This is a genomic window from Sulfitobacter pacificus (genome assembly GCF_030159975.1).
Taxonomy (GTDB): domain Bacteria; phylum Pseudomonadota; class Alphaproteobacteria; order Rhodobacterales; family Rhodobacteraceae; genus Sulfitobacter; species Sulfitobacter pacificus.
This window is the reverse complement of the sequence record NZ_BSNL01000001.1, coordinates 568,180-680,851: the sequence shown is the minus strand read 5'-3', so window position 1 is coordinate 680,851 and position 112,672 is coordinate 568,180. Positions and strand designations below refer to the sequence as shown.

Annotated in this window: 116 protein-coding genes and 1 tRNA gene (2 of these 117 running past the window's edge); 49 read left to right on the top strand and 68 right to left on the bottom strand. The window is 57.6% G+C overall.

The window, feature by feature from the left end; all coding sequences use genetic code 11:
• Together QQL78_RS03425 and QQL78_RS03420 are read right to left on the bottom strand one after the other, a co-directional pair.
• Window positions 1-401, bottom strand: partial view of an EcsC family protein gene (locus tag QQL78_RS03425; RefSeq protein ID WP_284370593.1) — the 5' portion only. It extends 367 nt beyond the left edge of the window; the window shows 401 of its 768 coding nt (coding positions 1-401); it begins with the start codon at window positions 399-401; its stop codon lies beyond the left edge, outside the window.
• A gap of 46 nt (window positions 402-447) precedes the next feature.
• Window positions 448-936, bottom strand: a complete 489-nt coding sequence (locus tag QQL78_RS03420; RefSeq protein WP_284370590.1) for a GNAT family N-acetyltransferase — start codon at window positions 934-936, stop codon at window positions 448-450.
• 82 nt (window positions 937-1,018) lie between these two features.
• Between QQL78_RS03420 and QQL78_RS03415 the strand changes: the two genes are divergently transcribed.
• On the top strand, window positions 1,019-1,624 hold the full coding sequence (locus QQL78_RS03415) for a flavin reductase family protein (protein WP_284370588.1): 606 nt from the start codon (window positions 1,019-1,021) through the stop codon (window positions 1,622-1,624).
• A gap of 51 nt (window positions 1,625-1,675) precedes the next feature.
• Here QQL78_RS03415 and QQL78_RS03410 read toward each other — a convergent pair whose 3' ends face one another.
• Window positions 1,676-3,343 carry a SulP family inorganic anion transporter gene (locus QQL78_RS03410; RefSeq protein ID WP_284370586.1) on the bottom strand — a complete coding sequence of 556 codons (1,668 nt, stop codon included), beginning with the start codon at window positions 3,341-3,343 and terminating at the stop codon, window positions 1,676-1,678.
• Window positions 3,344-3,562: 219 nt separating this feature from the next.
• Here QQL78_RS03410 and QQL78_RS03405 point away from each other — a divergent pair, with 219 nt between their 5' ends.
• From QQL78_RS03405 to QQL78_RS03395, 3 genes are read left to right on the top strand one after another with little or no spacing between them, the layout of a single operon-like run.
• A complete protein-coding gene (locus QQL78_RS03405) occupies window positions 3,563-4,435 on the top strand; it encodes an S-methyl-5'-thioadenosine phosphorylase (protein WP_284370584.1) in 873 nt (290 codons plus the stop codon).
• A gap of 59 nt (window positions 4,436-4,494) precedes the next feature.
• Window positions 4,495-5,124: a LysE family translocator gene (locus QQL78_RS03400; protein ID WP_284370582.1), complete on the top strand. Its 630-nt coding sequence runs from the start codon at window positions 4,495-4,497 to the stop codon at window positions 5,122-5,124.
• Window positions 5,121-5,651 carry an adenine phosphoribosyltransferase gene (locus tag QQL78_RS03395; protein WP_284370580.1) on the top strand — a complete coding sequence of 177 codons (531 nt, stop codon included), beginning with the start codon at window positions 5,121-5,123 and terminating at the stop codon, window positions 5,649-5,651. The genes QQL78_RS03400 and QQL78_RS03395 overlap by 4 nt, the downstream gene beginning before the upstream one ends.
• Here QQL78_RS03395 and QQL78_RS03390 read toward each other — a convergent pair.
• From QQL78_RS03390 to coxB, 11 genes are all read right to left on the bottom strand, one after another.
• Window positions 5,648-7,063: an FAD-binding oxidoreductase gene (locus QQL78_RS03390; protein WP_284370578.1), complete on the bottom strand. Its 1,416-nt coding sequence runs from the start codon at window positions 7,061-7,063 to the stop codon at window positions 5,648-5,650. The two genes, QQL78_RS03395 and QQL78_RS03390, sit on opposite strands and share 4 nt — an antisense overlap.
• A 68-nt stretch (window positions 7,064-7,131) precedes the next feature.
• The gene (locus tag QQL78_RS03385; protein ID WP_284370576.1) at window positions 7,132-7,950 is read right to left on the bottom strand and encodes an MBL fold metallo-hydrolase; all 819 of its coding nucleotides are present in this window, start codon (window positions 7,948-7,950) and stop codon (window positions 7,132-7,134) included.
• 155 nt (window positions 7,951-8,105) lie between these two features.
• Complete coding sequence (locus QQL78_RS03380; RefSeq protein ID WP_284370574.1) at window positions 8,106-8,690, bottom strand: GNAT family N-acetyltransferase; 585 nt, start codon at window positions 8,688-8,690, stop codon at window positions 8,106-8,108.
• Window positions 8,690-9,952, bottom strand: coding sequence for a M16 family metallopeptidase (locus QQL78_RS03375; protein WP_284370572.1), 1,263 nt, complete (start codon window positions 9,950-9,952; stop codon window positions 8,690-8,692). The genes QQL78_RS03380 and QQL78_RS03375 overlap by 1 nt, the downstream gene beginning before the upstream one ends.
• Entirely contained in the window at window positions 9,949-11,337 is a 1,389-nt protein-coding gene (gene thrC, locus QQL78_RS03370) for a threonine synthase (protein WP_284370570.1), read from the bottom strand. Before thrC ends, QQL78_RS03375 begins: the two co-directional genes overlap by 4 nt.
• A 5-nt stretch (window positions 11,338-11,342) precedes the next feature.
• Window positions 11,343-12,020, bottom strand: coding sequence for an SURF1 family protein (locus QQL78_RS03365; RefSeq protein ID WP_284370568.1), 678 nt, complete (start codon window positions 12,018-12,020; stop codon window positions 11,343-11,345).
• 97 nt (window positions 12,021-12,117) lie between these two features.
• Window positions 12,118-12,927, bottom strand: a complete 810-nt coding sequence (locus QQL78_RS03360; RefSeq protein WP_284370565.1) for a cytochrome c oxidase subunit 3 — start codon at window positions 12,925-12,927, stop codon at window positions 12,118-12,120.
• A gap of 35 nt (window positions 12,928-12,962) precedes the next feature.
• Window positions 12,963-13,538 carry a cytochrome c oxidase assembly protein gene (locus tag QQL78_RS03355; protein ID WP_284370563.1) on the bottom strand — a complete coding sequence of 192 codons (576 nt, stop codon included), beginning with the start codon at window positions 13,536-13,538 and terminating at the stop codon, window positions 12,963-12,965.
• Window positions 13,538-13,729, bottom strand: a complete 192-nt coding sequence (locus tag QQL78_RS03350) for a cytochrome C oxidase assembly protein (protein WP_284370561.1) — start codon at window positions 13,727-13,729, stop codon at window positions 13,538-13,540. Before QQL78_RS03350 ends, QQL78_RS03355 begins: the two co-directional genes overlap by 1 nt.
• Window positions 13,729-14,664, bottom strand: coding sequence for a heme o synthase (gene cyoE / locus QQL78_RS03345; protein WP_284370559.1), 936 nt, complete (start codon window positions 14,662-14,664; stop codon window positions 13,729-13,731). Before cyoE ends, QQL78_RS03350 begins: the two co-directional genes overlap by 1 nt.
• 141 nt (window positions 14,665-14,805) lie before the next feature.
• A complete protein-coding gene (gene coxB / locus QQL78_RS03340; protein ID WP_284370558.1) occupies window positions 14,806-15,729 on the bottom strand; it encodes a cytochrome c oxidase subunit II in 924 nt (307 codons plus the stop codon).
• A 179-nt stretch (window positions 15,730-15,908) separates the two neighbouring features.
• Between coxB and tldD the strand changes: the two genes are divergently transcribed.
• The 6 genes from tldD (at window position 15,909) to QQL78_RS03310 (ending at window position 23,630) form a co-directional block, all read left to right on the top strand.
• Window positions 15,909-17,330 carry a metalloprotease TldD gene (tldD, locus tag QQL78_RS03335; protein WP_284370556.1) on the top strand — a complete coding sequence of 474 codons (1,422 nt, stop codon included), beginning with the start codon at window positions 15,909-15,911 and terminating at the stop codon, window positions 17,328-17,330.
• Between the two features lie 112 nt (window positions 17,331-17,442).
• Window positions 17,443-18,582 carry a DNA-processing protein DprA gene (dprA, locus tag QQL78_RS03330; RefSeq protein WP_284370554.1) on the top strand — a complete coding sequence of 380 codons (1,140 nt, stop codon included), beginning with the start codon at window positions 17,443-17,445 and terminating at the stop codon, window positions 18,580-18,582.
• 190 nt (window positions 18,583-18,772) lie between these two features.
• Complete coding sequence (topA, locus tag QQL78_RS03325; RefSeq protein ID WP_284370551.1) at window positions 18,773-21,439, top strand: type I DNA topoisomerase; 2,667 nt, start codon at window positions 18,773-18,775, stop codon at window positions 21,437-21,439.
• A 179-nt stretch (window positions 21,440-21,618) separates the two neighbouring features.
• A complete protein-coding gene (locus QQL78_RS03320; protein WP_284370549.1) occupies window positions 21,619-22,200 on the top strand; it encodes a L,D-transpeptidase in 582 nt (193 codons plus the stop codon).
• Window positions 22,201-22,299: 99 nt separating this feature from the next.
• Window positions 22,300-23,004, top strand: coding sequence for a CoA transferase subunit A (locus QQL78_RS03315; RefSeq protein WP_284370547.1), 705 nt, complete (start codon window positions 22,300-22,302; stop codon window positions 23,002-23,004).
• Window positions 23,005-23,006: 2 nt separating this feature from the next.
• Window positions 23,007-23,630, top strand: a complete 624-nt coding sequence (locus QQL78_RS03310) for a 3-oxoacid CoA-transferase subunit B (protein ID WP_284370545.1) — start codon at window positions 23,007-23,009, stop codon at window positions 23,628-23,630.
• Between the two features lie 90 nt (window positions 23,631-23,720).
• Here QQL78_RS03310 and QQL78_RS03305 read toward each other — a convergent pair whose 3' ends face one another.
• Window positions 23,721-24,533, bottom strand: coding sequence for a lytic transglycosylase domain-containing protein (locus QQL78_RS03305; protein WP_284370543.1), 813 nt, complete (start codon window positions 24,531-24,533; stop codon window positions 23,721-23,723).
• A 370-nt stretch (window positions 24,534-24,903) separates the two neighbouring features.
• Between QQL78_RS03305 and QQL78_RS03300 the strand changes: the two genes are divergently transcribed.
• The 16 genes from QQL78_RS03300 (at window position 24,904) to QQL78_RS03225 (ending at window position 40,835) form a co-directional block, all read left to right on the top strand.
• Window positions 24,904-25,092, top strand: coding sequence for a hypothetical protein (locus QQL78_RS03300; protein ID WP_284370541.1), 189 nt, complete (start codon window positions 24,904-24,906; stop codon window positions 25,090-25,092).
• Window positions 25,093-25,201: 109 nt separating this feature from the next.
• Window positions 25,202-25,390: a Flp family type IVb pilin gene (locus QQL78_RS03295; RefSeq protein ID WP_284370539.1), complete on the top strand. Its 189-nt coding sequence runs from the start codon at window positions 25,202-25,204 to the stop codon at window positions 25,388-25,390.
• A 203-nt stretch (window positions 25,391-25,593) separates the two neighbouring features.
• Window positions 25,594-26,448 carry a Flp pilus assembly protein CpaB gene (gene cpaB / locus QQL78_RS03290; protein ID WP_284370537.1) on the top strand — a complete coding sequence of 285 codons (855 nt, stop codon included), beginning with the start codon at window positions 25,594-25,596 and terminating at the stop codon, window positions 26,446-26,448.
• A gap of 206 nt (window positions 26,449-26,654) precedes the next feature.
• On the top strand, window positions 26,655-28,091 hold the full coding sequence (locus tag QQL78_RS03285; RefSeq protein ID WP_284370535.1) for a type II and III secretion system protein family protein: 1,437 nt from the start codon (window positions 26,655-26,657) through the stop codon (window positions 28,089-28,091).
• Window positions 28,078-28,767, top strand: coding sequence for an OmpA family protein (locus QQL78_RS03280; RefSeq protein WP_284370533.1), 690 nt, complete (start codon window positions 28,078-28,080; stop codon window positions 28,765-28,767). The genes QQL78_RS03285 and QQL78_RS03280 overlap by 14 nt, the downstream gene beginning before the upstream one ends.
• Before the next feature lie 273 nt (window positions 28,768-29,040).
• A complete protein-coding gene (locus QQL78_RS03275; RefSeq protein WP_284370532.1) occupies window positions 29,041-30,282 on the top strand; it encodes a CpaE/TadZ family protein in 1,242 nt (413 codons plus the stop codon).
• A 20-nt stretch (window positions 30,283-30,302) separates the two neighbouring features.
• A complete protein-coding gene (locus QQL78_RS03270; RefSeq protein ID WP_284370528.1) occupies window positions 30,303-31,736 on the top strand; it encodes a TadA family conjugal transfer-associated ATPase in 1,434 nt (477 codons plus the stop codon).
• A 39-nt stretch (window positions 31,737-31,775) separates the two neighbouring features.
• Window positions 31,776-32,738 (top strand): type II secretion system F family protein, encoded by a 963-nt coding sequence (locus tag QQL78_RS03265; protein ID WP_284370526.1) that lies wholly within the window; start codon window positions 31,776-31,778, stop codon window positions 32,736-32,738.
• 18 nt (window positions 32,739-32,756) lie between these two features.
• On the top strand, window positions 32,757-33,740 hold the full coding sequence (locus tag QQL78_RS03260; protein ID WP_284370524.1) for a type II secretion system F family protein: 984 nt from the start codon (window positions 32,757-32,759) through the stop codon (window positions 33,738-33,740).
• Between the two features lie 59 nt (window positions 33,741-33,799).
• On the top strand, window positions 33,800-34,318 hold the full coding sequence (locus tag QQL78_RS03255; RefSeq protein WP_284370522.1) for a tetratricopeptide repeat protein: 519 nt from the start codon (window positions 33,800-33,802) through the stop codon (window positions 34,316-34,318).
• 49 nt (window positions 34,319-34,367) lie between these two features.
• Window positions 34,368-35,219: a tetratricopeptide repeat protein gene (locus QQL78_RS03250; RefSeq protein ID WP_284370520.1), complete on the top strand. Its 852-nt coding sequence runs from the start codon at window positions 34,368-34,370 to the stop codon at window positions 35,217-35,219.
• A 4-nt stretch (window positions 35,220-35,223) separates the two neighbouring features.
• Window positions 35,224-35,718: a prepilin peptidase gene (locus QQL78_RS03245; RefSeq protein WP_284375426.1), complete on the top strand. Its 495-nt coding sequence runs from the start codon at window positions 35,224-35,226 to the stop codon at window positions 35,716-35,718.
• A 107-nt stretch (window positions 35,719-35,825) separates the two neighbouring features.
• Window positions 35,826-37,133 carry a DUF8689 domain-containing protein gene (locus QQL78_RS03240; protein WP_284370518.1) on the top strand — a complete coding sequence of 436 codons (1,308 nt, stop codon included), beginning with the start codon at window positions 35,826-35,828 and terminating at the stop codon, window positions 37,131-37,133.
• 118 nt (window positions 37,134-37,251) lie between these two features.
• Window positions 37,252-39,705, top strand: a complete 2,454-nt coding sequence (locus QQL78_RS03235) for a ligase-associated DNA damage response DEXH box helicase (RefSeq protein WP_284370516.1) — start codon at window positions 37,252-37,254, stop codon at window positions 39,703-39,705.
• Between the two features lie 42 nt (window positions 39,706-39,747).
• Window positions 39,748-40,419: a ligase-associated DNA damage response endonuclease PdeM gene (pdeM, locus tag QQL78_RS03230; protein WP_284370514.1), complete on the top strand. Its 672-nt coding sequence runs from the start codon at window positions 39,748-39,750 to the stop codon at window positions 40,417-40,419.
• Window positions 40,416-40,835, top strand: coding sequence for a PaaI family thioesterase (locus QQL78_RS03225; protein ID WP_284370512.1), 420 nt, complete (start codon window positions 40,416-40,418; stop codon window positions 40,833-40,835). The genes pdeM and QQL78_RS03225 overlap by 4 nt, the downstream gene beginning before the upstream one ends.
• A 19-nt stretch (window positions 40,836-40,854) precedes the next feature.
• On the opposite strand, the gene QQL78_RS03220 is transcribed toward QQL78_RS03225, so the two are convergent.
• Window positions 40,855-41,610, bottom strand: coding sequence for a LytTR family DNA-binding domain-containing protein (locus tag QQL78_RS03220; RefSeq protein WP_284370510.1), 756 nt, complete (start codon window positions 41,608-41,610; stop codon window positions 40,855-40,857).
• A 94-nt stretch (window positions 41,611-41,704) separates the two neighbouring features.
• Here QQL78_RS03220 and QQL78_RS03215 point away from each other — a divergent pair, with 94 nt between their 5' ends.
• A complete protein-coding gene (locus tag QQL78_RS03215; RefSeq protein WP_284370508.1) occupies window positions 41,705-42,103 on the top strand; it encodes a DUF2306 domain-containing protein in 399 nt (132 codons plus the stop codon).
• On the opposite strand, the gene folD is transcribed toward QQL78_RS03215, so the two are convergent.
• From folD to ruvC, 16 genes are all read right to left on the bottom strand, one after another.
• Window positions 42,092-42,994 (bottom strand): bifunctional methylenetetrahydrofolate dehydrogenase/methenyltetrahydrofolate cyclohydrolase FolD, encoded by a 903-nt coding sequence (gene folD, locus QQL78_RS03210; protein WP_284370506.1) that lies wholly within the window; start codon window positions 42,992-42,994, stop codon window positions 42,092-42,094. The genes QQL78_RS03215 and folD overlap by 12 nt on opposite strands.
• A gap of 83 nt (window positions 42,995-43,077) precedes the next feature.
• Window positions 43,078-44,754, bottom strand: a complete 1,677-nt coding sequence (locus QQL78_RS03205; RefSeq protein ID WP_284370504.1) for a formate--tetrahydrofolate ligase — start codon at window positions 44,752-44,754, stop codon at window positions 43,078-43,080.
• A 145-nt stretch (window positions 44,755-44,899) separates the two neighbouring features.
• Entirely contained in the window at window positions 44,900-45,481 is a 582-nt protein-coding gene (locus tag QQL78_RS03200; RefSeq protein ID WP_284370502.1) for an MOSC domain-containing protein, read from the bottom strand.
• 110 nt (window positions 45,482-45,591) lie between these two features.
• Window positions 45,592-47,514 carry an ATP-dependent zinc metalloprotease FtsH gene (gene ftsH, locus QQL78_RS03195; RefSeq protein ID WP_284370500.1) on the bottom strand — a complete coding sequence of 641 codons (1,923 nt, stop codon included), beginning with the start codon at window positions 47,512-47,514 and terminating at the stop codon, window positions 45,592-45,594.
• A 102-nt stretch (window positions 47,515-47,616) separates the two neighbouring features.
• Window positions 47,617-48,873 (bottom strand): tRNA lysidine(34) synthetase TilS, encoded by a 1,257-nt coding sequence (gene tilS / locus QQL78_RS03190; protein ID WP_284370498.1) that lies wholly within the window; start codon window positions 48,871-48,873, stop codon window positions 47,617-47,619.
• A gap of 3 nt (window positions 48,874-48,876) precedes the next feature.
• Complete coding sequence (gene ybgF / locus QQL78_RS03185) at window positions 48,877-49,704, bottom strand: tol-pal system protein YbgF (protein WP_284370496.1); 828 nt, start codon at window positions 49,702-49,704, stop codon at window positions 48,877-48,879.
• A gap of 42 nt (window positions 49,705-49,746) precedes the next feature.
• Window positions 49,747-50,271 (bottom strand): peptidoglycan-associated lipoprotein Pal, encoded by a 525-nt coding sequence (pal, locus tag QQL78_RS03180; protein WP_284370494.1) that lies wholly within the window; start codon window positions 50,269-50,271, stop codon window positions 49,747-49,749.
• Between the two features lie 80 nt (window positions 50,272-50,351).
• Window positions 50,352-51,689, bottom strand: a complete 1,338-nt coding sequence (gene tolB / locus QQL78_RS03175; protein ID WP_284370492.1) for a Tol-Pal system beta propeller repeat protein TolB — start codon at window positions 51,687-51,689, stop codon at window positions 50,352-50,354.
• 137 nt (window positions 51,690-51,826) lie between these two features.
• Window positions 51,827-52,936: an energy transducer TonB gene (locus QQL78_RS03170; protein WP_284370490.1), complete on the bottom strand. Its 1,110-nt coding sequence runs from the start codon at window positions 52,934-52,936 to the stop codon at window positions 51,827-51,829.
• Window positions 52,937-52,939: 3 nt separating this feature from the next.
• Window positions 52,940-53,419 carry a protein TolR gene (gene tolR, locus QQL78_RS03165; protein ID WP_284370488.1) on the bottom strand — a complete coding sequence of 160 codons (480 nt, stop codon included), beginning with the start codon at window positions 53,417-53,419 and terminating at the stop codon, window positions 52,940-52,942.
• Between the two features lie 116 nt (window positions 53,420-53,535).
• Window positions 53,536-54,231 carry a protein TolQ gene (gene tolQ, locus QQL78_RS03160; RefSeq protein WP_284370485.1) on the bottom strand — a complete coding sequence of 232 codons (696 nt, stop codon included), beginning with the start codon at window positions 54,229-54,231 and terminating at the stop codon, window positions 53,536-53,538.
• A gap of 114 nt (window positions 54,232-54,345) precedes the next feature.
• Window positions 54,346-54,744 carry a YbgC/FadM family acyl-CoA thioesterase gene (locus QQL78_RS03155; RefSeq protein ID WP_284370483.1) on the bottom strand — a complete coding sequence of 133 codons (399 nt, stop codon included), beginning with the start codon at window positions 54,742-54,744 and terminating at the stop codon, window positions 54,346-54,348.
• Window positions 54,741-55,376, bottom strand: a complete 636-nt coding sequence (locus QQL78_RS03150; protein ID WP_284375424.1) for a hypothetical protein — start codon at window positions 55,374-55,376, stop codon at window positions 54,741-54,743. The genes QQL78_RS03155 and QQL78_RS03150 overlap by 4 nt, the downstream gene beginning before the upstream one ends.
• 33 nt (window positions 55,377-55,409) lie before the next feature.
• Window positions 55,410-56,429 (bottom strand): Holliday junction branch migration DNA helicase RuvB, encoded by a 1,020-nt coding sequence (gene ruvB / locus QQL78_RS03145; protein ID WP_284370480.1) that lies wholly within the window; start codon window positions 56,427-56,429, stop codon window positions 55,410-55,412.
• A 48-nt stretch (window positions 56,430-56,477) separates the two neighbouring features.
• Window positions 56,478-57,140, bottom strand: a complete 663-nt coding sequence (gene ruvA, locus QQL78_RS03140) for a Holliday junction branch migration protein RuvA (protein WP_284370479.1) — start codon at window positions 57,138-57,140, stop codon at window positions 56,478-56,480.
• Entirely contained in the window at window positions 57,137-57,646 is a 510-nt protein-coding gene (gene ruvC, locus QQL78_RS03135) for a crossover junction endodeoxyribonuclease RuvC (protein WP_284370476.1), read from the bottom strand. Before ruvC ends, ruvA begins: the two co-directional genes overlap by 4 nt.
• A gap of 332 nt (window positions 57,647-57,978) precedes the next feature.
• Here ruvC and QQL78_RS03130 point away from each other — a divergent pair, with 332 nt between their 5' ends.
• Complete coding sequence (locus QQL78_RS03130) at window positions 57,979-58,188, top strand: DUF1127 domain-containing protein (protein WP_284370474.1); 210 nt, start codon at window positions 57,979-57,981, stop codon at window positions 58,186-58,188.
• 224 nt (window positions 58,189-58,412) lie between these two features.
• Here QQL78_RS03130 and QQL78_RS03125 read toward each other — a convergent pair whose 3' ends face one another.
• From QQL78_RS03125 to QQL78_RS03105, 5 genes are all read right to left on the bottom strand, one after another.
• Window positions 58,413-58,700 carry a hypothetical protein gene (locus tag QQL78_RS03125; protein ID WP_284370472.1) on the bottom strand — a complete coding sequence of 96 codons (288 nt, stop codon included), beginning with the start codon at window positions 58,698-58,700 and terminating at the stop codon, window positions 58,413-58,415.
• A gap of 179 nt (window positions 58,701-58,879) precedes the next feature.
• Entirely contained in the window at window positions 58,880-59,752 is an 873-nt protein-coding gene (locus QQL78_RS03120) for a 50S ribosomal protein L11 methyltransferase (RefSeq protein WP_284370470.1), read from the bottom strand.
• Entirely contained in the window at window positions 59,752-61,188 is a 1,437-nt protein-coding gene (locus tag QQL78_RS03115; protein ID WP_284370468.1) for an MATE family efflux transporter, read from the bottom strand. The genes QQL78_RS03120 and QQL78_RS03115 overlap by 1 nt, the downstream gene beginning before the upstream one ends.
• Entirely contained in the window at window positions 61,145-62,377 is a 1,233-nt protein-coding gene (locus QQL78_RS03110; RefSeq protein WP_284370466.1) for an MFS transporter, read from the bottom strand. Before QQL78_RS03110 ends, QQL78_RS03115 begins: the two co-directional genes overlap by 44 nt.
• Window positions 62,378-62,592: 215 nt before the next feature.
• Window positions 62,593-64,788, bottom strand: coding sequence for a primosomal protein N' (locus QQL78_RS03105; RefSeq protein ID WP_284370464.1), 2,196 nt, complete (start codon window positions 64,786-64,788; stop codon window positions 62,593-62,595).
• A gap of 94 nt (window positions 64,789-64,882) precedes the next feature.
• Between QQL78_RS03105 and fsa the strand changes: the two genes are divergently transcribed.
• From fsa to QQL78_RS03090, 3 genes are all read left to right on the top strand, one after another.
• Window positions 64,883-65,536 (top strand): fructose-6-phosphate aldolase, encoded by a 654-nt coding sequence (gene fsa, locus QQL78_RS03100; RefSeq protein WP_284370462.1) that lies wholly within the window; start codon window positions 64,883-64,885, stop codon window positions 65,534-65,536.
• A gap of 168 nt (window positions 65,537-65,704) precedes the next feature.
• Window positions 65,705-66,412, top strand: a complete 708-nt coding sequence (locus tag QQL78_RS03095; RefSeq protein ID WP_284370459.1) for a DUF484 family protein — start codon at window positions 65,705-65,707, stop codon at window positions 66,410-66,412.
• A gap of 23 nt (window positions 66,413-66,435) precedes the next feature.
• On the top strand, window positions 66,436-67,359 hold the full coding sequence (locus QQL78_RS03090) for a tyrosine recombinase XerC (protein ID WP_284375422.1): 924 nt from the start codon (window positions 66,436-66,438) through the stop codon (window positions 67,357-67,359).
• A gap of 55 nt (window positions 67,360-67,414) precedes the next feature.
• Here the strand turns inward: QQL78_RS03090 and meaB are convergent, their stop codons facing one another.
• A complete protein-coding gene (gene meaB / locus QQL78_RS03085) occupies window positions 67,415-68,386 on the bottom strand; it encodes a methylmalonyl Co-A mutase-associated GTPase MeaB (protein WP_284370457.1) in 972 nt (323 codons plus the stop codon).
• Window positions 68,387-68,468: 82 nt separating this feature from the next.
• On the opposite strand from meaB, the gene hrpB reads away from it, so the two are divergent.
• A complete protein-coding gene (gene hrpB, locus QQL78_RS03080) occupies window positions 68,469-70,883 on the top strand; it encodes an ATP-dependent helicase HrpB (protein ID WP_284370455.1) in 2,415 nt (804 codons plus the stop codon).
• Here hrpB and QQL78_RS03075 read toward each other — a convergent pair.
• The 5 genes from QQL78_RS03075 to QQL78_RS03055 all read right to left on the bottom strand — a co-directional run bounded on the left by QQL78_RS03075 (window position 70,880) and on the right by QQL78_RS03055 (window position 75,336).
• Window positions 70,880-71,380, bottom strand: coding sequence for a hypothetical protein (locus QQL78_RS03075; protein WP_284370453.1), 501 nt, complete (start codon window positions 71,378-71,380; stop codon window positions 70,880-70,882). The two genes, hrpB and QQL78_RS03075, sit on opposite strands and share 4 nt — an antisense overlap.
• Window positions 71,377-72,966 carry a hypothetical protein gene (locus tag QQL78_RS03070; protein WP_386258950.1) on the bottom strand — a complete coding sequence of 530 codons (1,590 nt, stop codon included), beginning with the start codon at window positions 72,964-72,966 and terminating at the stop codon, window positions 71,377-71,379. The genes QQL78_RS03075 and QQL78_RS03070 overlap by 4 nt, the downstream gene beginning before the upstream one ends.
• Window positions 72,967-73,016: 50 nt before the next feature.
• Complete coding sequence (locus QQL78_RS03065) at window positions 73,017-73,997, bottom strand: membrane dipeptidase (RefSeq protein ID WP_284370451.1); 981 nt, start codon at window positions 73,995-73,997, stop codon at window positions 73,017-73,019.
• Between the two features lie 83 nt (window positions 73,998-74,080).
• Entirely contained in the window at window positions 74,081-74,770 is a 690-nt protein-coding gene (locus tag QQL78_RS03060) for an anti-sigma factor (protein WP_284370449.1), read from the bottom strand.
• Window positions 74,767-75,336 (bottom strand): sigma-70 family RNA polymerase sigma factor, encoded by a 570-nt coding sequence (locus tag QQL78_RS03055; protein ID WP_284370447.1) that lies wholly within the window; start codon window positions 75,334-75,336, stop codon window positions 74,767-74,769. The genes QQL78_RS03060 and QQL78_RS03055 overlap by 4 nt, the downstream gene beginning before the upstream one ends.
• Window positions 75,337-75,440: 104 nt before the next feature.
• Between QQL78_RS03055 and QQL78_RS03050 the strand changes: the two genes are divergently transcribed.
• The 8 genes from QQL78_RS03050 to QQL78_RS03015 all read left to right on the top strand — a co-directional run bounded on the left by QQL78_RS03050 (window position 75,441) and on the right by QQL78_RS03015 (window position 82,392).
• Window positions 75,441-76,052: a 2-hydroxychromene-2-carboxylate isomerase gene (locus QQL78_RS03050; RefSeq protein WP_284370445.1), complete on the top strand. Its 612-nt coding sequence runs from the start codon at window positions 75,441-75,443 to the stop codon at window positions 76,050-76,052.
• A gap of 107 nt (window positions 76,053-76,159) precedes the next feature.
• Window positions 76,160-77,362, top strand: a complete 1,203-nt coding sequence (locus tag QQL78_RS03045; protein ID WP_284370443.1) for an NAD(P)/FAD-dependent oxidoreductase — start codon at window positions 76,160-76,162, stop codon at window positions 77,360-77,362.
• 24 nt (window positions 77,363-77,386) lie between these two features.
• A complete protein-coding gene (locus tag QQL78_RS03040) occupies window positions 77,387-78,229 on the top strand; it encodes an NAD-dependent epimerase/dehydratase family protein (protein ID WP_284370441.1) in 843 nt (280 codons plus the stop codon).
• 286 nt (window positions 78,230-78,515) lie between these two features.
• A complete protein-coding gene (locus QQL78_RS03035; protein WP_284370439.1) occupies window positions 78,516-79,094 on the top strand; it encodes a deaminase in 579 nt (192 codons plus the stop codon).
• A complete protein-coding gene (locus QQL78_RS03030; RefSeq protein WP_284370437.1) occupies window positions 79,091-79,528 on the top strand; it encodes a hypothetical protein in 438 nt (145 codons plus the stop codon). The genes QQL78_RS03035 and QQL78_RS03030 overlap by 4 nt, the downstream gene beginning before the upstream one ends.
• A 204-nt stretch (window positions 79,529-79,732) precedes the next feature.
• Entirely contained in the window at window positions 79,733-80,752 is a 1,020-nt protein-coding gene (locus tag QQL78_RS03025; protein WP_284370434.1) for an ABC transporter substrate-binding protein, read from the top strand.
• Window positions 80,753-80,822: 70 nt separating this feature from the next.
• Window positions 80,823-81,590: an ABC transporter ATP-binding protein gene (locus QQL78_RS03020; protein WP_284370432.1), complete on the top strand. Its 768-nt coding sequence runs from the start codon at window positions 80,823-80,825 to the stop codon at window positions 81,588-81,590.
• Window positions 81,583-82,392: an ABC transporter permease gene (locus tag QQL78_RS03015; protein ID WP_284370430.1), complete on the top strand. Its 810-nt coding sequence runs from the start codon at window positions 81,583-81,585 to the stop codon at window positions 82,390-82,392. Before QQL78_RS03020 ends, QQL78_RS03015 begins: the two co-directional genes overlap by 8 nt.
• Before the next feature lie 6 nt (window positions 82,393-82,398).
• Here QQL78_RS03015 and QQL78_RS03010 read toward each other — a convergent pair whose 3' ends face one another.
• The 15 genes from QQL78_RS03010 to QQL78_RS02940 form a co-directional block, all read right to left on the bottom strand.
• Window positions 82,399-83,148, bottom strand: a complete 750-nt coding sequence (locus QQL78_RS03010) for a tyrosine-protein phosphatase (RefSeq protein WP_284370428.1) — start codon at window positions 83,146-83,148, stop codon at window positions 82,399-82,401.
• A complete protein-coding gene (locus QQL78_RS03005; protein ID WP_284370426.1) occupies window positions 83,145-83,951 on the bottom strand; it encodes a metallophosphoesterase family protein in 807 nt (268 codons plus the stop codon). The genes QQL78_RS03010 and QQL78_RS03005 overlap by 4 nt, the downstream gene beginning before the upstream one ends.
• Window positions 83,948-84,721 carry an ATP-binding cassette domain-containing protein gene (locus QQL78_RS03000; protein ID WP_284370424.1) on the bottom strand — a complete coding sequence of 258 codons (774 nt, stop codon included), beginning with the start codon at window positions 84,719-84,721 and terminating at the stop codon, window positions 83,948-83,950. Before QQL78_RS03000 ends, QQL78_RS03005 begins: the two co-directional genes overlap by 4 nt.
• The gene (locus QQL78_RS02995) at window positions 84,718-85,680 is read right to left on the bottom strand and encodes an ABC transporter ATP-binding protein (RefSeq protein ID WP_284370422.1); all 963 of its coding nucleotides are present in this window, start codon (window positions 85,678-85,680) and stop codon (window positions 84,718-84,720) included. Before QQL78_RS02995 ends, QQL78_RS03000 begins: the two co-directional genes overlap by 4 nt.
• Window position 85,681: 1 nt before the next feature.
• Complete coding sequence (locus QQL78_RS02990; protein WP_284370420.1) at window positions 85,682-86,500, bottom strand: ABC transporter permease; 819 nt, start codon at window positions 86,498-86,500, stop codon at window positions 85,682-85,684.
• On the bottom strand, window positions 86,497-87,441 hold the full coding sequence (locus tag QQL78_RS02985) for an ABC transporter permease (RefSeq protein WP_284370418.1): 945 nt from the start codon (window positions 87,439-87,441) through the stop codon (window positions 86,497-86,499). The genes QQL78_RS02990 and QQL78_RS02985 overlap by 4 nt, the downstream gene beginning before the upstream one ends.
• A 52-nt stretch (window positions 87,442-87,493) precedes the next feature.
• The gene (locus QQL78_RS02980; protein WP_284370416.1) at window positions 87,494-88,978 is read right to left on the bottom strand and encodes an ABC transporter substrate-binding protein; all 1,485 of its coding nucleotides are present in this window, start codon (window positions 88,976-88,978) and stop codon (window positions 87,494-87,496) included.
• A 177-nt stretch (window positions 88,979-89,155) separates the two neighbouring features.
• Complete coding sequence (locus tag QQL78_RS02975) at window positions 89,156-90,178, bottom strand: SMP-30/gluconolactonase/LRE family protein (protein ID WP_284370414.1); 1,023 nt, start codon at window positions 90,176-90,178, stop codon at window positions 89,156-89,158.
• A 3-nt stretch (window positions 90,179-90,181) separates the two neighbouring features.
• A complete protein-coding gene (locus tag QQL78_RS02970; protein ID WP_284370412.1) occupies window positions 90,182-90,931 on the bottom strand; it encodes a glutathione S-transferase family protein in 750 nt (249 codons plus the stop codon).
• Window positions 90,931-91,863, bottom strand: coding sequence for a 3,5-dioxohexanoate:acetyl-CoA acetone transferase (gene kce, locus QQL78_RS02965; protein WP_284370410.1), 933 nt, complete (start codon window positions 91,861-91,863; stop codon window positions 90,931-90,933). Before kce ends, QQL78_RS02970 begins: the two co-directional genes overlap by 1 nt.
• 9 nt (window positions 91,864-91,872) lie before the next feature.
• The gene (locus QQL78_RS02960) at window positions 91,873-92,655 is read right to left on the bottom strand and encodes a cyclase family protein (RefSeq protein WP_284370408.1); all 783 of its coding nucleotides are present in this window, start codon (window positions 92,653-92,655) and stop codon (window positions 91,873-91,875) included.
• On the bottom strand, window positions 92,655-93,959 hold the full coding sequence (locus tag QQL78_RS02955; protein ID WP_284370406.1) for a TRAP transporter large permease: 1,305 nt from the start codon (window positions 93,957-93,959) through the stop codon (window positions 92,655-92,657). The genes QQL78_RS02960 and QQL78_RS02955 overlap by 1 nt, the downstream gene beginning before the upstream one ends.
• Complete coding sequence (locus QQL78_RS02950) at window positions 93,946-94,509, bottom strand: TRAP transporter small permease subunit (protein ID WP_284370403.1); 564 nt, start codon at window positions 94,507-94,509, stop codon at window positions 93,946-93,948. The genes QQL78_RS02955 and QQL78_RS02950 overlap by 14 nt, the downstream gene beginning before the upstream one ends.
• A gap of 9 nt (window positions 94,510-94,518) precedes the next feature.
• Window positions 94,519-95,583 (bottom strand): C4-dicarboxylate TRAP transporter substrate-binding protein, encoded by a 1,065-nt coding sequence (locus QQL78_RS02945; RefSeq protein WP_284370401.1) that lies wholly within the window; start codon window positions 95,581-95,583, stop codon window positions 94,519-94,521.
• Window positions 95,584-95,636: 53 nt separating this feature from the next.
• Window positions 95,637-96,215, bottom strand: coding sequence for a TetR/AcrR family transcriptional regulator (locus QQL78_RS02940; RefSeq protein ID WP_284370399.1), 579 nt, complete (start codon window positions 96,213-96,215; stop codon window positions 95,637-95,639).
• Between the two features lie 250 nt (window positions 96,216-96,465).
• Here QQL78_RS02940 and QQL78_RS02935 point away from each other — a divergent pair.
• The 3 genes from QQL78_RS02935 (at window position 96,466) to QQL78_RS02925 (ending at window position 98,515) form a co-directional block, all read left to right on the top strand.
• Window positions 96,466-96,555 (top strand) — tRNA-Ser (locus QQL78_RS02935).
• 200 nt (window positions 96,556-96,755) lie between these two features.
• Complete coding sequence (locus tag QQL78_RS02930; RefSeq protein WP_284370397.1) at window positions 96,756-97,586, top strand: hypothetical protein; 831 nt, start codon at window positions 96,756-96,758, stop codon at window positions 97,584-97,586.
• Window positions 97,583-98,515: a hypothetical protein gene (locus QQL78_RS02925; protein WP_284370395.1), complete on the top strand. Its 933-nt coding sequence runs from the start codon at window positions 97,583-97,585 to the stop codon at window positions 98,513-98,515. The genes QQL78_RS02930 and QQL78_RS02925 overlap by 4 nt, the downstream gene beginning before the upstream one ends.
• A gap of 668 nt (window positions 98,516-99,183) precedes the next feature.
• On the opposite strand, the gene QQL78_RS02920 is transcribed toward QQL78_RS02925, so the two are convergent.
• From QQL78_RS02920 to QQL78_RS02890, 7 genes are all read right to left on the bottom strand, one after another.
• A complete protein-coding gene (locus QQL78_RS02920; RefSeq protein ID WP_284370393.1) occupies window positions 99,184-99,828 on the bottom strand; it encodes a hypothetical protein in 645 nt (214 codons plus the stop codon).
• 289 nt (window positions 99,829-100,117) lie between these two features.
• On the bottom strand, window positions 100,118-100,648 hold the full coding sequence (locus QQL78_RS02915) for a helix-turn-helix domain-containing protein (protein WP_284370391.1): 531 nt from the start codon (window positions 100,646-100,648) through the stop codon (window positions 100,118-100,120).
• Window positions 100,641-100,769, bottom strand: coding sequence for a hypothetical protein (locus QQL78_RS02910; protein WP_284370389.1), 129 nt, complete (start codon window positions 100,767-100,769; stop codon window positions 100,641-100,643). Before QQL78_RS02910 ends, QQL78_RS02915 begins: the two co-directional genes overlap by 8 nt.
• Window positions 100,766-101,053 carry a winged helix domain-containing protein gene (locus tag QQL78_RS02905; RefSeq protein ID WP_284370387.1) on the bottom strand — a complete coding sequence of 96 codons (288 nt, stop codon included), beginning with the start codon at window positions 101,051-101,053 and terminating at the stop codon, window positions 100,766-100,768. The genes QQL78_RS02910 and QQL78_RS02905 overlap by 4 nt, the downstream gene beginning before the upstream one ends.
• Window positions 101,054-101,150: 97 nt before the next feature.
• The gene (locus tag QQL78_RS02900) at window positions 101,151-101,342 is read right to left on the bottom strand and encodes a helix-turn-helix transcriptional regulator (RefSeq protein WP_284370385.1); all 192 of its coding nucleotides are present in this window, start codon (window positions 101,340-101,342) and stop codon (window positions 101,151-101,153) included.
• Between the two features lie 216 nt (window positions 101,343-101,558).
• Window positions 101,559-102,428 (bottom strand): hypothetical protein, encoded by an 870-nt coding sequence (locus QQL78_RS02895; protein WP_284370383.1) that lies wholly within the window; start codon window positions 102,426-102,428, stop codon window positions 101,559-101,561.
• Between the two features lies 1 nt (window position 102,429).
• Entirely contained in the window at window positions 102,430-103,653 is a 1,224-nt protein-coding gene (locus tag QQL78_RS02890) for a tyrosine-type recombinase/integrase (RefSeq protein ID WP_284370381.1), read from the bottom strand.
• A gap of 916 nt (window positions 103,654-104,569) precedes the next feature.
• Between QQL78_RS02890 and QQL78_RS02885 the strand changes: the two genes are divergently transcribed.
• From QQL78_RS02885 to QQL78_RS02875, 3 genes are all read left to right on the top strand, one after another.
• Complete coding sequence (locus QQL78_RS02885; RefSeq protein WP_284370379.1) at window positions 104,570-105,427, top strand: winged helix-turn-helix domain-containing protein; 858 nt, start codon at window positions 104,570-104,572, stop codon at window positions 105,425-105,427.
• Window positions 105,428-105,518: 91 nt separating this feature from the next.
• Window positions 105,519-106,058 carry a tetratricopeptide repeat protein gene (locus QQL78_RS02880; protein ID WP_284370377.1) on the top strand — a complete coding sequence of 180 codons (540 nt, stop codon included), beginning with the start codon at window positions 105,519-105,521 and terminating at the stop codon, window positions 106,056-106,058.
• A gap of 416 nt (window positions 106,059-106,474) precedes the next feature.
• Window positions 106,475-106,771, top strand: a complete 297-nt coding sequence (locus tag QQL78_RS02875; RefSeq protein WP_284370375.1) for a hypothetical protein — start codon at window positions 106,475-106,477, stop codon at window positions 106,769-106,771.
• Window positions 106,772-106,907: 136 nt separating this feature from the next.
• Here QQL78_RS02875 and ychF read toward each other — a convergent pair whose 3' ends face one another.
• Window positions 106,908-108,005, bottom strand: a complete 1,098-nt coding sequence (gene ychF / locus QQL78_RS02870) for a redox-regulated ATPase YchF (RefSeq protein ID WP_284370373.1) — start codon at window positions 108,003-108,005, stop codon at window positions 106,908-106,910.
• Between the two features lie 217 nt (window positions 108,006-108,222).
• On the opposite strand from ychF, the gene trpA reads away from it, so the two are divergent.
• The 3 genes from trpA (at window position 108,223) to QQL78_RS02855 (ending at window position 110,898) form a co-directional block, all read left to right on the top strand.
• The gene (gene trpA, locus QQL78_RS02865; protein ID WP_284370371.1) at window positions 108,223-109,014 is read left to right on the top strand and encodes a tryptophan synthase subunit alpha; all 792 of its coding nucleotides are present in this window, start codon (window positions 108,223-108,225) and stop codon (window positions 109,012-109,014) included.
• Window positions 109,015-109,087: 73 nt separating this feature from the next.
• A complete protein-coding gene (locus QQL78_RS02860) occupies window positions 109,088-110,257 on the top strand; it encodes an alpha-hydroxy acid oxidase (RefSeq protein WP_284370369.1) in 1,170 nt (389 codons plus the stop codon).
• A gap of 20 nt (window positions 110,258-110,277) precedes the next feature.
• Window positions 110,278-110,898, top strand: coding sequence for a hypothetical protein (locus tag QQL78_RS02855; protein ID WP_284370367.1), 621 nt, complete (start codon window positions 110,278-110,280; stop codon window positions 110,896-110,898).
• A 126-nt stretch (window positions 110,899-111,024) separates the two neighbouring features.
• Here the strand turns inward: QQL78_RS02855 and QQL78_RS02850 are convergent, their stop codons facing one another.
• Both QQL78_RS02850 and QQL78_RS02845 read right to left on the bottom strand, forming a co-directional pair.
• On the bottom strand, window positions 111,025-112,092 hold the full coding sequence (locus QQL78_RS02850) for a Hint domain-containing protein (protein ID WP_284370365.1): 1,068 nt from the start codon (window positions 112,090-112,092) through the stop codon (window positions 111,025-111,027).
• 273 nt (window positions 112,093-112,365) lie between these two features.
• On the bottom strand, window positions 112,366-112,672 hold the final stretch of the coding sequence (locus tag QQL78_RS02845) for an MFS transporter (RefSeq protein WP_284370363.1). It continues 839 nt past the right edge of the window; only the last 307 of its 1,146 coding nucleotides appear in the window; its start codon lies off the right edge, out of view — the gene reads right to left on this strand; the stop codon is at window positions 112,366-112,368.

Below are 112,672 nucleotides of genomic sequence, written 5' to 3'. Positions count from 1 at the left end.
GCTTCGGGATCAAAACCATGTTCAACCGCAACCCCCTGGATCACCCGCAACAGCAGGGTTGTGGTAACCGGCAATTCCGCCAATGCAGTTGGCAAGCCGCCTGCCCCGCCTGCGGCCCCCATCGCCGTTGACACCGCCTGATTCAGCCAACTGGCTTGATCGGGCACGACCGACCGGCTGGAATGCGCCGCTTTCATTGCCTGATTTAGCGCTCCGACTGTGGCGTTTTCCAGATTGCGCCGGATTCCCTCGGGCAAGCGCTCGATCAGATTGTCCGCAGAGCCGCCAATCAGGTTTAACACATTGATCCCCAAACCACCTGCGGCCTTATACCGGCGGGCCAGCTTGTCGATCTCAACTTCAACATCTACCGGCGTGGGCAAACTGGATTCTATCTGCATGGAAACTCCCCTTTGGTGGTCAATGTGGGGGGGCGACGGCAGAATTTCAATCCAGCCAGCGCCGGACCTTGCCGGCAACACCTTCCCAAGCACCCGGTGCAATCGCCCGCCCCAACACCCGCGCAGGGTTGGTGGGAGGGGGCATCTCGATATCTTTCAACAACTCGAACCCGAAACGCCCGTAATAGGGCGCATCGCCTACCAGCATCACCCGGTCCCAACCCAGAGGGGCGGCGTGACGCAGGCTTTCTTCGATCAATGCGCGGCCCAGCCCTTCGCCCTGCCGCGTCGGGTGCACCGCCACTGGGCCCAGCAACAATGCCTCCACCGCGCCGATACGTACCGGCCAATAGCGGATGGCGCCGCCCAGAATGCCACCCGCATCGCGAGCCACATGGCTTAACCCCGAAACCGCCGGAATACCGTCGCGCAAACGATAGGACGACAGGGCCTCGCGGCCCGGTGCAAAACAGGTGTCATAAAGCGCCTCGACCTCCCAATAATCTTGCGGTGTTTCCGGGGTTAGCTGGTACAAGTTGCGTCGCTCTTTTGAATTGCAGTGGCGTCCGCCCTAGCATGGGGGTAGCCATAGGCGCAAACCACCAAAAGGAATTCTGATGTTCTATAAGCCAAGTGAGGGCCATGGCCTGCCCCATAACCCATTCAATGCCCTTGTGACACCGCGCCCTATCGGCTGGATTTCAACCCGTGACAAGGATGGCAATGACAATCTTGCGCCCTATTCCTTTTTCAATGCCGTGGCGTATGTGCCACCGCAGGTCATGTTTGCCTCAACCGGCGTCAAGGACGATGTGGAGGGCACCAAGGATTCGGTTGCCAATATCCGCGAGACTGGCGTCTTTTGTGCGAATATTGTCGAATATGCCGCGCGGGATGCGATGAACCACTCTTCTGCCACTCTGCCCCATGGCAGCGATGAGTTTGACCATGCCGGTGTTGAAAAGCTGGAGTGTGATACGATCAATTGCGCCCGCGTCGGTGGTACACCGGCAGCGCTGGAATGCCGGATGACACAGATTGTCCAGATTGAGGGCGCAGCGAACTATGTCGTCTTTGGCGAGGTCATCGGCGTGCATATGCGCGATGATTGCATGGTAGACGGCCGCTTTGACGTGACCCGCTTTGCACCGCTGTCACGCCTTGGCTATCGCGACTATTCCGTGGTGCGCGAGGTCTTCGAGATTATCCGGCCTGACGATTGAGTGCGACAGGACGCTTTGCCCTATACCGGAGCAAAGCGTCCGGTGCCGTGATCAATGCCCGCCCAGCACCCCTGTACGCACGGAATAGTCCACCGCCAGTTCGTAATCAGGGTCATCATCACTATCGACCATCAGGTGGCCCGCCTTGTTCAGCAAACGGTGACAATCGCGGCTGAGGTGACGCAGCATGACGTGTTTGCCGGTATTTTCGTATTTCAACGCAATCGCCTCAATCGCCTGCAAGGCGGATTGATCCACCACGCGGCTGTCAGCGAAATCGATGATCACCTTTTCAGGATCATCTGCCACGGTGAATAATTCGGAAAACCCGTCAGAAGAGCCAAAGAACAGCGGCCCGTGGATTTCATAGACCTTTGCGCCTTTTTCGGTTTTCGACTCGCGGGTGGTGGCATGAATGCGGCGCGCGTTGTTCCACGCATAGGCCAGCGCGGAAACGATGACGCCAACAACAACTGCCACGGCAAGGTCTTTGTAGACCGTCACAACGGTTACCAGCAGAATCACAAACGCGTCGGTCAGCGGGACCTTGCGCAGGATCGTCAGCGAGTTCCACGCGAAGGTGCCGATCACCACCATGAACATCACCCCGACCAAGGCGGCCAGCGGGATCTGTTCAATCAGCGACGATCCGACAAGGATAAACAACAACAAGAACACAGCCGCCGCGATGCCCGCAACCCGTGTACGCCCCCCGGATTTCACGTTGATCATCGACTGACCGATCATCGCACAACCGCCCATACCGGCAAAGAAACCGGTCACGGTATTGGCAACACCCTGCGCCACACATTCCTGGGAGGCACCGCCCCTGGTGTTGGTCATATCCCCCACGAGGTTCAGCGTCAGCAGCGATTCAATCAGCCCGATCGCAGCCAGGATCACCGCATAAGGCAGAATGATATAAAGGGTTTCCAAGTTGAACGGCGCAAGCGGTGTGCCATAAAGCCCAAGACCCTCGCCAAAGGGGATATGTGGCATCGGCAGACCGCCCTCGATAGAAGCCAGATCGCCGACCCGAGGCACATCCATGCCAGTAAAAATCACCACAGCCGCAACAATACCAATGCCGGCAAGTGGGGCCGGGATCAGTTTGGTGATCCGCGGCATGACCCAGATGATCGCCATCGTTGCCGCTACCAGTGCCAGCATCAGATAAAGCGGTTGACCGGACAGCCACTCACCACCGCCCATGCCGTGACCTGTATCCACCATGGTGCCGGGCACTTTGAACTGGCCCATCTGCGCAAGGAAAATCACAATCGCCAGCCCGTTCACAAAGCCCAGCATCACCGGATGCGGCACCAGCCGGATAAACTTGCCCCATTGCATGACACCCGCAAAGATCTGCAAGAGCCCCATCAAGATCACCGTGGCGAACAGGTATTCAACACCGTGCTGCGCGACCAAAGCCACCATCACAACCGCCAAGGCCCCCGTTGCACCGGAAATCATACCGGGTCGCCCGCCGATCAGCGCAGTAATCAACCCGACCAGAAATGCCGCGTACAAGCCGACCAGCGGATGCACCCCGGCAACAAAGGCGAAAGCCACCGCTTCGGGCACCAGAGCCAGAGCAACGGTCAGCCCCGACAGAAGTTCAATGCGCAAGCGGCCTGCGGAAAAGCCATCTTCGGGCATCCAGCGCAGATCTGTCACCTCAAGGTTTTTGGTAAAGGCATGAAACGTGGAACGCACCATCGGGCTTCCTTTTATGGATCTTGTGGGAAATAAGCCGCGAGGCCGGTTTTGCCGCTCGCTATACCAGAATGCATAGGATTCCAATACCATTGCCGCAATCCCCGCCAGCTGTGAAATTCAAACCACCGTGTGCTGATGAAAGAGGGGTTGAAATCGCCGCCCTGCTCTGACTTGCTGGAAGCAAAGATGCCCCCGTCGGGCATGAAGTTGGGGATCAGAATGACACAGACAAAAATCGCAGTGATTGGTGGCTCTGGCCTCTATGAAATCGACGGGCTTACCGGGGCCGAATGGGTGACCGTGGAAACCCCATGGGGCGCACCATCTGATGCCATCCTGACCGGGACACTGGACGGGGTCGATATGGCATTCCTGCCACGGCACGGGCGCGGCCATGTGCACAGTCCCAGCACTGTACCCTACCGCGCGAATATTGACGCGCTGAAACGTCTGGGTTGTACTGATGTGATCAGTGTTTCTGCCTGTGGATCGTTTCGTGAAGCAATGGCACCGGGTGATTTTGTTATTGTAGATCAGTTTATTGACCGCACCTTCGCCCGTGAGAAATCATTCTTCGGCACTGGCTGTGTGGCCCATGTTAGCGTCGCCCACCCAACCTGTCCGCGCCTTGGTGATGCCTGTGAAACGGCAGCGAAGGATGCCGGGATCGCGGTGCATAAAGGCGGCACCTATCTGGCGATGGAGGGACCGCAGTTCTCTACGCTTGCAGAAAGCAAAATGTACCGCGAAAGCTGGGGGGCGGATGTGATTGGCATGACCAATATGCCAGAGGCGAAACTCGCCCGCGAGGCAGAGCTTTGTTATGCCTCTGTGGCGATGATCACCGATTATGACAGCTGGCATCCCGATCATGGCGAGGTGGATGTGACCGCGATCATCGCCACCCTAATGGGCAACGCTGACAAGGGCCGAAATCTTGTCGCCCGATTGCCTGCGCTGCTTGGGGCGGACCGTGCGCCCTGCCCGCATGGTTGTGACCGCGCGCTTGAATTTGCGATTCTCACGCAGCCCGATGCCCGCGATCCGGCGCTCATGGCGAAACTTGACGCCGTTGCAGGCAGAATGCTCTGACCACTTGTATTTCGAAGGCCTTGCTGTCTTTCGTTGTGCCGTAACCTCAGGAGTTCCCGATGCCTTTTGACCTTTGGCTGACATTCGTCGCCGCCTCTATCGCGCTGTTGCTGATCCCCGGTCCCACCGTCTTGCTGGTACTCAGCTACGCGCTCAGCAAGGGACGCTCCGTTGCGGTGGCCTCGGCTGCTGGTGTGGCCTTGGGCGATCTGGTCGCCATGAGCGCTTCACTTGCCGGGCTGGGTGCCTTGGTGCTGACCTCTGCGACGCTGTTCACCGCACTGAAATGGGCCGGTGCTGTCTATCTGGTCTGGCTGGGGATCAAACTGCTGCGCTCTGCCCCATCAGGCGGGATGTCCCTGCCGCAAAGTGCTGACATCACAGGAAAACAGGTCTTTGGCCACGCCGCTGCCGTCACTGCGTTGAATCCGAAATCGATCGCGTTTTTTATCGCCTTTGTGCCACAGTTCCTGACGCCCGACGCACCGCTGTTGCCGCAGTTCATCATTCTGATTGCCACCTTCGTCAGCCTTGCCGCGCTGAACGCATTGGCCTATGCGCTGCTCGCGGATCGTTTGCGCCGCATCATCGACCGCCCATCGGTCATCACATGGATCACCCGCGCGGGCGGCGCGGCGCTGATCACCATGGGCATCCTGACCGCCACCCTTCGCCGGAGCACAACATGAAAAAGATCGAAGATTACATCCGCACCATCGTTGATTTCCCCCATGAAGGGATCATGTTTCGCGATGTGACCACGCTGTTTGCTGATCCGCGCGGGTTTCGCATGGCGATTGACCTGATGCTGCACCCCTATGCAGGTATCGAAATCGACAAGGTTGTCGGGCTTGAGGCGCGCGGGTTTATCCTGGGTGGGGCGATTGCGCATCAGCTGTCAGTCGGGTTTGTGCCGATCCGCAAAAAGGGCAAACTGCCCGGCGCGGTGATTTCCGAAAGCTATACGTTGGAATATGGCGAGGCGATTGTGGAAATTCACGATGACGCCATTCAAGAGGGCGAAAAGATCCTGGTGGTTGATGACCTTTTGGCCACCGGCGGCACGGCAGAGGCCGGGATCAAACTGGTCGAACGTCTGGGCGGCAAGATCGTCTCGACCTCCTTTATTATTGACCTGCCAGAGCTGGGCGGGCGCAAAAAGCTGGAGGCGATGGGTAAGGAAGTCAACGTTCTATGCGCATTCGACGGCCTTTAGACGTTAACCACCGCGCCGGGGTTCATGATGCCATTGGGGTCCAGCGCGGATTTGATTGCCCGCATTGCCGATAGTTTTGCAGGATCGCCATAGTGTTCAAGGTCGGCGCGTTTCATCCGCCCGACGCCATGTTCCGCACTGAAAGAGCCGCCCATTTCCTGCACTAGATCATGCACAGCGGCCTGAATCTCGGCTTTCTGATGGTCGTGATCGGCGCGGTTTTTTCCTTTAAGCGGGAAAACATTGTAATGCAGATTGCCGTCCCCCACATGGCCGAAACAATTGATGCGGAACTCTCCGATACGGGCCAGAATCTCACCACCTTTGGCGATAAAATCGGGGATGGCACTCAGCGGGACAGAGATATCATGACTTGAAATGGACCCGATTTGGCGGTTCCCCTCTGGGATCATTTCACGGACGTTCCAGAAATCCGTTGCCTGTGCCGCGTTCTGTGCAATCAACCCGTCAGTCACCAATCCCGCCTCATGGGCCGCCGCAAATAACGTCTCCAAGGCTTCAGAGGGGTCCAATTCCCCGCTCAGGCCGACATCAATCAAAACAGACCACTCAGGCGGCTCCGCAAAAGGTTGGCGCACGTCAGGCAGGGTTTGCGAAAGGAAATCCATTCCCTGCCGGTGGATCAGCTCGAACGCGCTGATCATTTCACCCAGCTGCGCCTTGGCCAAAGACAGAAGTTCAAGGGCGGCGCGCGGGCTGTTCACCACCAACAGGGCCGTGCCGGTGCGGGCCGGTTTGGGGAACAGCTTCAGCGCCGCCGCTGTAATGACACCCAAAGTCCCTTCGGCCCCGATCAGCAGATGGCGCAGATCATACCCTGTGTTGTTCTTGCGCAGCCGCGTCAGCCCGTTCCAGATTTGCCCATCCGGCAGAACCGCCTCAAGCCCCAGACACAGATCTCGGCTGTTGCCATAGCGCAAAACACCGGTGCCGCCTGCATTTGTCGACAGGTTGCCACCGATTCGTGCAGAGCCTTCCGCAGCCAGCGACAGCGGGAATAGCCGGTCCACCGCGTCCGCCGCCGCCTGAACGTCGGCCAGAATAACCCCGGCTTCAACCACCAGAACATTCTCGTCGGGATAAACATCGCGCAGCTTGTTCATCCGCTCAAGCGACAGGATCAGCGGTACGGGGCCATCCGGAGCCACCTGCCCGCCAACCAGCCCGGTCCCCCCGCCGTAGGGAACAACGCCCACCCGCGCATCATTGGCATGGCGGATCAGCGTCGATACCTCCTCTGTCGTGCGTGGCAAGGCAAGCAATGCCGGCTGTCCTACATAAACTCCACGCGGTTCTTCCAGATAGCGCGCATCAGCATCGCGAAGAACATCGTCAGGCAAGTCAGCGGAAAGGCGGGCGCGAAAGGCGGCATCAGCAGGATTTAACATCATGGCCCTTTGATCCTACCTGATCCCGAAAGATGCAAGTGCTTAGCAACTGTATTTTAGGCAGCCTGATCCTAGCGGGCGACATTAATATATTCGGGCCGCAATACCATGATTGTCGGATGGCTCGGCAGATTGTGCAGCGATACAGTTAGGGAGGGTCCGCCAACCTCTACTATGGAAAAATCACTTTGCATGCCGGTCAGAAACCCATCCAGTGCGAAACCGGAAAACCAGTGCATCGGAATAACAATGGATGATTTCAAACGTTTCAGCACCGTGATCATTGTCGGCTGATCCAGCGTAAAGCCACCGTCGACCGGGGCCATCACCACATCAAGCCGCCCCAGCGCTGCATATTGAGCCGCATCAGGCGCGTGGTGCAAATGGCCCAGATGACCGATACAAAGCCCCGCCATTTCAAAAACAAAAATCGAATTCCCTTCCACCTCAACGCCGGAGAATTGCGACCGGATATCCGTAGACACATTGCGCACCAGCACCTCACCCAGATCAAGGTGATAATCGATGCCTTTGCCAAACGCCCCCCAACCGGGCAGCACGTGAGGAATGGCCGGATCAGGAAAGGCCGTCCAATGGGTATCATGGGCGTGGTTCATCGTCACTACATCAGGGATGAACGGCAGGGTCCCGGTGAAGCCGGTAAAGTCGGTCACCATGTTCAATCCACCATGGCTGCGGATCAGGAAAGAGGCGTGGTCTATGTAATGCAGATGTACGTTCTCCACGGCCACTTCAGGTAGGCTGGCCGGGGTCACATATTCCACCCCTTGCGTGTCATGGGCCAGCGCAACGCAATGACTTGGGGTGCGTTCCTGCGCCTGCACCACGGCAGGCAGCGCCATCAGCAAGATCAAGAAGAAACGGATCATCACAGTCACCTCCTGCAAAAGAAGGTAGCACAGGATTGGTGCAAGTCACTGAAAGAAGATTTCGATGGCCTTAGCCGCTCGGTCAAAAGATGCAGGTTTCACCCTGTTGTTGCGAGAGCAAAGGAACTCCCCAGACCCCCCCCCGGCATGGCGGATCAGCCCACGTCGGTTTTGCCCCGTCGGTCACTGCGCAGTGCCGCATAGAGCACATGGGTCCGCCAGCGCCCGTCGATCTGCAAATAGCTTTGCGCGACACCTTCGTATTTGAAACCGGTCTTTTCCAACAATCCGCGCGAGGCGGCATTTTCGGGCAAACAGGCGGCCTCGATCCGGCTGAGGTCCATCCGGTTAAACGCCTGATGCACCACCGCATGTATCGCCTCGCGCATATAGCCTTGCCGCGCAAAGGGGGCACCGGTCCAATAGCCAAGTGCGCCGGATTGCGCAGGCCCGCGCCGGATATTGTCCAGCGTGATGGCCCCCAGAAGCGCATCATCCTTGCGCCGCACCAGAAACAGCGGCAAGGCTGTGCCGCTGCTGACAGAACGCTGCGCCCAATAGACCCGATTGGTAAAGGCCTTGCGCGACAGGTGATCCTCTGCCCAAACCGGTTCCCATTTGGTCAGAAAATCGCGGCTATGGGCGCGCAGGGCAGTCCAGCCGCGAAAATCGGAATGGACCGGCGGACGCAGGGTCAGCCGTTCGGTTTCGATCCTGATTTTGCGTTTGAGCAACAACATCAGGCAGCGCGGCGTTCCTGCAAGGTGCCCAGTCCTGGTGCTTTTTCCACCGGACCATAAAGCGCAAGCGCCGCGGGAGCATCCGCCGCCATGCGTTGCGCCAAATCACGTACATCACCAGTGGTGACCGCATCAATCTTTTCAATGGTTTCCTTCAGCGAAGGCACACGGTCCCAGATCTGGATCAGACGCGCCAATCGCTCGGCACGGTTTGACGGGCTTTCCAACCCCATCAACAGCCCGGCTTTCATCTGCGCCCGTGCCCGTGCCACTTCCGCAGGGGACATATCAGAGGCGGCGCGTTTCATTTCATCAATGGTGATACCAGCAAGTTCCGGCAATTGTTCCGCAGAGGTGCCCGCGTAGATCGTCATCATCCCTGTGTCAGCATGTGCGCCCGCCTGAGCAAAGATCGTATAGCACAGGCCGCGGTTCTCGCGGATTTCCTGAAACAGCCGCGAGGACATGCCGCCGCCAAGGGCAGAAGCGTAAATCTGCGCCACATAGATATCATCCGCACGATACCCCGGTGATTCAAAGCCAAGCGCGAAATGGGCCTGTTCCAACTGTTTATTCTGGCGCACCTCGCCGCCTTTGAAAGAGGCTGTATCCATTTGGAACAGGGGTTTGGCGGGCATGTCGCCAAACAATTTCTCGGCCAGTTGCACGATTTCATCGTGATCCACCGCGCCTGCTGCAGAAAGGATCATCTGTTCAGGACCATAATGATCCTTGATGAAACCTTGCAGATCCGTGCGGCTGAAATTCGATACCCGTTCAGAAGGCCCAAGGATGGTGCGCCCGAGCGCCTGCCCCGGATAGGCCTGTTCCTGCAACCAGTCAAAGATCACATCATCAGGCGTATCCAGCGCCTGACCGATCTCTTGGAGGATCACGCCGCGCTCCACCTCGATCTCATTTGGGTCCAGCACCGGATTGCGCAGGATATCGGCAATCACATCCAACCCCAGCGCCACATCGTTTTCCAGCACCCGCACATAATAGGCGGTCACCTCACGGCTGGTATAGGCATTGATATAGCCGCCCACATCTTCAATCGCTTCGGCGATTTGCAGTGAGGTGCGTTTGGCTGTGCCCTTGAACGCCATATGTTCAAGGAAATGTGCAATGCCGTTTTGTTGCGGTGTTTCGTGGCGCCCGCCTGCGGCGACCCATACCCCGATGGAAGCAGAGGCAAGCCCCGGCATATGTTCGGTGACAATGCGAAAGCCGTTTGAGAGGCGGTGTTCGTTCAGGCTCATAGGCCAAGCGCCCCTTTGATATGTGTTTTCAATGCGTCAAGGTCGTTGGCCACGCGGGTCACGCGCTCTTCACGGTCAAACAGGTCGGCCATCCGTGGCGGCAAGGGCGGGCGGATGCCGCTGGCTGCCTCAACCGCATCAGGGAATTTGGCAGGATGGGCCGTGGCAAGGGTGATCATCGGAGTCGCCTCTTCGCGTTTCTCTTGCGCCACTTTCACCCCAACCGCAGAATGCGGGCACAAGAGTTCACCAGAGGTTTTCAACGCCTGGGCAATGGTCGCGTTGGTTTCCTCTTCTGTCGCGCGGCCAGAGCTATAGATATCCTGCAACACCTGCATGGCCCCCTGACTGATGTCGAAACCACCCTGTCCCAATTCGTCCATCAACTGCGCAACCGCATTGCCATCCCGCCCGTAGGCGTCAAACAACGCCCGTTCAAAATTGGAGCTGACCTGAATATCCATCGACGGGCTGATCGAGGGTTCGACCATGCCCTTGTGATAGCCCTGCCCTTTCAGGCATCGATCAAGGATGTCGTTCTGATTGGTGGCAACCACCAGATCCTTGATCGGCAGCCCCATGCGTTTGGCGATATAGCCCGCGAAGATATCACCGAAATTACCAGTTGGTACGGTAAAGCTGATCTCGCGCTCTGGCGCACCAAGGGAAACAGCAGAAGAGAAATAATAGACAACCTGCGCCAGAACCCGGCCCCAGTTGATCGAATTCACCCCAGCGAGTTTCACAGTGTCGCGGAATTCAAAATCGTTGAACATATCCTTCAGACGCGCCTGACAGTCGTCAAAATCACCATCAATGGCAAGGGCATGCACGTTTGATTCGGCGGGGGTGGTCATTTGACGCCGCTGCACATCGCTGACCCGGCCATGCGGGTAGAGGATAAAGACATCTACGTTATCCAGCCCGCGAAACGCCTCGATCGCGGCGGAGCCGGTGTCGCCAGAAGTGGCCCCGACAATCGTCACACGGGCATCTTTGCGCCCCAGCGCTTTCTGAAACATCTGGCCAATCAGCTGCATGGCGAAATCTTTGAAGGCCAAAGTCGGGCCGTGAAACAGCTCCAGCAGGAAATGGTTTGGGGCAAGTTGCACCAACGGCGCGCGGGCAGCATGACCAAAACCACCATAGGCATTGGCGATCAATTCGCGAAACTCTTCATCCGTAAACGTATCGCCAATGAAAGGGCGCATGACGGAAAAGGCGGTTTCTTCATAAGACTGCCCCGCCATGGCGGCGATCTGCGCGGGGGTAAGCGTCGGGATTTCTTCGGGCACGTAGAGCCCCCCGTCGCGGGCAAGGCCCGTCAACATAGTGTCTTCGAAACTCAGTGCGGGGGCTTTGCCACGGGTGGAGATATAGCGCATTGGGATCAGCTTTCGGATGAGATGGCGCGGCGGGGGCGCAGGAAAAGAAGGGACATGGCCAGCCAGATGGCGGCCAGCGAAAACCACGTGATTGCATATTGCAAATGGTCATTGGGGATGCGGCTGGTGTCGACGGGCAATGGGGTGACGGAAGGGTCGTCTTGCTCCAAGCTGCGGGCGACAATCAGGAGAGGCTCTGTACCAAGTGCCTGTGCCATTGCCGGCACGTCACGGGCAAACCAGATGTTGTTTTTGGTATCAACCTCAGGGGTGAACCCGTCAGTTTCGCGGGGCCATTGAAGGTTGCCGATCACGCGCGCCTCTCCCTCGGGGCGCGCGACATCGGGGCTGTCAACCGCAACAAACCCGCGGTCGACCAACACCCGCCGCCCGTCTGTGTCAAACGCGGTGATCAACCGATACCCCGCCCCCTGCGTTTTTTGCGACACGAGGACGCGCAGGGTATCACCCGAAAAATGTCCAGTGGCTGCGACAGGCAGGTATGCGTCACCTTCGGGGTTTGGTGTCGCGGGCAGATCAACGGGGGCCGCATGTATGCGGGCATCGATGTCAGATATGACACCCTGTTTCCATGCCAGACGCTGCACCTGCCAAAGCCCCAAGGCACAAAGAATGGCAACACCCCCAAGGCCGACAATGATAAGAAACAAGGCGCGGTTCATAGACACTCATGCATACGAAAAAGCACGCGAAGCGGTTGCTACGCGTGCTTGGGTTCTCAAGGATCAGGGGTGCAGATGCAACCCCGTTTTGCCGCGCCTAGGCCGGGACACCCCAGATGTAGACGGCAAAGAACAGGAACAGCCACACCACATCCACAAAGTGCCAGTACCATGCAGCGGCCTCAAAACCGACGTGCTGCTCTGGGGTAAAATCGCCGCGCATGGCACGGATCAGACAGACCGCCAGAAAGATCGTACCGATCAGAACATGCAGACCGTGGAAACCTGTGGCCATGAAGAAGGCAGAGAAGAATGCGTCGCCACCAAAGGTCCAGTCATGGTGCAACAGCAATTCACGGTACTCATAAGCTTGCAGGATGGTAAAGAACACGCCCAGCACAATGGAAATGGCCAGACCGCTGATCAGATCCTTACGGTTGTTTTCGTGAACCAAAGCGTGGTGCGCCCAGGTTACGGCACAGCCGGACAGCAGCAGAACCAATGTGTTGATCAGCGGCAGGTGGAATGCGTTTACCGCGTCGAAGACCGGTGGCACATATTCGGATCCGACATATTCGTTCATCGGATAGATGGCCTGTTTGAAGAAGGTCCAGAACCACGCCACAAAGAACATGACTTCGGACATGATGAACAGGACAAACCCGTAACGCAGGCCGATGCGCACCACTGGCGTGTGATCGCCCACATGGCTTTCGGCAACCATTTCGCGCCACCAGCCGAACATGACGTAAAGCGTTGCGACGAAACCACCCAGGAACAGGAAGGGGGTTACATCGTGCATCCACAGGACCGCCCCGAAGAGCATGACAAAACCGGCCACTGCGCCCAACAGGGGCCATGTGGAAGGCGCGAGGATGTGATAGTCGTGGTTCTTAGCATGGGCCATGGCGGGCGGTCCTTCTTTGGTCAAAGCCGGTTGGCTTAATTCAGTTCTGTTTGGCTGTCTGCATCTAGGGCTGCATAGCCTTCGGGCAGATCAATTTCGTAGAATGTATAGGAAAGCGTGATGGTGTGTACATACTTGCCGTCATTATCCTGAACGATTTCGGGATCGACGAAAAAGCTGACCGGCATTTGCACCCGTTCACCGGGGGCCAGCACCTGTTCGGTAAAGCAGAAACAGTCGATTTTATCGAAAAAGGCACCGGCGGCGTAGGGTGTTACGTTATAGCTGGCCTGCCCCGCGATGGGGCGATTGGACGGGTTGTAGGCCTCGTAGAAGGCCAGACCGACCTCGCCAATGCGCAGTTCCATCTCGCGCTGGACCGGTTTGAACTCCCACCCCATATTGTCGTTCAACGTGCCGTCGAACCGCACTTTGATGGTTTGATCCAGAATGTCGTCAGAGGCGACCTCGACCTGTCCGGGCACACCGCCAAAGCCGGTGACGCGGCAGAACCAGTCGTAAAAGGGAACTGAGGCCCAAGCCATCGCGCCCATGAAAACAACCACTGATACGGTTTGTACAACTGTTTTAGCTGGGCCGGACATTGCCATCAGTTGCCCTCCTGAGGTGCGGTGCCACTGGCGGCACCAACGGTACCGGGTGCCGTGGCAAAATCAATCTGGGTGATCTTCACAAAGGTCAGTACCATGACAAGAACCACAAATGCGCCCAGCATCAGGCCAACACCGACGTTGCGGGTTTTACGACGGCCGTGCAGATCATGTTCAACACGCAAAGCCATTACCAACCTCCCAATCCGTAGGGGCGCAGGGTCGCTTCGATCAGGATCGCACCGAAGTGCAGGAAGAGATAGAACAGCGACAAGCGGAAGAATTTACGCTCAACCGCATAATTGTCTTCTTCGGCCATGACCTCATCCCGCTTCCAGATGCGGTAGGCCCCGATCAGGAACAGGACATTCAGCACGATCGCAAAGCTGAGGTAGATATAGCCGCCAATTGCGGTGAACCCCGTGCCAATCGCAAGAATCGCCAACAGCACCGTGTAGCCAAGGATATGACGCCGGGTCGCCGGGCGGCCATGGGTGACGGTCAGCATCGGCACATTTGCATCGTCATAGTCAGAGCGCATGAACAGCGCCAACGCCCAGAAATGCGGCGGTGTCCACATGAAGATCAGGGCGAACATCAACCATGCCTCGACAGAGAAACTGCCGGTGGCAATTATCCAGCCGATGACAGGGGGAAACGCCCCCGCAGCACCGCCGATAACGATGTTCTGCGGTGTCACCCGTTTGAGCCACATGGTGTAGAAAACCGCATAATAAAGGATCGTGAACAGCAACATGCCCGCGGCCAACAGATTGGCGCTGAGGGCCAGCATCATCACAGCCATCCCCGAAAGCGCCACGCCTAGTGCCAGTGCCTCACCGGGCTGAACCTTGCCAGCGGGAATCGGACGATTGACGGTGCGTTTCATCACCGCATCGATATCCGCGTCCCACCACATGTTCAGCGCGCCGGATGCCCCTGCCCCGATGGCAACAAACAGGATGGAGGCAAATCCGATGACAGGATGTACAGAAACCGGTGCAGCCAGCATGCCAACAACAGCGGTGAAAACCACAAGCTGCATCACACGTGGCTTGAGCAGGGCAAAATAATCGCCCAATTGCGCCTCGTGCTCATTGGCAGCTGTGTTGGAGATATCGGTCATCCGGCACCTTTTAGGCAGATGGGTGGGCAAAATGCCTACCTTTCGTTTCAGTCGTCTGCTCGGTTGTTGGGCTTGGGTTGGGAGGGGCAAGCCCTGCTACCCCGTCGGCCGATAAGGTGGGCAAATTGCCCACCTCAGCCGTTAGTTAGAGGCAACCTGAACCGTTGGTGCGATACCAGCGTATTCTTCCTTGGCCTTGCTGATCCAGTCGGCATAGGCCTCTTCAGACACCACTTTGACGGTGATCGGCATATAGGCGTGCGCCTGACCGCAAAGTTCTGAACACTGGCCAAAATAGACACCTTCTTTATCGGCGTTGAACCACAGTTCAGCCAGACGGCCCGGTACCGCGTCCTGTTTCACGCCGAAGGCTGGAATCGTCCAAGCGTGGATCACATCAGACCCTGTAACCTGCATCACGATTGTCTTGCCCACGGGCACAACAACCGCTGTATCAGTCGCCAGCAGCCATTCGTTGCGCGAATACCCGGCTTTTTCCAGCTTGGCGATCATCGCATCGTTCAAAAGGTTTGCAACGGCACCGGCCGCTTCTTCTTCGGATGTCAGGGTCGCAGGCGCACCAATCATGTAGCTGTCAAAGCCGAAACCGTCATCGACATATTCATATGACCAATACCACTGGTTGCCGATGGCCTTGATCGTGATGTCGGCCTGCGGAATTTCCTGCTGCCGGAACAGAATCGGCAGGGAAAACGCGCCAATCAGCACCAGAATCAGAATCGGGCCCACAGTCCATGCGATTTCGACAGGGGTGTGGTGGGTAAAGGACGCAGGTGTCGGATTCCGTTTCGCGTTAAACCGGATAATCACCCATGCCATCAGACCCGTCACAAACAAGGTGATGACCGTGATGATAACGAGAATCAGATAATCCAGATCGTGAATGTCCTGAGCAAGGCGCGTAACGGCAGGCTGAAAGCCCGTCAAACCGTCCTCCGGCGCGCCGATCACCTCAAGCCCGTCGATCCGCAATGCGTCCTGCGCCATTGCTGGTAGGGCCGAAAAGCCGGCCATGAGCGCACTCAAAGAAAAAAGATGTTTCATGTGTCGTCCTGATCTTGTGACCAAAATTGGCTACGGTTTCACGCGAGAGCGCTTGGTCCGCACCCCTGCCGTTGTCTTCCTGATGCTTACAATCATATTCTATCCTCAAGATAAAGTCTTTCGATTGCGTCAAACGGACGCGAAGTCGGAAAAACGTGTTTCAAAAACAGGATAGCCTGATGCCCCATACGCCCTTTTCGCCGTTTGAAAATGATCTGGACCGCGATACCGCCCTATCCGTGCTGCGTGACGCCACCCGTGGCGCAGATGACGGCGAGTTGTTTTTCGAACGCCGCCGTTCCGAAGCACTGATGTTTGATGACGGGCGGCTCAAGACCGCCAGCTATGATGCCTCTGAGGGGTTTGGCCTGCGGGCGGTGCGCGGCGAGGTGGCAGGATATGCCCATTCGACGGAGATTTCGGAACAGGCCCTGCGCCGCGCGGCACAGACGGCGCGGCTGGCTGTGGGGGATGGCGGCGGGACCTGGGCGGATGCGCCAGAGGGCACCAATAAAAAGCTATATACAGATGCAGACCCGATTGAAGGCGCGGCATTCCCTGTAAAAGTAGAAACCCTGCGCGAGATTGACGATTTTGCCCGCAGCCTTGACCCGAGGGTGGTGCAGGTCAGCGCCAGCATCGCCGCGAGCCTGCAGGAAGTGGAGATTCTGCGCCCTGAAGGTACATCGGTGCGCGACATCCGACCAATGACACGGGTGAACGTGTCGATCATTGTCGAACAGGACGGGCGGCGCGAAAGCGGCTCCGCCGGGGGCGGTGGGCGGATCGGGTTGGACGGCCTGCTGACACCGGCAGACTGGCAGGCCAAAACCCGCGAGGCGCTGCGGGTTGCGGTGGTCAACCTGGATGCGGTACCCGCCCCAGCAGGCGTGATGGACGTTGTACTTGGCCCCGGCTGGCCCGGTATTTTGCTGCACGAGGCGATCGGCCACGGGCTGGAAGGGGATTTCAACCGCAAGGGCAGTTCCGCCTTTGCCGGGCTGATGGGACAACAGATCGCGGCCAAAGGGGTGACCGTGCTGGATGACGGGACGATTCCCGACCGGCGCGGATCTATCTCTGTGGATGACGAGGGCACGCCCAGCGCCAAGAATGTATTGATTGAGGACGGCAAGCTGGTCGGTTACATGCAGGACCGCCAGAATGCGCGGCTGATGGGGGTCGCCAGCACCGGCAACGGGCGGCGGCAATCCTATGCGCATATTCCGATGCCGCGGATGACCAACACCTATATGTTGGGCGGTGATACCGCGCCCGGTGACATTGTGGCGGACCTTAAGGACGGGATTTACGCCGTCGGGTTCGGCGGCGGTCAGGTGGATATTACCAACGGTAAGTTCGTTTTCTCCTGCACTGAAGCCTATCGGGTAGAAAACGGCATTGTCGGCGCGCCTGTCAAAGGTGCGACCCTGATTGGTGATGGTGCAACCGCGCTGAAACATATCCGCGCCATCGGCAATGACGCCTCTCTTGATCCGGGCATGGGCAACTGCGGTAAACAGGGTCAATGGGTACCGGTGGGTGTCGGCCAGCCAACGCTGATGATTGGCGGATTGACAGTCGGTGGATCAGCGGCCTGAGCGTCGTGGCGAACCAAACCGCTCCAAGCTAAGGGAGATTGGGCCTATTTTGTTCACCCCCTGTTAACCAGCGCGATCTATACCTGATTCTAGCAACAGACGGAGCAACGGGATGACTGACAAGGAGCACTTTCCTTCTTCCACTCACCCCCCACTCCCACCCACCCCGGAAGACGAACAGTTTGCCCGTCTCCGTCTGTTGCGCTCGCGCCGGGTCGGCATAGCGACGTATAAACGACTGCTGATTGAACACGGCACTGCGCAAAACGCGCTGGCCGCGCTGCCAGAGGTGGCGCGCGCCGCGGGCGTTTCGGATTATAAAATATGTCCAGAGGGTGTGGTGCAGGCCGAACTGCGCAATGGTCGCGCCGCCGGCGCGCGGTTGATCTGTTTCGGGGATCAACATTACCCCCGAACACTGGCGGAGATTGACGATGCCCCGCCGTTTCTTTGGGCCATTGGTGACACAAACCTGCTGGCCCGCCCTATGATATCCCTTGTCGGGGCGCGCAATGCCTCCTCGCTGGGAACGCGGATGGCCAAATCACTGGCCCGCGATCTGGGGGCTGCGGGATATGTTGTGGTATCCGGTCTGGCGCGGGGCATTGACGCGGCGGCGCACCATGCCGCCCTCCCCACCGGCACGGTTGCAGTTCAGGCTGGCGGCGTCGATGTCATTTATCCTGTTGAAAACACCGAACTGGCTTTTGCAATCGCAAAAGCAGGCCTGCGCCTGTCCGAACACCCGATAGGGATGCGGCCGATGGCACGGCATTTCCCCAGCCGAAACAGGATCATCTCTGGTCTGTCACGTGCCACCATCGTGGTAGAGGCGGCAGCAAAATCCGGCAGCCTGATCACCGCACGCGATGCGCTGGATCAGGGACGTGATGTGCTGGCCGTGCCCGGCCATCCCTTCGACGCGCGGGCCGCTGGCTGCAACATGTTGCTGCGCGACGGGGCGACACTGATCCGTTCTGCTGCTGATGTGCTTGAAATTCTGGGCGCAGCCACTGCACCGGAATTGCCGCTGGCGCCGCCTGCACCGGCCCCTAGGAAACGCAGCCTGCGAGAAAGCGCAGCGTTGCATGCACAAATTCTGGCCCGCCTTGGCCCCTCGCCGGTCGCAGAGGATCAACTGATCCGTGATCTGCGCGCTCCCGCCGCAGAGGTCGCACCGGTTTTGGTGGATCTTGAACTTGACGGGCAGATCTCTCGCCAGGCCGGTGGCCTCCTCAGCAAGGTCAGTTAAGCGGCAGCAACAGTTGCAAATGCCCGTTTGCCAAACTCGATTTCCACCCCTCAAAAAACACCGTTCAACCTGACCAATCCGGGTCGCAATGGGAAAGACTGCGCAGCTGCCGCATTGACAATACCCCCCGCCATCCCACATGTGACAGCGCAAAGACCGCCACAAATTTTCACGTAAGGTGCTTAAATCTATGCCCGTAGTTGTTGTCGAATCCCCGGCCAAGGCCAAAACGATCAACAAATATCTAGGCGATAATTATACTGTCCTTGCCTCTTACGGGCATGTGCGCGACCTGCCTCCGAAAGACGGATCCGTCGATACCGACAACGAATTCGACATGAAATGGGAAGTCGCCAGCACAAGCAAAAAACATGTCAAAGCCATCGCCGACGCGCTGGCCGGTGACAATGAATTGATTCTCGCAACCGACCCCGACCGTGAGGGCGAGGCGATCAGCTGGCATTTGCAAGAGGCGCTGACCAAACGCAAATCCATCAAGAAAGACACGCCGGTCAGCCGCGTGGTGTTCAACCAGATCACCAAAAAGGCCGTAACCGAGGCGATGGAAAATCCACGTCAGGTCGATATGCCGCTGGTCGAGGCCTACCTCGCACGCCGTGCGCTGGACTATCTGGTAGGGTTCAACCTCTCGCCGGTGTTGTGGCGCAAGCTGCCCGGTGCAAAATCCGCAGGGCGCGTGCAATCAGTGACCCTGCGCATCATTGTTGAGCGTGAAATGGAGATCGAGGTTTTCCGCGCCCGCGAATATTGGACGGTCAAGGCGATCCTCTCGACCCCACGCGGTCAGGAGTTCGAAGCACGACTGACCACGTTGGCCGGCAAAAAGCTGGATAAATTTGATCTGTCCGACAGCACACAGGCCGAAATGGCGGTGCAGGCGATCAGCAGCCGCGATCTGAGCGTCACAAGCGTTGAGGCCAAACCAACCACGCGCAACCCCTCTGCCCCGTTCATGACCTCGACCCTGCAACAGGAAGCCAGCCGCAAATTCGGCATGGGAGCCAAGGCCACAATGTCGACCGCGCAACGGCTGTATGAAGCCGGGCACATTACCTATATGCGAACCGACGGCATCGACATGGCACCGGAAGCGGTCGAAATGGCGCGTGATGCAATCAAGGACCGCTATGGCGCGGATTACGTGCCAAGCAGCCCGCGTATCTATAAGAACAAAGCCAAGAACGCACAGGAAGCCCACGAATGTGTGCGCCCGACCGACATGGCCAAGGATGCCGCCTCGCTGAACCTCGAAACAGATCAGGCGAAACTTTACGATCTGATCTGGAAACGCACGCTTGCCTGTCAGATGGAATCTGCGCGGATGGAGCGGACAACTGTTGAGATCGGCAGCAAGGATGAACAGGTTGGCCTGCGCGCCACCGGTCAGGTTGTCCTGTTTGACGGTTTCCTGCGGGTATATGAAGAAGGTCGCGATGATGTGGTTGTGGATGATGACGACAAACGTCTGCCGCAAATCTCCGAAGGGGATAAGACCGCAAAGAGCAGCATCACACCGGAACAGCATTTCACCCAGCCACCGCCACGCTATACCGAGGCAACGCTGGTGAAACGCATGGAAGAGCTGGGCATTGGCCGCCCCTCGACCTATGCCAGCATTGTTACAACCATTCAGGACCGCGGCTATGTACGCCGCGAGGGGCAGCGGCTGATCCCTGAGGATAAGGGGCGGCTGGTGACGGCCTTCCTTGAGAATTATTTCCGCAAATACATTGGCTATGATTTCACCGCCGACCTTGAGGACCAGCTGGATAAAGTATCGGCCAACGACGCCAACTATAAGGACGTGCTGACCCGGTTCTGGCGCGATTTTTCTGCGGCAATTGCGGAAACCGCTGATCTGCGGATCACCGAAGTGCTTGAGAAGATTAACGAGGTGTTGGAACCGCATCTGTTCCCGCCACTGGAAGACGGCGGCGATCCGCGGCTGTGCCCGAATTGCGGCAATGGTCGCTTGTCCATGCGCACGGCGCGGTCCGGCGGGGCTTTTATCGGCTGCTCTGCCTATCCTGAATGTCGCTATACCCGCCCCTTCGGCCCGCCAAACCCCGAGGCCGAAGCTTCTGCCATCCCACCCGAGGGTAAATTGCTGGGCACCGACGCGGGCGACGAAATCCGCGTATTCAAGGGGCGTTTTGGTCCCTATGTCCAACGCGGCGAAGTGACCGAAGAAAACAAGAAGCCCCCGCGCCAGTCGGTGCCAAAAGAATGGCCGCCCGAAGAGCTGGAGCTGGAGCGGGCGCTGATGCTTTTGTCCCTGCCCCGTGAAATCGGACCACACCCTGAAGACGGGATCATGGTCTGGTCCAATATCGGGCGCTATGGTCCCTACCTCAAACACGCGCCCAGCACCTCGGACCGCGGAGGCACCAATGCCAACCTCGGCGATCTTGACGAGGTGTTTACCGTTGGCATGAACCGCGCCGTGCAATTGCTGGCCGAAAAGGTTGCCAGCCGGGGCGGTCGCGGTGCCGCTGCGAAACCGCTGCGCGAACTGGGGGAACATCCGGCAGCAGGGGGGGCGGTCAATGTGATGAAGGGCAAATACGGACCCTATGTGAAATGGGAGAAGATCAACGCCACGATTCCCGACACCATTGATCCTGAGGAGCTGACCATGGATCAGGCGGTGCATCTGATTGATGAACGCGCCGAGAAGGCGGGTAAAAAGAAACCCGCAGCAAAAAAGAAGGCCGCCCCGAAAAAGAAAGCGGCCCCCAAGAAGGCAGCCGCAAAGAAAACCACCGCGAAAAAGCCAGCGGCAAAGAAACCCGCAGCGAAGAAAAAGGCACCCGCCTCAAAAGAGGGTGAGACATAGCTTCTGTCTGAATAGGTCCGGTCGCCATGGCAGACCGGACCGTTCCTGCAAGTGACAGCCAACGGGCAACTGGCCGGCGTGGATTCGCCCAAAAGGCTCAGGCGACACAGTTCATGACTTTGTGATTTGATCCTTCCCGATGGCCCTGCCAATAGGTCCAAAAGACGAAAGGCAGAGCAATGACAAAACCAACCCTCACAAGACGCGGATTGATTGCCAGTGGGACAGCGGCCCTTTTCGCCCCCTCGGTTCTGCGGGCCGAAGCCAACCCCCAGGAAGAAGCCAGCGCTCAAGAAGGGGTGCGCCGCAACGCCACCAGCTTCGTGTCGCAAGACTGGCGTGACCACTTCGACACTCTGGGCAAAGCGGCGATCGTTGCGGATACCAGTTCGCGCGCCCTGCATTACTGGAACAGCGACGCCAGCGACTACCGGGTTTACCCCACATCAGTGCCGGCGACTGAAGAGCTGACCAAACGTGGTTACACCAAAATAACCCGCAAGAAGGTCGGACCGGACTGGACCCCGACCGCATCGATGATGGAGCGGTTTCCTCACTACAAATACATGCCACCCGGCCCTGACAACCCGCTTGGCACCCATGCGATGTATCTGGGCTGGCCTGCCTACATTATCCACGGCACACAGGACACGCGCAAGATCGGTCGGCGGTCGTCAGATGGCTGTATCGGGCTGTACAACAACCAGATTGAAGAGCTTTTTGCGATTTGTCCCATCGGAACGCAGGTCCGCATCATCTAATCTTCCCGGCCCTCTTTGCCCATGTGAAACATTTGACTCTGCCGCGCCGCAGCGTCACAAAAGGCGTGATTAACACTGACCTGCAAAGAGGGAACACCGATGAAGAAAGTCTATGGCTCGGCTGCCGAAGCGCTGGATGGCGTCCTTGCGGACGGGATGCTGATTGCATCGGGGGGATTTGGTCTTTGTGGCATCCCCGAGTTGTTGTTGCAGGCCATCAAGGAAAACGGGGCCAAGAACCTGACGTTTGCTTCGAACAATGCGGGCGTCGATGATTTTGGCATCGGGATTTTGCTGCACACCAAGCAGGTCAAAAAGATGATCAGCTCTTATGTAGGTGAAAACGCGGAGTTCATGCGCCAGTATCTCTCCGGCGAGCTGGAGCTTGAGTTTAACCCGCAGGGCACATTGGCCGAACGCATGCGCGCCGGTGGCTGTGGCATTCCGGGGTTCTACACCAAGACCGGTGTGGGCACGGTGATTGCCGAGGGCAAAGAGGTCAAAAGCTTCAATGGCGAGGATTATATCCTTGAAGAGGGGATCGTCGCGGACCTGTCCATCGTCAAAGCCTGGAAGGCGGATGAGACCGGCAATCTGATATTCCGCAAGACCGCCCGCAACTTCAACCCACCGGCTGCCATGTGCGGCAAGGTCTGCGTGGCCGAGGTCGAAGAGATCGTTCCCAAAGGCTCCCTTGATCCTGATATGATCCACCTGCCCGGCATCTATGTACACCGGATCATTCAGGGTGATCACGAAAAACGCATTGAACAACGTACAACCCGCAAGCGCGAGGAGGCTTAATCATGGCTTGGGACAGAAACCAGATGGCTGCGCGCGCGGCACAGGAACTTGAAGACGGCATGTATGTGAACCTTGGCATCGGTATTCCGACGCTGGTGGCGAACTATGTCGGCGACAAGGACATCACCTTGCAATCGGAAAACGGCATGTTGGGCATGGGCCCCTTCCCGTTTGAAGGCGAAGAAGACGCCGATCTGATCAACGCGGGCAAGCAGACGATCACCGAATTGAACCGCACGGCCTATTTCGATTCTGCCACCTCTTTCGGGATGATCCGCGGCGGCAAGATTGCAGCGGCGATTCTGGGGGCGATGGAAGTGGCCGAAAACGGCGATCTGGCAAACTGGATGATTCCGGGCAAGCTGGTCAAAGGGATGGGCGGTGCCATGGACCTGGTCGCCGGTGTTGGCCGTGTGATTGTTGTGATGGACCACGCCAATAAGCACGGTGAAAGCAAGGTTCTGAAAGAATGCACCCTGCCACTGACCGGCAAAGGTGTTGTTGACCGGATCATCACCGACCTTGGTGTGCTGGACGTGGTTGAAGGTGGCTTGCGTATCGTGGAATGCGCCGAGGGTGTCACCGAAGACGAATTGCGCGCCGCCACACAGGCCACAATCGTTTAAGAAACCATGGCGGGCAGATTGCCCGCCTTACACGGTCCTATCTATTTGTAACGGCACGCGGGGCAAAAGCCTGATTGCCACTACCGCATGTCAGTTCAAAGCCGCAAAGACACAGCCATCGGTAATCAGCTCCGGTGGCGTCTGGCACAACCCCTTCGCCACCTGAAACGCCGCCAGTACCTTGGGCACGTAATCCCGTGTCTCGGCAAAAGGCGGCACGCCCTGGTGTTTGCGCACCGATCCCTCACCCGCGTTATACCCCGCCAGTACCAGAATGGGGTCGTGGTCAAATTCTTCCATCAGCCAGTTCAGATATTTCACCCCGCCGCTGATGTTCTGCGTTGGTTTCAGACTGTCCTCTACCCCGAAACGTTCGGCGGTGGCTGGCATCAGCTGCATCAGCCCCTGTGCCCCCGCTTTGCTCTCGGCATCCGGTTTGCCTGCGGATTCAATCGTTATCACCGCCAGCACCAAAGCGGGCGACACCTGTGTGCCAACGGTCGAGCGCAGGATATCAATGCCGTTGTTGCGCGCGATATCCTGCATCTGTTGCAGGCGGGGTGCGGGTACTTTGCTGGTTGCACCGGCCAGAACACTGATGGCGGTTTGTAGACGTCCCGGTCCGGCGCTGGCGGCCTCGGGTGAAATCTTGTCCCAGAACCAGCCATATTGCCCCGGCGTGTCGCGGTTGACCGTGCCAGAGGGATCCAATGCAACCTCTGCTGTGGATGGCGGTGCCTGTGTGGCGGGGTCGATCTGGATTGTAATCCGCTTGCCGCCGCCCGATTTGGGCGGCTTCACCCGTTTGGCACTGAAGTCCGCAAAGGGTTTGGGGCCATCAGCCTGGGCCATCGCCACAGAAAGAAACCCCGCCAGAAGCGATGAAGTGAGAATTCGAAGCATGCCTGCCTGCTTTTATTACGCTTATCTGCTCGATTTTTCGGAAATATCCCACAAATCGGCCTCTCAAACCAGCCAAACGTGGCACAGAACATGGCGATTTCGCCTTATTTGAGCGTTTTCGTGGGGAAAATCAACTAAATCAGCACGGTAAATAGAATATTAATACTGCAATTACAGCACCTTATCAGATATTACTGTGATTTTCAGTCTGTAAACGAAAAAGTCACATTTCATGCCAAATTGGTGCCCCATTCGAGGGGCTATATAGCGTCATACCAAGTCGGACAGGCAGCCAACTGAGAGAAACGGTTGCCACAACGGACGGCGGGGTTGGAACTTAAAACTTACATGATCCTTGGAGGGACATACCATGATGAACTTTATCAAAAACTTCCGTGCAGACGAAGACGGCGCCGTAACAGTAGACTGGGTTGTTCTGACAGCCGCCGTTGTTGGCCTGGCCGTTGCAGCTTACTCTTCCATTCAGACCGGCGCTGCTGACCTGACATCCGACACCGGTACATTCCTTGAGAACCGTCAGCCTGGCGTAATCGACTAAACCCAGGTCTGAGCTTCTTTTAGAGCTCTTGGGGGGCCGCGTTCTTATTCTCAGAGCGCGGCCCCTTTTGCCTAGGCGATGTTCAAATCAAGAACTTGAAAGGCCCAACATGCTAAATAAATTTTGTACCTTTATCAGGTCCGAAGATGGCGCGGTCACGGTAGACTGGGTTGTCTTGACAGCCGCAGTTGTCGGGCTGGCGATCATCGCGATCCTCGCGATTTCAGGACCAACCGGCAGTGTCGGCACGACCGTTGGCAGCTGGCTATCAGACTATCTTCCAGGCACCTCCAATTAATAACAGACAACCGAAAGCCGACCCGCAAGGTCGGCTTTCGGTTTTCAGGAGGTGCAAAATGCCGTGTTCAGAACGCTGTGTGCAGAATGCCACAGCCGTTCCGCAGAGCGGGCAAATTTAAGCCACATTCAACTGGCACAGTCAAAATAAGCAATCAGGCGCCGGGCCAAACCCGGCAAGAACAGTAACAAGAGGTAAGAGACATGCGCATGGTATTTGGATTGGTTCTTTTGGTGGGCATCGCGCTTGCCGGTGGGGCCGTATACCTGGCCAAGGATCGGATCGCGCAATATCAACACGCGAACGCTCAGGCTCAGGCAGCATTGGCAAAGATTGTGCCGACACAGACCGTTTATGTGGCAACCGGCGCGCTTAAATATGGACAGCGACTGACCCGCGAGGATGTCCGGGCCGTCAACTGGCCCGAGAATGCGATCCCCGAAGGGACATTTGTCGACATGGCCACACTCTTTCCTGAGAATACCGATGAACTGCGCGTGGTTTTGCGGGAGATGGAAAAAGACGAGGCCATCATGGCCCTCAAGGTGACGGAACCCGGCGAAGATACCGGCCTGACCTCACGTCTTTCGCGTGGCCAGCGTGCCTTTGCCATCAAGGTTGATGTTTCAAGCGGCGTTTCCGGCTTCCTGCGTCCCGGTGACAAGGTTGATGTCTATTGGACTGGCCGCACAAGCGGCAGCAGCAGTGGCTCTCGTGAAGTCACCAAATTGATCGAGGCCGCGGTCAAGTTGATCGCCATTGACCAAAGTGCCGGTGGTACACGTGACGAGGCAACTATCGCCCGCACTGTGACCGTATCTGTCAGCCCGCAGCAAGTTGCGGCACTGGCGCAGGCCCAGTCGACCGGCTCCCTGTCCCTGTCTCTGGTCGGCGCCGAAGATGACACCATCGCTTCCGCTATTGAGGTGGACCAGCGCGCCTTGCTGGGTATCGAAGCGGAAACAGTGAAAGTAGAAGCTGAGGCGGAAAAGGTCTGTACCATCCGCACAAGGCGCGGTGCCGAGGTTGTCGAAATCCCGATCCCCTGCACCAACTAAGCCGGAAACCCCGGTAAAACCAATTGCTTGAATCAGCGTCGCACCCCTGCGGCGCTGATTGCGTTTGAGGCTTTGTTGCCATTAATCCACATAAACAGTTCCTGCGAACACCTTGATTCTTGCAATAAAAATGAAACTGACGCAGAGTGCCCCAAACGACGGGCGAAAAGACCCTACTTTGAGGCGTGATCAAAAAGGCAGGTCACATGAAAATTGATAGATTTCTGAAAGCGGCCCTTGTCGGGCTGTCCCTTAGTGTCATTCCAATGGCAATTACCGCTCCGGCTCCGGCCTTTGCGGATACTTTGCGTGTTGTGAAGAAGGGCACAAACGCCACGCTTGACGTCCCGATGAACCGGGCGGTTGTGGTGGAAAGCGACATTCCATTTGCAGAGCTTAGCATCGCAAACCCCGGCATCGCGGACATCTCGTCCCTGTCGGATCGAACAATTTATGTTCTGGGGAAATCACCTGGCCTAACCACCCTGACCCTGCTGGACGCCAGCGGGCAGTTGATCACCAACGTCAATGTACGTGTCGCAGCGGATGTTTCCGAATTCAAGGAACGGCTGCGTCAGATTCTGCCGGGTGAAAAGATCGAAGTCCGCACCGCCAATGATGGTATCGTGTTGTCAGGTGTGGTGTCATCGACCCAACGGTTGCAGCGCGCACTTGATCTGGCCGAGCGTTATGCCCCCGAACGTGTATCCAACCTGATGAGCGTCGGTGGCGTTCAACAGGTGATGATGAAGGTTCGCTTTGCAGAAATGCAGCGCAACGTGTCCAAATCCCTCAGTTCCTCCCTATCCCTGAACGGGGCAATTGGTGGCACAGGTATCAACGGCGGGTCTGGAACAACGAACCAGTCCGGCGGCGTTGCGACCTCGCTTGGTGGTAATATCCCGGCTTCAAACCAGAACGCCGGCGCAATGCTGTTCGGGTTTAACGCGGGCTCGACCCAAGTGGGTATCCTGTTGGAGGCATTGGAACAAAAAGGCGTTGTACGCTTTCTGGCCGAGCCGAATCTGACAGCCCTGTCCGGTCAAGAAGCGAAGTTTCTGGCCGGTGGTGAATACCCTGTTCCTGTGGCGCAGCTGAACGGTCGGATCTCGGTGAAATTCAAACCCTACGGTGTTGAGCTGGCCTTTATCCCGCGTGTTGTGGACAAGGATGTGATCAACCTTGAAATGCGCGCTGCGGTATCGGCGATTGACCCGACCAACAGTATTGCATTGGGCAACGGCATTGAAATTTCCGCCTTTACCCGGCGCGAAACCTCTTCAACTGTTGAGCTGCGCGATGGCGAGAGCTTTGCCATTGCCGGGCTGCTGACCGATGATTTCGTTGATAACTCAAGCCAGCTGCCGTGGATTGGCGATGTTCCCATTCTGGGCGCGCTGTTCCGTTCCGCGGATTATCAGCGCAGCCAAACAGAACTGGTGATCATCGTGACCGCACATCTGGTGACGCCGACCCGTGGCGAGGCGCTGGCGCTTCCCACCGACCGGATCAAACCGCCCACTGAAAAAGACCTGTTCCTTCACGGTCGCGTTTCCGAAGATACGCGGACACCAACGAAAGGCGCCGCCGGAGAGGTTGCCAAACAGGACTTTGGCGGGTCATATGGCTATGTACTGGATTAAGCCAATGAAAACCCTCATGCGCAAAAATATCAAAATTGCAGGGATCACAGCCCTCCTCGCGACAGTCCTAGGCTGCACGACAAGCTCTGATCCGGTTTACACGCAGTTTTACCGCGAAGCAGGCGCGTTGACGGATACCGGTAACTTCGGCAATGCGACGCTGAACAACCGTTTGGTTATGACCGGCGAACGCCAGTATACCTTTGATCTGGCAAATAGATTTGCCTCTGAAGTGAACTCGACGGTGACTTTTGAGTTCAATTCTGCCCGTCTGGACGGCACCGCGCAGGCGATTTTGCGTCAGCAGGCCCATTGGATCAGACAATTCCCGGAAATCCGTTTCCGCGTTTACGGCCATACTGATGCTGTTGGATCGAACCAGTTTAACAAGGCTTTGGGCAAACGTCGTGCGGATGCGGTTGTGCATTATCTCAGCACCCTGGGCGTCAGCCGCAGCCGTCTGGAGGCGGTGGTTTCCTTTGGTGAAACCCAGCCGCTGATCGTCAGCCAGGGCCGCGAGCGCCGCAACCGGCGTACCGTGACCGAAGTGAGCGGTTTTGTCGGGCGTCACCCCACTGTGCTGGACGGTAAATATGCGCAGATTATCTATCGGGACTATATTGCAAGTGCGGTACCACCTACCTTGCTGACCGAAGGTGCTTTGGGCGAAGAGTAACCTCGCCCAGAGATACGGCCCCGCCCCTTTTGGGGGCCGGGCCCCTCAGACCCCGCCGCACCAATCAAAGGCAGCTGGCAGGATCGTTTCAAGATACCCAACAATCGAAACTTTTTGGCCCCAATCCTGCCCCAGTTGCCTGCGATATCTCGCCCCATAGGACAAATGTGTCTGCGCAAAATGCCAGACATGGGCGACCGCAAGGGGTGAATATCTGCACATCAGATGCAGCGTACATCTTTGCCAAGCCCTTGCGAGCAAAGGATGTAAGCCATGAGCAGTGTTATGCCCCAACCCCAGACAGCGCCCATTGTGGCCTGTACGGTCAGTCGCGATGTGCAAAACTTTGATCTGTTGATCGAAGATATGGAAGACGCGTTGGGTGAAAGCTGGGGTGATCTGGGCTTTGCCGAGGCGCTTGCATTTTTCGGACAGCCCGAAGCCGAGCAGATGGAATTCATCGCACTGGCGATGGATGAGACCGACGAAGATAATCTTGTGCTGATGAGTGAAATCATCACACAGGCCAAGGCCCGCGATATCAAGGTGATCCTGATTGCCGAAGACGTGACCCCTGCCGCCCTGCATTCCCTGCTGCGTAAAGGCGCGGATGAATTTGTGCCCTACCCTCTGCCCGAAGGCGAATTGGCGCAGGCCATCGAACGCGTCAGCAAGAAAGAGGAAGAAGCGCCCGCCGCAGAGCCGGTTAATGCGCCAACCCTCAAGGCTGGTGCACGCAAGGACGGCGCGATGATTGTGGTGCATGGTCTTGCAGGCGGCACCGGTGCCACCACCACGGCAGTGAACCTTGCTTGGGAACTGGCCAATGTCGAAAAGAAAAACCCGCCTTCGGTCTGCCTGTTGGATCTGGATCTGCAATTTGGCTCAGTGGCGACCTTCCTGGATCTGCCACGGCGCGAAGTTGTCTATGAGATGTTGTCGGAAACCGAGAACATGGATGAAGAGATTTTTGGCCAGTCGCTGCTGACCTATGAAGACCGTTTGCAGGTGCTGACCGCCCCTACCGACATGTTGCCGCTTGATCTGATCACCGCAGAAGATGTGACGCGCGTGCTTGAGATGGCGCGCAATCAGTTTGACTATGTCATTGTCGATATGCCCTCGACCCTTGTTCAGTGGTCAGAGACCGTTTTGAGCATGTCGCATATCTATTTTGCGATGATCGAACTCGACATGCGCTGCGCGCAAAACACGCTGCGCTTCAAACGTGCGTTGCAATCCGAAGAGCTGCCGGTTGAGAAACTGCGTTACGTGCTGAACCGCGCCCCCAAATTCACCGATCTGAATGCCAAGGGCCGCGTCAAGCGCATGGCGGAATCACTGTCGATCTCGATTGATGTGCAGCTGCCCGATGGTGGCAAGCCAATCACGCAGGCCAATGACCATGGCATGCCCTTGGCTGCGTCTGCCCCCAAAAGCCCGTTGCGCAAAGAGCTGATGAAGCTGGCCGCGTCGATCCATGACCTCAAAAACGATCAGGCCGAAGCCGCTTAACCCTGACGGAAAGAACAAATATGTTTTCCAAATACAAAAAGCCGAGTGCAAAACCAGCCGCAAAGCAGCCGGTAGAGGTTATTGACAACGTCACATCTATCGAAGCCCCCAAGGCGACACCATCAATGCGCAAGGCGCTGGCCCCTGCTGCGGCTGCACCTATTGATAAAGAGGTCAAACGCAAGCAGCGGATGTCCGAGATCAAGCTGGAACTGCACCGTGCGCTTCTGGACAACCTGAACCTGTCGGCCCTTGAACATGCAAGCGAGGCGGATCTGCGTCAGGAGATCAACGAAATCGCGGTCGAAATTCTGGCCGAGAAAAGCATCGTATTGAACCGCGAAGACCGCATGACGCTCAATTCAGAGCTTTATGACGAGGTCACCGGCCTTGGTCCGCTTGAAACATTGCTGAAAGACGAAACCGTCAACGATATTCTGGTCAACGGTCCGCAACAGATTTTTGTGGAACGTGACGGTAAGCTGGAGCTGACAGAGATCACGTTCAAAGACGAACGCCACCTGCTGCGCATCATCGACAAAATCGTATCGGCCGTGGGTCGGCGTGTGGACGAAAGCAACCCCTATGTGGATGCCCGTTTGCAGGATGGTTCGCGCTTCAACGCAATGGTGCCCCCAGTGGCCGTGGACGGCTCACTGGTTTCCATTCGTAAGTTCAAAAAGGACAAGCTGGGGATCGACGATCTGGTGAACTTTGGTGCTTTCACCGAAGAAATGGCCGCCTATTTGCAGGCCGCGGTTGCCACACGTCTGAATGTCATCGTGTCCGGTGGTACGGGTTCTGGTAAAACGACTACGCTCAACGCGCTGTCCTCTTTCATCGACAACGCCGAACGCATCCTGACAATTGAGGATACGGCGGAACTACAACTGCAACAGACCCATGTGGGCCGGATGGAAAGCCGCCCACCCAACGTGGAGGGCAAAGGCGAGGTGTCGCCGCGCGATTGTTTGAAAAACGCCCTGCGTATGCGTCCCGACCGGATCATCGTGGGTGAAACACGTGGCGAGGAAGTTATCGATATGTTGCAGGCCATGAACACTGGCCACGATGGGTCGATGACCACGATCCACGCCAACTCTGCCCGGGATGGTGTGTCACGTCTGGAAAACATGATTGCGATGGCGGGGATCGAAATGCCGCTGAAGGCGGTACGCTCGCAGATTTCATCTGCTGTGAATCTGATTGTTCAGGCCTCGCGCCTTCAGGACGGCTCCCGCCGCATGACCTCGATCACCGAAATCACCGGCATGGAAGGTGACGTGATCTCGATGCAGGAAATCTTTCGCTACCAGCGCGTTGGCCTGACACCGGATAACAAGATCATCGGCCATTTCACTGCCACCGGCGTGCGCAGCCACTATGCGGAACGGTTCCGCATGTGGGGCTATGACCTGCCGTCCTCGATCTACGAACCCGTCGCAGCACAGTGACCAAATTGATGCGCAACCGGCGCAATAAGGAATAAAGTAATGAGTGCAGAACCTATCATTTACGTCCTGATCTTTGTCGGCGTTCTGGTGCTGGTCGAAGGCCTGTATCTTGTGGCCTTCGGCAAATCCATCAGCCTGAACAGCCGGGTCAACCGCCGGTTGGAGATGCTGGAAAAAGGCACGCGCCGCGAAGAAGTGTTGGAAAAACTCCGCAAGGAGATGGAACAGCACATGAATTCAAAGTCGATCCCGCTGTATTCCTTGCTGTCGGAAAAGGCACAGCGGGCGGCAATCGCCTTTAGCCCGCAACAGCTGGTGATGTTGATGGGGGCGCTGGCTGTGATCGCCTTTCTGGGATTGACCATCGGCACGGAAACCGAAGCGCCTGTGCGCGCCCTGCTGGCAGTCGGGATCGGGGTTGGTGCGGTATATTTCTGGGTTTCGTCCAAGGCGAACAAACGCATGGGCATGATCGAAGAGCAGCTGCCCGATGCAGTTGAACTGATGGTGCGCTCGCTGCGTGTGGGCCACCCGTTTACCAGTGCGATTTCCATTGTGGCCAAAGAAGTGCAAGACCCGCTTGCCTCTGAGTTTGGCGTCATCGCGGATGAAGCGGCTTATGGCCGTGACGTAGGCGAGGCGCTTAAGGATATGGCAGAACGGCTCGACATGCAGGATCTGCGCTTTCTGGCGGTCGCCGTGACCATTCAGCAGCAATCCGGTGGTAACCTGGCCGAGATCCTTGCGGGTCTGGCCAAGGTGATCCGCGCCCGCTTCCGTCTGTTCCGCCGGGTCAAGGCGATCACCGCAGAGGCGAAATGGTCCGGCAAGTTTCTGTCTGCCTTTCCCATCGTGGCCCTGATCGTGATCAATGTTTCAGACCCACATTATTACGACGAAGTTAAGGATCACGCGATGTTCATTCCCGCCTGTTTCCTCGTGGGTATCTTCCTGAGCCTCAACCTGTTCGTGATGCGCATCTTGACCGACATCAAAGTTTAATCGGGGGGTATTTTCAAAATGCTTACAGCCTTTAACGACCAAATCACCGCCCTGTTGGGACCTATGGGTCTGATCATCATTGTTGGCGCATTGGGGTTGATCCTTGTTGCCCTGACCGTTGTGATGATGGTGAAACAGCCCGAAGACCCATTGGACAAACTGAAACGCGCCTCCAATCGCGGGATGCAGGCCGGCAATGGCAAAGCCCAGTTGCGTCAGGCCGACGGCAACCAGCAACTGCAAAAATTTGCGAAGTTTCTGGAACCCGAAGACGTCGCTGAACTTTCTGCCCGGCAGCTTCAGCTGCGTCAGGCCGGATATCAGGGCCGTGACGCGGTGCGCATGTTCTATTTTGCTCAGATGGCCATCGCTCTGGCCGGACTGGTCGCCGGGATCGTCTACATCAACTTCATGGGTGGCGGTGATGGCATGAGTACCCAGAAAACCATCATCTATACCCTTGTTCCAGGTGCCGTTGGGTATTACCTGCCGAAATACTGGGTGACCCGCCGCGTCGAGGCCCGCAAGGAAGAAATCACCCGTGGTTTCCCTGACTCCCTTGATATGATGCTGGTCTGCGTCGAGGCCGGTCAGTCGCTCGACCAATGTATCGTGCGTGTGGCGAAAGAGCTGAAAGCTTCTTACCCCGCCCTTTCGGAAGAGTTCGAAGTGGTCGCCTATGAGATGAAGGCCGGTAAGGACAAGGTCACCGTGCTGAACGATATGGGCGAGCGTTGCGGTGTGCAGGACGTGTCATCCTTTGTTACCGTGCTGGTGCAATCCGCGGCCTTTGGTACATCCATTTCGGATGCCTTGCGGGTCTACGCCGCAGAAATGCGCGACAAACGTGTGATGCGCGCCGAAGAGGCCGCAAACAAGTTGCCAACCAAGATGACACTTGCCACTATGATGCTAACCGTTCCACCGTTGCTGATCATTCTGGTTGGCCCTTCGGTGCATGGCATCACGCAAATGGGCAACATGGCAGGACCAGGACAATAAGACACCTATCGTTCGGACGCCCGGTTTCGGGCGTCCTGGCCACTCTTATCATTCTCGGATTGGCCGCCTGTTCTCCGGGCGGCTTTTCTGCTGCGGGTGAACAGGTCTATGCGCCCGGCGTCAATCAACGTGCCACTGCACAGGATGGCGTTGAAGTGGGGCACCGCCTGATGGCCGCTGGGCAGTATGAGCTGGCAATCAAATCCTTTAACCGTGCGGCACTTGTACATGGGCTGGACGTTGAGATCCTGTCGGGGCTGGGCAGTGCCAACCTTGGTCTTGGGCGTTTGGGACAGGCCGAAAGCCTGCTGCGCTCTGCCGTGAAAAAGGACGCAACCCAGCCTGAAGTCTGGAACAATCTGGGTGTTGTCCTAATGGAACGCGGCAAAACCCGCGAGGCCGAGCAGATCTTGCGGCGCGCCTATGCCATGGACAATGGCGAAAGTGACGCAATCCGTGACAATTTGCGCTTAGCACTCGCAAAATCTGAAAATCCTGATAGTTTGGGTATTGACGACGATAATTATAAATTGGTGCGAAGAGGCTCAGGCGACTACCTGATCAGTTCGACACTATAGTGGTCGTGGCCCCGTGGGCCTTAGGCAGAGCAGTAAAAAGGACGCTAAAATGCGCCACCCTATTCTATTGGCCCTCTGCGTCGCAGGGGTTACCGCAGTTGCAGGCTGTGGTCAAAAAGACGCAAATGCCACCGTAGAACGTGCGTTTCAGGACGTTGACGCGCTTGATGGCAATGACATCTCTGATGTGATGCTGACTGTGGCGGACCCCAACGAGGCGATCACCTATTTCCAGCGCGCCACCGCAACCGACCCGGATCGTATTGACCACCAACGTGGTCTGGCCGCATCCCTGATACGTGCCAAGCGCAACACCGAAGGTGCCGCTGCCTGGCAGAAAGTCACCAAGATGCCAGAGGCCAATGCAGATGACAGCGTAGAGCTGGCAGATGCCCTGATCCGTTCCGGCGACTGGGCCAATGCAGAACGTGTGCTGGACGGCGTGCCCCCGACCCATGAGACTTTCAAGCGCTATCGCCTAGAAGCAATTGTAGCGGACAGCAACAAGGAATGGAAAAAGGCGGACAGCTTCTATCAGACTGCAGTGGGGCTGACGACAACCCCCGGTTCGGTGATGAACAACTGGGGCTATTCCAAACTGACACGCGGCGACTACCCTGCAGCGGAACGCCTGTTCTCCGATGCAATCCGACAGGATGGCGATTTGTTTACCGCCAAGAACAACCTCGTTTTGGCACGCGCGGCACAGCGTGACTATACGCTGCCAGTCATCCCGATGGACCAATCAGAACGGGCGCAATTGTTGCACACAATGGCACTGTCTGCCGTGAAACAGGGGGATGTCGAAACCGGCAAAGGCCTGCTGCGCGAGGCCATCGATACCCATCCGCAACATTTCGAAGCGGCTGTGCGCTCTCTGCGCGCGCTTGAGAACGGTTAAGATGATGGCGATCGAGGCCACAGATGCGATGTGGTTTTTGCCTTTTGTTCTGCCGATCTGCCTTTATGTGGCCTTTACTGATATGGCGCAGATGAAGATCACCAATCAGGCAGTGATTGCGCTCACGCTGGTTTTTGTTGTCATCGGTTTCTTTCTGATGCCCTTCACCGACTATCTGTGGCGTCTTGCGGCGCTGGTCATTGTGCTGGTGGTTGGCATCATTCTGAATGCCGCCGGTGCCTTGGGTGCCGGCGACGCGAAATTCGCTGCGGCGGCTGCACCCTTTATCGCCCTTGGTGATCTGCGCCTGCTGATGGCGCTGTTTGCCGCCACGCTTTTAGCGGCGGCTGCTGTGCATCGGGGGGCGAAATTCACCCCACTGCGCCAACTTGCCCCCCATTGGATCAGCTGGGAACGCGGCAGGAAGTTTCCCATGGGCCTCGCCCTTGGGCCTGCCCTGGCCATCTATCTTATTCTTGGAGCGCTCTATGGCAGTTGACCGCCCCCACCCTAAAAAAGTCGCAAATTCAAGCTATGCCGCTGTAAACGCCATCTTCAGCCCTTTTGCCCCATATCTCGCGCAGACCTGATCATCGGAGCCGTACCATGAACATGCAACCCAACACCGTCATGGCCCCCCCCCCACCCAAACGGCTGGAGGAAATGAAGCTTCCCCTTGTGATGATGCGCGATATCATCCTCAAAACGATCTTTCGCAAAAACGTCGAAATGGTCAGCGAACTGGCCGCTGCCGTCTGCCTGCCGGTCCCGGTGACGCAGGAACTGGTCGATATGGCCCGCACCCAGCGCCTGCTAGAGGCAACAGGCACGCTGAACGCTAACAACCGCAATGAAATGGGTTATCAGCTTACCGATGCTGGTAAAGCGCGGGCGCTGGATGCGCTGGCCCAGTCGGAGTATTTTGGCCCGATGCCCGTGCCGCTGGATGTCTATGCCGAACAGGTCAAACGCCAGTCGGTGCGCAATATCCAAGTGACCCGTGACCAGCTGACCGGCGCGATGGGCCATCTGGTTTTGCCCGACAGCCTGCTGGACCATCTGGGCCCCGCTGTTTCCGCCGGACGTTCCATTCTGATGTACGGCCCGCCGGGCAACGGCAAATCCTCGATCTCCAACGGCATTCGTGACGCTTTGGGAGATAAGATCTATGTCCCCTTCGCCATCGAATACGCCTCTCAAGTCATCACGGTCTATGACCCGATTGTGCATACCAAGGCTGCAGAGAACGTCGAAGACCCCAATGCCCTGCGCCGGGTGACCCGTTTTGACACACGCTATGTCTGCTGTGAACGCCCCACGGTGATCACCGGCGGTGAATTGACCACCGACATGCTGGATCTGGTCTATAATCCAACGGCCAAAACCTATCAGGCGCCGTTGCAGCTGAAATCCACTGGCGGCATCTTTATTGTCGATGACCTTGGCCGTCAGAAAGAACCACCACAAAGCATCGTCAACCGCTGGATCGTCCCCTTGGAAGAAGCCAAGGATATCCTTGCTCTGCAATCGGGCGAGAAATTCGAGGTGCCTTTTGATACGCTGGTGATCTTCTCGACCAACTTCCACCCGAACGAGATTTTTGACCAAGCTGCCCTGCGCCGGATCTTCTTTAAAATCAAAATCGACGGCCCAAATCAGGAAAACTTCCTGAAAATTTTTGCCATGGTCGCCCGCAAACGCGGCATGCCGCTGGACGAGGCCACCTTGGTCCATCTGCTCAAGGTCAAATACCCGACCATCGACAACATCTATGCCAATTATCAGCCGATTTTCCTGATCGACCAGATGATCGCAATCTGCGAATTCGAAGGTATCCCCTATCAGATGTCCCCCGATCTGATCGACCGCGCATGGGCCAATATGTTTGTGAAAGACGAACATATCGTCAAATAACGCGGCTGCGATGGCCCCCGTCGCTGCAACCGGCCTTCATCTTGCCCATAACCTCCGGGGGAGTCAGCTTTGCTGACGGGGGCTGGCCCCCAAGCCGCACCATGCTATCTAATGATCCATGGCCGTGCTTCCCCCAACCTTCCAAAACTGGTTTGCCACCAAAGGCTGGACCATCCACCCCCATCAGCAGGACATGCTGGCGCGGGCAGATGCCCCTGCACTGTTGCTGATCGCCCCCACGGGGGGTGGCAAAACGCTGTCCGGTTTCCTGCCGACGCTGATTGATCTGGCGGATGGCAACCATCAGGGCATGCACACCCTTTACATTTCCCCGCTCAAGGCGCTGGCGGCGGATATCAAACGCAACCTGACCACACCGGTTGCCGAAATGGGTCTGCCGATCACCATTGACGAACGCACCGGCGACACACCGCAATCGCGGCGCAAACGCCAACGCGCCGACCCGCCGAATATCTTTCTGACCACCCCGGAAAGCCTTGCCCTGCTGACCAGCTATGAGGATGCGGCCCGCATGTTCAAAGGTCTGAAACGGGTGGTGATCGACGAGATCCACGCGCTGGCTGAAAGCAAACGGGGGGACCAGATGATGCTGGCGCTGGCGCGGCTGCAAACCCTCTGCCCCGACCTCAAACGTGTCGGGCTTTCGGCCACCGTGGAAGACCCCGCCGCCATTGCCCATCTGATGGCCCGCCACCCTGATCCCTGCGAGATCCTGCTGGCCGATCCCGGGCCTGCACCTGACATACAGATGCTGCGCACTGAGGAATCCCCGCCTTGGGCCGGTGCCGGGGCTGCCTATGCCATACCGGCCGTGCTGGAACAGATCAAACAACACGCAACCACCTTGATCTTTCACAACACCCGCGCGCAGGCCGAAATTTTCTTTCATAACCTCTGGCTCGCCAATGAGGAAAGCCTGCCCATCGGCATCCACCATGGCTCGCTCGACCGCGCGCAGCGCAGCCGCGTAGAGGCGGCGATGGTGCGCGGCGATCTGCGGGCTATTGTCTGCACCGGCAGCCTAGATCTGGGTATCGACTGGGGCGACGTTGACCTTGTGATCCAGATTGGTGCCCCCAAGAACGTCAAACGTCTGGTGCAGCGCATCGGCCGGGCCAACCACCGCTATAACGCGCCCTCCAAAGCGTTGCTCGTGCCGGCCAACCGGTTTGAAGTGGTCGAATGTGTCGCGGCATTGGAGGCGGTCCTGGCCGGTGAGCTTGACGGTGATCCGCGCGGTGCCGGCCCACGGGACGTGCTGTGCCAGCACATCCTGATCGCCGCGTGCGCTGGCCCATTTGATGCCGACGCGCTTTATGCCGAATTCACAACTGCCGGGGCCTATAGCGACCTCAGCCGCGCTGATTTTAATGCCTGCCTGGAGTTCTGCGCAACGGGGGGCTACGCACTGCGGGCCTATGACCGTTGGCAACGTTTGCTGCAACTGCCCGATGGCCGTTGGCAGCTGCGCGACCCGCGCGCCGCACGCAACATCCGCATGAACATCGGCACCATTCAGGACACGGATACGCTGAAGGTCCGCATGCGCCGCAATCGCGGTGGCAAGCCCCTGGGCGAGATTGAGGAAGGCTTCGCCGCCACCCTGACCAAGGGCGATACCTTTCTGATCGGCGGACAGATCGTCAAATATGAAGGCCTGCGCGAATTGACTGTCGAGGTCAGCCGCGATGCCGCCAAAAAGCCCAAGATCGCCACTTTTGCCGGTACGAAATTTGCCACCTCGACCCAGCTGTCGGCCCGCGTGCAACAGATGTTCACGCGGGAAAGCTGGCCCGATCTGCCCGCCCATACCGCCGACTGGCTGCGCCTGCAACGCGCGGTCAGCCAGCTGCCACAACCGGGTCGTTTACTGGTCGAAAGCTTCCCGCATGATGGGCGTGAACAGACGGTGATATATGGGTTTGCCGGGCGCAACGGCATGCAAACACTTGGCCTTTTGCTGACCAAACGGATGGAGGCACTGGGCCTGTCGCCGCTTGGTTTTGTCGCCACGGATTATGCCACCCTGATCTGGGGGCTGGAGGCGGTTGAAGATCCGGCACCGCTATTTGATCCCGACGCCTTGCATGACGGGCTGGACATATGGCTGGCGGGAAACGCGGTGATGAAACGCACCTTCCGCGCCTCTGCGACCATTGCAGGGTTGATCGAACGCAACAGCACCCAGGCGCGCAAATCCGGGCGGCAGGCGACCTTTTCCAGTGATATCCTCTATGACACATTGCAGAAATACGACCCTGATCATCTGATGCTACAAATCACCCGCGAAGAGGCGCTGCGCGGTTTGGTCGACTTTGGCCGGATTGAAGAGATGCTGCGCCGGGTGGACGGGCGCATCGACCATCGCCGCCTGTCCCGCGTTACCCCACTGGCCGCCCCGCTGTTTCTGGAAATGGGCCGCGTGCCGGTGAAAGGGGCCGCTGAAGAGCGTCTCTTGGCGGATGAGGCCGCACGGCTGATGCAGACCTCCGGCTTGGCACAGATCACCCCTGCCCGCTCGGATGTGCCACGCTGGCGCGGGCCACGATAACCGCCTCTTGCCAAGGCGGCAAAATTCAAACATGAACAAAGGATGAACGCACATGACTTTACCCTCGCAGGTGCACAGCTCAAGGCGCTGAACACAGGCGCACTATGGTGGCCTGACGCTGAGTTGCTCTGTATCAGCGACCTGCATCTGGGCAAATCGGAACGTATCGCGCGGCGTGGCGGTACAACCCTGCCCCCTTACGAAACCCGCGACACGCTGACCCGTCTGGCGGCGGATCTGGCGCTGACCCATGCGCGCAGTGTGATCTGTCTGGGCGACAGCTTTGATGATCCCGGTGCCGCCCTTGCCCTACCCGAGGAAGAAAAGCTTTGGATCGCACGTCTGCAAGCGGGCCGCCGCTGGGTCTGGATCGAGGGCAACCATGATCCCGGCCCGGTTGATCTGGGCGGCAGCCATCTGGCCGAACTGCCCCTTGCCCCGCTGACCTTCCGCCACATCGCCGAAGCCGGGGCCAGCGGGGAGGTCTCCGGGCACTATCACCCCAAGGCCAGCATCGCCTTGGGCGGACGCACGGTCACACGGCCTGCTTTTATCTATGACAGTGACCGGCTGATCCTGCCGGCCTATGGCACCTATACCGGTGGTCTGAACACCCGTGACGACGCCTTTCGCCCCCTGATGCGCCCTGAAGCCTGTGCCGTGCTGACAGGTAAAACCGCCATCGCCATCCCAATGCCAAGGACCGCCCAATGACCCCTGATGCCCGTGCCCGCCTTCACAACAGCTTTGCCGCGCAAACCATGATGCAGACCCTAGGGGCCGAACTGACCGAGGTTAAAGAGGGGCTGATCCGCATCGCCGCCCCGATTTTGCCCGGCAGCCGACAGCAACAGGGGTTTGGCCATGCCGGGCTGACCTTTTCCATTGGTGATTCCGCCGCCGGCTTTGCGGCGCTGACACTCTTGCCGCTGGATCAGGAGGTGGTCACCGCCGAAATCAAGATCAACCTCTTGGCCCCTGCGCGTGGTGATCGGTTGATTGCCACCGGACGGGTGGTGAAACCCGGCAGGCGGCTTTCTGTTGTCACCAGCGAAGTCCACGCAGAGGCAGAGGGCAAGTTGACCCTGATCGCGATTTTGCAAGGAACAATGGTACCTGTCCCGGCTTAATGGGCGGTCGGGCGAGAGTTTAGAACAGCCCTGCCTCTTGCGCAGCACCACGGTTACCGCGGCTGACCGGCACCTCTGCCCCGTCTGACAGGATTAGCAGGTCGCGCCCCTTTTCCCGCCGGTGTGCCGTGACCGCCTCCAGTGCCACCCAGTGCGAGCGATGTACCTGTAGGCCAGCGGTTTCGCCAAGCTCTTGCACCGCATCGCTCAGGCGCATCAGGATCAGCGCCGCGCCGCGATCCGTCACCACCTTAAGATAGTGATCCTGCGCTTCAATCCGCACAAGCGGGCCACGTTCCGCCAAAGGCAGGCGGCGCAGAAATAGGGTTTGTGGGTCCAGTTCCCTGCCGGGGTCTTTTGTCGTTTCGCGCCCGGCGTGGTCAAACAGCATAAAGATGCCATGCACAACGACGACCACCGCCCCGACATACCCCAAAATTTGGCCAAGCTGTGCCACATTCTGCCAGCCTTCAAACACCAGAGCATTCAGCCCCCAGATCAGCAAGCTAAGCAGCACAGCAAACAGCACCCAGAGAAACAGGCGCTGTGACGCCGATGTTGTTTTCTTTCTGCTCAGGGCTGTGCTGGCACCTACAGAGGCACCTACCACAATCGCCCAATAGGTAAATCGCGCGGCAGGGCCTAAGGCCGCAAGCGTCCCGAAAGGGCCTGCGATGACACAGATCAACGTGGCCATCCCCCAGATCGCCAGTGGGATCATCAGCCCCCGCTTTTCACGAAGCGCCAGTTGCACGACACCTATCCGCTTGCCCATTCACGCAGTTCCCTTGCCGCTCACGTAACTTGGATAGCGGTGTAACACCTTGATCTGCAATGCCCAAGCTACAGCATCTACAGGAGCTTTGCCCGTGACCCTTACCCCGCTTTTCAACGCCACACCGGTGATCCAGATCCACACAGCGCTGGCGGTCTTTGCCGTGGCGCTGACCATCGCCATCTTCACGATCCGGCGCGGAAGCCCTGCGCATCGCATTCTGGGCTGGATCTGGGTTTTGAGCATGGCGGGTGTTGCGCTGAGCAGTTTCTGGATATCCGACATCCGCCTGATCGGCCCGTTCAGTCCGATACATCTGTTGTCGGTTTTTGTTCTGGTGCAGCTCATTAGCGCCGTGCGCGCGGCCCGCAGCGGGCAGGTGCAACGCCATCGCCAAACCATGCGCGGTCTGGTGTTTGGTGCCTTGATCGGGGCCGGGGCATTTACGTTTCTCCCCGGCCGCGTGATGTATCAGATATTCCTAGGCGGTTAGGCCTTCGGGCTCTGCCAGACCGTTTGCGCGGCAACAGGCCGTGACCGTATTGGCCAGAAGACAGGCGATGGTCATCGGACCAACACCACCGGGCACCGGCGTGATCGCACCGGCGCGTTCGGCGCAGCTTTCGAAATGCACATCGCCCACCAGTTTGGTTTTGCCCTCACCCTTTTCAGGCGCGTCCAGCCGGTTGATGCCCACGTCAATGACGGTCGCGCCTTCCTTGATCCAGTCGCCGGGCACCATTTCAGGACGGCCCACCGCAGCAACAACGATATCGGCACGGCGCACCACATCGGCCAGATCCTTGGTACGGCTATGTGCAATCGTCACGGTCGCGCTGTCGTTCAACAGCAGTTGCGCCATCGGTTTGCCCACGATGTTAGAGCGGCCAATCACCACCGCATTCATGCCAGAGATGGACCCGTGGTGATCGCGCAGCATCATCAGACAGCCCAGCGGTGTGCAAGGCACCATGGATTTTTGCCCCGTGCCCAACAGACCGACGTTAGAGATATGAAAGCCGTCCACATCCTTGGCCGGCGAGATTGAATTGATAATCAGATCTTCGTTCAGATGTTTGGGCAAAGGCAGCTGCACCAGAATACCGTGGATTTCGGGATCATTGTTCAGCTGTTCGACAACAGCCAGCAGGTCCGCCTCTGAGGTATCCGCATCCAGCTTGTGTTCGACCGACTTCATCCCGACTTCGACGGTCATCTTACCCTTGGAGCGCACATAGACCTGCGAAGCAGGGTCTTCACCAACCAGCACCACTGCAAGGCCCGGTGTGATACCGTGATCATTTTTCAGACGGGCCACATGTTCACCAACCTGGCTGCGCACACGGGCGGCAAACTCTTTGCCGTCGATAGTCTTTGCTGTCATTTTTCTTCCCTTATCAATGCGCAAGGCGGGGAGAACCCCGCCCTACATCCGTTCCCTAGGGTGGGATTAATCCCGCCGCTCCGTTAGAACAAGCCTTCAACCTCGCCCGCGTCATTCAACCCGATGCTTTCGGCAGATGGTACACGGGGCAGGCCCGGCATGGTCATGATCTCACCGCAGATGGCGACAACAAAACCGGCACCAGCAGACAGGCGCACTTCACGCACCGGAATGTCAAAACCTGTAGGCGCACCGCGCTCGTTGGGATCCGTGGTAAAGCTGTATTGCGTTTTCGCCATACAGACCGGCAGATTACCATATCCCTGATCTTCCCATTCTTTCAGCTGGTTCAGGATCTTCTGATCCATCTGTGCACTGTCCGCACGGTAAATCTTGGTCGCAATGGTGTTGATCTTATCCGCCAGTGACATGTCATCAGGATAGATCGGAGCAAAGTTGCTCTCGTTCTTCTCGATGGTTTCGACCACCTTGGTAGCAAGATCGGCAGAGCCTTCCGAGCCCAACTCCCAGTGACGTGACAGAACTGCCTCGGCACCCTGAGTGGCCACGTAGTCCTTCACCGCCTGTACTTCGGCATCAGTATCGGTGACAAAATGGTTGATCGCGACGACAACAGGTACGCCGAAGGACTTCATGTTCTCGATGTGACGGCCAAGGTTGGCACAGCCGCTGTTCACGGCCTCTACATTTTCGCCGCCCAGATCGGCCTTGGCAACGCCGCCATTCATCTTCATCGCGCGCACCGTGGCCACAACCACAACCGCAGAAGGCGCAAGCCCCGCTTTGCGACATTTGATGTTCAGGAACTTTTCCGCGCCCAGATCAGCACCAAAGCCCGCTTCGGTGACAACATAATCCGCCAGTTTCAGCGCCGTTGTTGTTGCAATGACAGAGTTACAGCCATGGGCGATATTGGCGAAGGGGCCGCCATGTACAAAGGCCGGGTTGTTTTCCAGTGTCTGTACGATGTTGGGCTGCATTGCGTCTTTCAACAGCACTGTCATCGCACCATGCGCCTTGATGTCCCTTGCAAAGACCGGTGTTTTGTCGCGGCGATAGGCGACGATCATCGCGCCAAGGCGTTCCTGCAAGTCAGCAAGGTCTTTCGCCAGACATAGGATCGCCATCACTTCGGAGGCCACGGTGATGTCAAAGCCTGCTTCGCGCGGGAAGCCGTTGGCCACACCGCCCAGCGACGCAGTGATCTGGCGCAGGGCACGGTCGTTCATGTCAACCACACGACGCCAGACAACGCGGCGGGTGTCGATCTCAAGGGCATTGCCCCAATAGATGTGGTTGTCGATCATCGCGGACAGCAGGGAATGCGCCGAGGTGATCGCGTGGAAGTCGCCGGTGAAATGCAGGTTCATTTCTTCCATCGGCACGATCTGCGCATAGCCACCACCGGCGGCCCCGCCCTTCATGCCGAAGTTTGGCCCAAGCGATGCTTCGCGGATACAGACGGCGGCCTTCTTGCCGATGCGGTTCAACCCGTCACCCAAGCCAACGGTCGTGGTTGTTTTACCTTCGCCCGCAGGGGTCGGGTTGATCGCGGTGACAAGGATCAGCTTGCCATTCTCATTGCCTTGTACGGAGTTGATAAACGACTGGCTGACCTTCGCCTTGTCGTGGCCGTAGGGCAGCAGGTCGTCGCTGCTGATGCCCAGCTTTGCGCCAATCTCTTGGATCGGGCGTTTGCTCGCCTCGCGTGCGATCTGGATGTCGGTTTTGTAAGCCATCTGAGAATCCCCTCCTGCCCTAAGGCGTTGTTCTTTTGCCTGTCATACAGCGCTGCCCCCCTGAAGTGAGGTCGCATTTCCGACATTTCCATCACCCGACGCGTCAGAGTGCCGCAGAAGCGTTTCGTTTCGGAAACCGCTTCCCCTAGATGTGCTTCCAGGCGCGTTGCCCTGGGATGTGCAGCCGCAGAGTGTCGCCAACCCTCAGCAGCCCCTCGCGCTCCACCCAACCACAGACCCCGCGTCGGTTTTTGGCCGCAGCTTTGAACCCCTTACCATGCCCCGGTGTTTCCTTCTCAATTTCGCGGGCAGGAAAGTTGCAGGGACCGTTCTGCATATCCACAACAATCGTGGCACCATTGGTGGCCTGAAGCCGTGAATTGGGCGGGACGTGGGTAAAGTCGTCAATCCCTTCCACAACGATCGACGCGCCCAGCAATACCGGGTCCAGCGTTTCAACCCCGATTACCGCTGCAATCGCGGCAAGTTCTTCTGCCGAGACAATGGAGAACTGCCGCACATTGCGGATTTCTGTCCCCTCTGGATGTTGGGATTTGACCCGTACACAGGACAGGCGCGTCAGACCGGCGTGATAGGCTCCCTCAAAACCGGCATAGCTGGCAAAGGCTTCCTTAATCGCTTCTGATCTGATGTTGGGGCGGTCCTGCGGGACCTTGCCCATCCAGACAATTTTGGCGTGATGATCGGTAGGGACCAGTTCGGGCATCGGGTATCTCCTTTGGCTGGGGCCAACATGATCAGAGCGCGCACAAAAGAAAAGGCCCTGCGGGTGCAGGGCCTTATGATTTTTTGTGACCGTTTGACCACTGATCGCGATCAGGTAGAGGGTTCCGGCTCAAGTCCGCCATCAGCGGGCGGGGTCTTTTTGGCCTTGCCCTTTGCCTTGGGGATCGCTGTCAGGCTTGGCGTGTCACCCTTGTCACCATCATCGTCATCATTTTCGGCAACCGGCGGCAGCCCGTCCATGACGCGCTGGATTTCGCCCCCCGTCAGTGTCTCATACTCCAACAGACCCTGCGCCAGACGCTCGAACTTCTCTTCGTTTTCCTTGATCAGCTTGGCCGCCCATTCATAGCCATCCTGAATGAACTTCTGCACTTCTTTCTCCACCAGCTCTTTGGTGCTGGCCGAGACAGAAAAACCACCGGTGCTGCCCTGATAACCTTGGGCCGCTTCGGAATAGTCGATGTTGCCGACCTTGTCGGACATGCCCCATTGCAGCACCATGGCGCGCGCCAGTGCCGAGGCTTGCTGGATATCGCCCGCCGGACCGTTGGACACAGCGTCTTCGCCGTATTTATGGATTTCCGCCGCCTTGCCCGCCATGGTCATGGCCAGCCGCTGGTGGCATTCGTCCTTGAACATGTTCAGACGGTCCATTTCAGGCAGACTCATCACCATGCCCAACGCGCCACCGCGCGGGATGATCGTGGCCTTATAGACCGGATCACATTTCGGCAGCAGCATCCCGATCAGGGCGTGCCCCGCCTCGTGATAGGCGGTCATTTCCTTTTGTGCGGCGGTCATCACCATAGAGCGGCGTTCAGCCCCCATCATGATCTTGTCCTTGGCGGATTCAAAATCAATCATCGTGACAAAGCGACGGCCCAGACGGGCGGCACCAAGCGCGGCCTCGTTCACAAGGTTCGCCAGATCGGCACCGGAGAAACCCGGCGTACCACGAGCAATGATGCGCAGATCAACATCGGGACCAAGCGGCGTTTTGCGGGCGTGCACGCCAAGAATTTTCTCGCGGCCTTTGATGTCAGGGTTGCCAACGGTGACCTGGCGGTCAAAACGACCGGGCCGCAACAGCGCCGGGTCCAGCACGTCCTTACGGTTGGTGGCTGCGATGATGATCACACCTTCGTTCGCCTCAAAACCGTCCATCTCGACCAGCAGCTGGTTTAGCGTCTGTTCGCGCTCGTCATTGCCGCCGCCATATCCGGCACCACGCGAACGACCCACGGCGTCGATTTCGTCGATGAACACAATACAGGGGGCGTTCTTCTTGGCCTGTTCGAACATGTCGCGCACACGGGAGGCACCGACACCGACAAACATTTCAACAAAATCAGAACCCGAAATGGTGAAGAATGGCACACCCGCCTCCCCCGCGATGGCGCGAGCCAACAGGGTTTTACCCGTGCCGGGAGGGCCCTCAAGCAGCGCACCCTTGGGGATCTTCCCGCCAAGACGGCTGAATTTTTGCGGGTTGCGCAGGAATTCGACGATTTCTTCAAGCTCTTCCTTTGCTTCATCAATCCCGGCGACATCATCAAAGGTCACGCGCCCATGTTTCTCGGTCAGCATCTTGGCCTTGGATTTGCCAAAGCCCATGGCCCCACCTTTGCCGCCGCCCTGCATCCGGTTCATAAAGAAAATCCAGACCCCGATCAGCAGAACAATCGGCAAAAGCGACATCAGAAACGTCTGAAAGCCCGACTGCTGCTGCGGACGCGCCTGAACCGGGACGTTGTTTTCGATCAACAGCGTGGTCACTTCTGCATCGGCAGGTTTGATCACCACATAGTCGGATCCATCGGTCTTGCGAAAGCGCACTTGCTCTCCGTCCAGCGTCGCGTTGCGGATTTCACCGCCCTCTACCGCGCTGACAAATTCGGAATAGCTGACTTCATTGCTTTGCAGATTGCCATTCGACCCGCTGAAAAGATTGAACAGCGCCAAGACGAGCAGCATCAACACCACCCAAAACGCAAGATTGCGAACATTTCCCAAGGGAATTCTCCTAAATGCTTTTGGCCCGCATCATGTTGCGGGCCGTTTGGCGCACATGCTGTGCGCTGCTTGCCCTATAAGATAGACTGGATACAGTCAGGTTCAATGCGATAATAGCGTTGCGAAAAAGGTATCTGGCTCTTCATGCAGTTTCGCTTGCCAATTTTGTGCAAATCCGGCCAGTGGTGCCGCAACCAGACGATCCCCCTGCCACACGCCCGGCGTCGATTTCAAAACCACGTGAGGACGTCCTGAAGCGCGCCAGCCCGCGCATTGTTCAAGCCCCTCAAGCCCAAGCGCACGGATGCGCAGATCGCTCGCTTCGGGTAGTGCCTCATCATTGCTCAACTGCCAGCGGCCGTCCCATAGCTCGTTAATGGCGACCTCGGTATCACGTACAGCATTATATTCCCGAAACACCCAGATCCGCGTTGCGATACGCCTGATGTGGCAGCCGTTCAGCGTGGTCGCCTGCCCTTTGGAAAGCGCGGTCATCACATTGGAAAGCGCCGCCCGGCGGGGCGCATAATATCCGCGACTGACCCAGTTGATCGCACGGATCAACAGCCGCCTCTGCACCTCATCTGGTTCCAGATTAAAGCCGGACTCCTCAATCAATACCGCCCCAGCGTCCAGGGAAACAAACTGCTTGGATACCAGAAAACTATGCCAATCCAGCGCCTTACGCGCCGCCGTCATGTTTGCAGCAACTTCGCCCAACGCATCAGCATCAATGCCCAATGGTGCCAAAAGCTCCAGCGCGTTTCGGGCCTTGATCCGGTCATATTGGGCATCATCATTACTGGGATCATCAATCCAGCCAATGCCACGGCCACTCAAATAACTGCGCAGCACTTTGCGGCGGGCTTGCAGCAGCGGGCGGACCCATGTGACCCCTTCGCGCAGCGAGCGCCGGCTGATCGCCGACAAGCCGTCCACCCCCGAACGGCGGGCCAGCCGCATCAATACTGTCTCGGCCTGATCATCCGCAGTATGGCCGGTGGCGATGGTATCAATTCCATAGCCCTGCGCCCAGAGGGCCATCTTGTGATACCGCGCATGTCGCGCCACACCCTGCAGGTTGCCTTCGCCGCGCCAGCCATTCCAGACAAGGGTGTCATGTGGCACGTCAATCTCCGCACAGACCCGTGCGACATGTCTTGCCTCTGCGGCTGATTCCGCGCGCAGGCGGTGATCCACAGTGACAGCATGCAGTCGGATTTGCCGCATTGTGCAAAATTCATGCAATAGATGCAGCAGCGCCATTGAATCACTGCCGCCCGATACCGCAACGCCCATCGCCTTTGGGGGATGCGGCAGAAACGCCTCTGCCAGACAAAGGGGCAGTGTTTCGGGCATGGCTTATCCGCAGCCGATGTTCGTGCGCTGATCCTGAGCTTTTGCAACAGCAGCGCTGTCGGGGAATCTGATCGCCACCTCCCCCAAAGTGACACAGGCCTCCTGAGTTTGTCCCAATGCACCCAGGGTACGGCCCAGTTCAAACAGGGCCTGTGGTGCCATCGGTCCTTGCGGATCCGAGCTGAAGCTCGCCAGATAGGATCGCGCCGCTTCGCGGGTATCCCCCAGCTTGTCCAATGCATCGCCCCGGCGCAAATCGGCCTCGGCGGCTAGCGGACCACCCGGATAGGTCTGATTGAAGGTCTCAAAGAAGTCTGCGGCGGCGCGAAAGTCACCGGATGCGAGCGCCTCCTGCGCCCGCTTGAAGTCCGCCTCTTCCCCAACTGCCAAAGAGGCAGATTGGGTTGGCGTGGAAGGTGCGGTCAAAGGCGCGGCGGTGGCGGTTTGCCCCTCACCACCAAGGGTCGTGGTCTGCCCAAGCGCGGAAATATCGCCGCCTTCAAGCTCAACCAAGCGGAACTCCAGATCCCCGATGCGCGCGGTCCCATCCGCAACGATCCGGTTGATCCGGTTTTCCAGCTCTTCGGTCTTGGCGGTCAGCCGTTGCAGTTCGCTTTCCATGGTGCCGACACGTTCCAGCACGGAGTTGCCAGCCGTATTCACCCCGCCGCTGCCGGAGGTCGACAGTTCGCGGCGCAGCTTTTGAACCTCGGTATAGAGGATCGTCAGCTCCTGACGGACATCCGCCAGGGTCTGATCATCCTGCGCCGCAAGCATCACCGGGGAAAACATCATCCCCAGAACCAGCGTCGCCGTAAAATGCAGTTTCATCGCTTGATCATCCTTCGATTGATCTCCCTCACCGTGATCGGTTTAGCTGCTCAGCCCGCCGGCAAGCACCGTCACCGCACGGCGGTTCTTCGCATAACATGCTTCATTCGAGCAGATTTCAATCGGGCGTTCCTTGCCATAGCTGACAACCCGCAACCGCGAGGATGGCACCCCCTTGGACAGCAGGTATTCCTGTGCAGCATTGGCGCGGCGTGCCCCCAGCGCAAGGTTATATTCCCGCGTGCCCTGTTCGTCGGCATGTCCTTCGATCACGGCCTGATAGTCGCTGTTGGTCAGCAACCAATTGGCCTGACCGTCCAGTGTCGCCCGACCCGTGGCGGTCAAAGAGGACTGGTCAATCTCGAACAACACACGGTCGCCAACAGATTGCTGGAAGAATGCGGTGGAGGTTGGGTCATTTGCACTGCCCGGAATGATGCCGCCGTTTGCACCGGCACCAACAGTTGCCCCACCCCCGGCACCATCTGCGCCAAAACGGTCGGGGTTGGTGCAGGCACCGACGGCAAGGGCTGCGATCAGCAGGCCGCTGGTCAGAAGTTTTTTCATGGTATCTCTGCCTCGTATTTTATGAATTTTGCGTAGCATATTTTCAACGATGAGGGAATTCCCTCGTTCTGCGGACCGATCTATTTCTGCAAGGGCGACCATGAAGGGTCCGACCCGCCAGAGGGTGTGCTGACAGGGCGCAGGTTGCGACCCGAAATATCAACGGAATAGAGCGTAGATGACCCGCCTGCCCCCTGGGTTTCGCGGGAGAACATGATCACGCGGCCATTGGGTGCCCATGTTGGACCCTCATCCAGAAACGATGCCGTCAACAGCCGTTCCTGCGAGCCATCAAGCCGCATCACACCAATGTGGAAACGCCCTTTGTTCTGTTTGGTAAAGGCCACCAGATCACCACGCGGTGACCAGACCGGCGTGCCATAACGCCCTTCTCCAAAGGAGATACGCTGTGCCTCGCCCCCTGTTGCGGGCATCACATAGAGTTGTTGGCTGCCAGAGCGGTCACTTTCAAACACGATCCGGCTGCCGTCTGGCGAATAGCTGGGCGCGGTTTCGATTGCAGGTGTATTGGTCAGGCGCTGGGACTGGCCAGAGGCGATATCCATTGTATAAATGTCAGTATTTCCACCCTGCGTCAGGGAATAGACCACTGTCTGTCCAGAGGGTGAGAACCGGGGCGCAAAGCTCATCGTGCCATCGGCACTTTCCAGAACCCGGCGCGACACCGATCCGATGTCCAACACATAGATACGCGGAAATCCGCTTTCGTAGCTGGTGTAAAGCACCCGATCACCGGAAGGCGAGAAGCGCGGAGCCAGAACAATCGAGCCAGAATCGGTCAGATACTGCACATTGGCCCCGTCATAATCCATGATCGCCAACCGCTTCTTGCGGTCATCCTTAGGGCCGGTTTCCGAGACATAGACAACCCGGCTGTCGAAATACGGGCCATCGCCGGTGATCCGCGCATAGACGGCATCCGACACTTTATGCGCCATCCGCCGCCAGCCATCGACAGTGCCGGAAAACTGCAAACCACTGCCCAGTTCCGCGCCGGAGAACACATCGTAAAGGCGGAATTTCACGTTCAGCGTATTGCCCTGCACATTCACCGCACCAGTGACCAGCGCCTGCGCATTGATCGCTTTCCAATCGGCAAATTTCACCGAGGCGTTAAAATCGCTGATGGTAGAGATATAGGCAGATGCCGGGATCTCGCGAAACAACCCCGTGCCGGTCAGATCCGCAGCAACAACGCGCGCCAGGTCGGCTGCCATCTGCCCGGCCTCCGCGCTTTCCGCTTGAAAGGCAGGTACGGCAACCGGCAGCGGTTCGATAATGGCTTCGTCAATGATGATGCGCAGGGGTTCTTGCGCCTGTACAGGTGGCGAAAACACTGTGACCCCTGCAAGGGTCACGCCCAATGCTGCCGAAATGCTCAAAAACAAGTGCTTCATTGGATGTGCATCCTTTCTGGAATGGTTCTGGCCTTTGGCAAACAACCTGCCACAACTGTGTCGGTTCCCGAAGCGGGCGCAAAGGGGAAAACTTTGCACTTTGGCCCCTGCGGCTACGGAGAGGTACTGTCGCATGATCAAAATCCCATCTTGCTGGGGTCAAAGGTCATTTCGATGTTTTGCCATTGGCTGAATTTATCCGCCGGGAGGTCATAGCCCCGTGATCCACAAAGGATAATCGCGCGCCGCGCGCTGTCATAAACCCGCCGCGCAGAGCTGTCCGAACCGCCGGAGGCGCTGATCATGCGAATGCTGTCGTTCACCGGTGTGGCGTCGCGGTTCATTTTTACCCCGATGATCACAATCGTGCCCAGGGCTTCGGTGGAGAGCGATCCGATGTTCCAGCATTTGGCGATCTGTGCACGCAGGGCATCCTTTTCGCCCGCAGACAGGGGCGGCCCGCTGGGTGCTGCCACAGCTTCCTGCGCGGCTGCCAAAGCGGCCAGCACATCGTCGTTGTTCACGGACCCGCTGTCCGCAGGCGGTGTTTCCGGCGCGGGTCTGGGTGTTTCTACCGCAGGTGCTTCTGCCACCTGACGCGCTGGCGCTGCGGGGCGTCGCCCCGGTGGCCGGTTGGAGGATGCTGGCGCATTGGTGGCTTCGGTCACGATCTCGGCCACGGCTTCTTCCGGTGCCGTTGCTTCCTGAGCTTCCTGTTCAGGCGCTTCCCCGGCCGCATCCGGTGCCACGGCTTCGCGGGTCTCTGGGTCGGGTTGTGCCTCCGGTTCGGGCTGTGCCACGGGTTCCGGTGCCACACGCTCCACCGGGCGTGGTGCCGCTTCAGGCGCGGTTTCGGGAGTCAACACGGCGATATCCCCGACAGGCTCTGTCAAATCCTGCGGCGTTTCTTCTACCGGCGTTTCCGGCGGCAGTTCGACAACTTCCGGCGGCGTATCATCGGGAGGCGTATCAACCTGCACCGGGGCGGGTTGTTCAATTGCCGCATCCGGCGCACTACTGACGTCGGGCGCATCGGTGCTGGTGTCCGGCGCGGCAGGTTGTGCCACTTCCGTTGTTGATTGCGGCGCTTGCTGCGCAGCAATCATTGCATCAAAATCAGCACCGGAAATTACGGAAACTTCGGTCATCTCGAAAGGCTCGGGCTTGTCCGCAAACAGCCCGCCCAAAAGCAACCAGGCAATCAACCCCAGATGCCCCGCCCCCGAAATATATTGACCGGTATGCACGGATCAATTCCCCGACGGATCGCTGCCGTCCAGCGCCGGTCCGCCGATATCAGTCACCAGACCGATGTTGGAAAAGCCGCCCGCATTCAACGCGCCCATCACTTCCATCACCGCCGCATAGGGCACCGCCCCATCAGCCCGCAAAAACACCCGGTCGCTTGCCCGTTCTGCCGCAATGCCACGCAGCCGGGTGATCAACTGGCCACGTTCCACAGATGTGGTCTGGATCTGTATGTCACCCTCTGCCGTTACCGTAACGGTCAGCGGCTCTTCCTGCTCTGTTGGCAAGGCACCCGCCGCCGATTTCGGCAACTCCACCGGCACGCCCACAGTGAGCAAGGGGGCGGCAACCATGAAAATGATCAGCAGCACCAACATCACATCCACAAAGGGTGTCACGTTGATTTCGGCCATCGGCTGCGCACGGCCCCTGCGCCGCCCGCGCCCGCCGCCGCCCTGTTTTTTGATCGTTCCAGCGCCCATCTAGATTGTGTTCCGCTTCATAAGAAATTCTTTGACCACATCATGCCCCGAGGCAGCGCTCTGCTTGCAAGCGCGTTTGGGGCCGGTTGTGGCCTCTGTATTGCGGGACACAGTCATCAGGAGTCCAACTGGCGGCTGAGAATGGTGGCAAACTCATCGGCAAAAGCTTCGTGATTGCCGATGATCCGCTCACTGTCCGCGTTCAGCTTGTTGTAGAAAATTACCGCCGGGATCGCTGCCAGCAGACCCAAGCCTGTTGCAAGCAGCGCCTCGGCGATGCCGGGGGCCACAATCGCGAGGTTGGTGTTCTGTTGCTCTGCAATCTCGATAAAGGCGTTCATGATACCGATCACGGTCCCGAACAAACCGATAAAGGGTGCCGACGACCCGACAGTCGCCAAGACCGTCAGGCCCTTTTGCAACCGGTCCGCTTCTTTGGCAATTGCCACATCCATGCTGCGGTCAATCCGTGCAGTGGCACCGGGGATCAACCCGCCATCCTCGCGATGCGAACGACGCCATTCCGTCATCCCCGCAGCAAATACCTTTTCCGAAGCCCCATCAGGGTCCGGCCCGATCTGTTCGTAAAGCCCGTCAAGCGGCTCGCCCGACCAGAACGCATGATCGAAGGCCTCATTGCCCGAACGCGCCTTACGGTACTGGATGGTTTTCTGAATGATGATTGACCAGGACCAAAAGGACGCGAGGATCAACATGACCATCACAAGTTTAACCGTAAAGGTCGCCCGCGCGAACAACCCCCACATGGAGAAATCAATCTCCTGCGCCAATGCCAGCGTCTCTGCTTCCATGATACCTGCTCTTCTTATACACCGCTTGCGCAGCTACTGCCTCAAGGCCCCATTTTCGAGGCTCATTTGTGCAGAAACTAACGAAGTACAAGAGCGAAAGCCAGAAGAATGGCTTTATTCCGCTGGTGGCGGCAATACTGAGCGGAGTTTTGCTGGCAATCGGGTGGGTTTTCCCGCTGTGGTCATGCAAACGGCGGTCACTTTGGCGCGAAAAATGACCTCTTCACCGCGCAGCACGTCCTGATCAAACATCCAGCGCACCGCGCCTTTGGCATGATGTGTCGTGCGCACTTCCAGACGGTCCCCGAACCGCGCCGATCCAAGGTAATCCGCTTCGACCCGCGTGATGACAAAAACAATGTCTTCCTCGCGCATGGCCCGCTGATCAACGCCCAGCTGCTCAACAATGTCAGAGCGGGCGCGTTCAATATACTTCAGATAATTGGCGTAATAGACGATACCGGCCATATCGGTATCCTCATAGAAAATTCGGACCGGAAAGGAATGGCTCATTGGGGCCGCTCCATTGAGGCCTGCACCCTTGCCGACAATCGCAAGGCATGGCTGGCGTCCTGCGCCACCACCGGCAACACCGGATCATATGCAGCGCACAACAGGGCCGCGATATCGGGACGTAGCACCGTTGCCTGTTCTGCCACCATCAAGGGGGAGCGGTCCTGAAAAGCGCAGTCCGACCACAGAAGCATTGATTGCACAATCTGGCTCAGCGCCAATGTCTGCGCCGGCACATCGCTTAAATGCTGATCCATCCGCAAAAACACAAAACAGGCCTTGATCGCCCCACGCTCATCAAAGCGGAAGAACCGGTATTGATTTGCATCCACACCTTCAAGCCGTGCCACCAAAGGGGCCAGATCCGGCACCAGCCGGTCCATCCCCGGCACCTCCAGCAATTCAGCCCAATCATTGAAAAAGAACATCATCAGGTTTGACCCCAATTCCGCATCCATTTCGCCCATCTCATGCCCGGCCAGTTCACAGACCGCCGCAATCGCGCCTTTCACAACGCCAAGTGTCGCATCATCCACACCAAACACCACTGGACAGATCGGCCGCCCCCAACGTGCAAAAGCAAAACTGCCCTCAGAGCGGGTGAACAGCCCTTCAATCTGCGCAACTTCCATCTTCATCTTGCCCTTAAACTCATATCCGTCAGATCAGCCAAACAAATCGCTCTGCGACTTGGGCGGCGTCATTCCCAAATGCGTCCATGCCTTTTGCGCCAACATCCGCCCGCGCGGGGTGCGCTGGATCAACCCTTGCTGCAACAGGAAAGGCTCGATCACCTCCTCCAAGGCATCGCGGCTCTCGCTCAGGGCTGCCGACATGGTTTCAATCCCCACCGGGCCGCCCTGATAATTTTCGGCAATCAGTCGCAGGTAACGCCGGTCTGCGCCATCAAGACCCAGATGATCGACGCCAAGCCGGGTCAGCGCCATATCGGCCAGATCGCGGGTCACACGCCCGTCACCTTCCACAACCGCAAAGTCCACCACCCGGCGCAGCAACCGCCCGGCGATCCTTGGCGTGCCCCTTGCACGTTTGGCGATCTCGCGCGCGCCGCCTTCATCTGCCGGTGCGCCCAGTTTGCGCGCATTGCGGTCCACGATGATGAACAACTCGTCCTCGGTATAGAACTGCAATCTCGTGGGGATGCCGAAGCGGTCACGCAGCGGGGTGGTCAACAACCCCATGCGGGTGGTGGCCCCAACCAAGGTGAAAGGCTGCAATTCAATACGCACGGTACGCGCCGCAGGCCCTTCGCCAATCACCAGATCCAATTCAAAATCTTCCAATGCGGGATACAGCACCTCTTCAACCGCCGGGTTCAGCCGGTGAATCTCGTCGATGAACAACACGTCACGCGCTTCCAGATTTGTCAGGATCGCGGCCAGGTCACCCGCCTTGGCCAGCACAGGGCCCGACGTCATGCGAAACCCGACCCCCAATTCACGCGACATGATCTGCGCCAAGGTTGTTTTACCCAAACCGGGGGGGCCATGGAACAGGGTGTGGTCCATCGCCTCGCCGCGCTGCTTAGCGGATTGGATAAAGACCGCCAGATTCGAGCGTGCCTCTGCCTGCCCGACAAATTCGGACAGCAGCTGCGGGCGCAAGGCGCGGTCGACATCTTCCGGCATCGGCTCTGGCCGCACAGTGGGGTCAATTTCGGTCACAACATACCTTTACGCGAAGAAAACCCGTCAGGGCTTGATAAGCGCACCCTAACCCTTGGGGGCAAGAAGTTTCAACGCAGCGCGGATAAGATCCGGCGTTGCCGCCCCTTCCATTTCCCCCGCTGCCTGCGCCACCGCAGCTGCCGCATCACCGGGGCTGTAGCCCAGATTGCCCAGTGCGGACAAGGCTTCGGACTGGGCCGATGCATTTGGTGTCGCGGCTGCCGGCTTCACCCGCGCGACCGGTTCCAGTACTTCGGCCTCAACCTCGCCCTGCGCTTCGGCCAAAGTTCCCGACATTGCCATCACGCTGGGGGCCTTGTCTTTCAGGTCCAGCACCACGCGCTGCGCAATCTTCGGCCCCACCCCTTTTGCCGCCTTCACTGCGTTCCAGTCGCCCAGCGCAATGGCGCGGCTGACCCCATCCGGCCCCAAGGTCCCAAGGATCGCCAGCGACGCCTTTGCCCCGATCCCCTGTACCGAGGTCAGCAAGCGATGCCATTCCTTTTCCACCAATGTCTGAAAGCCAAACAACTGCATCAGGTCTTCGCGCACCACCATATCAGTATAGAGCGCGGTCACCTCGCCCACAGCTGGCAAAGCGGCCATGGTACGGTCCGAGCAATAGACCAGATAGCCCACGCCGCGCACATCGATCAGCAGGTGATCCGCCGCGCGGTATTCGATCCTGCCAGTAATCTTGCCGATCATATGCCCGCCCTCGCTACCGCTGCCGCCAGCGAACTCGCCCCGCCGTGATGCGCATGACAGATCGCAATCGCCAAAGCGTCCGTTGCATCCGGCCCGTTCAGCACAACACCGGGCAATTGCACCTTTACCATATGGGCCACCTGTTGTTTGTCCGCATGCCCTGCCCCGACAACCGTTTTCTTGATCTTATTGGGCGCATATTCACCCACCGGCAGCCCGGCCTGCGCCGGCACCAGCATCGCAATGCCGCGCGCCTGCCCCAGTTTCAGCGTCCCTGCGCCGTCCTTGTTTACAAAAGTCTGTTCAATCGCCGCCGAAACCGGCTGATACCTTGCAAAAACCCCGGTCAGCTGAACATGCAAATCCAGCAGCCTTTGCGCCAGTGGTTCATCCCCCTGCGATTGGCATACGCCGTTCGCCACATGGCTCAGCCGATTGCCCGTGACGTCAATGACGCCCCACCCAAGGTTGCGTAACCCCGGATCAATGCCAATTATCCGCATCATTACCCTGCTCTCGTTTATTTTGTTGCTTTTATGATGCACTAGCACGAAACGCGAACATCCGCCAAGCATTTGTGCGCAAATGCCAAATACGACATAGCACCTGTCGCAGATAGACATCGGTGTCGTTTATCGTCAGTTTCGAAGCCAAAAACGACATCTGTTCAATCCAAATTTTACCTTAATTTATCGCGGGTTAACTATCGTTTCGACCTATGCAGAAAACGCAGATCACACATGCAATTGCAGGAGTTGTGGCACCGTAACGAACCCCCTATCTGCCGCTCATACCGCCGAGGAAATCGGCATAACATACATACAAAAGGACGGCTCACATGGCAGCTTTCGACACAACCCGCACCGCATACGGCTCCACATCAGCCGTTTCCTCATTCATCACACGCAGCATCTCTGCTGTTGTTGCATGGAACGACGCCCGCGTGACACGCAGCGCATTGGCCTCTCTGACAGACCGCGAGCTGGACGATATCGGCCTGGTCCGTGGCGACATTGACGCGGTCGCACAGCCAAACTTCTTCCGCTAAGACCAAGGGGCGCGGCGGCCCTCCCCTGCCGCGCTTTTTGGGCTGTCTCGACGATTGTGATACTTATCTTGGTAGCCTGACGCAGAGACGGGAGTTTGACCCAAACTCCAAAATAGAAAAAGCCGCGCTCTGACCCCCAGAAGCGCGGCTTTTTTGTGCCTTCAGACATGCAGCCCCCCCGAGATCTGCGCCGGTCATCACTCTCGCGCTGACCGGCAAAGCACTTAACGTAGTGTTGGCCCTACTGAATCGGCCAGAACTTCAGTCACCGGATCAATGGCAAGCGCCTTGGCTCCCACCTGTTCAATCATGGTGCCGGTTTCAAGTTTCGCCAGCCGCTCGTTGTAGGTGATCGGTCCTACGGCGATCAAAGCCACCGCTTTGAAAGCGATCAGTCCCGCCACAGCAAGAACAACCAGTTTGATCGGTCCACCGCCCCGCACGGGCCGGCGTTTTGGCTTCACAACAATCAGGCCATCTTTGCCAACTTTGGTCGTGTAGCCATGAGTCATTTTCTGATGCTTTTGACCAAGCGCTGTCAGGCGATTTACAAAGTGGTCGTGGTTCTCAACCCGCATGGTAGCAGTCTCTCATTTAACAAACGGCCCCCACCGCTGTTAAGAAACTATTAGCCAAAGAATGTGGCGAAATCTGGGCAACTGCCTCAAATAGACCTTAAAACCCCTTCAATTTAGGTCATTTTTTGAAGCGTTAGCGTCGTCCAGTCAACAATGCTTTCCCTGTGCATAAGATTGACGCCGGATCGTGCATAAACCTCAATCACCTCATCCGCCTGTTCATTCAAAATGCCGGAAAGAATCGCATAGCCGCCCGGTTGCAGGGAATCCGCCATATCCGGGGCCAATGCAATTAACGGACCTTTAAGGATGTTGGCGAAGACCAGATCAAAAGGGGCCGCCGCAGCAAGGTCAGCGTGATCAAAGCCTGCGGCCTCGACACAGGTGACCCGCCCGTCCAGCCCATTCGCCGTGACGTTGGCCTGCGCGACGTCCACAGCCACCTCATCAATATCGCTGGCCAGCACGGTTTCTGGCCAGATCCGCGCGGCAGCCATTGCCAGAACGGCGGTGCCACACCCCACATCGACAACATTCTTGCCCGCAAACCCATCTGTCGCCAGCCGGTCCAATGCCCGCAAGCAGCCCAGCGTTGTGCCGTGATGTCCCGTGCCGAATGCCATCGCGGCCTCAATCAGCAAGGGTTCGCAATTCTCGGGCACCTTATCCGCGTCATGGGAACCATAGACAAAGAAACGCCCGGCCTCGACCGGTGCCAGTTCGCGTCGCACATGGGCCACCCAATCGGTTTCAGGCAGCTCGGACACAACAAAGGGTTTTGCCCCCATCGCCGCCGCCAGCACGGCCAAGGCCGTTTCATCAGGCGTTTCCTCAAAATAGCCGCCAACCTCCCACAGGCCGGAACCGTCTTCCACTTCAAAGACGCCCACGCCAGTGGGTTCCGGCGTCAGCCGCTCCATCGCCTCGCCCAGCGCATAGGCAGGCGCGCGTCCCTCAAGTGTGGTGAGTGCGGTGAATGTGGTCATTATCTTCTCCGGTGTTTGTCTGGGTTCGGGTAGGCGCGTGGCGGGACCGGGTCAAGGGCTTGCCCGTCCGGGCTGCGCAGCCCTTTGACATAGAACCAGCCCCAGGTTGCCGCGATCATACCCATCACCCCGCCGGCAAGTGCCTGCCCATAGATCACCCCGGTCGCCCCGAACGCCCCGGTCAGGGCCGCCGCCGCAGGGTAACTCAGCACGCCATCCTTGATCCAGTTCACCAGCGTAGAGCGTGCGGGCTTTCCCAGATTGTTGAAAGCAGCATTGGACACAAACAGCGCGCTGATGAAAACAAACCCGCCCACGCCAATCAATGTGAAAGATTGCAGCACCTCGACTCCCACTCCTGTCAAACCGAAGGCCGCGATGACATAGGGTGTTGCCAATAGCATCAGCGCCCAGGCGACAAGCGTATAGACAAGGCAAAAGATCAGCGCGTCACGATAGGTGCTGCGCACCCGCGCCATCTGCCCCGCGCCATAGTTCTGCCCAAAGATCCCGCCAATCGCGCCGGATAGGGCAAATACCCCGCCAAAGACTACAACCGTCAGCCGCCCGATCACCGCCCATGCCGCCATTGCCGCATCACCATATTGCGCCATCACCATGGTCAGCAGGTAATTCCCCGCCGGTGTCGACATCTGTGTGGCAATCGCCGGCCCCGCAACAACCATGAACGGCCCCGCAATATTGCGCAGCGTGCGCGCAGTGGGCCGGTCCACCAGCTTCATCTGGATCACCGCGAAATACACCGCCAGCCCCAGCAGGCAAAGGCGGAACAACACCAGACCAATCGCCGCCCCATCCAGCTTCCAGCCCAGCCAGAAGATCAGAACCGGGTCAATCAGCATCAACACCACACCGGCAAACAATGTGACATACATTGCCTTCGCCCCATAGCCATCAGCACGCAGCGCCCCTGACAAAACAAGGGCCGCCGACATCGGGATCAGCGAGGGGATGGTGAAGGCCAGATAGCGTGCCGCCAGCCGGGCGGTTTCCCCCTCGGCCCCGGCCACCCCAACCAGCTGATGTCGAAATCCGACGATCAAGGCCGTCACGCCTGCAAGGATGCAGGCCGAAATCACCACACCCGCCCCTGCCTGCCGCCGCGCCTGATCCCGGTTGCCCATCCCGATGCTGCGCGAAATCACCGCCGTTGCGGCAATCATCAACCCCACCGCAACCGAGACTGAAAAGAACTGTACCGCATAGGCAAAGCCAATCGCCGCCACCAGTTGCGGATCACCCAGCTGGCTGATCCAGAACAGGTTCGCCGCATCCACCAGAAACACAAAAGTGATGCCCATGGCACCCGTCGCCGTCATGCGCACCACATGACCCATGGTGCCCCCGGTCAGAAAGCGCCCCGGCCCCATGTTACTCGGCTGCCTGCGCAAGTCCGGCGCTGAAGATCGTTTCATTGCCCCGTGTTGGGTGACGCGGAATCAACATCGCAAGAGCAAAGGACACTGCCGCCATGCCTGCCGCCAGAAAAAACACCGCCGCGGGTGAGATCAGCCATAGCAGCCCCAGACCCACAGGCAGGAACACCGCCGCAATGTGATTGATGGTAAAGGCCACCGCCGCAGTGGGCGCGATATCCGCCGGATCGGCAATCTTCTGGAAATAGGTTTTCTGCGCCATGGCCAGACCAAAGAACAAATGGTCCAGCACGTATAAAGTTGCCGCAACCATGACGCCCCACCCCAGATAATAAACCCCGCCATAGCTCAGAAACACCAGGATCAGCCCGATATATTCAAACCCCAGCGTGCGCCTTTCGCCAAAATAACCCACCGCTCGGCCCAGCAGCGGGGCAAACAGAATGTTGGCAACAAGGTTGATCAGATAAAGCGTGGTGATTTCATGCACGTCATAGCCGAATTTCTCGACCATCATGAAACCTGCAAAAACCATGAATATCTGACGCCGCGCACCACCCATGAACTGCAAGGCATAATACAGCCAGTACCGGCGGCGCAGGATCATCTTCTTGTGCTGCGGTGTCGGGGCCTCGAACTGCGGGTAGGCCAGCATCGCAAACACCGCGATCACCACGGTCAGACCACCCCCCACCATATAGACAATATTATAGGACAGATTCAGCGTGTCCCAAAGCGCCATAATCGCCAGATAGGCAATCAGGGTCGCAAAGGACCCCACCGCCATCAACCAGCCCAGCATGCGCGGGGCATCTTCAATCTTCAGCCACTGCAATTGCAACGACTGGTTCACAGTCTCGTAATAATGAAACCCGATCGAGCTTAACATGGTCAGCGTCAGGATCCCGCCCATCGAGGGAAACCACGCCGTCACGGCAGTTGCCGCCCCAAGCAGGATCAGCGCCACCATCCCCAAAACCTGTTCGCGCACGAACAGGATGATCGCAATCACCCCAACGGCCAGAAACCCCGGAATCTCGCGTATCGTATGCAACAACCCGATGTCTGCGCCGTCAAAATCCGCAACCTCAATCACAAAGTTGTTCAGCAGAGCGGCCCAGGTGTTAAAGGCAATTGGCATCGCCAAAGCCATAAGAAACAACAGTGAAACAGGCCTGCGCCAAAACGGCAGGGACTTGGCATCTTCGAGGGTGATATATTGTGTCATCCCTCACCCTTACGCCCGCCCCAAGGGAAAGACGAGATGAAAACCACATCCGCCCTCCCCGCCTTGCGCCACGCCGGCCCCAAGCACAGCATCAGCTGCCCCTCTTTTTGGCCTTATATACTGTCCGCACTCACGACACCCACCGCCCATTGGCGTTGGGATGATGATGCGTTCCGTTATCAGGAAGCGGAGGGCAGGCTCCTGCGTATTCGCCCTTAGTAAAAACTCTGTGGGTCAATATCCACGGCCAGCCGCAAATCCCCTTTCAATCGCAGCTGTGCCACCCATTGCGCCAACGCCTCCTGCAAAGGGGCGGATTTCTCCGCCTTCACCAGTAACCGCACACGATGGCGCCCGCGCACCCGCGCAATCGGTGCCGGTGCCGGCCCGAAGACCTGCGCCCCGATCCGCCGGAGTGCCCCGTCCTGTCGCGCCAGCAAATTACCCGCGTCAAATACCGCCGCCACATCCGGCCCGCTCAGGATAATCCCCGCCATACGCCCATAGGGCGGCACACCCGCCTGTTTGCGCTCGGCAGCTTCCGCCGCCCAAAAACCTTCTTCATCCCCTGCCAGAATGGCGCGAATGACCGGGTGTTCCGGCTGATAGGTTTGCAGCAGGGCCGCCCCCGGGGCCTCGGCCCGCCCTGCACGCCCGGCGACCTGACGCATCAGTTGAAAGGTGCGTTCAGCGGCACGCAAATCCGACCCCTGCAACCCGAGGTCGGCGTCAATGACGCCAACGAGGGTCAGGTTGGGAAAATTATGCCCTTTGGCCACCAGCTGCGTGCCGATCACAATATCCGCCGCGCCTTCGGCAATGCCCGCGATCTCGGCCTTCAACGCCCGCGCAGATCCATACATGTCCGAACTCAGGGTCGCGATCCGTGCCTCCGGCCAGATCGCTGCGGCTTCTTCGCCCAACCGCTCCACTCCCGGCCCCACCGGTGCCAGCTTGCCCACCGCCTCGCAGTTCGGACAGGCCTCCGGCATCGGCTTGCTTTCCCCACATTGATGACAGACCAGCCGTTTCAGGAACCGGTGCTCCACCATTCGCGCATCACAATCATCACAGCCAATCTGATGCCCGCAGGCGCGACACAGGGTAATCGGCGCATAGCCGCGGCGGTTGATAAACAACATCGCCTGCTCGCCCCGCTCCAACCGCTTGTTGACCTCTGCCTGTAAGGTAGGTGAAACCCACCGGTCGCTCTTCAACCCCTCGGCACGCATATCAATCGCGCCCATTTCCGGCATCACCGCAGGCCCAAACCGCGAAGTCAGATCAAGCCGGCGGTATTTGCCCGCCTCCACATTCGCCCAGGATTCCAGCGAGGGTGTTGCGCTTGCCAATACCACCTGCGCCCCACAGATCGCTGCCCGCAACACCGCCATATCGCGGGCATTGTACAGCACACCCTCTTCCTGTTTGTAGGAGCTGTCATGTTCCTCATCGACCACAATCAGACCCAGATTCTGATAGGGCAGGAACAGGGCCGAACGCGCCCCGATCACCACCTGGCACTGGCCCTGCCCCACCATGCGCCAGATGCGGCGACGTTCGGTCATTGTGGCACCGGAATGCCATTCGGCAGGCTTCGCCCCGAAGCGTTCCTGTACCCGTTCCAGAAACTGCTCGGTCAGGGCAATCTCCGGCAGCAACACCAGCGCCTGCCGTCCTGCCCGCAAGGCGGCGGCCACGGCTTCCAGATAAACCTCGGTCTTGCCTGATCCGGTCACCCCGCGCAGCAGGGTTGTACCATATTTCCCTGACCGCACCCCTTCATCCATCACCGCTGCCGCTGCCGCCTGATCTTCGGTCAACGCCTTGCTTGGCCGTTCAGGGTCCATCTGCAGGAACGGCACATCGCGCGGGGACTCCTCTTCGCGCACCGCATCCTGCGTCACCAGCCCTTTGACCACAGACGCCGTCACCCCCGCCATATCCGCCAGTTCTTTCAGTGTGAAAGACAGGTCCCCATATTCATCCAGGGTTTCAAGAACACGCCGCCTTGCATCGGTCATCTTGTTGGGTTCAGCCGTCCCGCGCCGGTAGACCTTGCGCATCGAGGGCGGGTCCCCCAACCCCGGTGCCCGCGTTGCAAGCCGCAGCATCGCGGGCATTGGGGTTAAGGTATAGGCGGCGGCACGTTCCAGAAAACTGCGCATCTCATCGCGCATCGGTGCGGCATCCAGCACACGGATCACATGGCGGATTTTCGCCAGATCATAATCCCCCTTGCCTGGCCCCCAGACCACGCCCAATACCTTGCGCGGCCCCAGTGGCACTTCGACAAAGGCCCCCATTCGGCAGCCCCCTTCCGGCGCTTTGTAATCCAGCGCACGGCCAAGGGGTTGGGTGCTCATCACTGCAACCAAATCACCATGATGAAAGAATTCCGGGCTGCTCACAGGCGCTCCATCGCTACAAAAGAGGGTTTCAGGTCCGCGTGGCTTACGCTAGACCCAAGATCAATGCATCCCCCTCCAACCGCAAGGACCGCACATGAAATTCTTTGTAGATACCGCCGAAATCGACGCCATTGCCGAACTGAACGATCTTGGCATGGTCGACGGGGTCACAACCAACCCCTCGCTGATTCTGAAATCCGGCCGTGACATCATGGAAGTCACCAAGGAAATCTGCTCCATCGTTTCCGGCCCGGTCAGCGCCGAAGTGGTTGCCATGGAAGCCGACGCAATGATCGCCGAGGGCCGCAAACTGGCTGAGATTGCTGAGAATATCGCCATCAAACTGCCGCTGACATGGGACGGGCTCAAGGCCTGTAAAACCCTGTCGGGCGAGGGCCGTATGGTCAATGTGACCCTGTGTTTCTCTGCCAATCAGGCACTGCTGGCGGCAAAAGCCGGCGCAACTTTCATCTCGCCTTTCATCGGGCGTCTGGATGACATCAACGTAGACGGTATGGACCTAATTCAGGACATTCGCACGGTCTATGACAACTACGGCTTTGAAACCAACATTCTGGCCGCATCAATCCGTTCCGTGGCACATGTGCAGGAATGTGCCTTGATCGGTGCCGACGTCATGACTGCCCCGCCAGAGGTGATCAAGAAACTGGCAACACATCCGTTGACCAATGCGGGACTTGAGCAATTCATGAAGGATTGGGCGAAAACCGGGCAAAATATCCTGTAAAACCCCTTGGCTGGGCCGCCCGCCCAGCTGACCAACCGGAGACAGGAAGATTACTCTGTCTACCGGCACCTCTGACGCCAAAGCGCCACAGGTCATCATTTGCACAACTTGGGGGCAGATTTTTGCGCTGCCCCCTGATATAAGATGCGAAAATAAAAAGAGACGACCATGAGCAGCAACCCCAAGATCGATGACGTCCTGCGCGAGGCGATCATTTCGAAGCCCGATGTGATTCTGGATGACGGCGACGTCATGCAGGCGCTGATTGCCGCGAATGAAAAAGCGATGGGCGGCAATATTGTTGATCTGCGCGGCATAGCAATGGAACGGCTGGAAGCGCGGCTGGACCGGCTGGAAGACACCCACCGCAGCGTAATTGCTGCCGCTTATGAAAACCTTGCGGGCACCAACCAGATCCACCGCGCCATTCTGCGGATGCTCGATCCGGTGGAATTCGAAACCTTTCTGCTCGATCTGGGGGGCGAAGTGGCCGATATCCTGCGTGTCGACGCGGTCAAGCTGGTGTTGGAGTCGGTTCAAAACGACGATGATCCGGCGGTGCAGCGTCTTGGCGATGTGTTAAGCGTGGCGGAACCCGGATTCATCGACGACTACCTGACCCACGGGCGCGGCGGCATTGCGCGGCAGGTGACGCTTCGCGGGGTACAGGATGGATCAGAACAGGTCTATGAGGGCAAAGCGGATTGGGTCCGCTCCGAGGCCTGTCTGAAACTCGATTTCGGCGCGGGTCGCCTGCCCGGCCTTCTGGTGCTGGGTTCCGAGGATCCACATATGTTCGGCCCGCAGCAGGGCACGGATCTGCTGACGTTTTTCACCGGTGTTTTTGAACGCGCCATGCGCCGCTGGCTGTCTTGAGCCGCGCCGGAAACCCCACAAACATCGGGCTGATCAGCCCCGCCGCGCGTGACGCGCTGCAAACATGGCTTGAACATCAACGCGCCTTGAAGGGCGCGGCAGAAGGCACCATCATCGCCTATCAGGGTGATGTTGCGGATTTCCTGTCGTTCATGACCCTGCACAAATCGCAATCCCAGGGGCTGGGCGCATTGGCGCAGATCACCATCTCTGACATGCGCTCTTGGATGGCCCGCACCCGCGGCGCAAATGTGGGGCCGCGGTCCATGGCCCGCAAGCTGTCTGCCGTGAAAGCGTTTTATCGCTGGCTGGCCGAACGCGAAGGGTTTGAACCCACGGCGGTGCTTTCCACCCGCGCGCCGAAATATCAAAAGAAGTTGCCTCGCCCGCTGGCTGTAGATGCCGCCAAGGCAATGATTGATTGTGTCGAAATTCAATCGGATCGCCCTTGGGTGTCCGCCCGCGATGTTGCTGTCCTGACTCTGCTTTGGGGCTGCGGCCTGCGGATTTCCGAGGCGTTGGGTCTGCTGGCGCGGGATGCTCCCCTGCCTGAAAGTCTACGGATCATCGGGAAGGGCAGCAAGGAACGGCTGGTGCCGGTTCTGCCTGCCGCGCGGGATGCTGTGGACGCTTATGTGCGGCTGTGTCCACACCCTTCTACGCCTGATGCGCCGCTGTTTCGCGCCATTCGCGGCGGTGCTTTGTCAGCCCGTTCGATTGCCAAGGTCATGGCCGATGCCCGGATGCAACTGGGGCTGCCCGCGACCGCCACGCCCCATGCCATGCGCCACAGTTTCGCAACTCATCTGCTGGATGCGGGTGGTGATCTGCGCGCGATTCAGGAGTTGCTGGGCCATGCTTCCCTATCGACCACACAGGCCTATACGGCGGTAGATACTGCACGTCTGATGGAAGTCTACAATCGGGCGCATCCAAAGGCGGGGTGAGCGTTTTCTTTTGAAGAAAACGGTCGGAAACTTTGAAAGTTTCCGCTTTTCCCCGTTACCGTCCCAGCCCTTCAACAAAGGCCTGCGCTGCCGCTGACGGATCCGCAGTCCCCGCCGCAACCCTGTCGCTCAACTCGGCCAAGGCCGCACGCGCCTCGGCCCCCTGAAGCTGGGCCAGCAAACGCTGTTTCACGTCTTCCTCGAACCAATAGCGGGCCTGCGCTGCGCGCGTGCGTTCCCAAAATCCTTCCGAACGCCGCCAGTCCACCAGTGTTTTCATGCTCTTCCAGGCATCCTCTAAACCGTTCTCCTGCAAGGCGGAAACCGCCATGGCTAGCGGGTAACCATCAGGATCCTGTGCCCGTTTGCGCAGCAATCGCAACGCCCCGGTATAATCCGCCTGTGTGCGCACAGCGGCCGGTTTCAGATCACCATCTGCCTTGTTGACCAGAATGATATCCGCCATTTCCATGATGCCGCGTTTTACGCCCTGCAACTCGTCCCCGCCCGCCGGTGCCAGCAGCAGCAGGAACAGATCGGACATTTCGGCAACCACGGTTTCGGATTGCCCCACACCAACGGTCTCGATCAAAACCACGTCAAACCCCGCTGCCTCGCAGAGGCGCACCGCCTCGCGGGTGCGGCGCGCCACGCCGCCCAAATGGGTCTGACTGGGGGAGGGGCGAATGAAGGCATTTGCCTCGCGGCTAAGCAAATCCATCCGCGTCTTATCGCCCAGAATGGACCCGCCGGAGCGTGACGATGAAGGATCCACCGCCAGGACCGCCACCCGTAGCCCCTGACGGATCAGCATCATGCCGAAACTCTCGATAAACGTCGATTTGCCCACCCCGGGCGTGCCCGACAATCCGATGCGCAGCGCCTGACGGTCTTGCGGCAAGGCGGCCAACAGGTCTGCCGCCCGCGCACGGTGATCCGCGCGCCCTGATTCAACCAATGTAATGGCGCGCGCCAGTGCGCGCCGCTCGCCTGCGCTGACGCGCTGTGCTATGTCCTTGATGTCCATGGCGCATCTTTTGCGGTCCCCGCCAGATTTGTCCAGACCCAAGACCCTTGGCCTTTGCCCCGCTTTGCCCGATAACCGCCCCATGTCTGAAACCTTGCCCATTGATGCCGTGCTGCCACAGGTGATTGCCGCCCTGCGAGAACATAAACGTGTGGTGCTTCAGGCACCGCCGGGTGCGGGCAAAACCACCCGTGTGCCCTTGGCCATGCTGGAGGCTCACCTTACGCAAGGGCGCATCCTGATGCTGGAACCACGCCGCCTTGCTGCGCGGGCCGCGGCCGAACGGATGGCGCAAACACGTGGCGAAAAGGCAGGGGCAACAGTGGGGTATCGTGTGCGCGGTGCCTCTGCGATCAGCAAAGATACCCGTATTGAAGTGGTGACCGAAGGCATCCTGACGCGGATGTTGCAAGACGACCCTGAGTTGTGCGGCGTCGGTGCGGTGGTGTTTGACGAATTTCACGAACGCTCGCTGAACGCTGATCTGGGTCTGGCGCTGTGTCTGGAAGTGGCGGCTGCGCTGCGCGACGATTTGTTGTTGGTGGTGATGTCCGCCACGCTGGACGCGGCACCTGTGGCAGAGCTGATTGAGGCACCCGTGATCACCTCGGAAGGGCGCAGTTTTGAGGTCACGCCGGTCTGGCTGGACAGGCCTGTCGGCAAGCAACGGCTTGAACAGGCGACTGCCGATTTGGTGCTGAAGGCGCTGGCAGACTCCCCCGGCTCTGCGCTGGTGTTTCTTCCGGGCGAGGGCGAGATCAGGCGTGTTGAAACCTTGTTGAAATCGCAACTGCCCGCGGATTGCATACTGGCCCCGCTGTTTGGTGCGATGGATTTTAAGGCCCAACGCGCCGCCATCGCCCCCGCGCCAAAGGGGCGCAAGGTGGTGCTGGCGACCTCTATCGCGGAAACCTCACTGACGATTGAGGGTATTCGCATTGTCGTAGATGCAGGACGCGCGCGGCGGGCACGGTTCAACCCCGCCTCTGGCATGTCACAACTCGTCACCGAAAAAGTCAGCCGCGCCGAGGCGACCCAGCGCGCAGGTCGCGCCGGGCGGATGTCCACCGGCACTGCCTACAAGCTGTGGACCAAGGGAGAAGAAGGTGCGCTACCCGCCTTTCCGCCGGCAGAGATCGAGGTTGGTGATCTAAGCGGCTTTGCGCTGGAGCTGGCGGTCTGGGGGGCGGATGCGAGTGATCTAACCTTTGTCACCCCGCCGCATGAGGGCCGTCTGGCCGAGGCGCGATCAGTCTTGCAGATGCTGGGTGCATTGGATGGCGTGGGCCGGATCACCGCCCATGGCCGCGCCCTGGCCACCCTGCCACTGCATCCGCGACTTGCGCATATGGTCGGAGAGGGCGGGCCGCGAGGTGCCACCCTTGCCGCGCTATTGGCGGAACGGGATCCTTTACGCGGCGCTGGCGTGGATCTGTCTTTGCGCATGGATGTGATCGAGGGGCGTCAGAGCCGCGCCGATGCCCATGCCCCAACGATCGCCCGCATCCGGCAAGAATCCAAACGCCTGAAACGGGCGCAGGACAAGGACGGCCCTGATACCCTTGGCCCTCTGGCCGCGCTTGCCTATCCCGACCGGATCGGGCTGCGGCGCAAGGGGGATGCGCCGCGCTATGTTCTTTCGGGGGGCAAGGGTGCGCTGATTGCCGAAGGTGATGTGATGGCCGGTGAACGGCTGATTGTTGCAACCGACCTTGACGGAAATCCGCGCGAGGCCAAGGTGCGTCAGGCCGCGCGGTTAAGCGAGGCAGAGCTGCGCGCGCTATATGCGGATCAGATTGCGTGGCATGACCTCTGCCTGTGGTCACGCCGGGAGGGACGGGTTTTGACTCGCCGGCAGGAACGCTTTGGCGCTTTGGTTTTGGATGATCGCATTTGGCCGGATGCGCCGGAGGCTGACGTGGCCCGTGCCATGCTGGAAGGGGTACGCCAGTTGGGGCTGAACCCTGCCCCGCCCGCCGCGCGTTTTCTGGCCCGCGCCCGGCTGATGCCCGACGGGTTCCCCGATTTCAGCGAAAAGGTATTGCTGGAGGAGCTTGAGGAATGGCTTCTGCCACATCTGACTGACGTGCGCAGCGCTGGCCAATGGAAGGGGTTTGACCTGTTGCCGGCTTTGCGTGCCCGTCTGGACTGGGATCAGCAACAGGCGCTGGACCGCGCGGCACCGGCGCATTTTGTCACCCCGCTGGGCCGTAAGGTGCCGATTGACTATGACGGAGACGCGCCTCAGATCACCCTGCGCCTGCAAGAGCTTTTTGGCGTGACCAAGCACCCGCAAGTTGCTGGAAGTCCATTGAAAATCACACTTTTATCGCCCGGCCAACGCCCTGTGCAGGTCACCATGGATCTGCCGGGGTTCTGGGCCAGCTCTTATGCGGATGTGCGCAAGGACATGCGGGGGCGGTATCCCCGCCACCCCTGGCCCGAGGACCCGACACAGGCAGACCCAACTGTGCGGGCAAAGCGACGCGGCACCTAGTCGTTGTCGGTCAGCCCCGCACCAGCACCGGACAGGCGGGAGGCGTCGGATTCCGGCACCAGGATGCGCGCGGCATAAGATTGGAGAGAGGCCAAGAGGTCGTCAGGGGCATCAACGCGGGGCATGAGAGGCGCGGCTTTGAGTTTGGTCGGAAAGAGGGTGATGTGAAAACTCTCCGCTTGATTTTCTAACTGTGTCTCAAAAGGTTGCGCGTCAAGATAGCTTTGGATCAGTGTGGCGTTACTGCCCGGTTCAAGTCCGCCCTCTGCGATGCCATCGGTCGAGTTCTCCAAAATCTGCATCAGCACAAGCGGCAAGGCGATCACCGGGCCCGAAGGCAACGCCTTTAACGCGTCAATCAGCATATCAAACTCACGCCCCGCTTGCAGATGCCGCAGGGCTGCCACCCCGAAATCAGCCGCCTGTGCCGGCGGTGCCCCTGCCCCACGCGCGGCTTTGGCGGCCAATGTCATGACTTCATTCGCTGAACACTTCATGGCGCAAACACCGGCAGCCACCAGTCATCCGCATCATGGGCCAGATCATCAGCCAAAGGCGCACCCTGACACAGGGTGATGCGGGTCCAGCGGTCGGATTTCGGATCAAATTTAGAGGCCCCGAAGAAGGACAGTTTACAGCGCAGCATGTCGATCGGCAGACAGGTGGCGGCGATCAGGTTGTCGCGGATTTCGGCGTAGGGATGTTGTGCTGCCAATTGGACACGTGAAACGGCCAACGCGTGGTCTGGATAGGTCTGCAACAAGGTCGAGGTTCGGATGTTCTGCATCGGCAAATCACGGTAAAGCGCTTTCACCCGGCGTCCAATATCCAGCGGACTTTCAAGCTCGGCCCCTGCCTCCTCAAACCGTCGACCCAGACGGGGTTCCTGTTTTGCTTCAGACACATACCAGAACTGCCCGCAGCAATCGTGATCCTCGTAATCGGGGGTCAGCGCCCATGCGAAATGTTGTTCTATTGCGCTGCGCAGCGCGCCCGTATCACATGGCACCGGACCGGGGCCAAAGCCAGGATCGGCCATACATTCAGTCAGGCCATCGACCAGATCCCCAAAGGGTTCAATCAGCAGCGCAGCGGTAAGTTCCTGAACGTCAGCGGTGTGGCTTTTTATGTTGTTCATCACCCTGTCCAAGGGGCGATGTTCGGTGAAATCGAAGGTGGGGTACAGTCGCTCCCAGTCCTTGCGCAATTGGGAGATGCGCAGCTGGTGATCCGCATCGGGCACCTTCCATTCTGCAAGATGTTGCGCCGCACGCGTGGCCAACGCCTGTAGGCGGGATTGCTGAGCCACGTCCAGCTTTTCAATTGCACATACCCGGGCAAGGGCTGTCTCCCGCGCCAGCATCCAGTTGTTCAGCAAAACCGGGTGGTTGACCAGAAATGGTGCCATGCCCAGCCCGGTGGAATTGCCAATCCCCAGATGCCGTTTCAATGTCACGTCCAGCACGCCCTGCCCCACATGTTCCACCAGATCGTGGGTAAAGTGGCGGATCAGCCAGACCGTCAACATTTCCGCAGCAAACGACCCTTCAAGACCCGGACGCATGTCGATCAGCCCGCGATCCGCGATGCCGAATTTACCGTTGCCGTAAACAGCCGTTGTGCGCATCAGATAGCCAACCTCGCGCACCATCGTGGCGTCAGGTTGGCGGCCAGCGCGCAGCGCCTCGACCACATGGGCAAACAGGCGCACGGATTTATTGGCGCGGCTGAGGATCAGGTCGCGTTCGGTGAAACGGGCCGCTTCCTGCTTCGGCGCGGCCGCCACGATGCGGGCAATTTCGGCCTCATCCGGCACCCCGTCATAAAGGACATAGCTGCTGTCCCAAGCGGTGGCGATCACCCGGTCGGTGCGCAATTCGGGTGGCAGGTCGGTTGAAACCGCAACAAGGGAATAGATGTGCCCGCCGAAGTTGACCGAATAGACGGCATGGCCAAACCCTTCCTTGCACATTTCCCAGACAGGTCGGGACACGGTGACCTTTTCTGCGGCCAGCCGCCGTATCAGGCTGCGCAAAAACGACAGGCGGGTGGGAAACATCGACCCCATCCGCGACAGGCGCATCACCTCGTCCGGTGGGCGCAACGCGGCTTGTGGCGGGGCAGCATCCTGTTTCACAGCGGGCCGAAACTGGTTTCGTAAAAGCGCAGCCAATTGCCGCCCATGATGCCGTTGACCTCATCCTCGCTCATCCCTACGGCGGTCAAGCCGCTGCGGATATTTCCAAAATCGCGATTGTCGTTGAACCAGACCGGCATCGGCGGGAAACCTGCGTTGCTGGCAGATCCCTCGCCATAATCGATCCCCTTGGTCCAGCGCCCGACCCGCATCCATTCAACGATGCTGTCCGGCTGATCCTGACACAGATCCGTGCCGATGCCGAGATTTTGCGCGCCGTAACGCGCGGCGGCTTCGGCAATCATTCCGCAGAAACTTTCCAAGGTACAGTCTGACCCGCCGGCCAGATGGTGTGGATAGACGGAAAACCCCAGCATGCCGCCCGCCCCGGTCAGCGCCTTAAGCACTATATCGGATTTATTGCGCAGGGCAGCGTGCCACCAATGCGGGTTGGCGTGGGTGATGGCGATGGGGCGGGTGGAATATTCGATGGCTTCCAAGGTGGAGCGTTCGCCAGAATGGCTCATGTCGATGACCATGCCGACGCGGTTCATTTCGCTAACCACGGCGCGGCCCATGCGGGTGAGGCCGGTATCGTCCTCCTCGTAACATCCGGTCGCCAGAAGGCTTTGGTTGTTATAGGTCAACTGCATGAAACGAATGCCAAGCTGGTGGCAGATCTCGACCAAGCCGATGTCATCCTCAATCGGGCTGGGGTTCTGAAAGCCGAAGAAGATCGCGGTACGACCGGTTTCCTGTGCCCGCAGCACATCAGCGGCGGTGGTGCCTTTGAAGATCAGGTCGGGATGATCCTCAAACCAGCGGTTCCAGCGTTCAAGGTTCAGCACCATTTCACGGAAACTCTCGTGATAGGCGATGGTGACATGCACCGCGTCCACGCCCCCTGCGCGCATCTGTTCAAAGATCTTCGGCGAGAAATTGGCGTATTGCAGATTGTCGATCAGCGGTGTTTTCATACCCGCAGCATGGACCGGACCGCAGCCCCGCTCAACATCGAAAACGACATGGCTTGTGACGGTTCGGACCTTTGATGCAGTTGTCAGAGGGCGCTGATCTCGCCTGCGGCCCTGATGCTACCACTTGGGACACCACCCGGCGCACCGCCAAGCGGTTCATCCGTAATGGCCAGCGTGATTGTGGCTATCTGTTCCGCAAGCGCCTGCGGCAACGGGATCCGCGCGGATTCCCCTTCTGGCAAGACACCCAGCGATATCGGGGCCTGATCCGGCAGGATTGCCCAAAGCTCCAGCACGCGATCCGCAGGGGCCTGCCCGGCAAGACGGCGCAGGGCGATGCTGTTTCTGGTGTCCACCACCGCGATGACCTGAAGGTCGAAATCCGGGCTGCTCATTTGTGTGGCATAGACATCACGTGGCACGTCCAGCTCTTTGGGCTGCAACAGCGGCGTCGCCAGATAAGCCGCCAGAACCAGCGCGGCCAGTGCGATCCCCTGCCATACCCACAGGCGTTGCATCAGTGGCACCGAAACGCGCGGGAACAACGATTTGAGCAACAAACGCTTAACTTTTTTGGGTGGGGCAACCGGATCAATTGAATCGGTCAGCTGCACCATACGTTCCTGCCAGGATGCTACACGTTGGGCAAATGCCGCATCATGGGCCGCACGGGTCTGTGCCTCTGCCAGTACATCACCCGTTGCAAGGCCCAGCACATATTCGGCGGCCATGGCATCTTCTGCGTCGCGCGGGGTGAAATCCTCTTCGCTCATACGCGCATACAGTCGCGCAATGCGATCAGCCCCCGGCGCAACCACGTGCGCATGGTGTTCAGCGGCACATCGAACTTTGCGGCAAGATCCGCATAGGTCAGCCCCTCAAGATAGGCCCCGCGAATTGCGGCCCCGCGATCCTCTGCCAAGGTATCAAGGCAATCGGTCAGTCTCTCCGCTTCTGATGCGGCAATCGCCGCCTGCTCTGGCGAGGGGCCGGGCGCGATCAGGTTCAATCCCGGCGTATCAATATCCTGCTGGCCCTTCTTGCGGGCGCGCAGCCGGTCGATGGCAGTATTCCGGGCAATTGTGATCAGCCAAGTCATCGGGGACAAGCCGTTTGCACGGTAACGGTCCGCGTTGTTCCAGATCTTGACGAAAGTGTCCTGCATCGCGTCCTCGGCCGCTGCCCGTTTGGTTAAGACACGCAAACAAACGCCAAAAAGTTTCGCACTGACCCGATCATAGAGCACCTCAAAAGCGGCGCGATCCTTAAGGGCCACACGCGCTATCAGCTCTTCAATCTCCTGACGTTCCGTCACTTGGCTTTGTCTCCTGCCCCGCATGCCGCAGTCATCAGTTTAACTTGATGCAGTCACGGATGAAGTCAATGACTTCTTTAACCGGGCAACAGCACCTGATTAGATGCAAGCAACCAAAGGGGACTGTCATGCAAGCGCCAAAAACCATTGAATATTTCTATTCTGCCCATTCCGCCTATGCCTATTTGGGCGCATGGGAGTTGGAACAGATCGCGCAACGCACCGGGGCGCGGATCATTCACTACCCGTTCGACTTTGCGCCGGTGATGGCAGCGGCAGGCGGCAAGGGGTTCAAGGAACGTTCAAAAGCGCATATTGATTATTTCTTTGGTCGCGAAATGGTGCGTTGGGCGCAAATCCGCGACCTGCCCATGGTGCGCCACCGGCCAACCTTTCATGACAATCCGCTGGCCCTGGCCAATGGTGCGATCATCGCTGCGGGCACGGAGGCAGACCGGTTGAGCCGCGCGATCTTGCAGGCACATTGGCGTGATGATGCAGATATCGCCGATGCTGCGGTACTGACACAATTGGCGCTAGATCTCGGGCTTGACGCAACGGCCCTGCTAAAGGCCGCAGGCAGCAAGGACATACAGAGCCAGCATGAAGCCAATACCCAAGAGGCAATTGCCCGTTCTGTCTTTGGCTCACCGACCTATTTTGTCGACGGGGATATGTTCTATGGTCAGGACCGACTGTTCATGGTTGAGCAAGCCTTGCACAATCCGTTTGCGCCATAGATCGTTTTGAGGCGCAACACGGCCCGACCCTTTCACAGAGCTTTACGCAGATCATATCGCCGCGTTAGACGGTCGTAAGCGCCTATTTAGAATCAAGGGGGGAGTTCATGGGAAACGCTGCACATAAAAGCTATGACGTGGTCATTGTTGGCGGGGCCATCTATGGCTCTTCCGTCGCCTGGTGGCTGACCCAGATGAAAGGGTTTGACGGACGTATTCTGGTGGTGGAACGGGATCCGACCTATGAATTTGCCTCGACCAGTCACACAAACTCCTGCATCCGACAGCAGTTTTCTAACCGGCTGAACATCCAGATCTCGCGTTTTGGAGCCGAATTCATCAAGGGATTTCGCGGCTTTATGGGCGGTGATCCCGAGGTGCCCAACCTTGTATTGCAAAGCTACGGGTACATGTACCTTGCCGATACGCCCGAATTCGCGGAAACATTGCGCGAGAGTCAGGCGATCCAAGCCGCCGAGGGCGCGCATACCCGCCATATGACGCGTGACCAAATCGCCGCAGAATACCCGTTTTACCAACTCGACGATGTTCTGGCCGCCAATCACAATCTTGTTGATGAAGGGTATTTCGATGGCGGCACGATGTTTGACTGGTTCAAACGTATGGCCCGGCGCAACGGTGTTGAATATATCCACGACGAAGTGACCGCTATGAGCCTGAATGCGGCAGGCACCGGCGTTGCTTCTGTCACCTTGAAATCCGGCGATACGATCGCCTGTGGCACGGTGGTGAATGCCTCCGGCCCACGTGCGGCAGCCACAGCGCAGATGGCAGGCATCGACCTGCCAGTGCGGCCACGCAAACGCTATACATTCATCTTTGACGCCGCCAATCCGCTGGACCGTGATCTGCCGCTGACCATTGATCCTTCCGGTGTGCATATGCGTTCGGAGGGGAAATACTATCTTGCGGGCTGCCCACCGGATGAGGACCCGGATGTGGCCCCGGATGATTTCGGATTTGATCACAGCCTGTGGCAGGAAAAGGTCTGGCCCATCGTCGCCACCCGTGTACCGGCCTTTGAACAGGTCAAGGTGATCAATGAATGGGTCGGCCATTACGCCTATAACACGTTTGATCAGAACGCGGTGGTCGGGCGGCATACCAAGGTCGCCAACTTTGTCTTTGTGAACGGGTTCTCGGGGCATGGGTTGCAGCAATCCCCCGCATTGGGACGCGGCGTTGCAGAACAGATTGCCTATGGTGAATATCGCACGCTGGATCTTGCCCCCTTCGGGTTTAACCGCATCGAAAATCAATATAAATTTATGGAAAACGCGGTGATCTGACCGCCCCAATCGAGGAAATTTGTGATGAAGCTCAAGAAACTGGTGTTGACGGGGGCCGCCGGGCGGCTGGGGTCCTATCTGCGTGAACCACTAAGCAAGATGTGTGACGAGCTGGTCAGCACCGATATCGCTGACGACATCGGCACGCTTTATCCCGGTGAACGGTTTGTGCGGGCCGATGTGGCCAAATTCGACGAAGTTCATGCGATCCTTGAAGGCGCTGATATGGTGGTGCACTTCGGGGCCATCGTGGACGAGCGCCCGTTTGAAGAAATGCTGGGGCCAAATTTTGTCGGTAGCTATAACATCTGGGAAGCGGGTTTTCAGCATGGGGTAAAACGGGTGGTTTATGCCAGTTCGATCCACGCGGTTGGCATGTATCCAAAGACCGAGTTCATCGACACCGAAGTGCCCCACCGTCCTGATACATTCTATGGTCTGGCCAAATGTTTCACCGAAGATCTGGGCCGCATGTACTGGGAAAAGCGCCAGATGGAATCCGTGCATCTGCGCATTCTTTCTGCCGCACAGGTCACCAATCCACGGGCGCTGGGGTCTTGGCTGTCTTATGACGATCTGATCCAGCTGGTCACCCGGGCGATTGATACACCCGTTGTCGGGTTCAGTGTGGTTTACGGCGTGTCCAACAATGACCGCGCGCCGGTCGACAATTCCAAGGCTTCGTTTCTGGGGTATCGCCCGAAAGACAACGCCGAGCAGTTTGCCGAAGCGATCCTGGCAGAGGCGGATGAGGCCGATCCCACCGATCCTGGCACCATGTTGCAGGGCGGGCCCTTTGCCGCCTTCGAACTGGGACAAAGCGATATGTCCCTGATGAAGATCGTGGATGATCGCAAGAAAAGCTAACTCAAAAGGGCGGGAATTGGCGCATTTGCACAGATCCCGCCCCATATGATGCCCGCGCCGCCGTGCATCCCTCATTTCCTGAACAATAACAGGTTGGTCAAGCGCCCGTATTGAGACGCTGCGGTTTTAAGTTGTTTTCGCCCGAAGGTATTGTAACCTGAAGTTGTTGATCGGTTGGGGTCCTGATGCCAGCCTCCAAGCGACAGCGTATTTTATTGCACAGCAGGTCGTATTCTGACCCGCGCATCCACATCTTTTGGTCCGCCCGTTTTAACAAGGCGCATTTATGTCCGACACGCCTGATCCGCCACCCGTCTCACCAGATATCCGCAGCTGGGCCAACGCCTTCTTTGCTGCCATCGGATGGGCGGAACGCAGCCCGGAAGATATCGCACGGGAACAGGAAAATGCCGCAGCTGAGGCTGCCTTTGACGCAATCACGGATTTTCGCGCCACGCGGCACATCACCGATTCCAGAGGGGGAGCCGGAACGGTTTCAATCACAGAGGTGGACGGACAGCGTTACATCGGTGTGAACTCTGAGAACTTCGACGAAGCAGATCGGGAGCGGGCCCGGCAATGGGAAGGTACTTTGGGCATACCTGCTGGTCGTCCCGGCAGCTTTGCACGTCAGGCTCTTTATCACGCCGAGGCCCATACATTGATGCAGATATATGAGAATACCGACGGCGAAATGCCTGCCGAACTGACGCTTTATGTGGACCGGATCGCTTGTAGCTCCTGTCAGAACACCTTACCCATCATCATAAGTGCGATGGGCATCGAAACCCTTACCATACGACTGGCGAACGGGCGTATCGCAACAGTAACTGAAGAAGGCTTTGTGGGAGATTGGCAGCAATGAGCGATGGTAAATTCACACTGAACTTCCTTGGCCAACCCACAAGACGCGAGGCCGATAGCGCTGATTACCGCCCTTATTTCCTAGATTACGATCCCGAAAAATGGGATGCGGAAGTCAATGGCGGTGCCTTCAAGTTTATCGACCCCGAAGGCGCAAGCCATAACTGCCTGATCATCCACAGCGCAGATCACGGCATTTGTCTGATGTTTGACAAATGGGATAAGAAATTCATCGCTGGTGTCGCAACCGTTGCTGACGAAGGCCGGATGCAAGAAACCGTCGATGTGGGCAGCGACGAAATCTATCCGGTGGGCTGTTTCATTTCACCCCAAGAGGCCTGGCCCCTGGTCGAAAGCTATTTGAATGAGCCGACCACCTTTCCACACTCCGCCCTGTTGAAAGACGTTAACGCCATCGACTGGCCCGCCGAATAGGCAAAGCACAGCGCCTTGATGCCTTGCCGTTGGACAGCCCTCGGCGCCCTGACAGCGGGCAGCAGCCGTTGCAGTTCAAAACCAACCTGTTAACTTATAAAACATGTGACGGTCCGGCCAAGGCAGCGCCTGCACTAAGGAACAATTCGGGTAACGGGGGTCTGCCATTAATGCAGGACGCCTTGATCATTCTGGGAGGATACCATGACTAACTTTAACAGACGCCACACGCTGGGCCTGATTGGTGCAGCGGCAGCGACCGGGCTGGCCGCACCTGCTCTTGCGCAGAATAAGAAGGTCGTTGTGGGTGCGCTGCGCTTCACCTCGCATTCCGGCAGTTTCATCGCTGTTGAACGCAACTATTTTGCCGAAGCTGGGCTTGATGTCGAACTGCGTTTCTTTCAGGCGGCGCAACCAATGGCGGTGGCAATCGCTTCCGGGGATGTGGACTACGCCGTGACCGCGATTTCTGGCGGGCTTGTGTCGCTGGCCGACAAGGGCGCGATCAAAGTCATCGGCGGCGCGTTGAGCGAAGAGCCGGGCATCGACGGACAGAAAATTCTCGCTTCGGACGCCGCCTTCAAGGCGGGCGTCACAACCCCTGCGGACCTGGCGGGCAAGTCTTTTGGCATTTCGACAGCGGGTTCGTCATTCCACTACATGGGGTCCAAGGTCGCGCAGGCCGAAGGCATCGAGATGTCATTTAAGCCATTGCAAAAGGTGGGTGCGATCATTGGTGCCCTGAAGTCGGGCCAGATTGATGCATGGTCAATTGTGCCCCATATCGCCAAGCCGCTGGCCGGGTCCGGTGCGGTGCATATCATCGGCAATATCTCTGACTATCTGCCGAACTATCAGGTCACCACCGTCTTTACCTCAGCGAAGAATGCCGCGGATGAACGGGATCAGACAACGGCCTTCCTGAATGGATTTGGCAAGGGTGTCAGCGATTACAATTCAGCCATGATTGATAAATCCGGCGGTGAGGATGGCGTGAATGCCATGGTCGATCTGATCCATAAATATGTCTACACTGACCGTCCGCGCGAAAAGGCGGCACCGTCGATCATCAACGGCACCATGCGTCTGAACGAAGGGGCCAAGTTGAATGTTGCCTCCGTTCAGGATCAGCTCAGCTGGTTCCAGTCCGAAGGTCTGGTTGATGAAAGCATCACCTTGGACACGCTGATTGACCCTAGCTATGTGGACACTTTCGAAGCATAATTTACGTCCCATGGGGCCGGCTTTTCGTAAAAAGGACCGGCCCCGTTTTCAAGTTTAGGGCAGTGACATCATGGATATCCGTCTGGATGCAATCAGCCATTTCTATGGCGACACGGAAGTCCTGCGTGACATTTCCCTTGATATTCCCGCCGGGCAAATCGTTTGTCTGGTCGGGCCATCGGGCTGCGGGAAATCCACCCTCCTGCGGTTAATGGGCGGGCTTGAACGAGCCACCTCGGGGCGCGTTTTGCAACTCGGCACGCCGCCCAAGGGTTGTCTGAATCCGCTTACCTATATTTTTCAGGACTTCGCCCTCCTGCCCTGGCGCTCTGTGCGGGCCAATATCTCGCTTGTGCTTGAGGATCACGGGATCAAGGGTACGCAGGCGGATGCGATCATTTCGGACGTACTAGCCCGCACCAAACTCAGTGATTTTCGTGACGCCTTGCCACGCCAACTTTCCGGCGGGATGAAACAGCGGGTGGCGATTGCGCGGGCCTTGGCAGTGAACCCTGCGGTGATGCTGATGGATGAACCATTGTCGGCGCTTGACAGTCAGACCCGCGAATTGTTGATGGATGACTTGATTGCCCTATGGACGCGCCAGCCGTTCACGGCGGCCTATGTCACACATAATCTGGCCGAGGCCGTGCGCCTTGGGCATCGCATTGTGGTACTGTCGCGCCGCCCCGGTCAGATCCGTGAAGTGGTTGAGATTGACATGCCGCTGGCCGAACGCAGCCACGGCGATCACCGCCTTGAACAAACCCAGAAACATCTGTGGGATTTAATGCGCGAAGAGGCCCGTGCGGCGGATGAGGAATTGCTGGATGTCTGATACCACCACAGATCACGCCGCCACCGAAGTCCGGTTTCGCGGCGGCGGCTTTGCCCCGAAGCCGCGGCGCTTTGCGGGTGTGGCGGTGTTTATACTGCTGATCGTCATCGCGGAATGGGGCACCCGCAGTGGATGGATTTCGCCGCTGACCCTGCCCCGCCCTTCGGATGTCCTTGCTACCTTTGGTGAGCTTTGGCAAAGCGGGCTGTTGTTCAAGCATATGGTGCCTTCGCTGACGCGATTGGCGGTTGGGGCGGCCATCGGAGCCAGTTTCGGCATTGCTGTGGGTGTGATGATCGGACTTTTTTCCTATGTACGCGCCGGGTTGATCCCTTTGGTCGCGGCCATTTTCCCGATTCCGAAAATTGCGCTCTTGCCCTTGTTCGTCATCTGGTTCGGCATTGACGAGGCATCCAAATATGCGCTGATCGCCTTCGGCACTTTTACCCCTACGGTGGTCGCCACCTATGGTGCGGTAGATAACGTTGACCGCTCGCTGATCCGCATGGGCCAAAGCTTCGGCCTGTCATGGCTTTCAATTGTGCGCAAAATCGTACTGCCCGGTGCCATGCCCGGCATCCTGTCGGGCCTGCGCATTTCGCTGTCGATTGCCATTATCCTGCTGGTCGCCGCCGAAATGCTGGGCGCGGAATATGGCATCGGGGCCTATATCCTTGAAGCCGGTTCGCTTTATGATCTGGAACGGCTGTTTGCCGGTGTCGCCATTCTGTCAATGCTTGGAGTCGCGCTGAGCATGAGCATCGGTGTGATCGAAAAACGCCTGTTGGGCTGGCGGTCCTAGGGACGCTCAGGCACCGCACAACCGCTCTTGCAGGCGTAACAGATCGCTGCGGATCACGCCGCTGTGCAGCAGGTAATCCTCTACGCCACCATATTGCACGCTGAGATGGGACAGCATTTTCGCCATGGTATCCGCCGGGCTTTCCAGCAGGGTTGCATAACGGGCCACATCACCCCCGTTGGCGCGGGAAATGGACAGGAATTCAGCCACCAGATCAGGGATCATCTGTTCGGTCAGCACGTAATCCTCGATGATCTCTGCCTCTGACACCCCCGCCAGCCCCAAAAGCAAGGCCGCGACGATACCGGTGCGGTCCTTGCCCGCCGTGCAGTTGAACAGGACCGCCCCGTCCGACACCTGCGCAATGCGGGTCACGATATCGCGCAGCGCATCGCTGCGGGTATCAAGCGCCCGGATGTAAAATGGCACCAGCGGGTGCAGATGTGCCCCATCGGCATTGGCAAGGGCCGCCGGCGACAGATCATCAAACAGTGGCAAGTTGACATAATCAACACCGGCCAGCCCGTCGAAATGGCTGGGGGCCTGCGCCACCTCGTTAACGGTGCGCAGATCAATCACACAGCGCAGCCCCTCGCCCAGCAAATGCTCGGTGCCCCCCGGCTCCAGCCTGTGCAGGCAATCGGCACGCAGAAACCGGCGCGGCGGAATCCGTGTGCCCTGCGCGGTGACATAACCACCCAGATCGCGAATATTATAGGTGCCCTCAACGGCAATATGGCGCGGCATGTCCTTCATGTGAAAGCCAGCAATCTGGCACGGTCGATGGTGCCCAGATCCTCTTGGGCAGGGCTTAGCGGGACAAAGCTGACCGTCAGGCCAGAGGTGCGATGTTCACAGATCGCCATGGTTGTGCCTTCCAGCAAACGCAAATCGCGGCGCTCCAGAAGGTCGATGGTGTAGTCCAGACCAGAATTGATGCAGATCGGGATGCCATGCCAATGGTGGATCTGATTGATGTGGATATGGCCGGACAGGATGCCGGCAATTTGATGCCCCTTCAGCGCCCCGGCCAAACGTTCCGTTGAGGCCAGATCAATCGTGCCCCAAGGCAGCCCGCTGTCATCCACCCGGGGAGGGTGGTGCATAACGATCAGCTTGGGCAGGTCGCTATGGCGCTGCAAGGCCTCGTTCAGAAAGCTGAATTGCGCATCACAAATTGCCCCTGCCACCCGTTCAGGCACCTTCGTGTCCAGCGTGATCACATGCAGCCCGCCCAGCACCTTATCGTGGAAATAGGGAGCGTCCCCTTCATCACCACCAAACACCGCACGAAACCCGTCCCGTCGATCATGGTTGCCCATCGCCATCACCAGCGGTGCCTTTAACGGGGTCAACAGATCGCGCACCAAACCATAGCTGGCCGTGTCCCCCAAATTTGTCAGATCACCGCTGGCGATAACAAATTCCGGCTGCGGGTCCATTGCGTTGATGATCCCCACCACGCGCTTCAAGGCGTCGCGGCTGGTCCCCCGGTCCTTGGGGTCATTTGCATCAGGGTGTGAAATGTGAAGGTCGGTCAGGTGAACAAAACGGGTCAAAGCATGTCTCCGGCAGCGGTCAGAAGGGAACGGGTATAGGCGTGGGTTGGGTTGTTCAGAATATCAGAGGCGGCCCCGTACTCCAGTGCCTGCCCGTGCTGCATTACCAACAGCGTATCGCAGATCGAGGCAACAACAGCCAGATCATGGCTGATAAACAGGATGCCAAGGCCCAATGTATCCTGCAAATCCATCAGCAGATTAAGGATTTGCGCCTGTACCGAAACATCCAGCGCGGAAACCGCCTCATCCGCGATCAGCAGCTTGGGGCGGGTGATGATGGCGCGGGCAATGGCGATGCGCTGGCGCTGGCCGCCGGAAAACTCATGCGGATATTTATCGCCGTCCGCCGGGTGTAACCCAACCTGTTCAAAGGCCTCGGCCACGCGGTCCGGCGCGGTTTGCCCCATGGCACGCAATGGTTCCGCAATGGACCAGCCCACCTTGCGGCGGGGATCAAGCGAACTGAACGGGTCTTGAAAGATCATCTGGAAATCAGGCCTCAGGCGGCGCAAATCCGTAGAGCCAAGGGCGTGAATATCCTGCCCTTCAAACAGGATCTGGCCCGCGTCCGGCGCCTCAAACGCCATCGCCATCTTCGCGAGGGTGGATTTGCCAGAGCCGCTTTCGCCCACCACCCCAAGGGTCTGCCCGGCAGTGATGTCAAAACTGACATCTGCAACCGCCGTCAATACCGGGGCGGCCCCAAACACCGTGGTGCGGGGTAGCTTGTAACGGCGGGTCAGCCCCTGTGCCTGTAACAGGGTCATGGGCTTTCCTCCGCCACCACATGACAGGTCACTGCACGGGGGCCCACAGGCATGGGTTTGACGGTGGCGCATTCGCTGCGCTCCAGCGCGCAACGCCCGGCAAAACGGCAACCTTGCGGCAGTTCCCTGAGCTGCGGCACCGTGCCGGGAATGGTTGGCAAGCGACGACGTCGGCCTTCCGCATCACGCGGAACGGCGCGCGGATCAGGGCGGGCGGCCAGCAACCCACGGGTATAGGGATGCACCGGATTGCTGAGCACCTCATCGGTTTTTCCCCGTTCAACAATGTCCCCCCCATACATCACCGCAATCTCGGTGGTGGCGCGGGCCACGGCGGCAAGGTCGTGACTGATAAACACCAGCGCCATGTTGCGCGACTGGCTGAGATGCACCAACAGATCGGTGATCTTGAGCGCGACATTGGCGTCCAGCGCGGTGGTGGGTTCATCGGCAATCAACAGCTCCGGGTCACAGGCCAGCGCCAGCGCAATCAACACACGTTGCCGCTGGCCACCGGACAGCTCGTGGGGAAACATCCTGAGACGTGCGGCGGGATCGGGAATGCCAACTTCCTCGAAAAGCTCAACAACACGCGCGCGCGCTTGCGCTTTGCCAAGCCCCAGATGCACCCGCATGGGTTCGGCCACCGTATCGCCGACGCGGCGCAGGGGGTTAAGCGCCGACATCGGTTCCTGAAATATCATCGCCGCACGGCGCGCACGAATGGTTTGCCAGATATCCTCTGGCACATGGGTCATATCGGCACCATCAATGGTCAGGCTGCCGCTTAGCTCTGCACTTTCCGGCACCATCCCCATCAGACAGGCCGCCAACAGGGATTTTCCAGAGCCGCTTTCACCGACAATCCCCATCCGGTCGCCGGGTGCAATGCGCATGCTTGCCGCGCGCAGGGCCTCCCCTTTGGGAAAGCGCACAGTCATATGATCCATCTCGAACATATCAGCGTGCCCTCGCCAGTCGCGGATCAGTGATGTCGCGCAACCCGTCCCCAAGCAGGCCAAAGCCCAAAACCGCTGTCACGATGCACAGACCGGGATAGATCGCCAGTTCTGGTGCAAGGTACATCAGCGTTTGCGCCTCGGATAACATCCGCCCCCAGCTTGAGGCAGGCGGCTGTGCGCCAAGCCCCAGATAGGACAGCGCCGCCTCGGCCAGAATGGCGACGGCAAATTCAATGGTGGCCTGGACGATCACAGCAGCGGCGATATTGGGCAGGATATGATCGCGGGTGATGACCAGCTTGTTCATCCCTGCCGCCCGCGCCGCCAGCACATATTCGCGGGTCCAGACCTGATTGGCCGAAGCCCGCGCGACACGGGCGAAAATCGGGATGTTGATAAAAGCAATGGCAAGCACCGCATTGGTCAGTGAGGGACCAAAGACCGCTGCCAGCATGATGGCAAACAAGAGCGCAGGGAAGGCAAAGCCAAGATCGGCCAGCCGCATCACGATGTCCTCAACCCAGCCGCCAATCGCTGATGCCAGCAGACCAAGGGCCACCCCAATGGATCCCCCCAGCAGCACCGCAACAAGGGCAACAGTCATCGAATTGCGCGCCGCCGCCATTAGCTGGCTGACGATGTCGCGGCCCAGCTGATCGGTCCCAAGCCAGTTCACGCTGGTGGGCGGGCCAAATTTGCCGCGAATGTTCAGATCGGTTGGGTCATGTGGGGTCCAGATCAGCGACAGGGCCGCCACCCCGACAACCAGCGTGACCAAAATGGCCCCGATCATGAAATTTGCCGGAAGTCGCTTCATTTGCGGGCCTTCAGACGCGGGTCGATCAGCACATAAAGCAGATCAACGATAAAGTTTGCCGTCACCACAATGACCGCAAAGAGCATCACCAGCGCCTGCACGGTAGGCAGGTCGCGATTGGCAATGGATTGGAAAATCAGCCGTCCCAGACCGGGCAGATAGAAAACGTTTTCGATGACGATGGTACCGGTAACAAGGGCAGCAAACTGCATCCCCACAATCGTGACAATCGGCACTAGCGCGTTGGGCAGCACATGCCGCCACAGGATACGCCGCTGCGACAGGCCGGAGGCGCGGGCAGTGCGGGTGAAATCCTGACGCATGACTTCAAGTGCAGAGGATCGCGTGACCCGCGCCAGCACCGCAGATTGCACAAGTGCCAGCGCCACCGTTGGCAGGATCAATGATCGTATTGCGGCCAGCGGATCAGACCAGCCCGCAAAGCCACCGGGCGGCAACCAGCGCAGGTTGACCGCAAACAAAAGCACCAGCAGGATCGACAGCCAGAAGGCCGGTACCGCGATGCCCAGCTGGCTAAGGAACATCGTTGCCCAATCCCCTGCTTTGCCATGATGGGACGCCGCATAGATGCCGACGCTCAGTGCGATCATCAAGGTAATGATCATGCCCGCAACCGCCAGTGAGATGGTCATCGGCAGGCGTTCTGCGATCAGCTCTGCGACGGGTACGCGGAAAGAATGACTGATGCCTAAATCGCCGACAAGCGCCCCGCCCACCCAAGCGAAATAGCGGCTCAGCAGCGGATCGTTCAGACCTAGGTCTTCGCGCAGCGCGGCCAGTGCGTCATCGGTTGCGTCCAGCCCCAGAATGGTCAGCGCCGGATCGCCCGGCAGCACATTCATCACCGCAAATACAACTATCGACACGGCAATCAACGTTGCCAGAAAGCCGATTGTCCGGCGCAACAGAAAATAACTCATAAAAGGTATCGCCCAGCGGGAGGGGTTGCCCCCTCCGCTTTCAGGTGGTGTTTCAACCTTTGGACACGCCTTTCAACGGCGTATAGAGCACCGGCGCAGAGGACCAATATCCCTGCACCTCGGTACGGAACACACCCAGCAGCGGCAGCTGGAACAGGAAACCATGCACCGCCTGATCGGACAGATACTGCTGCCCTTCTTTCAACAGCATATCGCGCTTGTCCGCATCCGCCTCGGTGGAAATATTCTCCCACAGAGCGGTCATTTTCGGATCATCATAGCCGTAGAAATACTTGGGCCCGCGGGCAAAGTTGCCCATGTCATTGGGGCTGGTATGGGCGATGATCGTCATGTCGTAGTTCTGTTTCTTGTAGATCTCGTCAATCCAGAAACCCCATTCGACATTTTCAACCTTGGCATCAATGCCCGCATCTGCAAGCTGTGCCTGAATGATCTCTGCCGAACGTGTCGCATAGGGAAACGGCGGTACGCGCAGGGTCATCGTGGTGCCCGCAACGCCAGCCGCTTCAAACATCTCTTTCGCCTTGGCTGAATCCGTTGGATAAGCGCCGGTCAGATCGACATAGGCCTTGCCGTGGGGCGGGTAGAAGCTGCCGATAGGGGTCGCCTTGCCATACATGGCACCGTCGATGATCTCGTCACGGTTGATGGCTGTGGAAACGGCGCGGCGCACTTCGATATTGTCAAACGGCGGCTTGGCATTGTTCATCGCCAGGATCACCTCGCCTTCGGTGCTGCCCAGATTGACGCGGAACCGTGGATCGGCCTCGAACTGTTCCAGCAATTCCGGTGCCGGGAAACCGGGGAAGGCGTCCAGTTCTTCGGCCATCATCGCAGCCGTGGCTGCCGCAGGGTCAGAAATGAAACGATAGGTCACCTTGTCCAGTGCCACAGAAGCAGCATCGCGGTGATCGGGGTTTTTGACCATCGTCAAACGGTCGCCGCGTGTCCAGCTGTCGAACTTGAACGGACCTGTGCCCACCGGCGTGGCGTTGTTGGTCTCCACCGATTCAGCCGCAACAATGGCACTATCGCCCTGCCCCATGTTGAACAGGAAGAACGCATCCTTGTTCTTGAGCTTGATCTGCACCGTTCGGGCGTCAGGTGCCGTGACACTTTCAATGGGTTTAAAAATGCCCTTTGAGGGGTTCACACTGTCCTCGGCCATGGCGCGGTTGAAGGAGAACAGGACATCTTCGGAATCAAAGGCGGTGCCGTCATGAAACTGCGCGGCATCTGTCAGCGTAAAGGTATAGGTCAACCCATCCTCTGACACCTCCCAGGAGGTGGCCAGGTTTGGCTGCACTTCGCCGTTTTCAGCCACAATGGTCAGCGATTCATAGACGTTCTGGGTCATCATCCCGTCAATGGAGGCTGTCGCGTCGGATGTCGGGTCCAGTGACGTTGGTTCCTGTTGCATACCGATCACAAGGTCGGCGGCATGGGCCGCAGTTACACTGAAGCCAAGCGCCATCGCAAAAGCGGTGAATTGAAGTGATTTGTGAATATGCATCATGTGAACCCCCAAGGTCGAATGCTTGTGTCAACAGGCGCGGACATACGCGTGCTTTGTAACAAGCTAGAAACAGACAACGGTGCGGGTCAACTATTATCGCCTTTTTTCCAGGTCAGCCCGCCCCGCCGCGCGCTGTGTTTAAGTCGGCAAAGACAATCCTCTGCCGCGCCATCACGATCAGACATCGTGCCAATGGGCCATAGGCAGACCGGCAAGCGGTGATCTGAAGTAAGGAATCGACGTGCCACGCAGGCTGCCGATGTAAACGGTCCGAAGGTCAGGGCCACCGAAAGTAACGCTTGCCATCCACGGTGCGATTTCTCCGCCGCAGGCCAGTTGCAATTCCGGGGTCACCGCGTCCTGCTTGAATGCTGCCAGCAACGCTTTGCCTTCAGCTGATCCATGATCATCATCCAGCAAAATCCGCAGATCACCCTCGGGTGTCAGGGCAAAAATGTGATCCGTGAAAATATGGGTGCCCCAGAGATTACCAAAGGAATCAAAGGCGATACCGTCAATAAAGCTGCCGTGGCTTTGCGGCCCGAAGATTTCGCGATCCGTCAGGCTGCCATCAGGAGCCACCCGCAGACGGGTAATGCGCATGCCGGTGGTTTCCACGACATACAGCCACTCTTCCTTCGCATCGAGGCGGATTTCATTGGTGAAGGCAAACCCTTCTGCCACGATGCGCAAGCCGTTTTCATCCGCCAGCGCCACAAAACCATCCGCAAGATTGGGTGAAACCGCCTGCATCCAGTTGGGTATGGTTGTCGAGACGGTCAGCCACATTCGCCCTTTGCTGTCGCGCAGAACAAAGTTCACTTTGCCAATCGCGCGCCCGTTGATCTGATCATGCAAGACCCGGCTTTCGCCACTGCGCGTCATGATTTCAAGCCGGTCGGTGCCAAAGTTTGCGATCAGAATGTCACCGCTTTGGGCAAAGGCAAGCCCGTTGGGCAATGTGCCTTGGGTGAAACGGTCTGCTTCATTTTCCGAGGTTGCGAAGTCATCCTTGATGTTCTGTGTGATTAGGGCTTGGCTCCCGTCCGGCCTGATGTGCATCACCCCGCCACGCGCATCCGCCGACCAAAGTGACCCGTTACGTTCCGCCAGTATACACTCGGGACGCTGTAGGTCCTGACCCGCATATTGCAGGGATGCCGGATCAATCTGAAAGCCGTCGATGGGGTTCGCGGACATGGCCTATTCCTCTATCGCATAACGGCTGGAGACCCGGCTGCCCTCATAGTAGGTCTTGTCAAAACTGGGCCGTGATTTGACCGCAGCCCACCAACGCTGCACATTGGGGGCATTGTCCCAAAGATGGGCAAGGCCAATATCTGCCATCCTGTCGATCGTCGGCACGACACAGATATCGGGCAGCATCATGTAGTCCCCACAAAGCCACTGATTTTTGTCCAACGCCTTTTCCATGCGATCAATGGTCATCGACAAACGTTCAATCGAGTCATCATATTTATCCGCACCAAACCCCTGTCGCCCCATTTCCTGATACATGCCCTTGCGCAGTGGACGGGCATCAGCCTGTGCGGCGATTTCGGCGTCGGATTTATCCTGCCAAAGCTGCACAAAGACCTTGTTGAAAGAAGGCACGCGGATCGCGGTTGTCGGCACCTCTTCGAGATAGCGCATCCAGGCCCGCATCCGCGCACGTCCCATGGCATCGGGTGGCGACATCGGTGTCTCGGGAAAAACCTCGTCCAGATATTCAACGATGACCGAACTGTCGATGATCGGCTCCCCCTTGTGCAGCAAGGTCGGCACCACGCCATTGGGGTTCAGCGCCAGATACTCCGGCGTCAGATGCTCGTTCTTCCAGAAGTGAATTTCGGTCACCTCGAAAGGCAGGTTTTTCTCCCAGAGGCAAAGCCGGACCTTCTGTGAACACGTGGAATAGGGGCTGTGATAGAGGTGCAGATCCAGATTTGTCATTAGAAGGCCACCTTGTCGCCGCCCTTGAGGCCCAGCATCTCGCGGGCCTCGGTCGGTGTCGCGATTTCATAGCCGCGTTCCTCAAGCATGCCGCGGATCTTGCGCACCTGTTGCGCATTTGAGGTCGCGAGTTTCCCCCGTTCGATAAACAGAGAGTCTTCCAGACCCACCCGCACGTTGCCGCCCATTTCGGCAGCGATTGGCGCAAGTTTCATCTGTGCGTTGCCGGCCCCCAGAACAGACCATTGGTAGCTGTCGCCAAACAGCCGGTCGGCGGTCTGTTTCATAAACACAAGGTTTTCGACCTCGGCACCGATGCCGCCAAGAATGCCCATCACAAACTGGATGAACAGCGGTGCTTTGAACATGCCCTGATCCAGGCAGAACTTAAGGTTATAGAGGTGGCCCACATCATAACATTCATGCTCAAACTTCACCTGATGTTCATGGCCCAACTGGCGCGCCACCTGTGCGATATCGGCAAAGGAATTGCGGAAAATAAACCCTTCGGAATTGCGGATATATTCCTCTTCCCAGTCGAATTTGAATTCCTTGTAGCGGTCCGCCAGCCCATGGAAGGAAAAATTCATCGACCCCATGTTCATCGAACTCATTTCCGCCGACGCGCTGCGCGCCGGTGCGATCCTGTCTTCGATGGGCGTCAGCATTGAACCGCCGGTAGAAATATTCACCACAGCATCCGTGCTTTGTTTGATGCGCGGCAGAAAGGCCATGAAATCCTTGGGATCAATCGAGATTGATCCGTTCTTTGGATTGCGCGCATGCAGGTGGACAATCGCGGCACCGGCTTCGGCTGCATCAATCGCCTGTTTGGCAATCTCGTCTGGCGTATAGGGCAAGGCATCCGACATGGTTGGCGTATGGATTGCGCCGGTAACCGCACAGGTGATGATAACTTTACGAGGGGCCATATTCGGGTCCTATTCTTCAATGATCGCAACAGCCCGGGTAAAGCCCGCAGAGCCGTTTTTAAGTTTGATGGGAAAGCAGCTGATCGTGAAACCTGTCGCAGGCAGCGCTTCGAGGTTGGACAGCTTTTCGATGTGGCAATAGCCGATATCGATAGAGGCGCGATGCCCTTCCCAAATGATACTGGGGTCAGGGTTTTCGGCCCAACGCCGGGCGGTAATCGAGAATGGTGCATCCCATGACCAGGCATCGGTGCCCGTGATCCGCACGCCGCGTTCCAGCAGCCAAAGCGTCGCATCACGCCCCATGCCACAGCCGCTATCAAGATAATCGTCCTGTCCGTATTTCGCACCGGCCGAGGTGTTGACCACAACGATATCAAATGGTTGCAGCTCATGCTTGATGCGGGCCAGTTCGGCTTCTACTTCGGCAGGGGTCACAATATGCCCGTCAGGCAGATGCCGAAAGTCCAGTTTCACACCCGGATTCTGGCACCATTCCAGCGGCACCTCATCGATGGTAATCGCCCGCTCTCCGCCGTTCATGGTGGAATGATGGTGATAAGGCGCATCAAGATGGGTGCCGTTGTGGCTGCTGATGCGCAATGTCTCTACCGCCCAGCCTTCCCCGCCGGGGAGATCGTAATCCTTGAGGCCGGGGAAAAAACCCGCAATCTGGCCTGCGGTCTGGCTGTGATCGAAGTAATCGATTTCCGGCAGCATGATGGGGGGATCGGACGGAATGCCCGCTTCCAGGGCGACAGAGATATCGATGAATTTTCGTGAAAGGGTCATTACAGAAGTCCTGTTGCCAAAACCGGAAAGAAGAGAAGAAGCGCGACCAGAACCATCATCAGGACAGCAAAGGGAAACGCCCCGCGGAAGATATCGACAAGGGAGATACTGTCGTCATCCAACGTTGCCTTGATCACATAAACCGAGATGCCGAAGGGGGGCGTCAGCAATCCAATCTCGACCGCCACGATTGTGACAATGCCAAACCAGATCAGATTGATGTCCATCGGCGTCACCACCGGCATCATGATTGGCACCATGATCAGCAGGATCGACGAACTGTCGAGGATCATGCCCATACAGATCAGCACCCCGACATAGAGCAGCATCAGCCCCCAATATCCAAGGTCAGCAGATGATGTGAACTCGGCCAACCCTGCCGGCAGGCCAGAGAAAGCCAACATCCGCGAATAGATTTGCGCCGCGATGATCAACAGGCAAATCGATGCGGTCACCAGCCCCGTATCAATCAGAATGCGGATCAGTTTTTGCCATGAAAGCTTGCCCGAAAGCGCACCGAACAACAGGGCGAAAATCGCGCCGATGGCCCCGGCCTCTACCGGGGTGAAGAACCCGGTGTAGATACCGCCCAAGACAATCACGATCAACGCAACAATCGGCAGCCCCTGACGCAACAGCGTGCCAAACCCTTCATCCGCCCCGCCTGCGTAGCTGATGTTACCCAGCCGATGCGGTGCCAGATAGGCGGTCGCCAGAATGCCAACCACAAACAGGGTTGCCAGCAGGAGCCCGGGGATGACCCCGGCGACAAACATGTCACCGACCGATTGTTCTGTCAGGATCGCGAATAGGATCAACAGCAGGCTGGGCGGTATCAACATGCCCAACACCGAGCTGCCCGCCACAACCCCAGTTGCAAAGCGCGGGGAATACCCGTGGCGGATCATTTCGGGCACCGCGATTTTGGTGAACACCGCAGCCGAGGCAATCGAGATGCCGGTGATGGCGGCGAAAATCGCATTGGCTGCAACCGTGCCCACGCCCAAGCCGCCTTTAATCCGTCGGAACGCCGCATTGGCCACGCTATAGGCGTCCTGCCCCATTCCCGTTTCCGCAACGATGAACCCCATCAATACAAACAAGGGCACAATGCCGAAGAAGTAATTCGCGATGGCATCATTTGCCGCCAATGCCATCAGTTTGACCGCCAGCGCGCTGTTGCCCTTGATGGCCCAGACCCCGCCAAATGAGGTGATCATCAAAGCGACCGGAATATAAAGCCCGGCAAGTACCAGCAAGACCATCACAATCAAGGCGATCAGCCCGATATCAAACGGTGTCATGACGCGCCCCTTTCCATCGGTTCACGATATGCAAAAGGAAGTTGAGCATCAGCAAAGCAGAACCGACCACAACAGCCACCCGTACCGGCCAGACCGGTGCCGTGAAATCGCCAACGGCACCGACAAACTCGTTTCTGGTCCATGCTTTTTGCAACATCGGCCAGGTGCCATAGATGATGACCCCAAAGACAAAAACGCCCATCAGATCAAACAGGGTTTCGACCAGTCGGGCCGCTTTGGGTGCGCGGTCCCTCAACAGGTTCAGCACGGTATCCGAGCGCGTCATACGTCCCAGTTGAAGCGCCTGAGGGGCCTGTAAGAATACGATAACGATGATCGAGAGCCCGACCATCTCTGGCACACCGGACAGCGGGATGCCAAAAAGGTTGCGGCCGCCCACGTCAATGCCAATCAGCACAACAAGCGCGAAAATCAGCAGTGATCCGACGATGTTCATCGCGCGGGTCACAGACAGGATGGACCGCTGGATGCGGCCAACACCGGGAATTTCTCCGGTGTTGAGCGCTTCAATATTGGGTTGGTTTCCCATGGTTTCAGTTTATTCCTGATCCCAGTTGCGCAAAGGCATGGCCCCCGCATCCCGCAGGGCGTTCATGTAGTCGCCCAGCAGCGCAGTTGCCGGCAGGCCCTGACCATCCAGACCTTCCGCCCAGGATTTGGCAGCGTTATCCATCCCATCCGCCCAGGCCTTGCGCGCGTCTTGCGGCATGACAGAAACGGTAGCGCCCGCTTCTTGCATCTTGGCAAAGGAGGTTTCGACAGCTGCGTTCAGATCCGCCAGATACCATTCCATAGCTTCATCTGCGCCCGCTTTCAAAGCGGCTTGAACATGCTCTGGCAGGCCATCATACCAATCCTTATTGGCACAGATCGCGCCTGCATATTGTGCCCCCATCCCTGCACGGGTGATGTTGGGTGCAACCTCGTATAGCTTGCCCGGCAAAGCAGCCGATGCAAACACGATAACGCCGTCATATACACCGGTCTTGAGTTCATTATAATAGGTGGTCAGGTTCCCGGAGACCCCAACCGCACCAGTGCCCGACAACCAGTTCAGCGCCGCACCCGGTGCCGCAATCTTGCGCCCCTCAAGGTCGGCTACCGAATTGACCGGAAAGTTGGTCATCAGCAAATAGTCGTCAATGATGATCGGCGCGCCCAGATATACCACATCATTCTCTTCGTAGGCTGCTGTCATACGCGGATCGTCGCGGTGCATGTCATTGATAACTTTGGCGACGGTATTGGTGTCATCGGTGATGAACGGGGTATAATATGTCACGTTCTGAACGGCGAGCTTGGCCGGATCGAACAGCGACTGGCAGGTGCCGATCTCGGCAAGCCCTGCCCCGACGGTTTCAAGTTCTTCCCCAACACCGGCGATCGCACCACCAAATTGGCCGTCAATTGTCAGTGTATCCCCCTGCCCTGCCAGATGTTTGTTAACGGCAGGGCCAAAGCTGTCGGGGAACATACGCACCCAGCGGAACACCGGCGGGTGACCTGCGGCGGCGGTAACACTGTAATCAGCGGCAAGCGCCGTTGTGCCCTGTAGCGCCATCACCACCCCAGCCACAGCGGATAGGTTCAAAATCGTTTTCATTGTCTTCTCTCCTCCAAGATTAGAAATTACGCGGCCTGCCGTGTTTGGCCGTCTCAAAATGCGCGTGTCCCTGCGGCGCAGAACCTGACCAGACGCTGAACCGTTTCATCAGATGTTTCGTGTTGTTCATTCGGCAGATTGGCGAGGCTTTCTGCCCTTTTGGTATTGGAAAAGGCCGAGATCATTGCGCCGATGGCCGTGGTGTAGGAATGGGCGATTTGATACCGCTCGATGTCGGGCAAAAGCTGCGTAAGCGCGTCGATGAATTTTTCCGCGCAGGCATCGTAATTGTCCCGCACCAATTGCTGGTCAAGATCATCGCCAACCACCAAACGGGCCAGCATCTGCGGATACCCCGTATCAACGCCGCCTGTATCAAAGGGTGGGGCCAGAAAGGCCTCAAACACCTTTTCCACCGCATCAGGTGCCTGCATGTCCACCTGCTCCAACCGCGCGAAACGAGCTTCGTTGATCGCCGCAGAGCGTCGCGCAATGACCCCTTGGTAAAGTTCGACTTTGGTGTGGAAGTGATAGTGCAGCAGCCCCTGCGCAACTTCAGCATCCCGCGCGATTGCCTTCATGCTCGCACCGGCAAACCCCAGCGCAGCAAAGTTCTTTTCCGCAGCGTCCAAAACGCGCGCTTTTGTATCCTGTCCCGCCGCCAAAATGATTCCCCCGTTTTTGTCAGGCTAAATTCTAACTGATCGATCAGTCAAGAAATTTGTAAACTATGTTCAGTTGACCCGAAAATAGCTGATCCTCACGGAAACCACGTTACGACCGGCCTGCCGGACGGGGATTTATCGCAAGTGCTACGGTTTTTTCAGTTTCTGTCGGTTTTGCACTTGTTCAAAGGTAAAAGCCCCTTGTATAGCGGTCAGCGGAGACGTGGCCGAGTGGTCGAAGGCGCTCCCCTGCTAAGGGAGTAGGCCCGGAAGGGTCTCGAGGGTTCGAATCCCTTCGTCTCCGCCAGAAACCCCAAGTTTTTTGAATTAAATCAATCTTCTAGGGGGTTTCTTGTATCCAGCGTCCCCCAATTTAACCGCCAATTCTTTGTGAGTGGACGTCAGTTCTAATAAACGGTCTTCGAGATGGTTTAGATTATCTTGATGCCATCGACAAAGCGCGTTTCTTCTTCCAAGGTGGTCCTAAATTGGGATTGATGGGGGCCTATGGTAGAATTAGTATCTGTGATGGGGGGGTTGCTCCCTTTCAAACAAGGCAATCTAAATCAAACGTTTAAGGCGCTTGTTCAACCTAAGGGCTTCAACGCCCCATTCTCGGCGATTGTTAAGGACTTACCAATTCGTGAGTTGTTTAACGAATTGGTCTCTTTTGTGGTGCTTCGTGCACTCGGGTTACCTATTCCCAGTGTTTATCTGGGAATGGTCGGCGGAGAAACACAACATCTTTCAAAGGCTCCGTCCCTAGGAAACGGTAGCAAACTGGTTTATGTTTCTGAAGAAATTCCTTCTCCAAGCCTCAAGATGGCGATGGGCTGGCGTGATGGGCAAAGTGAAGAAGCTTGCATGGCTTGCCTCAGTAAATTCGTGCCTCAAATTGCTTGCTGGGACAAGCTGGGCGAACTCTACGCCTTTGACACTTGGCTGGCCAACACAGACCGAAATTTGGGCAACATAGTCTTTGGCGGTAAAGGCTCCGATGGTGAACCCAAAGTATGGCTAATAGATCATGGTAGATCCTTCACGGGCGAGGCATGGAAGCCCGGGGATCTGGTTCCAGAAAAATCGTTTACGAATATGTTGAAGGTTTGGGCTACCCCTTTTCTGACTACAGTACAAAAGGATCTGTGTTTGCTAAGCACGGAAATGTTTGTTGAGAACGCAAAACGGATTGATGTGAACGAACCCATTGACTTTTACACCAACGCTTTCGGTCTTTCAGAAGCTGATAAGGTCGCTGCGAAGAATTTTTTGATAGTTCGCTTGGGCAAAGTGTCAGAACACGCTAAAGATGCTTTGGTGATGGAGACTATACTTTGAGCCATATCAACTTACAGTTTGAAGACTTCCCAGTTATCGACAATGCTCGTTCGGTTACTTGGGCACCAATTTTGTGCCATCCCAAAGATGCGTCATGGGAACGCTTTGTTGTCGGGATTATCGCCAAAGACGCTGACGGCTTTCATGTTGAGGTGGCCAACCGTTTGGCTCGTCTTGGTTGCTTATACGATGAGCGAGCAATGCCGCTAATGTTGTCGGTTGAGATTGCTATCGATTGGTTAGACCAAAACCTGTCGGATGGCATTTCTTCTTTATCTGATCTAAATTTTCCAGTTGATGGGTTGGCTATCGGTGAATGTCAGACAAGCGTTGGGCTGTCTGCAAAAGATACTGCAACGCTTTGGATGGCTTCGCTCTCATCGTTCTATGAAAAGGCCGAAAAGCACGAACCAAGCACTGCGGGTGACGTCATCGCTATTGCTAGTAATAAAATCGAACGTCGCTTAGAAAGACTGCCAGTTCAAGTACTCGGTGTGGTTGAAAGAAGGCATTCGAACTTGCTAGGATATTTTCATGAGGATGTTCGCAATCGGCGTGAAAAACGTGCAAGAGCAAATGCGCGGATTAAGATTGACTATGATGGTATGAAACTATCCGCGAACATTGATCGGTTCAATGTCGATCAACCCACGGCGACAGTTGGAATGTTGAAACAACGAATGTGGGATTTAGCTGTTCAACGCGAGAAACTGGAACCCGCGTCCCGTGATACAAAATCTTTTGAGATGTTGGTTGATTTCCCTCAGCATCGCTATTTGGACAAGCCGAGAAGATCAATCGAGAGAATACAAGAGCACCTTAGAGAGTTGACTGCGCAAGCGGACAGAGAGCAGATAATGTTGCGAACGCTAGCAGGAGCTGAGCAAATTGGTGAGCATATTGTGAGGCGCGAAACGGCTGAACTTTAGGTATATATTTTAGCTTCTAAGCAAGCCGACTGACGCCTTTGCCGCACTTCGGAACATGATATTTTTGCTGGCCTCTGACAATCTCGTGAGCAAGAGATGCGCCTAAGGCCGTGTCGCAATACAAGAATTCATAAAGATGATACCATGTTTGAAATTGTCTTTCTGGTCTCGGTACCCATAATTTGCCTTTACTCCATGAAAGAGGTTGTTTCTTAATCTCATACAAACTGCGCCACAGGCTCGTGTGGCAGCGATTGTGTCAGCTTCTCTTACCAAGCCTTCGACAATACAGTTCCTAAGGTTAGCCCCTTGGTTCCCAATCAGATGACCCAACCTTGCCTCAGAATTCTCACCTTCAACATAGCGATCTATGAAGTATTGACGTGCACGGTGAGCGCTTACCATTATCTGAACCTGATCTTCTCCGAACCAAGGATCAACGCGCACTTTTTGGGCTGTCGCGTTGTTTTGAAAGTGTTGTCTCTCAAATAACTGCCACACCAATGAAAACTCACTTATGCGCGTTTTCGCGGATCTATCGAGTTCTCTGTAACCGGGCAAAAACCGAACAAAGTTTCGATACGTTGCTGCTGAATAGCTCATCTTATTGCTCACCTGAACCGAGTAGTCGTAACCAAGCTATCTTGTAGATTATGCAACCATTTTGTTCAATGTTCGCGAAAGAACATTTCACATTCTTCCTTGCTGAGAAGGTGGGAAAATTTGCTTAGGAATAGTTGGTCTGCTTGGTTCTCGCACCGCTCAATCTCAAACCGTTTGCGGTCGTAGGTGCGCTGCCACATGCCCTTAGGTTTGAACGCGATAAAATGCGCCGTTCCCGGTTCGCCGCCCAGCGCCATGCGCAGTTTGTTTGCGCGGCGCAACATGCGGTCATAGCGCGGCTCTGACTGGCTGGCGTAGGCTATCCCGTAACAATGCCGACAAAGGAAATATCGCCCCCCTGAGAACAGCTTGCCGACGCGCCGTCCGCAGTGCCGACCATCAACCACGCCGGGACAGCGGAAATAGGGGCGCTGGTTGCCATAGTTGCAGTCCGCATGGGTTAGGCCCACCACCTCGGTGATTGGCTCCCATTCGCCGCCATATTGGCGGAAACGGTAGTCTAGGACAAACTGCCCTTCCTCTGCCTTGTAACCGATGCGGGCGACTTCCTCCCCATCCCGCGACCATACCCAGTTGCCTTGCCTGCCGGGTGTCAAACAGCCTTCGCGGTGAAGACGGTTCACATCGAGCGAACGACATTCCTCTGCCTTCTGTTTGTAGCCGCGCCGTCCTGAGCCATATCCGCCCATGTTATCGTCTCCATTTTTTTACGAAATCAATTGGCAAGTTTAGGGTCCATCGGAGGGGGTGGTACAATCTTTGGCAGGTCTGAAATGGAAACGGACCCTCCCGTCATTTTTCTGCGCCGTCAATTCGAAAGGTAAAAGTTGTGCGCCCCCCCCGATAAAAAACGGTAACCTAACGGAGTGCAGACCCGCGCCATTGGTGCGTGCGCAATATCTCCAGTTTGAAAAGGGGGGTACCCCTCAAGGCTTTTGCGGTGTGCCATGTCCTGCGTCCTCCCTATGAGTGGTTATATTAGTGTTCCATTCCAGAACCCAAGCGACGGCCAGAAACAGGTGCGACGGGTTCTGTAGCGGAACCAAAGGCGCTTGGCTGGTTCTCATACGGAACCATGCGCCCGCGTGACGGTTCCATTTCAGAACCCTGCTTTTGTTTTTTCGGAGGTCGCCAGCCCTTCCAGTCAAAGGTTGCGGTCACCTTGCCGCTTGGCCCCTCCGTGGGCTTTGAGGTCAAACGCCAGTCATGGGCGCGGCGTGAATACCAGTTGCCGGGAACCTCCAGCGCAAGGAACCCCTTTGCCTCCAACTCGTCAAAGGCGCGTTTTATGGTCGCTTTGCCAAGTCCCAGGATTTCAGCGGCTTCACTCATAGACAGGTGCAGCTTGCCGTTGTTGCTGCCATTGTAGCGGGTGTGGAGTTCGAGCCAGACTTTGACAGCGGCCCCCGATAGGGACCGCCATGCTGGTGACTTGAGTTGCGCATATGGCAGGGGGACATATTGCCCCTCGCCCGAACGCTTGCCCTTTGGTCTGGCACGTCTAGCCATGCAATGCGCTCTCCCCATAGGCGTGAAGGGCGTAGGACCACGCGGCTGGCTCTGACAGCCCATGTTTGCGCATGATGCGGCGGACGGCATTGGGCGGCGGGTGTGAGTGTTTGGCGGTCATTGCGCATCACCTCCCGGCAAGACGGTCACCTGCGCGTCACAGGCGAGCCTGTAGCGGGCGTGGTGGCCGGGATAGCTGCCTTCGTGCGGTTCCATCTCGGTTTCGATTGGGATGCCCAATTCCCTCAAGTCGAACACATAGGCGGACCACCGTGGCGCTGGGCGGGTTATGGGCGTGAGGCCTTTTGGCCCGGCGTCCACAAGCTGGGTCATTGCCCAACCTAGACGGCCTTTGAGTGCAAACGTGCGGGGTTGTTCGCTCAAGAGCGTGACTTCGATTTTCATGATGCTGAAATCCTGTACTTTGGGAGTGCAGCGCGGTATCTGGAGGTTGTTCAGACGACCCAGCGCCCGCGCCAGTTTTTGACTGCGTGGGCGTTGTTTATTTGTCGCCTGTGGATGCGGGGCGCGCGGCCAGCCAAGCCTCAATCGCGCTTTGCGGCCAAGCAACGGCGCGTTTGCCGATGCGGATGGGGCGGGGGAAGTCACCTGTGTCCATCATCGCGTATATGCTACTTCTGCTTAGTCCTGTCGTGGCTTCGACGGCGGGACGGCGTAGGTGGTGTTCTGGCACGTCGCGGTTCCTTTCGGTGTGTTGCGGTTCGTGCTGGAATTAGTGGCTGTAACTTTAGCTCCGAAATAGCCCCTCAGGCTCGAATAACCTTGCCATAGGCTGGGCCAGTCGCAGCACAAATATTTGCAAAGTAGGCCATGGCATTAGTCAAGGAGGCCCAAAGCGGCCATAAACGCAAGGCGATTTGGTAGGGGGGTAGGTTTCGCCAACCTGAACCTAGAATGGAATATCTCCATCGTCTTGCTCAACCGAATTGTAGCCATGTTCATAGTTGTTTGGTTCTCTGGTGAGTGTTTCTGCGTCGTCACCAGTTGCTTGGGGGGTAGGATTGGCTCCGCCCTTGGGGTTCCAATTTGCAATCTTGGCGATTTCTTCTGCAGCCGTCGGTGAAACAACACCGTCTTCACCCAACCCAAAACTTACACCGTTTGATTGGACCCAATCTTGAATCGTCTTCTTGACGCTCTTACCCCGACTAGGTTTTTCCACTGCTTCCCACGCCCCGACCGCGCAAGCCAACTTCGCAGAGTAACGAGGGTTCTTGGGATTGGAAAAGCTATCTCTGTTGCCGGACGGGAAGAAGAAGCTTGGATACACGCCCCGCTCAATTAGCCAATTTCGAAGGTCATTTACGTCAATCGTGGTTTCATTCCAATTGGGTTCTTTCCAGATGCAAAACCCTGTTTCATTGATGATGTTCTCGACAGCAAAGTTGAGCTTGGTCTCACCTGAATATTGTGTGGTTTCGTAGCCAACCGTTTCGTTGCGAGCGATAAGCATGTCAAAGCTCACTTTGTGTTCATCATCGCCCAAGTCTACATCGCCAAAGTAGTCGCCATGCTGAAATGATTGCCTACCTCTCATAGCGTGAGCCAAGTTTGCGCGTAGTTTGTTGGTTTTGATAGCTCCACGAAGGGCATTGAAGGCGGGTTCAAAGCCCTCATGCTGCCAAGTCAATTTGACACGGTCCCCGTCATTGTCATTGTAGTGTTGGCTTGGATCAAACCCTGCAATCAGAATTGCCGCATCTACGACTGACAACGATTCAGACAGACGCCACAAGTCTAGTGAACTTAGTTTCGTCACTTTATGAAATCCTTATGATTTTCTTTGAGGTTTGACTGCCGACATAGAGTGCCCACCGCTCCATCAACTTGCGCCGCTTGTCAAAGAAGTCAGAACGCGCATACGCCGCCTCTGCCTTATTCTGCACCACATGGGCCAGCGCCGACTCTGCGACGTCGCGGGGCGTGTTGGTGCGTTCCTGCGTCCATGTTTTGAAGGACGTGCGGAACCCGTGCACGTCCACGTCATAACCCAGCGCCCTTACCTGTTTTAACAGTGTCATATCAGAGAGAGGCTTGCCGAATTTGATACCGGGGAACACCAGACCTTTGCCCGTTCCAAGCTTTTGCGCGGCGTCGAGTATCTCCACAACGCGGGGCGATAGCGGGACGCGATGTTCCTTCTTTGATTTCATGTGCAGCGCGGGGCGCGTCCAGATGCCTTGCTCCAGATCAAACTCCGACCAGTCTGCCTTGCGGACCTCACTTGAGCGCGATGCCGTCAAAATGACCATTTCCAACGCTAATTTAGTCGCTTTGCCCGCGTCCGATGCTTTGAGCGCGTCCAGAAATTCCGGCACTTTGTCATAGTGCAAGGCTTTGCGGTGCTTTTGGGTGTCCACATGTTTGGGCAAGGCTTGGGATATGGCCTCTGCCGGATTGTCCGTGCGCCAGCCATTTGCCACGGCCCATTTCATCACGGTGCCGATGCGCTGGCGAACGCGGCGGGCGGTCTCTGGCTTTTCCAGCCATATCGGTTGCAACACGGCCAGCACGTCCGCCGTCGTGACCTCCGATACCTTCAATTTGCCGATGCGGGGGAAGGTGTAGGTCTCCAGCGTCGAAATGAACTGCGCGGCGTGTTTCTTGTTGCGCCATGTGGGTTCGTGGATTTTATGAACCTTGCGGGCGGCGTCCTCAAAAGACAGCAAAGCCTGTGCGGCGCGTTTGGCTTGCAACGGGTCACCGCCAGCCCGCGCCAATTTGCGGTTCTCTAAGGCGGTCTCTCTGGCCTCTGCCAAGCTGACAAGGGACGTGCTGCCCATGCCAATCTCGGTGCGCTTGCCGCGTATGACGATGCGCTGCACCCAGCGTTTTGCGCCAGATGGTTCGACCTTGAGCAACAGCCCATGCCCGTCCGCATATTTGCCGGGTTTGGTGACCGTGCGGACGAACGCGGCGGACAATGCCTTTTCCGCCCGCTTGCTCGGTGCCTTGCGTTCAATTTCCTGATTTCCGTCCGCCATACCGTCCCCCATTACTATCTGGAATATGGGGGACGTCGCTGGAACATACAAGACTCCGGGGTGTAATAATCCCTTGATTCAAAGTATTTTTTGGAACACGCAAGAATGGGGTTAGGCGGACTTCGTCTCCGCCACCAAACATTTTCATTCAATTGCGTTCGATGCTGTTTAGCCCCTTTTGGGGCTGCTTTTGTTCGCTTATCTGCCTTCGTTGTTGCTATTGATTTCTCTTCGATTAGACTCATTTCTATTCATTCCGTGGTAGAAAGCCTGGTATTTTGATGGCTGCACTAAGCGGAAAGCTGACGAAAAATCTGGTGCGGACACTTGGCCCTGGTCGCCACGGCGACGGCAGTGGCTTGTACCTTGTTGTGGACCCTTGAGGTGCACTCCCCCGAGGCAGAAACAACACTTGAGCCCCATTCTGCTACACCAGCGATGCAAACGGCGGCACTTCCAACTCCCACCGCATTTCACTAGGAAACGCCCTTGGCGTGAAGGCGCGGGTGATACGACAATGGTCCCGGTTGCGCAGTGACGCTCAAAAGGCGAAAAAAGGCATTAAAAGTGGCTCAGACCCCGCACGTGATGCTGCGGGGCACGGGACAGGCGGCGTGTGAATTGAGATCACACCCAAAAGAGATCGTTCAGCCTTTAGGAGGCCCTCCAATCGAGGCGCAAGCTTTCATAGTTGAGACAAGAATCGAGACCGCGCATTTTGCTGACGCCGCGCGCCACCAGCGCGCAAGGGAGGTCGAAAGCAACGGCACCCCCTGCGTAAACGCGCATTGCCTCCGGGCTGCCACGGGAAGCGTGAAAAGGCGGTTAGTCTTCTCCTTGCCTCACCAAACCCAGCAACTGCCAGAAACCCAAGAACATGCTCCGTGCCCGCCAACTTGATGCAAAAGAAAGCGCTGTGACGAAATACCTTCCCGTCATCACTCTTCCGCTTTTTGTACTTCTGATCTTGTTTCACACACCGGGGCACCACAAGGACGCCGACAAAATCCTGAGCGACCTTTTGATCTCCTGGCACCTGCTTGCCCCTGGCGACATTCTGTTTCGGCTACACGCGGAACCCTTGATTGAGGGGGTAGTGCTTTGGGATGCGGATCAGCAGCGGGTCTTTCCAATTGTTGACCAGATGGCACATATCAGCCAGCAGCCCTTTCTCGCCGATATGAAACGTCTTGAAAACCTGCGTGACGAAGCCGCCCCCGTCGCAATCGAAGCGAAATCAAAAACTGGCGAGACCTATTATTGGTGCAAACCCAACGCATGTGTTGCCGTGAACGGGCCAGCCTTGGCAGAGGCCATGGGGTTGAAACCCACTGAACACAGTAAGATATTCCAGCCCGCCTCATTTGGCGTGATACATCTTATCGCCGGTTTACTGGCCGCCACCTCCCTTGTCTTCGCCATCCAAAGCATCCGACAGGAAAGCCCTGCCAGCCCCGCTTTGCCAGAGGATATTGAGGCCTTCGATTTTGGCCCGGTCCGCGTCAGCCCGGCGCGCATGTCTGCAACAATTGGCACACACGTTAGCGACCTGACCATGCGTGATCTCAAGCTCCTCCGGTTACTTCAGCAAAACCGCGGGGCGGTTTTAAGCAAAGACGAGCTTTACAACGCAGGCTGGGGCCGCGACTTCATGCCGAACAGCCGTGCATTGGAACAACATATGCTTACGTTGCGCAGGAAACTGGACCCAAGCCGCAGCAATGGCCAGATCATTGAAACCGTGCACGGTCAGGGATACCGATTCAACGGTTGATTTTGCATTTTTCTTGCGAATATTTTGGGAATTTCTGACACATGCGCCCTCTTGCTCTGCGCTACTGCATGCATAGAACATGGAGGTTATCATGAGAAAATCACTATTCCTGCTGCTGACGATTTGCCTGACCACGCCTGCGGTTGCAGATGAGTTCGGTGTCAAAAACCCTGAGGAACTGTCATTGGAAGGAATGATGGACCGACTGCGCTACGGCGAAATCGACCCGATGAACTATGCAATCGGGTATGGCGCGGCAAAATCAGGGCGACACGAAGAGGCAAGGCAGATTTTTCAGGAAGCGATTGATCGCACCGGCAGCGTTCAAGCAATGACTTGGATGTCCTGGATTGAGGATAACGGCTTGTCCGGCCCGGAAAACCCAGCCGCCGCTGCAGAATGGGACCGAAGGGCCGCGGAACTGGGCAGCGAAGTCGCCGCATTCAATTACGGGCTGGATCTGTTACGTGGTCGCGGGGTTCGCAAGGATGAAGTTGAAGGCCGCAAAATGATTGATCGCGCGGCGGCCATGGGGGACACCAGCGCACAGCATCTCATCGACAACGACTATGACGTCAAGAGTGTTACGCCGGATGCGGATGAATGGCGATATGAGCTTAACCTGTTCTAAGAGCGGCAAGTTGAGCCAGGTGATGTCTGCCCCGACTTAGGTGACGTTTTCAATCTACATCGACAGCGGCTATCGGCTTTGGCCGTTAGGCCTATCAAAACACAGGCCGGGACTGATGATCCGCCCCGGTCTTTTCCGACGGTGATCTGTTTCCCACGCTCATGCCAACCCGACCAAAGGGCAGCCTCACATCAGTGTGATTGCGGCGTGACCACCTCACCCGACGCAACATAACCAATTGATTTTAAGTAATTTTTAATACTCCTTGAAAAGAAAAAGCTCGTTTTGCCTCCTCTCCGCTTCGGTTGGTGAAAAACAACAGGAAACCTTTTCTAAATCCCATTGTTGAGCTGCCAGACAACGGAACGGACAAGACGTTCGGCTTCGTAATTGAACAACCCGAAAGGACTCCGATAATGAAACTTCTTATTACAACAGCAGCGGCCGCCCTGATCAGCACCACGGCATTTGCCGATAACTCTGATCGTTACAACGACTTGCGTCTGGACACTTCTGAAACAGCGCAACGGGTCTTCTCTGACGAAACCCGCCCGACAGATCTTGACGCTGCCCAGCGCGGAAAAAGTCAGGAACGCTCCACCGCTGGCACAGAAAAGGAAAACGCCACAACATTCTCCACACGCAGCACCATCAGCTCCATTGGTGAGGGGTATCCTTACGGTGGTTCAGGTGCAGGCAACGACAGCCGTTAACAGCACTGTTAGCGCGTTCGAAGGCCCGGTCATTTGATCGGGCCTTTCGCATTTGCGTCGTTCCGCCATGCGCATTTGTGGTGCCGGGTCGAACATCACGTTAAAGGCGGTCAGACAGGCCGGAGCATGCCTGGTCTCAAGTGTTAAACAGGAAGTGCAACACATCCCCGTCCTTCACTATATATCCTTTGCCCTCGGCGCGCATCTTGCCAGCCTCTTTCGCAGGCCCCTCGCCGCCCAGAGTGATGAAATCATCATAGGCAATCGTCTCGGCGCGGATGAACCCTTTTTCAAAATCACCATGGATGACACCCGCAGCCTTGGGCGCTGAGGTGCCGGATTTGATGGTCCAAGCACGGGCCTCTTTGGGACCAACGGTGAAATAGGTCTCCAGATGCAACAGCTCGTAACCGGCACGGATCAGACGGTCCAGACCAGCCTCTGCAAGACCCATTTCCTCAAGGAACATCTCTGCTTCCTCGTCTTCCAGCTGGCTGATCTCTTCTTCGATCTGGGCCGAGATGATGACATGGGAATTGCCCTGAGCGGCGGCCATCTCCGCCACCTGTGCCGAGTACTGATTTCCTTCGGCGGCTTCGCTCTCGCCTACGTTGCAGACGTAGAGAACCGGTTTGGTGGTCAACAGTTGCAGCATGCGCCAGGCTTTGGCGTCATCTTCGTCGACCTCGACGGTGCGGGCTGGCTTGCCCGCTTCAATCGCGTCCTGCGCCATGCCCAGCAGACGATCCTGCTGCACCGCGTCCTTGTCATTGCCTTTGATCTTGCGCACCAATCCGGCGCGGCGTTTTTCGATGCTTTCCAGATCCGCAAGCATCAATTCGGTATCAATGGTTTCCGCATCGGCCACCGGATCAACGCGCCCCTCCACATGGGTAACATCACCATCTTCAAAACAGCGCAGCACATGGGCAATCGCGTCCGTCTCGCGGATATTGGCCAGAAACTGGTTGCCCAGTCCCTCCCCTTTGGAGGCGCCTTTTACCAGACCCGCAATGTCCACAAAGGTCATGCGTGTCGGAATGATGGATTTGGACGATGCGATGGCGGCGAGCTTGTCCAACCGTGCATCTGGAACAGCGACTTCGCCCACATTGGGTTCGATTGTACAAAAGGGAAAATTCGCGGCCTGTGCAGCGGCGGTGCGGGTGAGCGCGTTAAACAAGGTCGATTTGCCAACGTTCGGCAGACCTACGATACCCATTTTGAAACCCATGATCTTGATCCTTGCGACAGCAGATTTTGCGCTGTCCTATGGCCTGACAGGGGGCGGTGCAAGGGTTTGGGGGCTTCACGCTGGCCTTGTGTGCGGAAAATTCCCATTTTCCGTACCGGAATTTTGCAAAATTCCGCCCCCTACAGCGCAGGTCGCACATTGATTTCCGGCGCAAGGTTCGCCATTGAACGGGGGTACAAACGCAAAGGCCCACCCCATGACCCGTATCGACGCCAAATTCGCCGACCTCAAAGCGCAAGGCAAAAAGGCCTTTGTCTCTTATATTATGGCGGGTGATCCCGATATGGAAACTTCTCTGGAGGTCATGCGCGGCCTGCCCGGTGCCGGGGTCGATGTCATCGAACTTGGCCTGCCCTTCACCGATCCAATGGCCGATGGCCCAACGATCCAGCTCGCCGGACAACGCGCCCTTGAGGGCGGCATGACCCTGCTCAAGACGCTGGGGATGGCTGCGTCCTTCCGAAAGGAGGATGACACCACACCGATTGTGCTGATGGGGTATTACAACCCGATCTATTCAATGGGCGTCGAGAAATTCCTGAAAGCCGCCAAAGAGGCAGGCATCGACGGGTTGATCATTGTCGACCTGCCCCCTGAAGAAGACAGTGAATTGTGCCTGCCCGCGCAGGAAGCCGGATTGAACTTTATCCGCCTTGCGACCCCGACAACGGATGACAACCGCCTGCCCCGCGTGGTGCAGAACACCTCCGGCTTTGTCTATTACGTGTCGATCACCGGCATCACCGGGTCTGCCGAAGCGGATGCAGGCGATGTTGCCCCAGAGGTTCTGCGCATCCGCGAGGCCAGCGGCCTGCCGGTGATTGTCGGCTTTGGCGTGAACACCCCCGCCAAGTCACAGGCGATTGCCGAAGTGGCGGATGGTGTTGTTGTCGGCTCTGCCATTGTGGCGCGCATTGCTGCAGGGGACAGTGTGGCGGATGTACTCACGTTTGTGAAAACCCTGTCGGACGGTGCCCACGCCGCCTGATCCGGGCCAAATCGCTGAATTGACCGAGGCAGGCTAAATTGGTAAGTAAAGATTACCAATATGGAGTCTCCTCATGCCAGTCATCACCAATATCGGCGATCTTAAGCGTATATATGAACGTCGCGTGCCGCGCATGTTCTATGATTATTGCGAATCCGGCAGCTGGACAGAACAGACTTTCCGAGAGAACACCTCTGATTTCGACAAGCTACGCCTGCGTCAGCGGGTTGCAGTGGACATGTCAGGGCGCAGCACTGCGGGGCAAATGATCGGACAGGATGTGGCGATGCCGGTTGCACTGGCCCCGGTGGGGCTGACCGGCATGCAGCATGCGGATGGCGAGATCAAAGCAGCGAAAGCGGCCAAGGCATTTGGTGTGCCCTTCACTCTCTCCACCATGTCCATCAACTCGATCGAAGACGTGGCCGAGGCAACAAATGCACCGTTTTGGTTCCAGCTTTATACAATGCGCGATACGGATTATGTCAGCCGGTTGATCCAACGGGCCAAGGATGCAAACTGCTCTGCCCTGGTGATCACACTGGACCTGCAAATTCTGGGGCAACGGCACAAGGACCTGAAAAACGGCCTGTCCGCCCCACCCAAGCTGACGCCAAAAACCATCGCCAACCTGATGACCAAATGGGCCTGGGGCATTGAAATGCTGCAGGCCAAGCGGCGCGAGTTCGGCAATATCGTCGGCCATGTCGAAAGCATTTCCGATGCTTCCAGCCTCGGGGCCTGGACAGCGGAGCAATTTGATCTGACGCTGGATTGGGCCAAGATTGCCAAGCTGAAAGAGCAATGGGGCGGCAAGGTCATCCTCAAGGGGATCCTAGATGCTGAAGACGCCAAAATGGCGCTTAAGGTCGGGGCGGATGCAATTGTTGTGTCCAACCACGGCGGGCGGCAGTTGGACGGGGCGGTCAGCTCGATCTCGGCATTGCCAAGCATTCTGGACGCAGTGGGGGATCAGGTTGAAGTGCATCTTGATAGCGGTATCCGCTCTGGTCAGGACGTGCTGAAGGCGCTCGCCATGGGGGCAAAGGGCACGATGATCGGGCGCGCTTTCGTCTATGGTCTGGGTGCGATGGGCCAAAAAGGGGTGCAAACTGCGCTGGAAGTGATCCACAAAGAACTGGACACAACCATGGCGCTGTGCGGTGAAACCAATGTTGCCAATCTGGGCCGGCATAACCTGCTGATCCCGGAGGATTTCGGTGGACGCTGGCAGAAACCATAAGGCTGGGTTAGGTCTGGATCATGCTTGTTTTCCTGCGCCATAAGATCACCTTTCTTGCCACCCCCAAGACGGGCACGACGGCGGTGGAAATGGCGCTGAAGTCACGTGCCGAAATTGTGTTTTCCAAGAACCGCAAACACATCACCGCTGTGCGATATGCCAATAAGGTCGCCCCCTTTCTTGAGGATACATTTGGCGTGCGCCCGGCCTCGGTCGCGGTGATGCGTGAACCGGTTGATCAGATCCGCAGCTGGTACAAATACCGCAGCCAGAAACGGCTGGATGGCACCAAGCTTAGCACCAAGGGCATTAGTTTCGACCAATTTGTGAGCGAAGTGGTATCGGATAAACCGCCAGAGCGGGCACGGATCGGGCGACAGTTCAGCTTTCTCACCGATGGCAAGACCCGTGTGATGGCGGATCATGTCTTTGCCTATGAGCAGCCAGAAAAGTTTTTGGCGTTCTTGTCACAGCACCTGCAACACCCGGTCGAAATCGCGCCCAAAAATGTTTCGCCACTGATTGATTCACCTCTAAGCGAGGAAACCTTGGCCCTGTTGCGTGAAGTTCGGGCAGAAGATTTTATGTTGTACGATGAAATTCTGGCTGCAAATGGTCATCTGATAGCGGCGGATTGCTGACCTCGCGTGTTTGCGAAATCAGCAAAGGTACACCGCTATATTTCCAACGCATGCCGAATTATTCACCATCCCTTGCAGAGGGGCGTTGAAGATCACCATCAAACACCTGTGAAACCAAACCACCGCTTACAATTGGCACCCTGCCCCGGCAAGGTTCCGGGAACGTAAGGCACGCCTTGCTGCACCTACTGTCAGACAGTGCAGTGCCGCTTTCTCAGTGGTCCCGCGTGTGATTCTGCGCTGCAGCGCCCGAGACAGTTCGGCCAATTGTGCCCTGTTCATCCCATGTAGAAGAGTTGGCCCCAACAGCAGACTTTCAGAGGCAACCCCGTTTGCAAACACCACCGAATGGGCGTCACAGAGAAAGTGATGCCACATGATCGACCGCTTCCCTGTCATAAAACGGACCCCACGATGTTCGACAAGGGCTTTGGCCGGCACCATCATTGGTGTATCAAAGATGTCTTCAAGTTGCCCCGAGCCCCCCACTACGATCCGGTGCTGACCAGAAACAATAAGATCTTGCTTTGGCAGGCCTTTCCCCAGAGCATCGGCGCGGATCAAAACCGGTTTTTGATCCCCGGCCACCCCATCCAGCGGTTGCTGCCCTGACCAGACCCATCGTACCCGATGCAGCCTGTCATCCTGCCCGAGAACACAATCACCCGCAGTCAGCTGTTCAACAGGAATTGCCCCGGCAGGTGTCGCGATCAGGCTGCCAGTTGCATAGCAGGCGGGAATCGTTCCTGCATTCGGGGTGTTTTGCGTGTAATAGCTCGCCCCACGGTCGTCCGACTGCAACGACTGACCTGCCCCTGCCGTGCCCACATCCGTGGTGGTCAACCCACTTGCGGCCCCTTCAATGGCCGTTACTGTATTGTCCCAATACGACAGAAATTGCTGAACGTCCCCCTGATCATCCACCAGCGCGATCCCATCGTCTGGATACATCATCCCGGTCGGATCAGCCCCCCCGTCGTCAAAACCGGGCGTTGTGGCATCGATGACATAAACATCAAAACCACCACTTGTCTCGATCGATGTGCCAAGTGGAAAATCCCAGATTAGGTAACCTGACACATCATAGATTTCGACAACGTAACCTGATGGGTTGGTTCCAGCAGGAAGCGCAACCTCGATAAATTCCTGCGAGGTATTACCGTAATATTGAAACTCGGAAATATATCCGGGCATTTCGGGCCTCCGACTTTATCCGTCGAAAGACCTTGGCTCTACTTCTCTTAAGATCCGGCAAAACCGGCGGGGAAGTTGCTTAAACTTATGGGTATTTGAGATGCCTGCCCTTTACGTGCCACCTCGTTTCACCGCGCAATGATCGCCCAATGATGGTGCAGACAATGCATCGGATTGGAACCGCGCGCCGCTCAGCCGGACTATGGGTCAACATGTGATGTGGGACAGGACACCGGATGGCCCGCGGCAGGGCACCCTAAGTTCATTGTGCGTTTACACCGAGATGCGGCGCGCCAAGGCAGGAATCAGCACGATGGCCGTGACGCAAAGCAGCCCGGAAATCAAAAGAAACGCACTGCGCAAACCAAAGCCTTCGGCCACCAATCCCATCAACGGCGGGCCGAAAAAGAAGGCCCCATACCCGATCACCGACACCCGGCTGATGGCAAACAGCCGCTGCGCTGGCGGTACCGCACGACCGATCAGCGCCATGGCAAGCGGGGCAACCACAGATATCCCGAGCCCGGCAAGGGCGAATCCTGTGAGGCCCAAAAGGACAGTTGGGGCCAATGCCGCAAGG

Bases quoted from the DNA above. Each gene is read 5' to 3' on its own strand.
- QQL78_RS03415 (WP_284370588.1), top strand. From the start codon at position 1,019: ATGTTCTATAAGCCAAGTGAGGGCCATGGCCTGCCCCATAACCCATTC.
- QQL78_RS03410 (WP_284370586.1), bottom strand. From the start codon at position 3,343: ATGGTGCGTTCCACGTTTCATGCCTTTACCAAAAACCTTGAGGTGACA.
- QQL78_RS03405 (WP_284370584.1), top strand. From the start codon at position 3,563: ATGACACAGACAAAAATCGCAGTGATTGGTGGCTCTGGCCTCTATGAA.
- QQL78_RS03400 (WP_284370582.1), top strand. From the start codon at position 4,495: ATGCCTTTTGACCTTTGGCTGACATTCGTCGCCGCCTCTATCGCGCTG.
- QQL78_RS03395 (WP_284370580.1), top strand. From the start codon at position 5,121: ATGAAAAAGATCGAAGATTACATCCGCACCATCGTTGATTTCCCCCAT.
- QQL78_RS03390 (WP_284370578.1), bottom strand. From the start codon at position 7,063: ATGATGTTAAATCCTGCTGATGCCGCCTTTCGCGCCCGCCTTTCCGCT.
- QQL78_RS03385 (WP_284370576.1), bottom strand. From the start codon at position 7,950: ATGATCCGTTTCTTCTTGATCTTGCTGATGGCGCTGCCTGCCGTGGTG.
- QQL78_RS03380 (WP_284370574.1), bottom strand. From the start codon at position 8,690: ATGTTGTTGCTCAAACGCAAAATCAGGATCGAAACCGAACGGCTGACC.
- QQL78_RS03375 (WP_284370572.1), bottom strand. From the start codon at position 9,952: ATGAGCCTGAACGAACACCGCCTCTCAAACGGCTTTCGCATTGTCACC.
- thrC (WP_284370570.1), bottom strand. From the start codon at position 11,337: ATGCGCTATATCTCCACCCGTGGCAAAGCCCCCGCACTGAGTTTCGAA.
- QQL78_RS03365 (WP_284370568.1), bottom strand. From the start codon at position 12,020: ATGAACCGCGCCTTGTTTCTTATCATTGTCGGCCTTGGGGGTGTTGCC.
- QQL78_RS03360 (WP_284370565.1), bottom strand. From the start codon at position 12,927: ATGGCCCATGCTAAGAACCACGACTATCACATCCTCGCGCCTTCCACA.
- QQL78_RS03355 (WP_284370563.1), bottom strand. From the start codon at position 13,538: ATGGCAATGTCCGGCCCAGCTAAAACAGTTGTACAAACCGTATCAGTG.
- QQL78_RS03350 (WP_284370561.1), bottom strand. From the start codon at position 13,729: ATGGCTTTGCGTGTTGAACATGATCTGCACGGCCGTCGTAAAACCCGC.
- cyoE (WP_284370559.1), bottom strand. From the start codon at position 14,664: ATGACCGATATCTCCAACACAGCTGCCAATGAGCACGAGGCGCAATTG.
- coxB (WP_284370558.1), bottom strand. From the start codon at position 15,729: ATGAAACATCTTTTTTCTTTGAGTGCGCTCATGGCCGGCTTTTCGGCC.
- tldD (WP_284370556.1), top strand. From the start codon at position 15,909: ATGCCCCATACGCCCTTTTCGCCGTTTGAAAATGATCTGGACCGCGAT.
- dprA (WP_284370554.1), top strand. From the start codon at position 17,443: ATGACTGACAAGGAGCACTTTCCTTCTTCCACTCACCCCCCACTCCCA.
- topA (WP_284370551.1), top strand. From the start codon at position 18,773: ATGCCCGTAGTTGTTGTCGAATCCCCGGCCAAGGCCAAAACGATCAAC.
- QQL78_RS03320 (WP_284370549.1), top strand. From the start codon at position 21,619: ATGACAAAACCAACCCTCACAAGACGCGGATTGATTGCCAGTGGGACA.
- QQL78_RS03315 (WP_284370547.1), top strand. From the start codon at position 22,300: ATGAAGAAAGTCTATGGCTCGGCTGCCGAAGCGCTGGATGGCGTCCTT.
- QQL78_RS03310 (WP_284370545.1), top strand. From the start codon at position 23,007: ATGGCTTGGGACAGAAACCAGATGGCTGCGCGCGCGGCACAGGAACTT.
- QQL78_RS03305 (WP_284370543.1), bottom strand. From the start codon at position 24,533: ATGCTTCGAATTCTCACTTCATCGCTTCTGGCGGGGTTTCTTTCTGTG.
- QQL78_RS03300 (WP_284370541.1), top strand. From the start codon at position 24,904: ATGATGAACTTTATCAAAAACTTCCGTGCAGACGAAGACGGCGCCGTA.
- QQL78_RS03295 (WP_284370539.1), top strand. From the start codon at position 25,202: ATGCTAAATAAATTTTGTACCTTTATCAGGTCCGAAGATGGCGCGGTC.
- cpaB (WP_284370537.1), top strand. From the start codon at position 25,594: ATGCGCATGGTATTTGGATTGGTTCTTTTGGTGGGCATCGCGCTTGCC.
- QQL78_RS03285 (WP_284370535.1), top strand. From the start codon at position 26,655: ATGAAAATTGATAGATTTCTGAAAGCGGCCCTTGTCGGGCTGTCCCTT.
- QQL78_RS03280 (WP_284370533.1), top strand. From the start codon at position 28,078: ATGTACTGGATTAAGCCAATGAAAACCCTCATGCGCAAAAATATCAAA.
- QQL78_RS03275 (WP_284370532.1), top strand. From the start codon at position 29,041: ATGAGCAGTGTTATGCCCCAACCCCAGACAGCGCCCATTGTGGCCTGT.
- QQL78_RS03270 (WP_284370528.1), top strand. From the start codon at position 30,303: ATGTTTTCCAAATACAAAAAGCCGAGTGCAAAACCAGCCGCAAAGCAG.
- QQL78_RS03265 (WP_284370526.1), top strand. From the start codon at position 31,776: ATGAGTGCAGAACCTATCATTTACGTCCTGATCTTTGTCGGCGTTCTG.
- QQL78_RS03260 (WP_284370524.1), top strand. From the start codon at position 32,757: ATGCTTACAGCCTTTAACGACCAAATCACCGCCCTGTTGGGACCTATG.
- QQL78_RS03250 (WP_284370520.1), top strand. From the start codon at position 34,368: ATGCGCCACCCTATTCTATTGGCCCTCTGCGTCGCAGGGGTTACCGCA.
- QQL78_RS03245 (WP_284375426.1), top strand. From the start codon at position 35,224: ATGGCGATCGAGGCCACAGATGCGATGTGGTTTTTGCCTTTTGTTCTG.
- QQL78_RS03240 (WP_284370518.1), top strand. From the start codon at position 35,826: ATGAACATGCAACCCAACACCGTCATGGCCCCCCCCCCACCCAAACGG.
- QQL78_RS03235 (WP_284370516.1), top strand. From the start codon at position 37,252: ATGGCCGTGCTTCCCCCAACCTTCCAAAACTGGTTTGCCACCAAAGGC.
- pdeM (WP_284370514.1), top strand. From the start codon at position 39,748: ATGAACGCACATGACTTTACCCTCGCAGGTGCACAGCTCAAGGCGCTG.
- QQL78_RS03225 (WP_284370512.1), top strand. From the start codon at position 40,416: ATGACCCCTGATGCCCGTGCCCGCCTTCACAACAGCTTTGCCGCGCAA.
- QQL78_RS03220 (WP_284370510.1), bottom strand. From the start codon at position 41,610: ATGGGCAAGCGGATAGGTGTCGTGCAACTGGCGCTTCGTGAAAAGCGG.
- folD (WP_284370506.1), bottom strand. From the start codon at position 42,994: ATGACAGCAAAGACTATCGACGGCAAAGAGTTTGCCGCCCGTGTGCGC.
- QQL78_RS03205 (WP_284370504.1), bottom strand. From the start codon at position 44,754: ATGGCTTACAAAACCGACATCCAGATCGCACGCGAGGCGAGCAAACGC.
- QQL78_RS03200 (WP_284370502.1), bottom strand. From the start codon at position 45,481: ATGCCCGAACTGGTCCCTACCGATCATCACGCCAAAATTGTCTGGATG.
- tilS (WP_284370498.1), bottom strand. From the start codon at position 48,873: ATGCCCGAAACACTGCCCCTTTGTCTGGCAGAGGCGTTTCTGCCGCAT.
- ybgF (WP_284370496.1), bottom strand. From the start codon at position 49,704: ATGAAACTGCATTTTACGGCGACGCTGGTTCTGGGGATGATGTTTTCC.
- pal (WP_284370494.1), bottom strand. From the start codon at position 50,271: ATGAAAAAACTTCTGACCAGCGGCCTGCTGATCGCAGCCCTTGCCGTC.
- tolB (WP_284370492.1), bottom strand. From the start codon at position 51,689: ATGAAGCACTTGTTTTTGAGCATTTCGGCAGCATTGGGCGTGACCCTT.
- tolR (WP_284370488.1), bottom strand. From the start codon at position 53,419: ATGGGCGCTGGAACGATCAAAAAACAGGGCGGCGGCGGGCGCGGGCGG.
- tolQ (WP_284370485.1), bottom strand. From the start codon at position 54,231: ATGGAAGCAGAGACGCTGGCATTGGCGCAGGAGATTGATTTCTCCATG.
- QQL78_RS03155 (WP_284370483.1), bottom strand. From the start codon at position 54,744: ATGAGCCATTCCTTTCCGGTCCGAATTTTCTATGAGGATACCGATATG.
- QQL78_RS03150 (WP_284375424.1), bottom strand. From the start codon at position 55,376: ATGGAAGTTGCGCAGATTGAAGGGCTGTTCACCCGCTCTGAGGGCAGT.
- ruvA (WP_284370479.1), bottom strand. From the start codon at position 57,140: ATGATCGGCAAGATTACTGGCAGGATCGAATACCGCGCGGCGGATCAC.
- ruvC (WP_284370476.1), bottom strand. From the start codon at position 57,646: ATGATGCGGATAATTGGCATTGATCCGGGGTTACGCAACCTTGGGTGG.
- QQL78_RS03130 (WP_284370474.1), top strand. From the start codon at position 57,979: ATGGCAGCTTTCGACACAACCCGCACCGCATACGGCTCCACATCAGCC.
- QQL78_RS03125 (WP_284370472.1), bottom strand. From the start codon at position 58,700: ATGACTCATGGCTACACGACCAAAGTTGGCAAAGATGGCCTGATTGTT.
- QQL78_RS03120 (WP_284370470.1), bottom strand. From the start codon at position 59,752: ATGACCACATTCACCGCACTCACCACACTTGAGGGACGCGCGCCTGCC.
- QQL78_RS03115 (WP_284370468.1), bottom strand. From the start codon at position 61,188: ATGAAACGATCTTCAGCGCCGGACTTGCGCAGGCAGCCGAGTAACATG.
- QQL78_RS03110 (WP_284370466.1), bottom strand. From the start codon at position 62,377: ATGACACAATATATCACCCTCGAAGATGCCAAGTCCCTGCCGTTTTGG.
- fsa (WP_284370462.1), top strand. From the start codon at position 64,883: ATGAAATTCTTTGTAGATACCGCCGAAATCGACGCCATTGCCGAACTG.
- QQL78_RS03095 (WP_284370459.1), top strand. From the start codon at position 65,705: ATGAGCAGCAACCCCAAGATCGATGACGTCCTGCGCGAGGCGATCATT.
- meaB (WP_284370457.1), bottom strand. From the start codon at position 68,386: ATGGACATCAAGGACATAGCACAGCGCGTCAGCGCAGGCGAGCGGCGC.
- hrpB (WP_284370455.1), top strand. From the start codon at position 68,469: ATGTCTGAAACCTTGCCCATTGATGCCGTGCTGCCACAGGTGATTGCC.
- QQL78_RS03075 (WP_284370453.1), bottom strand. From the start codon at position 71,380: ATGAAGTGTTCAGCGAATGAAGTCATGACATTGGCCGCCAAAGCCGCG.
- QQL78_RS03070 (WP_386258950.1), bottom strand. From the start codon at position 72,966: ATGCGCCTGTCGCGGATGGGGTCGATGTTTCCCACCCGCCTGTCGTTT.
- QQL78_RS03065 (WP_284370451.1), bottom strand. From the start codon at position 73,997: ATGAAAACACCGCTGATCGACAATCTGCAATACGCCAATTTCTCGCCG.
- QQL78_RS03060 (WP_284370449.1), bottom strand. From the start codon at position 74,770: ATGAGCGAAGAGGATTTCACCCCGCGCGACGCAGAAGATGCCATGGCC.
- QQL78_RS03055 (WP_284370447.1), bottom strand. From the start codon at position 75,336: ATGCGGGGCAGGAGACAAAGCCAAGTGACGGAACGTCAGGAGATTGAA.
- QQL78_RS03050 (WP_284370445.1), top strand. From the start codon at position 75,441: ATGCAAGCGCCAAAAACCATTGAATATTTCTATTCTGCCCATTCCGCC.
- QQL78_RS03045 (WP_284370443.1), top strand. From the start codon at position 76,160: ATGGGAAACGCTGCACATAAAAGCTATGACGTGGTCATTGTTGGCGGG.
- QQL78_RS03040 (WP_284370441.1), top strand. From the start codon at position 77,387: ATGAAGCTCAAGAAACTGGTGTTGACGGGGGCCGCCGGGCGGCTGGGG.
- QQL78_RS03035 (WP_284370439.1), top strand. From the start codon at position 78,516: ATGTCCGACACGCCTGATCCGCCACCCGTCTCACCAGATATCCGCAGC.
- QQL78_RS03030 (WP_284370437.1), top strand. From the start codon at position 79,091: ATGAGCGATGGTAAATTCACACTGAACTTCCTTGGCCAACCCACAAGA.
- QQL78_RS03025 (WP_284370434.1), top strand. From the start codon at position 79,733: ATGACTAACTTTAACAGACGCCACACGCTGGGCCTGATTGGTGCAGCG.
- QQL78_RS03020 (WP_284370432.1), top strand. From the start codon at position 80,823: ATGGATATCCGTCTGGATGCAATCAGCCATTTCTATGGCGACACGGAA.
- QQL78_RS03015 (WP_284370430.1), top strand. From the start codon at position 81,583: ATGTCTGATACCACCACAGATCACGCCGCCACCGAAGTCCGGTTTCGC.
- QQL78_RS03010 (WP_284370428.1), bottom strand. From the start codon at position 83,148: ATGAAGGACATGCCGCGCCATATTGCCGTTGAGGGCACCTATAATATT.
- QQL78_RS03000 (WP_284370424.1), bottom strand. From the start codon at position 84,721: ATGACCCTGTTACAGGCACAGGGGCTGACCCGCCGTTACAAGCTACCC.
- QQL78_RS02995 (WP_284370422.1), bottom strand. From the start codon at position 85,680: ATGTTCGAGATGGATCATATGACTGTGCGCTTTCCCAAAGGGGAGGCC.
- QQL78_RS02990 (WP_284370420.1), bottom strand. From the start codon at position 86,500: ATGAAGCGACTTCCGGCAAATTTCATGATCGGGGCCATTTTGGTCACG.
- QQL78_RS02985 (WP_284370418.1), bottom strand. From the start codon at position 87,441: ATGAGTTATTTTCTGTTGCGCCGGACAATCGGCTTTCTGGCAACGTTG.
- QQL78_RS02980 (WP_284370416.1), bottom strand. From the start codon at position 88,978: ATGATGCATATTCACAAATCACTTCAATTCACCGCTTTTGCGATGGCG.
- QQL78_RS02975 (WP_284370414.1), bottom strand. From the start codon at position 90,178: ATGTCCGCGAACCCCATCGACGGCTTTCAGATTGATCCGGCATCCCTG.
- QQL78_RS02970 (WP_284370412.1), bottom strand. From the start codon at position 90,931: ATGACAAATCTGGATCTGCACCTCTATCACAGCCCCTATTCCACGTGT.
- kce (WP_284370410.1), bottom strand. From the start codon at position 91,863: ATGGCCCCTCGTAAAGTTATCATCACCTGTGCGGTTACCGGCGCAATC.
- QQL78_RS02960 (WP_284370408.1), bottom strand. From the start codon at position 92,655: ATGACCCTTTCACGAAAATTCATCGATATCTCTGTCGCCCTGGAAGCG.
- QQL78_RS02955 (WP_284370406.1), bottom strand. From the start codon at position 93,959: ATGACACCGTTTGATATCGGGCTGATCGCCTTGATTGTGATGGTCTTG.
- QQL78_RS02950 (WP_284370403.1), bottom strand. From the start codon at position 94,509: ATGGGAAACCAACCCAATATTGAAGCGCTCAACACCGGAGAAATTCCC.
- QQL78_RS02945 (WP_284370401.1), bottom strand. From the start codon at position 95,583: ATGAAAACGATTTTGAACCTATCCGCTGTGGCTGGGGTGGTGATGGCG.
- QQL78_RS02930 (WP_284370397.1), top strand. From the start codon at position 96,756: ATGGTAGAATTAGTATCTGTGATGGGGGGGTTGCTCCCTTTCAAACAA.
- QQL78_RS02920 (WP_284370393.1), bottom strand. From the start codon at position 99,828: ATGGGCGGATATGGCTCAGGACGGCGCGGCTACAAACAGAAGGCAGAG.
- QQL78_RS02915 (WP_284370391.1), bottom strand. From the start codon at position 100,648: ATGGCTAGACGTGCCAGACCAAAGGGCAAGCGTTCGGGCGAGGGGCAA.
- QQL78_RS02910 (WP_284370389.1), bottom strand. From the start codon at position 100,769: ATGACCGCCAAACACTCACACCCGCCGCCCAATGCCGTCCGCCGCATC.
- QQL78_RS02905 (WP_284370387.1), bottom strand. From the start codon at position 101,053: ATGAAAATCGAAGTCACGCTCTTGAGCGAACAACCCCGCACGTTTGCA.
- QQL78_RS02890 (WP_284370381.1), bottom strand. From the start codon at position 103,653: ATGGCGGACGGAAATCAGGAAATTGAACGCAAGGCACCGAGCAAGCGG.
- QQL78_RS02880 (WP_284370377.1), top strand. From the start codon at position 105,519: ATGAGAAAATCACTATTCCTGCTGCTGACGATTTGCCTGACCACGCCT.
- QQL78_RS02875 (WP_284370375.1), top strand. From the start codon at position 106,475: ATGAAACTTCTTATTACAACAGCAGCGGCCGCCCTGATCAGCACCACG.
- ychF (WP_284370373.1), bottom strand. From the start codon at position 108,005: ATGGGTTTCAAAATGGGTATCGTAGGTCTGCCGAACGTTGGCAAATCG.
- trpA (WP_284370371.1), top strand. From the start codon at position 108,223: ATGACCCGTATCGACGCCAAATTCGCCGACCTCAAAGCGCAAGGCAAA.
- QQL78_RS02860 (WP_284370369.1), top strand. From the start codon at position 109,088: ATGCCAGTCATCACCAATATCGGCGATCTTAAGCGTATATATGAACGT.
- QQL78_RS02855 (WP_284370367.1), top strand. From the start codon at position 110,278: ATGCTTGTTTTCCTGCGCCATAAGATCACCTTTCTTGCCACCCCCAAG.
- QQL78_RS02850 (WP_284370365.1), bottom strand. From the start codon at position 112,092: ATGCCCGGATATATTTCCGAGTTTCAATATTACGGTAATACCTCGCAG.